The organism is Streptomyces afghaniensis, from assembly GCF_044327915.1.
Classification (GTDB): Bacteria; Actinomycetota; Actinomycetes; order Streptomycetales; family Streptomycetaceae; genus Streptomyces; species Streptomyces afghaniensis.
Genome location: NZ_JBIRGJ010000002.1, coordinates 1 through 115343 on the forward strand (window position 1 = coordinate 1; position 115343 = coordinate 115343).

Annotated in this window: 99 protein-coding genes, 1 other RNA gene and 2 pseudogenes; 56 read left to right on the forward strand and 46 right to left on the reverse strand. The window is 70.3% G+C overall.

Annotated elements, in window-relative coordinates:
• Together ACH4G3_RS06285 and ACH4G3_RS06290 are read left to right on the forward strand one after the other, a co-directional pair.
• Positions 1-1733, forward strand: a 1733-nt coding sequence (locus ACH4G3_RS06285; protein ID WP_397623398.1) for a non-ribosomal peptide synthetase, incomplete at its 5' end; no start/stop codon positions are given.
• A gap of 56 nt (positions 1734-1789) precedes the next feature.
• Positions 1790-2599 (forward strand): thioesterase II family protein, encoded by an 810-nt coding sequence (locus ACH4G3_RS06290; protein ID WP_397623399.1) that lies wholly within the window; start codon positions 1790-1792, stop codon positions 2597-2599.
• A gap of 39 nt (positions 2600-2638) precedes the next feature.
• Here the strand turns inward: ACH4G3_RS06290 and ACH4G3_RS06295 are convergent, their stop codons facing one another.
• Positions 2639-3553 (reverse strand): LuxR C-terminal-related transcriptional regulator, encoded by a 915-nt coding sequence (locus ACH4G3_RS06295; RefSeq protein WP_397623400.1) that lies wholly within the window; start codon positions 3551-3553, stop codon positions 2639-2641.
• Between the two features lie 206 nt (positions 3554-3759).
• Between ACH4G3_RS06295 and ACH4G3_RS06300 the strand changes: the two genes are divergently transcribed.
• From ACH4G3_RS06300 to ACH4G3_RS06315, 4 genes are all read left to right on the forward strand, one after another.
• Entirely contained in the window at positions 3760-4119 is a 360-nt protein-coding gene (locus ACH4G3_RS06300) for a hypothetical protein (protein WP_397623401.1), read from the forward strand.
• 46 nt (positions 4120-4165) lie between these two features.
• Positions 4166-5521, forward strand: coding sequence for a helix-turn-helix domain-containing protein (locus ACH4G3_RS06305; protein ID WP_397623402.1), 1356 nt, complete (start codon positions 4166-4168; stop codon positions 5519-5521).
• Positions 5522-5598: 77 nt separating this feature from the next.
• Entirely contained in the window at positions 5599-6807 is a 1209-nt protein-coding gene (locus tag ACH4G3_RS06310; RefSeq protein ID WP_397623403.1) for a LuxE/PaaK family acyltransferase, read from the forward strand.
• 14 nt (positions 6808-6821) lie between these two features.
• Positions 6822-8162, forward strand: coding sequence for an acyl-CoA reductase (locus tag ACH4G3_RS06315; protein WP_397624079.1), 1341 nt, complete (start codon positions 6822-6824; stop codon positions 8160-8162).
• A gap of 255 nt (positions 8163-8417) precedes the next feature.
• Here ACH4G3_RS06315 and ACH4G3_RS06320 read toward each other — a convergent pair whose 3' ends face one another.
• The 4 genes from ACH4G3_RS06320 to ACH4G3_RS06335 all read right to left on the reverse strand — a co-directional run bounded on the left by ACH4G3_RS06320 (position 8418) and on the right by ACH4G3_RS06335 (position 15029).
• On the reverse strand, positions 8418-9932 hold the full coding sequence (locus ACH4G3_RS06320) for an HNH endonuclease (protein WP_397623404.1): 1515 nt from the start codon (positions 9930-9932) through the stop codon (positions 8418-8420).
• Between the two features lie 1011 nt (positions 9933-10943).
• Positions 10944-12167 carry an McrC family protein gene (locus tag ACH4G3_RS06325; RefSeq protein WP_397623405.1) on the reverse strand — a complete coding sequence of 408 codons (1224 nt, stop codon included), beginning with the start codon at positions 12165-12167 and terminating at the stop codon, positions 10944-10946.
• Positions 12164-13993: a DUF4357 domain-containing protein gene (locus ACH4G3_RS06330; protein WP_397623406.1), complete on the reverse strand. Its 1830-nt coding sequence runs from the start codon at positions 13991-13993 to the stop codon at positions 12164-12166. Before ACH4G3_RS06330 ends, ACH4G3_RS06325 begins: the two co-directional genes overlap by 4 nt.
• A gap of 70 nt (positions 13994-14063) precedes the next feature.
• Positions 14064-15029, reverse strand: coding sequence for a GIY-YIG nuclease family protein (locus ACH4G3_RS06335; protein ID WP_397623407.1), 966 nt, complete (start codon positions 15027-15029; stop codon positions 14064-14066).
• Between the two features lie 88 nt (positions 15030-15117).
• Between ACH4G3_RS06335 and ACH4G3_RS06340 the strand changes: the two genes are divergently transcribed.
• A complete protein-coding gene (locus ACH4G3_RS06340) occupies positions 15118-15807 on the forward strand; it encodes a hypothetical protein (protein ID WP_397623408.1) in 690 nt (229 codons plus the stop codon).
• Between the two features lie 184 nt (positions 15808-15991).
• On the opposite strand, the gene ACH4G3_RS06345 is transcribed toward ACH4G3_RS06340, so the two are convergent.
• Genes ACH4G3_RS06345 through ACH4G3_RS06360 form a run of 4 tightly spaced genes read right to left on the reverse strand, consistent with a single transcriptional unit; the run spans position 15992 to position 26179 of the window.
• Entirely contained in the window at positions 15992-18130 is a 2139-nt protein-coding gene (locus tag ACH4G3_RS06345) for a DEAD/DEAH box helicase (protein ID WP_397623409.1), read from the reverse strand.
• Positions 18127-19461 (reverse strand): BREX system ATP-binding protein BrxD, encoded by a 1335-nt coding sequence (gene brxD, locus ACH4G3_RS06350; RefSeq protein WP_397623410.1) that lies wholly within the window; start codon positions 19459-19461, stop codon positions 18127-18129. The genes ACH4G3_RS06345 and brxD overlap by 4 nt, the downstream gene beginning before the upstream one ends.
• On the reverse strand, positions 19458-22256 hold the full coding sequence (pglZ, locus tag ACH4G3_RS06355; protein ID WP_397623411.1) for a BREX-2 system phosphatase PglZ: 2799 nt from the start codon (positions 22254-22256) through the stop codon (positions 19458-19460). The genes brxD and pglZ overlap by 4 nt, the downstream gene beginning before the upstream one ends.
• Positions 22256-26179, reverse strand: coding sequence for a BREX-2 system ATPase PglY family protein (locus tag ACH4G3_RS06360; protein WP_397623412.1), 3924 nt, complete (start codon positions 26177-26179; stop codon positions 22256-22258). The genes pglZ and ACH4G3_RS06360 overlap by 1 nt, the downstream gene beginning before the upstream one ends.
• Positions 26180-26717: 538 nt before the next feature.
• Here ACH4G3_RS06360 and ACH4G3_RS06365 point away from each other — a divergent pair.
• Positions 26718-27683, forward strand: a complete 966-nt coding sequence (locus ACH4G3_RS06365; protein ID WP_397623413.1) for a hypothetical protein — start codon at positions 26718-26720, stop codon at positions 27681-27683.
• Here ACH4G3_RS06365 and ACH4G3_RS06370 read toward each other — a convergent pair.
• From ACH4G3_RS06370 to ACH4G3_RS06380, 3 genes are all read right to left on the reverse strand, one after another.
• Complete coding sequence (locus ACH4G3_RS06370) at positions 27659-28306, reverse strand: hypothetical protein (protein WP_397623414.1); 648 nt, start codon at positions 28304-28306, stop codon at positions 27659-27661. The two genes, ACH4G3_RS06365 and ACH4G3_RS06370, sit on opposite strands and share 25 nt — an antisense overlap.
• Before the next feature lie 113 nt (positions 28307-28419).
• Positions 28420-29511, reverse strand: a complete 1092-nt coding sequence (locus tag ACH4G3_RS06375) for a hypothetical protein (RefSeq protein ID WP_397623415.1) — start codon at positions 29509-29511, stop codon at positions 28420-28422.
• Between the two features lie 44 nt (positions 29512-29555).
• Positions 29556-29945 carry an ATP-binding protein gene (locus ACH4G3_RS06380; protein ID WP_397623416.1) on the reverse strand — a complete coding sequence of 130 codons (390 nt, stop codon included), beginning with the start codon at positions 29943-29945 and terminating at the stop codon, positions 29556-29558.
• A 195-nt stretch (positions 29946-30140) separates the two neighbouring features.
• On the opposite strand from ACH4G3_RS06380, the gene ACH4G3_RS06385 reads away from it, so the two are divergent.
• Positions 30141-30989 (forward strand): helix-turn-helix domain-containing protein, encoded by an 849-nt coding sequence (locus tag ACH4G3_RS06385; RefSeq protein ID WP_397623417.1) that lies wholly within the window; start codon positions 30141-30143, stop codon positions 30987-30989.
• The gene (locus tag ACH4G3_RS06390; protein WP_397623418.1) at positions 30986-31174 is read left to right on the forward strand and encodes a DUF397 domain-containing protein; all 189 of its coding nucleotides are present in this window, start codon (positions 30986-30988) and stop codon (positions 31172-31174) included. The genes ACH4G3_RS06385 and ACH4G3_RS06390 overlap by 4 nt, the downstream gene beginning before the upstream one ends.
• Before the next feature lie 61 nt (positions 31175-31235).
• On the opposite strand, the gene pglX is transcribed toward ACH4G3_RS06390, so the two are convergent.
• Positions 31236-35015, reverse strand: coding sequence for a BREX-2 system adenine-specific DNA-methyltransferase PglX (gene pglX, locus ACH4G3_RS06395; RefSeq protein ID WP_397623419.1), 3780 nt, complete (start codon positions 35013-35015; stop codon positions 31236-31238).
• Between the two features lie 211 nt (positions 35016-35226).
• Between pglX and ACH4G3_RS06400 the strand changes: the two genes are divergently transcribed.
• The 5 genes from ACH4G3_RS06400 to ACH4G3_RS06420 all read left to right on the forward strand — a co-directional run bounded on the left by ACH4G3_RS06400 (position 35227) and on the right by ACH4G3_RS06420 (position 39888).
• Entirely contained in the window at positions 35227-35739 is a 513-nt protein-coding gene (locus tag ACH4G3_RS06400; RefSeq protein ID WP_397623420.1) for a hypothetical protein, read from the forward strand.
• A gap of 43 nt (positions 35740-35782) precedes the next feature.
• Entirely contained in the window at positions 35783-37180 is a 1398-nt protein-coding gene (locus tag ACH4G3_RS06405) for a KGGVGR-motif variant AAA ATPase (protein ID WP_397623421.1), read from the forward strand.
• Positions 37177-38655: a hypothetical protein gene (locus ACH4G3_RS06410; protein ID WP_397623422.1), complete on the forward strand. Its 1479-nt coding sequence runs from the start codon at positions 37177-37179 to the stop codon at positions 38653-38655. Before ACH4G3_RS06405 ends, ACH4G3_RS06410 begins: the two co-directional genes overlap by 4 nt.
• 191 nt (positions 38656-38846) lie before the next feature.
• Positions 38847-39506: a DUF433 domain-containing protein gene (locus tag ACH4G3_RS06415; RefSeq protein ID WP_397623423.1), complete on the forward strand. Its 660-nt coding sequence runs from the start codon at positions 38847-38849 to the stop codon at positions 39504-39506.
• A 7-nt stretch (positions 39507-39513) separates the two neighbouring features.
• A complete protein-coding gene (locus ACH4G3_RS06420) occupies positions 39514-39888 on the forward strand; it encodes a PIN-like domain-containing protein (RefSeq protein WP_397623424.1) in 375 nt (124 codons plus the stop codon).
• A 30-nt stretch (positions 39889-39918) separates the two neighbouring features.
• Here ACH4G3_RS06420 and pglW read toward each other — a convergent pair whose 3' ends face one another.
• Both pglW and ACH4G3_RS06430 read right to left on the reverse strand, forming a co-directional pair.
• The gene (pglW, locus tag ACH4G3_RS06425; RefSeq protein ID WP_397623425.1) at positions 39919-44325 is read right to left on the reverse strand and encodes a BREX system serine/threonine kinase PglW; all 4407 of its coding nucleotides are present in this window, start codon (positions 44323-44325) and stop codon (positions 39919-39921) included.
• An 81-nt stretch (positions 44326-44406) separates the two neighbouring features.
• On the reverse strand, positions 44407-44967 hold the full coding sequence (locus ACH4G3_RS06430; RefSeq protein WP_397623426.1) for a DUF3800 domain-containing protein: 561 nt from the start codon (positions 44965-44967) through the stop codon (positions 44407-44409).
• Positions 44968-45232: 265 nt separating this feature from the next.
• Here ACH4G3_RS06430 and ACH4G3_RS06435 point away from each other — a divergent pair.
• Positions 45233-46099 (forward strand): annotated as a pseudogene (locus ACH4G3_RS06435) (IS5 family transposase).
• Positions 46100-46535: 436 nt separating this feature from the next.
• Here the strand turns inward: ACH4G3_RS06435 and rnpB are convergent.
• The 4 genes and pseudogenes from rnpB to ACH4G3_RS06455 all read right to left on the reverse strand — a co-directional run bounded on the left by rnpB (position 46536) and on the right by ACH4G3_RS06455 (position 49298).
• An RNA gene (rnpB, locus tag ACH4G3_RS06440) (RNase P RNA component class A) lies at positions 46536-46941 on the reverse strand.
• Positions 46942-47056: 115 nt separating this feature from the next.
• A pseudogene (locus ACH4G3_RS06445) lies at positions 47057-47836 on the reverse strand (DMT family transporter); the annotation flags it as partial.
• A 19-nt stretch (positions 47837-47855) separates the two neighbouring features.
• Positions 47856-48695, reverse strand: a complete 840-nt coding sequence (locus ACH4G3_RS06450) for an AraC family transcriptional regulator (RefSeq protein WP_397623427.1) — start codon at positions 48693-48695, stop codon at positions 47856-47858.
• 24 nt (positions 48696-48719) lie between these two features.
• Positions 48720-49298, reverse strand: a complete 579-nt coding sequence (locus ACH4G3_RS06455; protein ID WP_397623428.1) for a Uma2 family endonuclease — start codon at positions 49296-49298, stop codon at positions 48720-48722.
• Positions 49299-49461: 163 nt separating this feature from the next.
• Here ACH4G3_RS06455 and ACH4G3_RS06460 point away from each other — a divergent pair, with 163 nt between their 5' ends.
• The 4 genes from ACH4G3_RS06460 (at position 49462) to eda (ending at position 52350) form a co-directional block, all read left to right on the forward strand.
• The gene (locus tag ACH4G3_RS06460; protein WP_397623429.1) at positions 49462-50217 is read left to right on the forward strand and encodes a MerR family transcriptional regulator; all 756 of its coding nucleotides are present in this window, start codon (positions 49462-49464) and stop codon (positions 50215-50217) included.
• On the forward strand, positions 50214-50792 hold the full coding sequence (locus ACH4G3_RS06465; protein ID WP_397623430.1) for a hypothetical protein: 579 nt from the start codon (positions 50214-50216) through the stop codon (positions 50790-50792). The genes ACH4G3_RS06460 and ACH4G3_RS06465 overlap by 4 nt, the downstream gene beginning before the upstream one ends.
• 44 nt (positions 50793-50836) lie before the next feature.
• The gene (yaaA, locus tag ACH4G3_RS06470) at positions 50837-51619 is read left to right on the forward strand and encodes a peroxide stress protein YaaA (RefSeq protein WP_397623431.1); all 783 of its coding nucleotides are present in this window, start codon (positions 50837-50839) and stop codon (positions 51617-51619) included.
• A gap of 83 nt (positions 51620-51702) precedes the next feature.
• Positions 51703-52350, forward strand: a complete 648-nt coding sequence (gene eda, locus ACH4G3_RS06475) for a bifunctional 4-hydroxy-2-oxoglutarate aldolase/2-dehydro-3-deoxy-phosphogluconate aldolase (protein WP_397623432.1) — start codon at positions 51703-51705, stop codon at positions 52348-52350.
• On the opposite strand, the gene ACH4G3_RS06480 is transcribed toward eda, so the two are convergent.
• The 3 genes from ACH4G3_RS06480 to ACH4G3_RS06490 are packed head-to-tail and all read right to left on the reverse strand — an operon-like array spanning position 52325 to position 55568.
• Complete coding sequence (locus ACH4G3_RS06480) at positions 52325-53950, reverse strand: histidine phosphatase family protein (RefSeq protein ID WP_397623433.1); 1626 nt, start codon at positions 53948-53950, stop codon at positions 52325-52327. The genes eda and ACH4G3_RS06480 overlap by 26 nt on opposite strands.
• A gap of 20 nt (positions 53951-53970) precedes the next feature.
• The gene (locus ACH4G3_RS06485; protein ID WP_082319836.1) at positions 53971-54714 is read right to left on the reverse strand and encodes a CT398-like coiled coil hairpin domain-containing protein; all 744 of its coding nucleotides are present in this window, start codon (positions 54712-54714) and stop codon (positions 53971-53973) included.
• Positions 54711-55568 (reverse strand): Nif3-like dinuclear metal center hexameric protein, encoded by an 858-nt coding sequence (locus ACH4G3_RS06490; RefSeq protein WP_397623434.1) that lies wholly within the window; start codon positions 55566-55568, stop codon positions 54711-54713. Before ACH4G3_RS06490 ends, ACH4G3_RS06485 begins: the two co-directional genes overlap by 4 nt.
• Positions 55569-55814: 246 nt before the next feature.
• On the opposite strand from ACH4G3_RS06490, the gene ACH4G3_RS06495 reads away from it, so the two are divergent.
• Positions 55815-57164 carry a hypothetical protein gene (locus ACH4G3_RS06495; protein ID WP_397623435.1) on the forward strand — a complete coding sequence of 450 codons (1350 nt, stop codon included), beginning with the start codon at positions 55815-55817 and terminating at the stop codon, positions 57162-57164.
• 97 nt (positions 57165-57261) lie between these two features.
• Entirely contained in the window at positions 57262-57429 is a 168-nt protein-coding gene (locus ACH4G3_RS06500; RefSeq protein ID WP_020275906.1) for a hypothetical protein, read from the forward strand.
• 74 nt (positions 57430-57503) lie between these two features.
• Here ACH4G3_RS06500 and ACH4G3_RS06505 read toward each other — a convergent pair whose 3' ends face one another.
• The 3 genes from ACH4G3_RS06505 to ACH4G3_RS06515 are packed head-to-tail and all read right to left on the reverse strand — an operon-like array spanning position 57504 to position 60427.
• Positions 57504-58451 (reverse strand): 3-oxoacyl-ACP reductase, encoded by a 948-nt coding sequence (locus ACH4G3_RS06505; protein WP_397623436.1) that lies wholly within the window; start codon positions 58449-58451, stop codon positions 57504-57506.
• A 10-nt stretch (positions 58452-58461) separates the two neighbouring features.
• Complete coding sequence (locus tag ACH4G3_RS06510; protein WP_397623437.1) at positions 58462-59538, reverse strand: Zn-dependent alcohol dehydrogenase; 1077 nt, start codon at positions 59536-59538, stop codon at positions 58462-58464.
• 31 nt (positions 59539-59569) lie between these two features.
• Complete coding sequence (locus ACH4G3_RS06515; protein ID WP_397623438.1) at positions 59570-60427, reverse strand: MaoC/PaaZ C-terminal domain-containing protein; 858 nt, start codon at positions 60425-60427, stop codon at positions 59570-59572.
• 390 nt (positions 60428-60817) lie between these two features.
• Here ACH4G3_RS06515 and ACH4G3_RS06520 point away from each other — a divergent pair, with 390 nt between their 5' ends.
• The 3 genes from ACH4G3_RS06520 (at position 60818) to ACH4G3_RS06530 (ending at position 64229) form a co-directional block, all read left to right on the forward strand.
• Complete coding sequence (locus tag ACH4G3_RS06520) at positions 60818-62179, forward strand: sensor histidine kinase (RefSeq protein ID WP_397623439.1); 1362 nt, start codon at positions 60818-60820, stop codon at positions 62177-62179.
• A gap of 179 nt (positions 62180-62358) precedes the next feature.
• Positions 62359-63615, forward strand: coding sequence for a polysaccharide pyruvyl transferase family protein (locus ACH4G3_RS06525; RefSeq protein ID WP_397623440.1), 1257 nt, complete (start codon positions 62359-62361; stop codon positions 63613-63615).
• Complete coding sequence (locus ACH4G3_RS06530; RefSeq protein WP_397623441.1) at positions 63612-64229, forward strand: response regulator; 618 nt, start codon at positions 63612-63614, stop codon at positions 64227-64229. The genes ACH4G3_RS06525 and ACH4G3_RS06530 overlap by 4 nt, the downstream gene beginning before the upstream one ends.
• Positions 64230-64233: 4 nt before the next feature.
• Here the strand turns inward: ACH4G3_RS06530 and ACH4G3_RS06535 are convergent, their stop codons facing one another.
• Complete coding sequence (locus tag ACH4G3_RS06535) at positions 64234-64974, reverse strand: class I SAM-dependent methyltransferase (protein WP_397623442.1); 741 nt, start codon at positions 64972-64974, stop codon at positions 64234-64236.
• A 232-nt stretch (positions 64975-65206) separates the two neighbouring features.
• Positions 65207-66634, reverse strand: a complete 1428-nt coding sequence (locus tag ACH4G3_RS06540; RefSeq protein WP_397624080.1) for an MFS transporter — start codon at positions 66632-66634, stop codon at positions 65207-65209.
• 396 nt (positions 66635-67030) lie between these two features.
• Here ACH4G3_RS06540 and ACH4G3_RS06545 point away from each other — a divergent pair, with 396 nt between their 5' ends.
• The 8 genes from ACH4G3_RS06545 (at position 67031) to ACH4G3_RS06580 (ending at position 74124) form a co-directional block, all read left to right on the forward strand.
• Positions 67031-68770: an MFS transporter gene (locus tag ACH4G3_RS06545; RefSeq protein WP_397623443.1), complete on the forward strand. Its 1740-nt coding sequence runs from the start codon at positions 67031-67033 to the stop codon at positions 68768-68770.
• 90 nt (positions 68771-68860) lie between these two features.
• Positions 68861-69511, forward strand: a complete 651-nt coding sequence (locus ACH4G3_RS06550; protein ID WP_397623444.1) for a class I SAM-dependent methyltransferase — start codon at positions 68861-68863, stop codon at positions 69509-69511.
• A gap of 107 nt (positions 69512-69618) precedes the next feature.
• Positions 69619-69906 carry a hypothetical protein gene (locus ACH4G3_RS06555; protein ID WP_397623445.1) on the forward strand — a complete coding sequence of 96 codons (288 nt, stop codon included), beginning with the start codon at positions 69619-69621 and terminating at the stop codon, positions 69904-69906.
• 63 nt (positions 69907-69969) lie between these two features.
• Positions 69970-70935, forward strand: a complete 966-nt coding sequence (locus ACH4G3_RS06560; RefSeq protein WP_397623446.1) for an N-acetylmuramoyl-L-alanine amidase — start codon at positions 69970-69972, stop codon at positions 70933-70935.
• 149 nt (positions 70936-71084) lie between these two features.
• Positions 71085-71606: a hypothetical protein gene (locus tag ACH4G3_RS06565; RefSeq protein ID WP_397623447.1), complete on the forward strand. Its 522-nt coding sequence runs from the start codon at positions 71085-71087 to the stop codon at positions 71604-71606.
• A 238-nt stretch (positions 71607-71844) separates the two neighbouring features.
• On the forward strand, positions 71845-72669 hold the full coding sequence (locus tag ACH4G3_RS06570) for a hypothetical protein (RefSeq protein ID WP_397623448.1): 825 nt from the start codon (positions 71845-71847) through the stop codon (positions 72667-72669).
• A 97-nt stretch (positions 72670-72766) separates the two neighbouring features.
• Positions 72767-73777, forward strand: coding sequence for an LLM class F420-dependent oxidoreductase (locus tag ACH4G3_RS06575; RefSeq protein ID WP_397623449.1), 1011 nt, complete (start codon positions 72767-72769; stop codon positions 73775-73777).
• Between the two features lie 53 nt (positions 73778-73830).
• A complete protein-coding gene (locus tag ACH4G3_RS06580; protein ID WP_397623450.1) occupies positions 73831-74124 on the forward strand; it encodes a hypothetical protein in 294 nt (97 codons plus the stop codon).
• 15 nt (positions 74125-74139) lie between these two features.
• On the opposite strand, the gene ACH4G3_RS06585 is transcribed toward ACH4G3_RS06580, so the two are convergent.
• From ACH4G3_RS06585 to ACH4G3_RS06595, 3 genes are read right to left on the reverse strand one after another with little or no spacing between them, the layout of a single operon-like run.
• Positions 74140-75210, reverse strand: coding sequence for a prenyltransferase/squalene oxidase repeat-containing protein (locus ACH4G3_RS06585; protein WP_397623451.1), 1071 nt, complete (start codon positions 75208-75210; stop codon positions 74140-74142).
• Entirely contained in the window at positions 75207-75956 is a 750-nt protein-coding gene (locus tag ACH4G3_RS06590) for a class I SAM-dependent methyltransferase (protein ID WP_020275921.1), read from the reverse strand. Before ACH4G3_RS06590 ends, ACH4G3_RS06585 begins: the two co-directional genes overlap by 4 nt.
• Entirely contained in the window at positions 75950-77386 is a 1437-nt protein-coding gene (locus ACH4G3_RS06595; protein ID WP_397623452.1) for a glycosyltransferase family 4 protein, read from the reverse strand. Before ACH4G3_RS06595 ends, ACH4G3_RS06590 begins: the two co-directional genes overlap by 7 nt.
• 211 nt (positions 77387-77597) lie before the next feature.
• Here ACH4G3_RS06595 and ACH4G3_RS06600 point away from each other — a divergent pair, with 211 nt between their 5' ends.
• Complete coding sequence (locus tag ACH4G3_RS06600; RefSeq protein WP_397623453.1) at positions 77598-78260, forward strand: TetR family transcriptional regulator; 663 nt, start codon at positions 77598-77600, stop codon at positions 78258-78260.
• A gap of 380 nt (positions 78261-78640) precedes the next feature.
• The gene (locus ACH4G3_RS06605; protein ID WP_397623454.1) at positions 78641-78961 is read left to right on the forward strand and encodes a GYD domain-containing protein; all 321 of its coding nucleotides are present in this window, start codon (positions 78641-78643) and stop codon (positions 78959-78961) included.
• Between the two features lie 39 nt (positions 78962-79000).
• On the opposite strand, the gene ACH4G3_RS06610 is transcribed toward ACH4G3_RS06605, so the two are convergent.
• From ACH4G3_RS06610 to ACH4G3_RS06620, 3 genes are all read right to left on the reverse strand, one after another.
• Positions 79001-79234 carry a ferredoxin gene (locus ACH4G3_RS06610; RefSeq protein WP_397623455.1) on the reverse strand — a complete coding sequence of 78 codons (234 nt, stop codon included), beginning with the start codon at positions 79232-79234 and terminating at the stop codon, positions 79001-79003.
• Positions 79235-79236: 2 nt separating this feature from the next.
• A complete protein-coding gene (locus ACH4G3_RS06615; protein WP_397623456.1) occupies positions 79237-80688 on the reverse strand; it encodes an aldehyde dehydrogenase in 1452 nt (483 codons plus the stop codon).
• Between the two features lie 107 nt (positions 80689-80795).
• Positions 80796-81197, reverse strand: a complete 402-nt coding sequence (locus ACH4G3_RS06620; protein WP_397623457.1) for an MmcQ/YjbR family DNA-binding protein — start codon at positions 81195-81197, stop codon at positions 80796-80798.
• A 217-nt stretch (positions 81198-81414) separates the two neighbouring features.
• On the opposite strand from ACH4G3_RS06620, the gene ACH4G3_RS06625 reads away from it, so the two are divergent.
• The 4 genes from ACH4G3_RS06625 to ACH4G3_RS06640 all read left to right on the forward strand — a co-directional run bounded on the left by ACH4G3_RS06625 (position 81415) and on the right by ACH4G3_RS06640 (position 84922).
• On the forward strand, positions 81415-82245 hold the full coding sequence (locus ACH4G3_RS06625; protein ID WP_397623458.1) for a helix-turn-helix domain-containing protein: 831 nt from the start codon (positions 81415-81417) through the stop codon (positions 82243-82245).
• 118 nt (positions 82246-82363) lie between these two features.
• Complete coding sequence (locus ACH4G3_RS06630; protein ID WP_397623459.1) at positions 82364-83419, forward strand: MBL fold metallo-hydrolase; 1056 nt, start codon at positions 82364-82366, stop codon at positions 83417-83419.
• Positions 83420-83468: 49 nt separating this feature from the next.
• Complete coding sequence (locus ACH4G3_RS06635; protein ID WP_397623460.1) at positions 83469-83924, forward strand: nuclear transport factor 2 family protein; 456 nt, start codon at positions 83469-83471, stop codon at positions 83922-83924.
• A 92-nt stretch (positions 83925-84016) separates the two neighbouring features.
• Positions 84017-84922, forward strand: coding sequence for a helix-turn-helix domain-containing protein (locus ACH4G3_RS06640; RefSeq protein ID WP_397623461.1), 906 nt, complete (start codon positions 84017-84019; stop codon positions 84920-84922).
• 4 nt (positions 84923-84926) lie between these two features.
• On the opposite strand, the gene ACH4G3_RS06645 is transcribed toward ACH4G3_RS06640, so the two are convergent.
• Entirely contained in the window at positions 84927-85742 is an 816-nt protein-coding gene (locus ACH4G3_RS06645) for an SAM-dependent methyltransferase (protein ID WP_354735246.1), read from the reverse strand.
• 45 nt (positions 85743-85787) lie between these two features.
• Positions 85788-86465: a phosphotransferase gene (locus ACH4G3_RS06650; RefSeq protein WP_397623462.1), complete on the reverse strand. Its 678-nt coding sequence runs from the start codon at positions 86463-86465 to the stop codon at positions 85788-85790.
• A 290-nt stretch (positions 86466-86755) separates the two neighbouring features.
• Between ACH4G3_RS06650 and ACH4G3_RS06655 the strand changes: the two genes are divergently transcribed.
• The 5 genes from ACH4G3_RS06655 (at position 86756) to ACH4G3_RS06675 (ending at position 92282) form a co-directional block, all read left to right on the forward strand.
• Positions 86756-87973: a prenyltransferase/squalene oxidase repeat-containing protein gene (locus tag ACH4G3_RS06655; RefSeq protein WP_397623463.1), complete on the forward strand. Its 1218-nt coding sequence runs from the start codon at positions 86756-86758 to the stop codon at positions 87971-87973.
• Positions 87970-88596 carry an SCO2322 family protein gene (locus ACH4G3_RS06660; RefSeq protein WP_397623464.1) on the forward strand — a complete coding sequence of 209 codons (627 nt, stop codon included), beginning with the start codon at positions 87970-87972 and terminating at the stop codon, positions 88594-88596. Before ACH4G3_RS06655 ends, ACH4G3_RS06660 begins: the two co-directional genes overlap by 4 nt.
• A gap of 79 nt (positions 88597-88675) precedes the next feature.
• Positions 88676-89779, forward strand: a complete 1104-nt coding sequence (locus tag ACH4G3_RS06665) for a CbiQ family ECF transporter T component (protein ID WP_397623465.1) — start codon at positions 88676-88678, stop codon at positions 89777-89779.
• Positions 89776-91446: an ABC transporter ATP-binding protein gene (locus ACH4G3_RS06670; RefSeq protein WP_397623466.1), complete on the forward strand. Its 1671-nt coding sequence runs from the start codon at positions 89776-89778 to the stop codon at positions 91444-91446. Before ACH4G3_RS06665 ends, ACH4G3_RS06670 begins: the two co-directional genes overlap by 4 nt.
• The gene (locus tag ACH4G3_RS06675) at positions 91446-92282 is read left to right on the forward strand and encodes an ECF transporter S component (RefSeq protein ID WP_397623467.1); all 837 of its coding nucleotides are present in this window, start codon (positions 91446-91448) and stop codon (positions 92280-92282) included. Before ACH4G3_RS06670 ends, ACH4G3_RS06675 begins: the two co-directional genes overlap by 1 nt.
• A gap of 242 nt (positions 92283-92524) precedes the next feature.
• On the opposite strand, the gene ACH4G3_RS06680 is transcribed toward ACH4G3_RS06675, so the two are convergent.
• Positions 92525-93445: an alpha/beta hydrolase family protein gene (locus tag ACH4G3_RS06680; protein ID WP_397623468.1), complete on the reverse strand. Its 921-nt coding sequence runs from the start codon at positions 93443-93445 to the stop codon at positions 92525-92527.
• Between the two features lie 146 nt (positions 93446-93591).
• Here ACH4G3_RS06680 and ACH4G3_RS06685 point away from each other — a divergent pair, with 146 nt between their 5' ends.
• Positions 93592-94182 carry a TetR/AcrR family transcriptional regulator gene (locus ACH4G3_RS06685; RefSeq protein WP_397623469.1) on the forward strand — a complete coding sequence of 197 codons (591 nt, stop codon included), beginning with the start codon at positions 93592-93594 and terminating at the stop codon, positions 94180-94182.
• A gap of 3 nt (positions 94183-94185) precedes the next feature.
• Here the strand turns inward: ACH4G3_RS06685 and ACH4G3_RS06690 are convergent, their stop codons facing one another.
• Positions 94186-95421 (reverse strand): cytochrome P450, encoded by a 1236-nt coding sequence (locus ACH4G3_RS06690; protein ID WP_397623470.1) that lies wholly within the window; start codon positions 95419-95421, stop codon positions 94186-94188.
• Positions 95422-95638: 217 nt separating this feature from the next.
• Here ACH4G3_RS06690 and ACH4G3_RS06695 point away from each other — a divergent pair, with 217 nt between their 5' ends.
• Positions 95639-96808, forward strand: coding sequence for a steroid 3-ketoacyl-CoA thiolase (locus tag ACH4G3_RS06695; protein ID WP_397623471.1), 1170 nt, complete (start codon positions 95639-95641; stop codon positions 96806-96808).
• On the opposite strand, the gene ACH4G3_RS06700 is transcribed toward ACH4G3_RS06695, so the two are convergent.
• Positions 96792-96977, reverse strand: coding sequence for a DUF397 domain-containing protein (locus ACH4G3_RS06700; RefSeq protein ID WP_397623472.1), 186 nt, complete (start codon positions 96975-96977; stop codon positions 96792-96794). The two genes, ACH4G3_RS06695 and ACH4G3_RS06700, sit on opposite strands and share 17 nt — an antisense overlap.
• Positions 96958-97785, reverse strand: coding sequence for a helix-turn-helix domain-containing protein (locus ACH4G3_RS06705; RefSeq protein WP_397623473.1), 828 nt, complete (start codon positions 97783-97785; stop codon positions 96958-96960). Before ACH4G3_RS06705 ends, ACH4G3_RS06700 begins: the two co-directional genes overlap by 20 nt.
• Positions 97786-97876: 91 nt before the next feature.
• Here ACH4G3_RS06705 and ACH4G3_RS06710 point away from each other — a divergent pair, with 91 nt between their 5' ends.
• The 4 genes from ACH4G3_RS06710 to ACH4G3_RS06725 all read left to right on the forward strand — a co-directional run bounded on the left by ACH4G3_RS06710 (position 97877) and on the right by ACH4G3_RS06725 (position 100996).
• Entirely contained in the window at positions 97877-98308 is a 432-nt protein-coding gene (locus ACH4G3_RS06710) for an ATP-binding protein (protein ID WP_397623474.1), read from the forward strand.
• Positions 98309-98430: 122 nt separating this feature from the next.
• Complete coding sequence (locus ACH4G3_RS06715) at positions 98431-99093, forward strand: DedA family protein (protein WP_397623475.1); 663 nt, start codon at positions 98431-98433, stop codon at positions 99091-99093.
• A gap of 92 nt (positions 99094-99185) precedes the next feature.
• Complete coding sequence (locus tag ACH4G3_RS06720; protein ID WP_397623476.1) at positions 99186-100361, forward strand: sensor histidine kinase; 1176 nt, start codon at positions 99186-99188, stop codon at positions 100359-100361.
• Entirely contained in the window at positions 100352-100996 is a 645-nt protein-coding gene (locus ACH4G3_RS06725) for a response regulator transcription factor (RefSeq protein WP_354735278.1), read from the forward strand. Before ACH4G3_RS06720 ends, ACH4G3_RS06725 begins: the two co-directional genes overlap by 10 nt.
• Here the strand turns inward: ACH4G3_RS06725 and ACH4G3_RS06730 are convergent.
• Positions 100951-103002 carry a bifunctional glycosyltransferase 87/phosphatase PAP2 family protein gene (locus tag ACH4G3_RS06730; protein WP_397623477.1) on the reverse strand — a complete coding sequence of 684 codons (2052 nt, stop codon included), beginning with the start codon at positions 103000-103002 and terminating at the stop codon, positions 100951-100953. The genes ACH4G3_RS06725 and ACH4G3_RS06730 overlap by 46 nt on opposite strands.
• Positions 103003-103288: 286 nt before the next feature.
• On the opposite strand from ACH4G3_RS06730, the gene proP reads away from it, so the two are divergent.
• Together proP and ACH4G3_RS06740 are read left to right on the forward strand one after the other, a co-directional pair.
• Positions 103289-104662, forward strand: coding sequence for a glycine betaine/L-proline transporter ProP (proP, locus tag ACH4G3_RS06735; protein WP_397623478.1), 1374 nt, complete (start codon positions 103289-103291; stop codon positions 104660-104662).
• 104 nt (positions 104663-104766) lie between these two features.
• Positions 104767-105438: an O-methyltransferase gene (locus ACH4G3_RS06740; protein WP_397623479.1), complete on the forward strand. Its 672-nt coding sequence runs from the start codon at positions 104767-104769 to the stop codon at positions 105436-105438.
• Positions 105439-105447: 9 nt separating this feature from the next.
• Here the strand turns inward: ACH4G3_RS06740 and ACH4G3_RS06745 are convergent, their stop codons facing one another.
• Positions 105448-105840 (reverse strand): FHA domain-containing protein, encoded by a 393-nt coding sequence (locus tag ACH4G3_RS06745; RefSeq protein WP_020270334.1) that lies wholly within the window; start codon positions 105838-105840, stop codon positions 105448-105450.
• A gap of 88 nt (positions 105841-105928) precedes the next feature.
• Here ACH4G3_RS06745 and ACH4G3_RS06750 point away from each other — a divergent pair, with 88 nt between their 5' ends.
• Positions 105929-106336: a DnaJ family domain-containing protein gene (locus ACH4G3_RS06750; protein ID WP_397623480.1), complete on the forward strand. Its 408-nt coding sequence runs from the start codon at positions 105929-105931 to the stop codon at positions 106334-106336.
• 10 nt (positions 106337-106346) lie between these two features.
• Here ACH4G3_RS06750 and ACH4G3_RS06755 read toward each other — a convergent pair whose 3' ends face one another.
• Positions 106347-106916, reverse strand: coding sequence for a hypothetical protein (locus ACH4G3_RS06755; protein WP_397623481.1), 570 nt, complete (start codon positions 106914-106916; stop codon positions 106347-106349).
• 5 nt (positions 106917-106921) lie between these two features.
• Positions 106922-107638, reverse strand: coding sequence for a hypothetical protein (locus ACH4G3_RS06760; protein WP_397623482.1), 717 nt, complete (start codon positions 107636-107638; stop codon positions 106922-106924).
• 156 nt (positions 107639-107794) lie between these two features.
• Between ACH4G3_RS06760 and ACH4G3_RS06765 the strand changes: the two genes are divergently transcribed.
• A complete protein-coding gene (locus ACH4G3_RS06765; protein ID WP_397623483.1) occupies positions 107795-108286 on the forward strand; it encodes a GNAT family N-acetyltransferase in 492 nt (163 codons plus the stop codon).
• 37 nt (positions 108287-108323) lie between these two features.
• On the opposite strand, the gene ACH4G3_RS06770 is transcribed toward ACH4G3_RS06765, so the two are convergent.
• Positions 108324-110390, reverse strand: coding sequence for an MDR family MFS transporter (locus ACH4G3_RS06770; RefSeq protein ID WP_397623484.1), 2067 nt, complete (start codon positions 110388-110390; stop codon positions 108324-108326).
• 1612 nt (positions 110391-112002) lie between these two features.
• Here ACH4G3_RS06770 and ACH4G3_RS06775 point away from each other — a divergent pair.
• Both ACH4G3_RS06775 and cpt read left to right on the forward strand, forming a co-directional pair.
• Entirely contained in the window at positions 112003-112917 is a 915-nt protein-coding gene (locus ACH4G3_RS06775) for a peptidoglycan-binding domain-containing protein (protein ID WP_397623485.1), read from the forward strand.
• A 27-nt stretch (positions 112918-112944) separates the two neighbouring features.
• A complete protein-coding gene (gene cpt / locus ACH4G3_RS06780; protein ID WP_397623486.1) occupies positions 112945-113475 on the forward strand; it encodes a chloramphenicol phosphotransferase CPT in 531 nt (176 codons plus the stop codon).
• Between the two features lie 46 nt (positions 113476-113521).
• On the opposite strand, the gene ACH4G3_RS06785 is transcribed toward cpt, so the two are convergent.
• A complete protein-coding gene (locus ACH4G3_RS06785) occupies positions 113522-114181 on the reverse strand; it encodes an HAD-IA family hydrolase (protein WP_397623487.1) in 660 nt (219 codons plus the stop codon).
• Positions 114182-114365: 184 nt separating this feature from the next.
• Positions 114366-114947, reverse strand: a complete 582-nt coding sequence (locus ACH4G3_RS06790; RefSeq protein WP_397623488.1) for a TMEM165/GDT1 family protein — start codon at positions 114945-114947, stop codon at positions 114366-114368.
• Positions 114948-115343 lie beyond the last annotated feature (396 nt).

Sequence of the window (115343 nt, forward strand, 5' to 3'; positions counted from 1 at the left end):
CCACCGCCATCATCACCCTCCTCGGCATCCTGGGCGCAGGCGGCGCCTACGTCCCCCTCAACCTCCGCGCCCCCCACACCCGCCAAGCCGACATGGTCGTCGCGTCGGGTGCGCGGTACATCGTGGCGGAACCCGACCGCACGGCGGAGGCTGCGGCCACCGCCGCAGCGGCCGGCACGGACGTGGCCGTGCTCGCCTGTCCGAAGCCGGCCGATGGCCTGGACGATCTGGTGCCGGTGCGCGGTGCCGGTGATGACCTGGCCTACGTCATCTACACCTCCGGATCCACCGGCAGGCCCAAGGGCGCCATGGTCCACCGAGCCGGAATGAACAACCACCTCCAGGCCAAGGTCGACGACCTGGCACTCACCGACTCCGACGTGCTCGTCCAGAACGCCGCCCTGACCTTCGACATCTCCGTATGGCAAATGGTCGCCGCACTCATGGAAGGCGGCCGCACCACCGTCTACGGCGACGACACCGCCCTGGACCCGATCAACCTGTTCACCCGCGCCCACCAGGACGGCGCCACCATCCTCGAAGTCGTCCCCTCCCTGCTCCGCGCCACACTCGACGCCTGGGACACCCTCGACAACGCAACCACCACCCCCGACGCAACAACAGCAGCGCCCCCACTACCCCACCTGCGCACCCTCGTGGTGACCGGGGAGACCCTCCCACCAGACCTGTGCACCCGCTGGTTCACGCGCTACCCCCACATCGACATCATCAACGCCTACGGCCCCACCGAATGCTCCGACGACGTCACCCATGCCCACCTCACCGTGGACTCCCCCGGCAGTCGGACGAGGGTTCCCATCGGCAGGGTCGTGCGCAACACCCGTCTGTACGTACTCGACCCGTCCCTCAGGCCGGTGCCGGTCGGCGCCCGCGGTGAACTCTTCGTCGGCGGCACGGGCGTCGGCCGCGGATACCTCGACGATCCCGCGAAGACGGCCGCCGTCTTCGTGCCCGACCCCTTCAGCACCACCCAGGGCGCCCGCATGTACGCCACCGGCGACGTCGTGCGCTACCTGCCCGACGGAGAGCTGGAGTTCCTCGGACGGCGCGACCACCAGGTCAAGATCCGCGGACAGCGCATCGAACTCGGCGAGATCGAGCACACACTGCGCGAACAACCTGGCGTCACCGACGCCGTGGTCCTGGACCGACCGCATCCCTCCGGCACCACCGCCCTCGTCGGCTACGTGACCGGCACCGCTCGACCGGAAGAGGCACGTGCCGCGCTCGCCCGGACACTCCCGGAGGCCATGGTGCCCTCCGTCCTGGTCAGCCTCGACACGATGCCGATCACCCCGAACGGCAAGATCGACAGGGCCGCACTGCCCACCCCCGACCTGACGGCCCAGCGCGCCCCCCACCGCGCGCCGCGCACACTGGACGAGCGGCTTCTCGCGGAACTGTTCGCCGAGGTGCTCGGTGTCGAGCAGGTCGGTCTGGACGACGACTTCTTCGCGCTGGGCGGTCATTCCCTGCTGGCCACCCAGCTCATCGCCCGCGTCCGCTCCGACTTCGACGTCCAGCTCCCCCTGCGCGCACTCTTCGAGACGCCCGTCCTGGAACCCCTGGCCGCCGAGATCACCACCCTCATCGCAGCGGGTGCCCGGGACGGTGACCACTCCATGGGCGTCGAGGCGCTGCTCGCGGAGATCGAGCACCTCTCCGACGAGGAGACCGACGCCCTGCTCTCCGACACTTCCGGCCGACTCTAAGGAATGCTCCAGTGACGATCACAACGACCGGGTCTTCCAGGTGGAGGGCCGACAGTATGAAGGGCCGGGCGCTCGCCACCCGCTGGTTCCCCTCGGAGGGCGGCACCTCCGACCCGTTCCGGCTGCGCCTCTACTGTCTGCCGCATGCCGGAGCCGGCGCCTCCGCCTACCGCGCCTGGGCAGGACGGCTCGGCGACGGTATCGAGGTGGTGCCCGTCCAGCTCCCGGGCCGGGAAGCACGGTTCGCAGAGGAACCCGCCACCACGGCCGACGAGATCGCTGACGGCATCTCCGCCGCGTTGGCGGAGCGCGGCGACCAGCACTGGGCCCTGTTCGGCCACAGCATGGGTGCCCTGATCGCCTACGAGGTGGCGCACCGGATGTCCGCCGCGAACCGCCCGCCCGCGCACCTCGTCGTCTCCGGGATGACGGCGCCGCCCTTTGCGGCCCGGCACAGCCGGCCCATGGCCGGGGCGCGCGGGGACGCTGAGTTGATCGACCGCATCCGGGCGCTGGGCGGCACGCCCGAAGACGTGCTGCGATCGGCGGAGATGATGGAGCTGCTGCTGCCCGTCTTCCGGGCCGACTACCAGGTGTGTGACGGCTATCGGTTCAGGCCGCGTCCGCAGCTGAGCGTTCCCGTCACCGCGCTGGGCGGGGCCGCCGATCCCGGAGTGCCGATCACAGGCCTCACAGCGTGGCGGGACCTGACGACGGCCGGGTACGCCATGCGCGTCTTCCCCGGTGGACACTTCTTCCTGAACGACCGCCTCGACGACGTCCTGCCGGCCGTCCGGGCTGCGTGCATGGGCGAAGCGCCGCACCTCGGGAGCGGGCCGGCCCGGGGGAGCCGCCCGGGCCGGTAGCGGAGTGCCCGGACGTGCTCCCCCGCACGTCCGGGCCGTTCAGTCACCCTGCGCGGGAGGAGCTGTCTCCTCCTGGTTCAGCTCCTCCCTGGCGAGCAGGTAACCCAACTGGAGACGGCTCTGTGCACCCATGCTCTCCCGGATCCGTGCCAGGTGGCTGTGGTACGTGCGCTCACTGACACCGATCCGCCGGGCGATGACGGAGTCGGTCAGACCCTCGACGAGGAGGCGCTTGATCATGCTGTGGATGTCCGGCATGACCTCGGTGGAGGCGTGGGAGGCGTGCGTGGGGTCGAAGGGCGTCGCCCGCTGCCAGTTCCGGTCGAACACGTCCGTCAGGAATCGCACCAGCGCCCTGTCGTGGATGACCACCGCTGTGGTGCGGTCCTCATCCGTCGGCACGATGGCCCGCGAACGGTCGACGACGATGAGTCGGTCGAAGAACTCGTCCAGGGTGCGGACCTCCCCACCGCCCTCCGTCACGGCCTCGACGTAAGCCTTCGTGGCCGTGTTGAACCGGGCCGGGTGCTGATACAGCGTCCGCATGCGCACCCCGCGGCGCAGGTGCTCCAGGGTGAGCGGCAGCACGGCGTTGAGCACCGTGGCCGGGCGCCCGCCGCCCGGCTGCGCGGTGAGGATCTCCTCCGTGGCCTCGTCGGTGACCTGAGCGATGTAGTCCCGGATCGTCGTCATGCCGTGGAGGTACTCGACAGCGGGTGTCGCGCGTTCCGGCGGGGCCTGGGCCATGAAGATCCGGAGCGCCGGTGCGAGCCTGTGCTCGATCTCCGAGGCCTGCAACTCCAACTCCCATGCGGCGGTGCGCCACTGGGCCGCGAGCCGGGCCTCCACCAGTCTCGGATCGACCGGCCGCAGGGATGCGTCGTCGGGCGACAGCTCCAGCAAGCCGATCCGGGCGAGGTCGTCGACCCCCGGCACATCGGTGTCGGGGGCCAAGGCCGTTTCGCGAAGGGCCATTTCGTAGGCGGCCAGTGCTGCTTCCGACAGTTCCGGCAAAGATTCGCGGCTATCTGACCCCATTTACCCCCCTCAGATCTCTGCGATGCAAGAAACTGTCCCCCCCGTACCGTGGAGTTCCTACTCCGTCGAACCCTAGCCTCCAGGTGACCGAGAAAACGCGCCATAAGCGGGGGAAAAACGCCATGATCAAGATTTCTGCGACGGGTATCGACGAAGAGCGCAGCGCCGGCGGGGCGCTGCACCGAGCGCGGCGGACCGTAGCCCGCGTCACTCTGACCGGCGCACTGCTCGTGGGGGCCGGCGCCCTGCTCACGGGCGCCCACGGGCCCCACGACTTCGGCTGGGACTCCCCCGCTGAGCGGGTCCTGTCGATGGACATCGGCTGGGACGGTCACAAGCGCAGTCTTCCCTCGAACCCGGCAGCAGAGCGGGGCGTGGGGAAGGACATCGGCTGGAACGGCCGGCAGCACGACTTTGGCTGGAACGCTCCGGGTGCGAGCGCCATGGAGAAGGGTGTCTCGACGCCTGGCGGCGCCGCATGACGTACGTCCCAGCAGACCGCGGCCGGAGCGGCAGAAGGTGAGGCTCATGCACTCGGACACCGGCGCCGAGCCCACCCGCTTCGGCAGCACGCTTCAGCTCGCACGGAAACGGGCGGGCCTGACCCAGGAGCAGCTCGCTGCGGCCTCCGGCGTCAGCATCAGAGCCATCCGGGACCTGGAACTGGGCCGCGCCAACCGCCCTCGCAGGGAGACGATCCGGCTCCTGGCCGACGCCCTCGACCTCACCGGCTCCCACCGGGTACTGCTCGACCACGCCTCCGGCCACGTGTCCGTGGACACCACGCTGCGGCAGATGTACGAGGAGGATGCGGCCTCCGCTCCGGCGGCGATGTACCCGCTGATCGGCAGGGAACGAGAACTCGACGTGCTCGCCCGCGCCCTCCTGGTCGGCCAGGAGCGTCTGCTGTCCCTGGTGGGGCTCCCCGGAGTGGGCAAGAGCCGGCTCGCGCTGGCGGTGGCCCACCGCTACGAGGCTGAACGGGAGGCCCGCGTCATCTGGCTCCCGGCCTCCCCCGACAGCGGGGCGACCCCGTTCGGGCCCGGCGCGGGACCTGACCGCGCACAGAGCCTGCTCGCGTCCTGGATGCTGGACCGGCTCACCGGGAACGGTCCGCTGGAGGAGTTGGCCAGGCTGATCGGCGGCCGCCGCACCCTTCTGGTGATCGACGGGTTCGACGACCCCGCCGCCGACGGGGGGCGTCTCCTGCGGCTGCTCGCAGGCTGCGACGGCCTCCAGGTCCTGGTCACCCTGCGGAGCCCGCTACCGGTCCTCGGCGTCCGCGCCGTGCCACTCGCCCCGTTGCCCCTGGCTCCGCCCAGCGCGGAACCGGGGCAGGGCACGGCGTCGGCCGCAGTACGGCTCATGCTGTCCCACGTCAGCTGCGCCCGGCCGGCGCTGCAGCAGACCGCTTCCGTCACCGAAGCGGTGACCGGGCTCTGCCGGCAACTGGACGGGATTCCCCTCGCCCTCAACCTGGCGGCGGGCTGGCTGCCGATGTACTCGCCCGAGCAACTGCACTCCGTGGCGCTGGACAGCCCGCTCGACCTGGTGGAGCCCGTCTTCGACGGCGAGTCCGGAGGGGGACTCGATCTGGGCACGCTGATCGGCAGCGCCATCGCCGCGCTGCGCCCGGCACCGGCCAGAGTGCTGGCCGCCCTGGCCCTCCACCGTGCCCCCTGCCCGACCGAGGAGGTACAGCGCCGCCTCGGAGGGCCACCCCAGGAGGTCACCCGGGCCTTGCACGGCCTGCTGCTGCGCGGCCTGATCCGCGAGGAACGTGTTCCGGGCGGCGGAACAGCGGTCTCCGTCCTCAACCTGGTCCGTCACACACTCCACGCGGCTCGGCAACACGCCTCCCTGCCGGCCGTCGCCCACGTCTGACGCACCCCTCGAAGCGCCTGCCACGGAACGGGACCCGTCAGCCGAATCCCCACCCACTTCCGGAGCGAAACAGCATCATGACCACCGCGATCAGCGCAGACGCCGATCTCGCGCGACGACTGCCCACTCTCGCCAAGTACTTCCGCCCGCTCACCGTGCCGGCACCCATGGAACTCCCGCACGTCCAGGAGTTGTGCGACAGGGACGACCCCTTTCAACCGGAAGAGGACACGGATTCCCTCTTCGTCGCCGCGATGCGGGAGATCAACGCCTGGCACGTGGCGCGGTCACCTCTCTACCGGGCCGCCTGGGAGAAGGCGGGCAGCCCTGTTCCCCGCACGGCACGGGCACTGGACGCCCTCCCCTACCTCCACGTGAATCTCTTCAAGCGCCATGCCCTCGGTTCCGTGCCCGACGCGGATGTCGCCTTGCGCCTCACCTCCTCGGGCACGGGCGGTGAACGCACGGAAATCGGTTTCGACGCCTGGTCCATCGGATCGGCACAGCGCATGGATGCCTGGACCCTCAAGGCACTGGGACTGATAGATCCCGATCGCCCCGCGAACTACCTGGTGTGCGGCTACGAGCCGGACCCCCGCCTCACCGTCGGCGCCGCTCACGGCCTCAACGAACTCTGCGACTTCGCCCCGGTCGCCTCCGCCGTGCACGCGCTGCGCAACACGGGCGGCGGCCATGAGTTCAACCCCATGGGCTCTGTCGACGCACTCCTCGACTACGCCGCTCGCGACGAACCCGTACGCGTCGTGGGCTTCCCCGCCTTCGTGTACGCGGTGGTCGAGCGCATGCGCCAGATGGGCATCCCGCCCCTGCGGTTCCCGGAAGGGTCCCTCGTCCTCACCGGTGGCGGCTGGAAGGGGCACGCCGACCGGGCCATCACCAAGCCGGCGTTCCGCGAAGCCGTCCGGAGCGGACTGGGCATTCGGGACGACCGGATCCGCGACTGCTACGGCTCCGTCGAGCACTGCCTGCCGTACATCGAATGCGCCAACCACCACTTCCACGTGCCGGTCTGGTCCCGCGTCGTCGTTCGTGACGTCCGCACCCTCGAACCACTGCCCTACGGAAACCCCGGATATCTGCAGTTCATCTCGCCCTACATCACAGCGCTGCCCGCTCACAGCATCCTCATGGCCGATCTGGGGACGCTCCACCCTCCGGGGGCCTGTGAGGTGGACACGCCCTGGTTCGACGTCCACGGGCGAGCCGGCGTGCGCCGTAACCGCAACTGTGCCGTTGCCGCGGCCGAACTCCTGGGGAAACGATGACGCTCGTGAAGCATATGACGCCCTACTACTGGCGCGGCGAATGGATCGACGAGGAAAGCGCGGGGCGTCGGCTCGATGACATCGGCCTCATCCTGCCCGGCCTGCGCGAGCCGCTCGTCGTGGCGGACGTCCTCGCCGCGTGCCGCCACCTGGCCTCCCAACTCGACGACACCACGGGCACCACGTACACGCGACTCCGCGACGAGTTGACCGATCCCTCCACCACTGCCCTGCCCGCGGAGGACGCGGACGCCCTCCTGGCCGGGCTCGCGAAGGCCCTCGATCCCCGGTCGCTGGCCGCTCAGCTGACCGCCGAACTGGGCAGTGCGGCCCCCGGCGTGCCCGTACCTGCGCCGTTCGCGGACGAGGCGGTCGAGGTATGGCAACCCGTGGGCACGCTTGTCCACATCTCACCCGCCAACGTGGCCACGGCCGGTGTGCTCAGCGCCGTCGAAGGCCTGCTCGCGGGCAACACGAACATCGTCAAGACGAGCGGCACCGACGGTCTCTTCACCCAGCGGGCACTCGCCCTCCTGGCCGACGCAGACCCCACGGGCCGGATCCGCGACCGACTCGTCGTACTGCGGTTCTCCTCCAGCAACACCGACTGGCTGCGGCGGCTCTGCCGATCCGCCGACGCGGTCGCGGTATGGGGGACGGAGGAAGCCGTCGCCGGGATCGCCCAGTACGCCCCCTCGGGCTGCCGTGTCGTCGCGTGGGGCCCGAAGATCTCCTTCGCATACCTCAATCGGACCGCGCCGGCCGAACCCGCCGGCCTTCGGGGCCTGGCGCGCGACATCCTGCGCAACGCGCAGCGCAGCTGCACCAGCCCTCAGGTGCTGTACGTGGACACCACGAGCCACGACCGGCTCTTCGGTGTCGCCGACGCACTCGCCACGGCTCTCGCCGACGAGGCCCCGGGGCTTCCCGTCATCGCCCCCACCGCAGCGGAACAGGCCGAGGTCACCAACGTGGTCGAGGTCGCCCGACTCGAAGAGCACCTGGGGCTGACGCGCACCCGCAGCGCCCCGGACGGACGCTGGCACGTCCTGGCCGACACGCGTCCGGGTCTGTGCGCCTCGCCTCTGTTCGGCACCATCTGGGTCAAGCCACTGCCCCGCGAGGACATCGTGCGCGTCCTGCACCCCATGCGCCGCTACCTGCAAACAGTCGGCCTGGCCGCGACGGGGGACGGCGACGTGGCCCTGTCCGGGGAGTTCTTCCGAGCCGGGGCTCTCCGCATCACGCCACTCGGCCAGATGCTGGACACCTACGCGGGCGAACCTCACGACGGCCACCTCGCCCTGCAGCGGTACAGCCGCCGGGTGAGCATGCCCGCGGCTTTCCACGGATAGCGGCAGACGAGTCGGGCTGTACGCCGGGTATTCCTTGAGCACCTTTCTGACTGGCGGCTTTACGGGATCGGACCGGTTCGTCCGGCCATCTGGTGTACGCGAAGCGCCGCTCGCCTCGGGGTTCTCACCAGGTGCGGCGTGCCGGAGTCGTCATCACTCAGCACGCCCTGGAACTGGATCGAGACCCGATGGACCTCCTGTCCGGAATGGAGGAGATCGCGGAGTTCATGGTCCGGTCGCAGTGACCTGGTCGGTTCAGTAGCGGCTCCGACCGCACAGCCCGCGATGGTACTCGACGCACTCCTCGTCGATGCCGTGCTGGGGATGGCGTATCAAGGCGCCGATCAGCTTCTCGTCCCTGCTTCGGCGCACGTTCCAGTCCTCGTCGATGAAGAAGAAGAGCTTGTCGAACTGGACATGGTGGTTGGGGCAGAGGCACAGCATGTTAGACAGCTTGTCCGGCCCCTCATGCGGTCTTCCGACCCCTTGGATGTGCGCCGCCTCGCTGTAGTGGCTGAAACGGGTCTCCAGACGTTCCCCGCATACCTGGCACCGGTGCCCGTAGATCAGCTTGATCTGCTCCGCGAGGTGCGGGTCCCGGTCGGGGCGGGATCCGTTCACCTGCCGGCGTCCTCTGCCCGCCGAAGACGCCTCGCCACCGCTCGCCGGTTCCGCGTTCGCGCCGTCCACGGCTCCTTCGGCGTTCGCGTACCCGGCGAGGCCCACTCGCTCCAGCAGGGCTTCCTGGTCGACATCCTGGAAAGAGGAGCTGCACAGCAGACCGACCGCCTCGGCACGTGCGAGAGGCTTCTGCAGGAGCTCCATGACGTCCTGCTGCAGGCCCACCGTGGCACCGTCGCCCGTGCCTTCGGCCTGCCAGAGACCTGAGTCCTGAAGATGCCGGAAGGCGTACTCCAGCGTGAAATGCACGTCTTGGGCCCCGAAGTCCAGGAGAAGGGGGCCAACTTCCCTTGCGCAGAGGTCTCGGGACGCCATACCTCTCTGCCCGGACACGAGTCGGCCGAGAGCCCACAGAAACGTGAGCGACGCGTCCCGTGTGTGCTGTTCGTCCGAGGTATCGGCATTCAGCGTCCCTAGGGCGTGCAGCAACTCTTCGCGCCGCATCCTCGGAACGGAGGCAGTCGGTTTCTCCTCAGAGGGCTGATGCTCCGCCTGAGGTGTCAGCCCGTCCAGCAGACTGTTCAGCAAGGCCAGGTGCTGCTGACGCACGTCAGCCGGTATGCAGGTGAGGCTGCGAAGGTCCGGCCGATTGACCAATGTGGTGAGCAGCGGAGCCGCTGGTATGTCGATCTCCACTACGTCGCCCAGAGCCACGATGTGCTCCCAAGTCTTCTGGCCCTCGTCAGCTCCCCATACGGCTGCAGCCAGCTCGGGGCTGTGCATCAGTCCGAGGATGCGGGCCTTGGCGATGAATCTCCCTTCGGCGTAGAAGAGGACTTCGTCGCCGACCTTCTGATTCCGAATGGCAGCAGCCTTGGTGTGCCATGGCACCGCTGCCGGAGTCGCTCCCCACAACCGCGCCACCCCGTCGGGGAAGATGCGATTCAGCAGCTCCGCGTATCTCCCGAGGACGTGTTCGTACTCCGCGAGTCGGATTCCCTTGCGCACCGAGTGCTCGAAGTTCCGAGGGCCTCGCTTGGCAGGTCCGCCGCGCGGCTGCAAGATCCATTGAACCGTGTCCTCGGTACCGTAACCAGTCCCCATAGTGATCAGATTTTCATACGAATGAAGGCTGCTGGTACCCGACATGCCTGCAGTGGTGGAGCGGGGTACGGTGCTCCGCGTAGAGGCCGCAGAATGCGTCCACTTCACCTCGCCGACCCCCAGGGACACTTGCTCGTCAGGCCGAGGTGACCAAGGTGGGTATCGACGTCGTAGCGTCAACTCCTCGCGGCCGGGGCCACGGACAGGAGTTGGCCGACCACGCCGAATCCGGCGTCATCGATGTCGGCTAGAACAGAGACCTCGTCGGTGGTAGCGGCGATTCCCGCCAGCAGATCGAGCGTCGCGTTGGAAGCACTCCGTCCGGACAGATCAACAGGGGGCACGTCGAGCCGGGTTCGTCGGCGGCGGCTCCAAGGAGCTCTCACAGAACAAGATCCTCATGCCGGGGGACTGACCAGGTGCCGGTGAGAGAGCGTGGCGACAGCCACAGAGGCTCGCCACGGGCGGCCTCGCTCCACCGCGCGGCGGGAGCTTCCCCGTGCAAGGGAAGGTTGAGGATCCCAGACTCGGGAGGACATCCGTCACACCGCACGCCCACGGTTTTCCACACCCGCCGCACTCCCCAAGAACTCCCGTACGGTCACCCGTGATCGCCAGAGCGGCGGCGAGGCCCTTCAGCCGCACCGGTCACCGGGAGCCGCCCTCAGGAGGCCCGGGTGGTCTGTTCAGAGAGAGCGGTCTCTGAGCTGCAGAAATAGAGCTTTGCAGGATCGGACCGGCTGTGACCTGCTAGGACGGGTTGCAGAGGCGATCGGAGGCAGTCAGAGGAAGTCGCTCTGATTCGCCCCCGGTTCGACCCGAGCTGCTCGGAGCCGATCAGAGGCAATCACCCTCTGGCTTTGCTCGGCGCCGGTCGAAGTCGGGGTGTCGAGCAGGCTGTGGCCTCCGCGACGGCGCTCCGAGTCGATGTCGGTCGAGCTGCGATGGGGACGTCTGTTCCGGACCGGAGCCAGGTATACGAAGGCCTCCAGGACTCCATCCCGGAGGCTTGGGCACCGCCTAACGCCGGTCGGGGACAGCGGTCCCCTGCGGTCATCACTCGGGTGCGGTCGCGGCAATTACCCGGGCCAGGTCGCTCACCTCGATCAGGAGGCCATCCGGCGACTGGTCAAGGTCGAGGGCGTGCTGGTGCAGAACGATCCCCGCCTCACGCACGCGATGACCGGCGTGCGGGGCGTTGCCCTTGGCGTACACGAGATGACCTACGGAGAGTCCCAACGCGGTGCTGTACGCCAGCATCTGGTAGAGATCGGCGTCCGGATAGCCGTCCCTCCTCTCCGCCTTGTACTTGGCGTCGACAACGGCGAGAGGACGGCTTGGATTCCCGTCGCCGTACCAAACGAAGTCCGGTCGCATCCGGACGCGTTCGTCCTCGTCCAGATACACGCCTTTGGCCTGGAGCACGCCGCGCCCACCGTGCGGACGCAGCGCCTCGCGCAGGGCGACGCAGACAAAGTCCTCGAAGACCTTGTTCATGTCGAAGAGGAACCCGTCGATCCGGAGACCGCCTGGACGATGCTCGGCCGAACCCCCGTCGAGGATCGCCTTCGCCAGGTGAAGCGCGTGCTGGTAGCGCACGTTGAGCCGGGACGGACGCCAGGCGGGCAGCCTCTGTCCGCGTACGAGCGGGGTGACGTCGGCGAGCCGCGTCCGCTGGTGCAGCAGCCGGGCCCGTATGGGACGCGGAACGCCGGGCAGGCGCAGCAGCCGTTCAGTCGCGGCGCGCAGCAGCCTGTTCTCGGGGATGTCGGTGGTGAACTCGTCGTACGTGATCTCGACGGGAAGCGCGGCGCCGAACCGTCTGCGGACCTGCTCGGCCTCGCGAATGCGGCCCCGGACGACGAGAGCGGTGTCCTCGGTCGTTCGGTATCCCTGGATCAACCCTGCTCGGATCGCGCGCTCCACCTGGCGCTCAAACGCGTGCGCCAGCGCGGGCAGCACTTCCTGGTGCTCGGCCACGTCCACCTGGCCGTCCCGCCAGCCGCGGGGATCGAGGCTGTAGCACAGCAGGAAGAACAGCCGGGCGATCGGCACCTTGGGGATGATCCGTAGCGTGACCGGCTCCGCGTCGGGCACGGTCACGGACACGGCGCCCACCTTGCTGCCGGCCTTCAGGACCCAGTAACCGGCCGCGTATGGATCGGGCGCGGCCTCGACGATGCGCGAGGCCGCGAGGGCCCGGCCCACCACATCGGGAAGAGGACGGTTCACGGCCCGGGCATGCTCGACGAGTTCAATTGGCCCGGCGACCGCATTCACGCGACCGGCCCGTTTCCGCGGGCCGCCAGCGCCGCGCGCAGGGACGCGAGCCCGTACCGCTTCTCGACGTTCACGTTCTCCCCGTAGTGGTGTTCCTCCAACAGGGGAAGGATCTTGGTGCGCCAGGTGCGTTCCAGACCGCCCTCCCTGTCCACACCGGGCTTCATCAGATATGCAGGCCCGATCTGGAAGTCCACATCGTCGATACGGCGGTTGAGCTCGTCCAACAGATCGGCCCGCTCCGCTTCCTTCTCCTTCCCCGCCAACCAGCGACGCAGCAGGCCGCTCGTCGGCTCGGTGCGCGGGGACAGTTCGACGAACGCAAAGCGTCGCCGCATGGCCGCGTCCACGAGGGCGATGGATCGGTCGGCGGTGTTCATGGTGCCGATGATGAAGAGGTTGTCCGGCAGGGAGAAGTCGTCACCGGAGTAGGTGAGTCGCAGGGTCTGGCGCCGGTACTCCAACAGGAAGTACAGCTCTCCGAAGACCTTCGCCAGGTTGGCCCGGTTGATCTCGTCGATGATCAGGAAGTGGGGAATGTGCCGGTTGCCCTCCTTGTCGGCGCGGTCCGCGAGTTCCCGCAGCGGGCCGGCCGTGAGACGGAAGCCAACTTCTTTGGTCTTCGGATCCTCCTTGGGGCGGTAGCCCTCGAAGAAGTCCTCATAGGAATAGGAGGGATGGAACTGCACCAGTTTGACCTGCTCGGGACCGCCGCCGAGGAACTCGGCAAGTTTCAGTGCTAGATGCGTCTTGCCCGTTCCAGGCGGCCCGTAGAACACAAGCTGCTTCTCGTCCCACAGCAGGTCGCGCACCTCGCGCAGCCACGCGGCACTGTGCACGCTGAGGCGGTCCGTCAGCGCCTGGTCCGGTTCGGGAAGTTCGAGCTTCCGACGGGCGGTGAGGGCCGGCAGTTCTGCGCTCAGGTCGCTCACAGTGGCCTCGGCCTCGTCGGCCAGTTGCTCATCGGTCAACCCCAGCCCCTCTATGAGGGCTTGTACGGCGGTCAGGTCGACGACATCGTGCTGGACCGACAGCTTCTGTCGGAGCTCCTCAGGCAGTTCCTCCCACTCGTAGCTTGTGTCCTGCCAGTCGACGGGGCGCCGCAGGTTGGACCGCCCGTCCTCAGAGGCGATCTGCTCGACCGCTCCGGTGACCTTGCCGACGTGCAGCCGCCCGTCGGAGCGCGTGCACACCGTGTCATCCGGCTTCATCCGGGTGAGGAAGACATGCAACGCTTCGACGAGTTCCTGCTTTTGGTTGTACGTTGCCGCCGACTCGTAGTCCTCCTCCACGAGGGTGCGCAGCACGTTCCGGTCCGGGTTCGCTTCGACGCCCTGCCGCAGTCGGGAGGCTGCGACGGTGACGAGTCCTTCGGCAAGCCAGAGCCGCTGGACAAGATCGACGCCGGTTACGTTGGAGCCGCGGATGAACCAGGCGCGGTTGGGCGCAGTCGACATGTGATCGAAGTGGGCGAGTGGCTGTCCATCGGCCGACTTCCACTCGCCCCAGCCGTTGACGCTGCAGCCCCGCAGGATCTCGGCGGCAGCCGAGGGTGATGTGCACTCGATGTCCCAGGCCGCCTCCAGGTATCCCGGCCACCTCTCCGAATGCCGCAGATGTCCCTGTGAAATGAGTTGTTGTCGTGTGCGGTACGAGGTCGGCTTGCGCGCCGCGAACGAGGGAACGACGTTGGTCTGGGCTGGAGACCCCGCCGCGATGACGAACCTCTGGCTCCCGCTGGCGCCCTTCTCCCCCAGCAGCCGGCCCCGGGCCTCCGGCCCACCTCTCGGCAGTCTCAGGTAGAGCTCCGGGTATGCGTCGGTCATCGGTCTCCTCGTATGTCCTGCAGCTCACTTCGTGCAGCAGCCTAGGTGGGGGGAGTGACAGCCACGCTGGTCAGGCTGAACGCTTGCCCCGGCGGGGAGGGCGGTCCTTCTTCGGCCTGAGCTGGGGGAGCCAGCGTTCGGGACCGGGTAGAGGGAGGGCCAGCTCCTCGCGGGTCGTTGGGCGCGGCGCCCAGGTGCGCGGGCCGGGAAGTCGGAGGGCGAGCTGGGAGACATTAACCATGGCGGGCGAAGGGTCGCGCTCGAGGTGGTTGAGGATGAGAGGCATCCCGTGCGAGGTCACCCGGGGGTTCCACGTGCGGCACGCGATCTGGCAGTACTCCCGGGCCTCGAAGAGCACGCCTCTGCACGCCCCCGGCTTCTCCGCGTCCCTCATCCACAGGATGCGGTCACCCGGCGCGAGGCGCTCACGGCCGATGAGTACCCCGTTGGCGACGTTCCCCGCGGCGTCGAGATGGGGCACGGGGTCGTCGTCACCGCCCACGTCACCGTCGCTGAACCCGGCGACCTCATCCGGCCCGTCCGCAGAATAGATCTCCAACTGGTCGCCGTCGGCGTGCGCCTGCCAGAGATCGAGCGGCTCCCACCCGCCCCCGCCGAACAACGACGGCTGGGCCAGCAGGACGAAGACCTCGCCCGCCTCCAGGGAGAGCGCGATGCGGTCCTCACCGCCGATGGGATGGATCTCCCCGACCTCCCAGGCGTCGTTGCCGTTGACCTCCAGCACGCACTCGCGGACGGTCTCCACGGCGATGTCCGCGGAGACTGAGAAGTACTCCCGCCGCGGGTTGACCCGCTTTTTACCCAGACGCTGATGGACAAGCTTTTCAACTTTGGGCCAGCGCATGGTCAGCGCCCGGAAGACGACCTCGAACGGCAGTGGCACACCCTCGTGGCTGGAGATCTTCGCTGCACGTTCCTCCGGTAGCAGCGTAGTGAGGCCGATCTTTACCATGTCGGGCATCGCAGGATTCCGCATGACGTAGACGAAGCCCGTGTCGTGTGTGATCACATGCATATTCTGAGGTGCGCGTGACAGTGATGTTCACGTTTCGCACACATCCGGCCGCTTCTCACGGGTGGCCGCAAAGCGAGGGGGACAGAACATGGACAGCAGGCTGCCCGTCGGTGGGCCTCGCATCGAGGACCTGCTGGAGGCGGTGCCCATGACGGTGGCCGAACTGCGGGGTGCGGTGGGTTTCTTCGACGAGGACACGGCGGGCATGCTGAGGGCCTCGATCGCCACAGCGGAGCGGGCGTTCGCCGAGCTGAACGCCTGCGACCGTGTGATCGATGAGGCCGGTGCCCACGGCGAGGGTGCCGCGGACCGCTTGCGGGAACTGCTCAGCAGGGAGGCCCGGGAAGAGGTCGCAGCGGAACTGACAGCTCTTGACGTGATCGCTGGGGAGGTAGGCCAGTCGGTGGCGACGCTGCGCCTGCTGAATCGGATTCTGGGCCGGGAGGCGGCCGCCGAGGACGACGCGTCGCCGGCCGAGGTGTCCCGGCTTCGCGAGACCGACTTGCGCGGGGTGCCATCCACGTACGGCGACGATGCGGAGTATGACGATCTTCTGGCGATAGCCGACCGCGGGGCGGAGCTCGCACCGCAGCTGGAAGAGGCGCACAGGGAACGCCTGTCAGCCGTTGCCGATCATCTGGTCACCGTCGTGCAGCGGGCCGCAAGGACCGGCTTCGCGGACGAGCAATTCGCACAGAAGTCGCTGCGGGAGGCCTGGGCGGCTCATGCGCTGTGGGTGAGGTGCCTGGAGCAGCGGCAGCACGACCTCGGGAGGTAGGCGGAAGTTGGCCGCGGCGCTCGACGGCCTCGGTGTCGGGGGGAGTGTGCCGGCGATCAACCGTCACTCTGGGCGAGTTGAGCGCGGGAGAGTCATCGCGACGCCTGGCGTGCCGACGACCTTGAGGCTCGCCAAGAGCCCGCTTGGCCTAAGTCTTACGGCCTGACGCAACTCCGGCCGAGGGTCAGGCACATCGTGGACGCACAACGAAGCGCACAGGTTCGGTGAGCACTTGCGTTGCCGACTCCAGATCCGCCAGCCGCCTCGCCAGCGTCGACTCGGCGAGCCTGGGTGGCAGGGCATCCGCGAACTTCAGTCCTTTGACCGCCCGCTCGTCGACCTCCGGCAGGCACAGTTGGTCTGGGCCGGCAACCGCAGCCTGTTTCCAGGCATCGGGGCTGAGGTCCTCACGCAGACGGATCCAGCAGTCGTTGATCTGCTGCGCAGGTACGGCCACCTCGGCAAGCGTCGCCGCCAGCGTGGCGTTGGCCCGATGGCCGGCCCAGGTCCACCACTTCACGTATCCGCCGGAGCCGCGAGTGATCACCGTGCCTCCGGGGTGCACCTCTTCCATGTAGTTTTCCCGTGACTCGGCCAGGTACTTCTCCGCACGCGCCGTGAGATCCACCGGCGGGTTGGCCCCGAGGAGCACTTCCCGTACCGCGCGCGTCAGTTCGAAGGAGATACCGAAGTCGAGCCCGGCACCGCTCCACTTCGCTCTGCCGCCGCCGTCCACGGGTTCGACAAAGCACCGCTTGCGCTTCCAGTCGATGTACGTGACCTGCCAACTCCGCCCGGCCAGGAGCAGCCGCCGTGGTCCGTCGATCCGTTCGGTGAGCAGACTCGGGTCGGTCCTGCCGATCTCCCGGCGGCCTTGCAACACGGTGAACTGCGGAGGCGCGGTGAACACCGCCGTGAGGTTCATGAAATGCCGGTGCCCGAAGCGCCGTTCGGCCTCGGGACCGATGAACAGGAGTCCTCCGTCCCGGTCCAGGTAACCGTTGTCGACCAGGTGCCGAACGATCGGTTCCGCGGACTGGCCGAACGGGCCGAGGCCGTTCCACCACTCCTGCCAAAGACGGTCCCCGACCTGCGGTTCCTGCAGGCACAGGGCGAGAAGCTGCTGGGCCACGATGTGCCGCGGCTCCGGCGGAGCGACGACGGGCTCCACCCAACCGCGCGACCACTGCAGGAGAAGGGCCGCCGCGCCGAGGAGTCCATCACGGTCCAGCGCGAGGAAGAGGCAGTTGCGGGACGTTCCGGGCCTGCGTCCCGTGCGGCCGAGCCGTTGCAGGAAGGAGGCGACGGTTAGCGGGGCATCGATCTGGATGACACGGTCCAGGTCTCCGACGTCAATGCCGAGTTCGAGGGTGCTCGTGGAAACGATGACGCAGTCGCGGGCCTCGGCGAAGGCCTGTTCCGCACGCCGGCGCTCGTCGACGGAGAGGGAGGCGTGAGAGAGGAAGGTGGTCACCCCCTTGGCGCGCAGCTTCTCACCCAGTTCCTCGACGAGCCTGCGGGACTCGCAGAAGACGAGTCGTTTCTCGCCGCGGTGCAGGGCCGCGATCATGATGGCGGCATTGTCGACGGAACCTACGTAGTCGAGCTGAACGTCCGCGGGGGGTGGTGCCGTCGCTGCCGATGCCCCCGACTTCGGCTCAGCCAGGTGCGGTGCCACCACTGTTGACGGCCGCTTCCCCGCCCCGGATCCCTGGAGCCACTCCAGCAGCTCCTCCGGGTTCCCGACCGTGGCCGACAGCCCCACGCGCTGGACGGGACGCCCGACGACGCGCTGCAGCCGCTCCAGCACTGCGAGCAGGTGCCAGCCCCGGTCGTCCCCGGCGAAAGCGTGTACCTCGTCGACGATCACGGTGTGCAATCCGGAGAAGAAGGAGGCGTGGTCGACGTTGGCACTCACCAGCATCGCCTCCAGCGACTCCGGTGTGGTGAGCAGTACATCGGGCCGCGCGGCGAGAATCCGCTTCCGTGCCGTCGACGTGACGTCCCCGTGCCACAGGGCGGCGGTGCGCCCGAGCCACGCGGTGTACGTCTCCAGCCGGGGCAGCAGGTTGTTCAGCAGCGCCTTGAGTGGACATACGTACAGGACCGAGGTCCCCGACCACCTGTGCTGCATCATCTTCGACAGCAGCGGGAACGACGCGGCCTCGGTCTTCCCACCCGCGGTGGGCGCCAGCAGGATGGCGTCGTCGCCCGCCAGCAGCGGCCCGATGGCCTCCTCCTGCAGCGGACGCAGTCCGGGCCAGCCGAGTGTGTTGACGATGTGGTGGACGAGCGCGGGTTCCAGGTCGTCGATGCCGCTCACGGCATCTCCAGGTCGATGTCGTCGGGGCGATCGGCCGCCGCAGCGTTGCGTTCCACCTCGGTCAGCTCGATGTCGGAAATGGTCAGCGCGTAGTGCTTGCGCGGATCGAACTCGTCGAACTCGTCCACTCGGTCCAGCACATCGGCGACGAGCTTGCGCAGGAAGACACGAGGGGCGACGCCGACCTTGCCGCCGAGCCCACCGGTGACGGCCGTGGCCAGCTCCATGAGATACGTGTCGTCCACGCGCTGCCCGATCCGCTCCGGATGGCGTGCTACCCCCTCGTACAGATCGCGCACACGCCTGCCCAGCTCGCCGAGCCGCTCCAGGTCGAAGCCGGCGAGCCGCAGTTGGACCGCGCGCGGGGAGTCGAAACGCGGATCCGTGGTGAAGTCGGTCGCCAGCCGCTGAGCGAGCGGCGGAAGCCGCTGCACGCCCTGCTGGCCGTCGAAGAAAGCGGGGGTTCCCGTGATGACGAGGAACAGCCCGGGGAAGCGCCCCGCATCGATCTCGTCGAGGAGCTGCCGCAGCGCGTTGAGCCCCTTCTCCCGTACGTCGCCGCGCACCCGTTGCAGGGTCTCGATCTCGTCGAGGACGAGCAGCAGGCCGGGATGGCCGCAGTCGCGCAGCACGGTGAGCAGGCCCTGCAGGAAGCCGAGCGCCGCGAAGTGATCGAGATCGCCACGTACCCCTGCGGCTCTGCGAGCCGATGCGGCGACGGACTTCTGGCCGCCGAGCCAGGCGATGAGGGCTTCCGCCGTCACCGCGTCCCCGGCGGTGACCGCACGCCGATAACCGCGCAGGGCCGCGGCGAACGCCGGTGTCGTGCGTGCGACTTCGGCAAGCCTGCGCTCCATCAGCGTGTCGACGGCCTCACCCAGCGCCGTCTCGTCCTCCTCATCGACGTCCCCGTTGTCGAGGACCTCCTCCTCCAGCGTGTAGAACCAGGAGTCGATGATCGCGCGCAGCGCGCTGGGCTGGTGCGTCGCCGTGGACAGCCGTTCTGTGAGCCTCCTGTACACCGTCTCCAGCCGGTGCAGCGGCGTCTCCGTCTCGGAGATCTGCACCTCGGCCGTGGCGAGCCCGGCACGTTTGGCCCGCTCGGCGAGCCAACGCGCGAAGAAGGTCTTGCCGGATCCGTACTCTCCGCGGATGGCGTGGAAGGCGGCCCCGCCCCGCGCCACCGTGGCCACGTCCTCGTCGAGGGCGCTGGCGAACCGGTCGAGACCGACGGCGAAGAGGTCGAGGCCGGAGTGCGGCACAGTGCCGCGTCGCAGCGCGTCGACGACTTCCTGTCGCCGGACGGCGCTGACCTCGGGTGCGGAGCTCACTTTCTCTCCTTCGGGAAGAACTGGTCGCGCAGCAGCTTCACGTCGAGTCGGACGGTGTGCCCCGCGTCGATGAACCCGAGTACGGGATATCCCTCGACGTTCAGCAGTCGCTGCAGAGTCGCGATGAAACCGTCGATGTTGCGCCGCACTCGGCCGGTCGCGGAGACCGCGGAGGCGAGCGCGGCCGGCGACATGGTCTCGCCCGCCTCGGCCAACGCGTCGATGACGGCAGCCACCACGTTGGCCTCGGGCGCCTTCCGGACGTATTCCTTTTGGGCTTCGTAGACCTCGCTGGCCACGACGCGCGCACCGAGGGTGGTCGGGGTTTCGCGCGCTGCGGCTTTTCCCCCGGGCGGCAGATCGAGGTCAGTCTCAGCGAAGAGACCTTCGCCGTCGGGCTGCGCCCGTCTGGTGCCGGCCTTGGGCCTGACCGCCGATTTCGGCCTCTCCTCGACCGCAGTCACAGTCTGCTCGACCACCGGCTCAGGCACCGACCACTGCCACCACCCCGGCGTCGCCTGCTCACGCGGCAGCACCTCCCATGCCTTGGGCATCAGTGCCTTGTCCGGGAGGAGTACGAGTACCGGCACCGTCACTTCTGCCAGAGACGCCCCGCCGTGATAACCCGCCCTGCGGCCGGTGTAGCGGATGTCCTCGCGCCAGGGAGCGACGATGGTGCCGCCGCCCTCCCACACGCGAGGACCGGTCAGCTGAACTTCGCCGTCACGGGCCGTCCCCGTACGCCACCTGGCCGCTGCCGCACCTCCCGCGTTGTTGGCCGGTCCGTCGCTGGTGCCGCGCTCCAGCACATGGCCGTGGTCGGCGACCAGCACGACGGGGCGGCCGTATCCCTTGGCCGCGGCCAGCAACTCGCGCAGATAGGTGATGTCGTCGAGGCTCCAGCGAGTCCGCTGCCCCTGCTGGCCCTTGTCGAGTGCGTCGTCGATGGTGTTCAGTACGACGCCGACGACCGCGTCGGTGGCGAGTGCGGCCACGACGTCCTCGGACAAGTAGCGCCCGGCATCTCCCCCTATGCCGGCCTTGTGGAAGAGGACCGCTTCCCTGCGCTGCGTCTTCCAGAACGCGGCGAATCCCCGGCTCTCCGTGGCCTGTCCGCCCTTGGTGGCCGAAGCGGTGAGCAGAGACGCACGGCTGACATCGGTGACCGAGGGCAGCATCGACACGGCAGCGAGGCGCCGGAGGGCCTGTCCCTCGGGGGGCCTGGGAACTGCCTCGGTCCATCCTTCGCGCTCGGCCTCCTCGCCGAGCTGTACGGCGACCGCGCTGCTCATGCCGTCCAGGACGAGGACCAGGGGTGCCGCGCCCGTGGCGGCGACCGGCTTGACCGCTTCAGACAGCACGTTCTCCACGACCAGGCAGCCACCGGGGAACTGAGCCGTGGCGTTCTCCGTCCAGGCGGCCAGCCGCCCGGCGAACTCCTCGTCCAGCCGCTCACGTTGGGCCTGCGCCAGTTCGTACAGCACACGGAAGTCCTGTGCCACGCCTTGATCGCCCCCTGGGTCGCCGGCCCACAGCACGGCCAACGCCCGATCGCCCCATCCCCAGTCCGCGAGATGCATCGCGACGCCTGCCACGACGGAGGCGACCCGGGGCTTGGGGAGAGCGAGCCAGCGTGCGATGCGCACGGCCATGGCGGCTGCCCGGTAACGGTCCGTATACAGCTTCACGAGCGCGTGGGCGTTCAGCTCGTCGAGTGCGGCCTGGGCCGCTGTCGGCGACTGTCGGGCCGCGGCGGTCACGTGGCGCAGCTGCGCCGTGAAACTTGACGGCAGGAAGCGGTTGGACACGAGCCCCGAGGTCAGCCCCGCCTCCGCGGCCAGCTGGTCGGCACGGTCGAGAACGGCGAAGACTCGCTGCCGCGCTGCGGGATTGCCGTGAGCCTCGCCGATCCAGCGGATCAGCGTTCCCTCGACCGCCTCGGTGAAGGCCTGCAGCTCACTGCGGCGCGGCATCACCTGCCCGAAGAGCCCGCCGAGGGCCAGCACCGTGTCCGGGCTCGCGGCGGGGTCGCGCAGGGCGGCGCCGAGCAGCCCCAGAGCCATCGCGTCGTGTCCGCGCCCGGCCTCCACCAGAGACATGAGGACAGGCACCGCCTGGCCCGCTGTCTCACCCAGCCACTTCTTGATCTCGGTGCGTTCGGTCTGCCCCAGCTCGGCGAAGCGCAGTGGCCCCGCGGGAGTACGGGACCAGGCGAGCAGAGTGTCCGCGTCGACGGCGACGTCCTGCCCCGCCGTACCGCCGTTCCCGTCGCCGCCGAGCCCGAGTCTGGCCACGACGAGCGCACGCACGGCGGCATCGCGGGTCAGGACGGCACGGCCGCGTTCCCAGCCCTGGCCCGGTTCGGCATCGAGCAGGGCTTCGAGCAGCCATGCCTCCTCGCGCGCGTACATGCGCGGGTCGAGGCTCGTGGCGCCGAACCGCTGCATGACGATCTCGGCGTTGTCCACGGTGAGGGTCTGCCGCTTCACGGCATGACCGCGCAGGTCCCACCCGAGCTGGTCGTCGTCGACCTCAGTGGTCACGACGAGCAGGTCGGCGTCGGCCGACTTCGCCTGGTGCTCAGCCCATTCGCCGAGGATGCCGAGCACGGAGGACTGGTGACTCACCCGGACCCGCCGGGTCTCCTCCCCCAGCTTGACGCTGAACTCCGGCGGGGCGTTGTCCGCGTACCTTCCGTGCACCAGGACGAGCCTGCGTTCCTTCAGCCCCTTGGCATAGGCAGCGAGGAGTGCCTCGACCGTACGGCGGCCGACCGGCGGCGGGGTTGCGGCCATCAGCGCCCGGTCTCCTCGGTTTCTGCGGGCACCGGCTGCCAGGAGACCTGGATACGGGTGCCGGGGTGCGCCTCGACGTACAGCCTGATCTCGTCCTGTACGTCGGCTAGCGTGGCGGCGAGGGTCGCTTCCAGCCGCGTCGGCTCCACCACATGCGGAGTGCGAGGGTTCGGCGTACGCACGGCGCCACCGCCCTGGGACTCGTCGCGCGTGTCCGGCTGCCGTGCCCCGTCGGACGCCGCGCCCGAGTCGGAGGAGACCGTCGGCTGCCCGTGTTCGGTGAGGCTGACGTCGTCCGCGGTCGGCCGGGGCTGCGGCGCTACCGGCTGGGCGACCTGGGCCAGCCGCGCCACCTCGTTGACCAGGCCGAGGGCTTGCTCCTGGAGCCGGTCGAGCACGGGCACGAGCGAGCGCACCTGCTCGTGGTCGTTCGCGGTGTCCTGCACGGCCTCGATCAGCCGTGCCGCCCGGTCCCCCACGCTGTCGTCACGCTCCGCGAAGGCACGCACGCTCGCGAGGAGCCGCCAGTTGGTGCCGTCGAGGGCGCGCAGCACTTCGGGGGCCTGCTTGAGGGCGGTCCCGATCTCCTGGTCCGTCACGTCGTAAGCGGCAGCGGCGAGTTCGCGCACGACCGCGGTGGAGTCGCCGAGGCGCACCAGCCGGGCGATGAGGTCGGCGGCCGCGTCGGTGGACTTCATGCGCGGGGCGTCCGCGCCGTGCGGCCCGCTGAGGCCGAGGGCTTCGGCGTGCTTGCGCAGGGAGGTCCGCATGCCGTCGACGTGCTCGCGGTACTCCGCGGCCTCCTTGAGTACTCCGCTGGCCAGCTTGGCGACGTTCCGCGCGAACCGCACCGGGGGCACGGGGACGCCGAAGATCCTTCCGGCCCGCTCCCGGGCCGTGGCGAACTCCTCCTCACTGGGGAGTTCGACAGCCCGCAGTCCGTAGCCGGGGCCGATCCGTTCCAGCTCGGGGGCCTGTGGCAGCGGCGAGGTCTGGTAGACCCAGGTCCGGTCGTCGAGCAGCGCGTACGTGGCGATGATCAGGTTGACGACGTTCTTCTCCAGGCCGGTGTAGCCGAGCTCGCGGATCCAGGTGCGGATGTCCTCGACGGACAGGTCCGGTCCGGCCTGGGCGTCGGCGGCCTTCTGGTTGATGCGCAGCCGCCAGTCGAAGGTCAGGTTGAGCGGCCCGTCGTGGACCTCGCCGAGGCCTAGGGCGTGCACGATCTTCCGGACGGTCGCCAGCTGATGCCCGTCCACGACCACCCGGCGGGAGCCGTCCTCCATGGCCCGCCCGATCCATTCGAGGGCGGTCTTCAGCTCGCGCGGCGTGATAGCACGGCGGGCGGGCCCCGGAGCCGCACCCGGGTCGAAGTCGGGGTGCTTCGGGTAGAGCACGGCGTACAGCTCGTCCGCGATGATGAACAAGTTCTGCTCGAAGCCGGCCCCAGCCTCGGGCCGCGTCCTGGTGTAGCCGGACTTGAGGGACCACAGGTGCTGGCGCTCGGGCACCTCGGCGCCGATGTTGGCCGCCTCCGCCTTGGCGATGCCGTACAGCTGCTGCAGTACGGCAGTGAGTTGCGAGGTGAGGTTCTCGCTCTGCGCCTTGAGCTGGTGGCGGATCTGGATGCGCTCGTCGGCGGAGCGGGTGGCGGTGGCCTCGTCCAGCCGGTCGCGCTCCAGCAGGTAGTTAATCTTCAGCAGCCGCCCGAGTTGGGTCAGCTTCTGCTCGGAGAAGAAGTCCGGCAGCCATACGACGGTGGCCTCGTCCTTGCCCGCCCGCCGCAGGGACTCGATGCGCTGCACATCGTCCATGGGCGAGTGCTGGCCGTCGTCGAAGGGATAGTCCAGCACGAAGCGGATGTTGCCGTCGGTCTGCGGCTGGAACTGCTCGTCCGGAAGATGCGGATCCCGTACGTTGCCGAAGACGAACTCGGCGGTCCGCTTGGTCCCCCGCCACACGATGTCCCGCTCGCACACGAACGCCTGGGTGTCCCGGATGCCGAGTGCCGCCCACAGCTGATCCTTGATCCACTGCCGCCTGAGGCCCGGCTGGTCCGCGCTGCCCTGCACCTCTTCGAGCAGCGGCTCGACGTCGACGTCCGACAGGTGCAGGTGGAAGACGGGGTCACCCGTGCTGTCGCCCTCGCTGCGCAACTCACCGAACTCCGCGGCCTGCAGCTCCTTCAGCGCCTTGGCCGCGACGGAACCGGCCGACCCGACACGGGTCTTGATGGTGCCGTGGTTGAGCGCGGCAAGGCGGCCGCCGGTCAGTCGCGCCAGCGCGGGCACGTTGGGCGCGAGGGCGGCGAGGAGCAGTGTCTTGATGAGCCGGTCGTCACGGCGGTAATGCGGATGGTCGACGGATCCGTACTTTTGCAGCAGATGCGCCTGCACGCGCGCGTGGAACCGGTCCGCGATCTCCGACTCCTTGCGCAGCTTGGCGGTGAACGCCTCGCCCTTGCGCTCGGCAATGACGTCCCACAGGTCACCTATGGGGATCAGGTCGCCCATCCTGAGGTCGTCGCGGCGCCGCTTCAGCAGCTCCTGCACCAGCTTCAGACCGGTCCGCTCCCGCTGCAGGGCACCAGACAGGTCGACGAGTACGTTGAGCAGCGCGGGAGAGAGCGGATACACCGTGCGGAAGTCGTCCCAGTCGGCGTCGGTGCGCCCGTGCGCGTCCAGCAGGACCTGCCGCACCTCGTCCTTCGACGACTCGACGATCTTGAAAGCGTCGTCGCGCACCTGCTCCATCCCCGGCTTGGGTGCGAGCACACGGTGCTTGATGATCTCCACGAGGTTGCTGTCCTCGAGGTCGACGACCTCGACGCGTCCGGCCAGGTAGGTGATCTGTTGTTCCAGGTTCTGGACGTCGGCGCCGGCCACGTCCGAGCCGATCAGCTGCGACAGGTCACGCTGCCGGGAGATGAACGACACGATCGGCACCGGACGGTCGTTGTCCCCCGACTCGATCAGCTTGACCAGCTTCTGCACCTGTTCACGGACGAAGTCCTGCTCGCCCATGTGCGCCTGCAGCCAAAGGATCAGCTCGTCCAGGAACAGCACGACGCCGTCGTAGCCCAGGGACTTGGCGTGCCGGGAGATGACCGACAGGCCGTTCTCCAACGGCAGGAATGCTTCCTTGTCGCCGCGGGCGCCCTGGGCGTACGACGCCATGGGCCCGGACAGCAGCGCGGAGACGAGCGCGTCCCGGTCCGGGTCTCCGGCGGGGGCTTCGAAGGCGCGGTCGAGGTCGGCCGAGGTCCAGCTGCTCCTGGCCGGTGCGTCACCAGCGTCGAGGACCTCCAGGTCGTCCTCGTCCTCCTCCCCGGCAGCGACGGCACCCCCCGGGGCCACCGCGAGGGCGCCCTCGCCCAACCACTGCACGAACTTCGCGTCGTCGGCGAGGAACTCCCGCTGCCGGCGTGCGTCTGCCAGCATGGCGTCGGCCCGGTAGACGGGGGGCGTCGGCTTGCCCGGCTCCTGGGTGCGTACCGCTTGCACATACCCGCCGAGCAGCGCCGAGTCCAGGTCGCTCGCCCCGACGAGGTGGTAGGGCACCATCAGGAAACGCCGGTCACGCAGCCAGTCGTCGTGCTCGGCGATGACTTCCTGGAGGCGGGGCTTGGCGCGGGCCGCCGGATTGTTGTTCAGTACGGCGTGCAGCACGGTCAGGAAGTGGCTCTTACCGGCGCCGAAGGAACCGTGCAGATAGGCGGCGTGCGAGTTGCCTGACCTGACGGCAGTCTTGACGAGGCTGAGCGCATCCCGGAAGGCGTCCTGCAACTGGTCGGTGACCACGTACTCCGCGACCCGGGCATCGGTCTCGGTGAACCCACTGGAGAGCTCGATCTTGAAGTCGCCGGCATGGACGTCTTCCTTGATCTCGATGACATCGCGCAGGAAGAGCTCACTGGTGGGCATCCGGCTCTCGTTCCCTCTACTCACTCGACGGCCTCAACGGCACTCGGACCACGCTGACACGGGCGCGACCTCCAATCTTGCCAGTCTTGGCATGCCTGGCGCCCAGGCCGGGAGCAAGTTCCGTGACGCCTCGGTCACGTGTGGTGAGGATTGAGCGGACCGCAGTCGCTGTGCGTGACGAAAGGGGCGTATGCGGCGAGCACGGTCGCGTGAGACGTCGTGCCGACGGCACCGATGGCGTGGCTTGGAACGGCTGCACCGCAGGCAGGCGGTCTTGCGGGCCTCGTTTCGCGGCTCTGACAGTGAGGAGCTGCGGGGCGGCCCGGATGACCGTTAGGGGGACGATCTCATGGGGGACGGGATCGAAGGGATCGATGAGCTGTTGCGGGACCGATTGCTGATCATGGTGAGGGATCGTTCGGCGATCGATGTACTGCCACACGTTCGACCCCGGACAGGAGGGCTGGTACTGACCGGCGCCGACGCACCGGTCAGGTGCAGGGAGATCCGCAACGCCTTCCCCGACATGGTCGTGGCCATGGACCTCGAGAGCCACACGCGGGAGGTCGCCACGGCCGACGCGCCCTTCGGCCTCAGGACCAGTTACGGCTGGCGCTCGCTTGGCCTGACCGATGTGAACGAGGTTCTGGACGGGCAGCGCGAGAACAAGGCGTCGTTCGCGGTGACGCCCACGTGTTTCATCGCGGCCGACGAGACGGGTGACGCGGCGGTGCTCAAGGCGGTGATCAGGGAGGCGAACCGGCTGCGCCGCGAGGACACCGTGGTGTTGCTGCCGTGCAGCTATCGGTGGCTGCGGGGTGTGTCACTGCTGCATCTCGTGGAGCAGGTACGGTCCTGCCGACACCCGGTGGCTTTGATCATGCAGGCGGACGAGGATCCCCTCAAGCGATCCCGTGTCCCTGAAGGTTTGCGGCAGTTGTGCCGGTCATGTCCGCGCCTGCTGCTTTGGCGGACCGACCTCGCGGCCTTCGATGCGATGGCTCACGGGGCGCTGGGAGCGGCGGTCGGGGCGTCGGCCGTACTCCGCTTCGGTGTGGCTCCGCGGCCCGACACCGGGGGCGGCGGGCACAAGCCGTACACGGTGGTGCTGGTACGGCGGCTGCTGCGCTATCTGCGCGTAGCGACGCTCCAGGACTGGTTCGCCCATATCGATCCGTGGACGTGTGAGTGTGCCGTGTGCAAGGGCGCGGCTCTCACCCGGTTCACGGACAGCGACGCGGACGTGCTTGCGGCCCTGCAGCACACGGTCTGCGAACTCTACGCCTTGCATGACGAGTTGGACTCGATGCTGCCGGGGCACGAGCGCGAGGGCTGGTGGCGGCAGCAACTCGCCGACTCCTGGGACCACCACCGGCTGCTGGCAACACAGACGGACACGGAGGTCTCGTTCCCGAAGGTGCTTCAGGCCTGGCGCCGACCGAGCCCTCTGCCGTTGCCTACGACGGAGGAACCCCGGGGTCAGGACCAGTCGGGCCCGAGCTGACGCCAGGCCTGCTCGTGGAAGAGCCACTGGGCGGGTGAGTGCCGTTGGGGGCGGTATGGGGCGGGTTCCAGGAGCCAGCGCAGCCCTTGGGGGCTTTGGGTGGCGACGCCGACGCCGTAGAAGCGGGCTTTGAGGAGGAGCAGGTCGAGAGCGGGGTCGAGGTCGAGGTCGGGAAATGCGCTTTCCTCGGCATGTTCTGATGCCGCGGTTTTCGATACGACAACTCCGCGGGCGCAGAACGGCGCGAACTGGGAGGCGTCCCGGACGGCGGAGTCCCACTCGCGGGGCGGGATGCCGTCGGGGCCGTGGACGAGGACCAGCTCGACCCGGGTGGCGGGGACCAGGCGCCGTACGGCCGAGGTGAGGTTCTCGTCCGTGCCTATGTCTACGACGCCGGGAGGTGCCGCGTGCAGCACGCGCAGGGCGTACGTGTCCAGCGACCCCAGAGGTACGGGGAGGCCCATGGGTAGGTCGTACAGGACAGTGAGCAGCGCCCGGCTGTCGACGGCCCCGAGGCCGGCGTCGGAGCGGCGGCGAACCTCGTCGGCGAACACGGTGACGGCGGCCTGCACCTGCTGCCCTCGCAGCCTCAGCCCGACGAGAGCCTGCTCGGCAAGCAGCATGTCCTCGTGTCCTTGTCGGTCGGGGCCGGTTCGACTTCTGTTGTCTATCAGCCCCGTACGCGCTTGGCACATCGCCCTGGTGGAATGCCCTCGCGGGCTCATCCAACGGACTACTATTCGGGGCTCCGGGGAGCAATGGGCAAGGCGGGCGGCTCGACCAAGGCATCAAGCACGGTCACCCCGAATCTGTGGGCGAGCGGCGCGGCAGCCGCGGCCATGGCAAAGACGATCAGCGGGGCGAACTCGCCTGCGGCCCCGGTCACACCGAGAACGACGGCGACACCGACGACAGCGCCCATGAAGACGAGTGGGACCAGCACGCGCGCTGTCAGTGAAGGCACGGTCGCTTCTGCCGCGCCCGCATCAGGCACATCGCTGAGGCGATCGGCGTCGACCACTCGGAAGTCCCTCACCTGCGCTCGGGGCCGGCTGCTGTAGGTGAGCACGCTGCAGATCAACGACGCCAGTTCATGTTCGCGGCTGTCTCGTCGCGCTTCGTCCTCGTCGCTGCTGTGCACGACCTCGGCCCGATGGCGCAGGTTGCGCACAAGGTGCGCGGTGTCGTTCGCCATGCCCTGACGACTGACAGGGACTGCACCGAGGGATTCCCGATGCGCTCTCCGTGCCAGCGCCTTGCACAGCTCCTCGATCAACCCGCTCTGCCAGAGAGCCGGTGTCGACTTGGCGGAAAAGTGGCCGGCTCGCGTGGTGAAGGATTCCAGGACCGCCACGGCGGCGACGCTGACAGTGCCGGCCGAGTCGGCGTTGCGGATCGCCCTGCTGTCGATTCCGGTGAGGCTGACGGAGACGAGGAAGAACATGGCGTAGAGGCCGGTGAGCAGCAGCGACGGTGTGTGCCCTGGGGTGGGTACGAGGACGATGGCGAGCGCGACGATGGCCAGCCCGCCGGGCGCCATCAGGAAAACTCGGCTCAGTTTGGCCCAGGTGGCGTGGCCGTGCACTTGGTTCAGAAGGTCTTCGGTGTCCAGCACCCGGTACTCGGGGCGGTCTCCCAGCGCTTCCTTTACGGCACTGAGTCGAGCCTTCGACCTGTGCCGACCGAGGCTTCCCAGTAGGGGCAGTCGACCGAGACGCCTCCCCGGGATGCGCGTTCCGCCGATCCACGGGATGTAGTAACCCATCACCGTGTAAGGAGTGATGAGGAACCAGAGGTTGAAGACGAACCATAAGTAGGCCTGTTTCATGTGGGAAGCGTGGCAGCGGGCACTGACAGCGGCCGGACGCAGGCTCAGTGATCGATTTCTGCCCACACCGTCTTGCCCGGGCCAGGCTCGGTGTCGACGCCCCGCGTGGCGAGGGCGTCGACCAGGAGGAGGCCGCGGCCGGTGTCGGCGTCGCCGTCGGGAGGGGTGGACGGGAGAACCGGGAGGCGCTCGCTTCGGGCGTCGGAGATCTCTACGCGGACCGTTCCCACGCCGGAGGTGAGGCGCAAGGCCATGTCGCGGCCCTGTACGCGTCCGTGCAATACGGCGTTGGCGGCCAACTCGGCCACGATCAGGGCGGCGGTTTCGGAGAGGTCGGAGCCGTACGGGATTCCCCAGGCATGGAGTTGCTGGGTGGTGAAGCGGCGAGCGAGTCGGACACCGCGACGGGTGGCGCTGAGACGCTGACTGAACATACGTACGGTGACGGGGACTTGAGGGTGTGGTGCGGTCATGCGGCCCAGCGTTCCGGTGGGGCGGGCTATTCAACAGGCACGACACTGGTACAGCCGCGTTGTACTGGTTCACTCAGTGGACAGGGTGAGAAACACTCCGTAACCATGGGCGGGTTGATTCCGGCGGGCGGCGGCAAGTGCGGGAGGTGGCCGGGCGTGGTGAACGTCGAAGATGCGGGAGCCGGGGTCGGTGGCAGTGAACCAGAGGTGTCGGACAGCCTCAAGACCTTCGGCGCGGTGCACAAGGCGCTACGGGAGACGGCCGGGCTGACACAGGAGGAGTACGCCGAGATCGTCGGCTACTCGGTGCACGCCATCGCCAAGCTGGAGCAGGGCAGGCGCTTTCCGCAACCGAGGTTCATCGCGCGGGCCGGGGATGTGCTGGAAGCGCCGAAGGTGCTGCAGGCAGCGGCAAGGAATCTGACACGGAGGCAGGGACTGGCGTCGTGGTTTCAGCAGTGGGCGGGGATCGAAGAGGAGGCGATCTCACTCTATGCGTATGAGTGCAGGGCGATTCCGGGGTTGTTGCAGCCGGAGCCTTACATTAGGGCGATCTTTGAGAGGCGGTTGCCGCCGCTGACGGAGGAGCAGATCGAGCGGCAGGTCCAAGCGCGGCTTGAGAGGCAGCGGCTGCTCACAGAGAGGCCGAACACGGCGTTCTGCTTCATCATGGAGCAAGCCTTGCTGGAAAGGTGCACGGGCGGAGCAGAGGTCACTACAGCCCTCATCGATCACCTGCTGGAGCAGGGGGAGCGACGCAACGTAGAGATCCAGATCATGTCACTCCGCCAAGAGGATCACGCGGGGGCTGACGGGCTCATGTACCTCGCCGAGACCCCTGACCACCAGTGGATCGGCTACTCCGAAGGGCAGTTGTCGAGCAACCTGATCACTGATCCGAAGGAGGTGAGCATCCTGCTCCAGCGCTATGGCAAGCTGCGTTCGCAGGCCCTCAGCCGTGAGGCTACCGTGAGTCTGCTGAAGCAGATGCGAGGAGCGCTATGAGCACAACTCACCTGGACTGGTTCAAGAGCAGCTACAGCGGAAGCGATGGCGACAACTGCGTCGAGGTCGCCCTGGACCGAGTCATCCACGTGCGCGACTCGAAGCAGCGGGAGGGTGGGCAGCTCGCCCTTTCCCCAACCGTTTGGTCGGAGTTCGTCGCGTATGCGACCGAAACCCCAGTCTGAAGCAACCCAGTGCCCTGGCGACCAGAGCCTCCCGCTCTGGCCGCCCCAAGGCGCTTACGGCCTACTCGACGTCGAGCGCAGACTGCTCGGAAGCAGTCGTGGACCTCTTGGGTGCCGTCCTCCGCCCGCGCGTCTTCTTCACCGGCCGCCAGGTCTTCAGGTCTGCCGCGCTGAGTTGGTGCTTGGCCATCTGCTCCTCCAGGTAGGCATCGCAGTCCTCGGCCGGCACACTCTCCCATTCGGGGTCGTACTCACCGTGCCACTGCCGCACCCAGGGCATGACTTCCCGAAGCCCGGCGATGAGAGGCGTGATCCGCTCGGTGCCCCAACCACCCTGCGTCGTGCGGTCCTCGATGAGGTTGATCAGCGCCTGCGCCTGGTCCTTGTGGTCCCACCCTGCCCAGCCGAGCAGCACGGTCGGGTCGGCGTCGGGGCTGGCCTCCATGTAGGAGATGAACCGTTCTTTGGGAACGTCGAGCTTGCCGCGATTTGCCCAGTAAGAGAACCTGAGGAAGTCGGCCGACGTGTACTTAGGCGGTACGGGAATGTCGAGCCGTTCGCCGGTCTTGTCCTCTTCCCGCTGCAGCTTCCAGACTTCTTCCCACTGCTCACGCTTACGGAGGCCCGAGTCCTTGTAGCGCATGGCGGCGAGGTAGGGCACGTGTTCGTCGACGACGATGTCGGCGAGGACCTGAGCGAGGGGAAGGTCCGGCTTACCGAGGTGGTCAGCGGCATAGAGCGAGGCGACAGAAGCGAACCCAGCGTTTGAACTGAGGGCGTCGGCAAGCTGGTTGACGGTAAGAGTCCGGGGCTGCTCGATCCCGTCACGGAGGGTGAACCAGAGGGAGCGTTCCGCACACCGGTCCAACAGCCAAGTACGAAGAGCTTCCTTCTCCTTCTTCTCCCACGGCTCGGTGGCCCACCGACGCTTGCAATCAGGCCGTTCGATGAGCCCGATGTCCTTGCGGGTCTCGATGATGTCGATACGGGCCTGGACGATGTCCCGATACCAGTCAGGCCAACGGGTGGGAATCTGGGTAACGGGAGTCGACCCATGCCGCTCGAACCACGCGGTCTCGGTCTCGCCTCGGGCCATCTTGCGCGCCAGCACAATCTCAAACGCCCGCTCACCAAGTTGCACTTCTGGAGTTCGATCGAGCGCGGACGACGAGTTCGTGGCCCGCGCCACGTCGGCGTCGGACAACAACCCGTACATGCCGTAGACCTGCCAGTCCAGTTCCTCTTGCAGGGCGATCATTCGCTGACGCGTGCGGGTGAACTCAACGCGAGCGTCCTCGAGAGCATGGCGTGCAGGCGTGCCAGCATCACAGACAGCAGAAGGATCAGCCTGTGCAAGGTCTTGGGCCAGCGAGTCCAGGAGGCACCCCAATTTAAGCGGCAGCCGCTCCGGCAGCGGAAACTCCTGGAGCTTAGTGCCGGTAAACTCGTAGCGCTCAATCCACGCTTCCGGCGCCCAGCGATTACCGCCGCCACTTGAATTATCTGTACCACCCTTGGCTTGACTTACCTGCTTCAGCCAGAAACAGGCGGTTGACGAGTTTAGAATTCCCAGCAACTCCAGGTGCTCATCCTCTCCGGCAGTGTCCGGCATTTTGATCACCGGAGCACTTTGAATAAACACCCTGTCATCACGCCGCAAGGAGAAGTTATTGTGAGTCGAGACAAACGAAAAGCTAATCAACCGCTTAGCCCAATAGCGGTTCGGTGAAAAACTTGAGTATTCATACCAAGTCAGACCTTGCTCCTCCTGCGTCCCGGATAGAGCCCTACGCATCTTGAGTAGCAACCGATTAGGCCACAGCACCTTCTCCGTTGCCGAATCAGCATCTGCAGCACGCGTTACGTCGCTGTAAGGGAAGATGGATTCAATTCCTTCCCCGAAGCCCCAGTCACGCACGTCTGCTCCACCTAGGAGCAGACGAATATTTCCAGGTGAAAGCCCCATGCGCTGCGCCGCACCACGGCCGAGCATGTAAGCATCGTTCTCTCGCGTCTGCGAGCAAAAGCCAATGCTCTCAACGCGCTCACCGAGAACGACTCGACGGCCCCTCATCAGGCTGGCGGTCAACTGACCCGCGCCACCGCCGCTCAACGACCAGGGAAAATTGGCTAGTCTTGCCCGACTCACATCCTCGACCGTGACCCACTCCGACTCACTCTCACGGCCATACACCTGGTTGGCAATGGCCCGCCAAACTGCTCCTTCGGCCGGCACCTCTGGCTGCGCAGGTTCACCCCTAACACCAAGCACAGCGCGGATTGACCGCTGGCCACTCGGCACACGATTCCGCCCAATCAGGATCACGGTAGGCGTGCCATGCCCGGGAATGTAAGCACCGGAGGTATCGATCACATGCGAGAGCTCGACTCGCTCATTGAAGTACCTCTCGATAAGTCTCTTCCCGAACTCTCTTTTCATGAATGAGTTAGCAGTGATCTGCCCAACGAATCCGCCACCGCCAACCACACCCCCTGGACCCTTCACTGCCAACTCAAACAGCCTCTGCGCGAAGGGCACAGAAAGAGCATACTGGCCAGCGCACGCATCGTATGCCGCCTTGTAGTTCTTCTTCTCCTGTTCATCCTTTACAGTGATGTATGGAGGATTTCCCACCACAACGTGATAAGTCCCCCGCCCCAACAAATCAACCCGCCGAGCAAACTCCCAAACATCCTCAGTCTCGTAGGCAAACGTCTCCCGAAAAACGTCCCCCTCCTCAGCGGCAAACAAATCCAGCTCCTGCTGAATACCCGCCGTCCCCCGCCCATGCAGCAGCGAATCCCCCACAGCCACGTTGATAGGAAACGTCGGCGCCTCAGCCAGCCTCCCCGCCCCCGCCTCCTTCATAGCTGCCACCAGCAGCCGGAACCGCGCAACACTCACCGCAAACGGATTCTTGTCGCACCCGTGCACGGACTCCAACGCCCGCCGAACCACTGTCCAGTCATCCGCAGTAGGCGTAGCGACCCGCCACTTTTCCACCAGCCGCCGGAAGATCCCCAACAGGAAGTGCCCGGACCCACAAGCCGGGTCAATCGTCCGCAGCCCCCGCCGCTCTTCCCCATCCGGGCCGACCCATACCGGATCCAGCCCGAACTCTTCCTCGCTCACAGCAGGCTCAAGCGTCAGGTCGAGGATGAACTCCTCGACGAAGTCCGGCGTCTGCAACAGCGCGTACGTCTTGCGCGCGTGCTCACTCAGGTCCTGGTATAGGTCACCGAGGAACCGCGTGTCCCACTCCGGGTCGGTGAAGTCGTACCGGATCTCACCGTCCGCCCCCCACCTCCGCCAGAAGCCCAGCAGCTCCGTCGCCGCCTCATAGCTCGGCGTCAGCCCCCAGAGCGGATTGTGCGCGCGGTCGAACAGCCCGGCCGCCGTCTCATTGGTCGACGCCAGATGGTCAAAGGCGGCGATCAGCCAGTCCCGGTTATTGAGGTGCGGGAACTCCCGGAAGTACGCCTCGTGCCGCTCCTCCGCCTCCACCAGCCGCTCACCAGGGCCGGCGATGAACGGCTCCTCGATCAGCCCGTTGTCCTCACAGAACCGTACGAAGACACAGGCCAGCACCCACGCCGCCGCAGCCTGCGTGACCCGCTCATCACGCCACGCCCCGTACGTCGCCGCCGTACGCGACGCCTCCAAGGCCTGCTCATACTCGGCGCGCAGCCGGACGCGAAACTCCTCCACGGAGTCACTGCGCTCCCGCAGATCGTCCTCGAGGACGGCCACCTGCCGCTTCAGGTCCTTCAGCAGGGCAACCCTGTCCACCCCGGAACCGGACCCCGAACCCGACCCCGCAACCGCATCCGTGACCGTCACTCTTCGCATCCTTCTGACCGCACTGCGCCGTATTCGTCGACTCCCGTGTGGCCGGACCCTGTCACCAGGAGCCACGACCGGAAACCCTCCCCCATCCTGCCAGCCCGCCGCCCGAGCCGACCGGCCCCGCAACCCTCGTCTTTCACGGCAGAGCAGGCAGAACGCGGAAACCGCTCCCTCCACCCGAGATCACGCAGTTAAAGTGCACATCATGACGGGGGGATCTCAGACACCAGTTCCAGTACCTCGGCACACCTTCCTGGAGGCGGGGCGAGGCCACTACGGCGCGGCGGCACAGCTCGCGAAAGAGCCGAAGCACGTCGGCCCCGCGGACCACCTCGCAGGTCTCGCCGCCGAGTGCGCGGTCAAGGCGATGCTCATGGACTACTTCGGCTCCGTACAGGACACGCCGCTCGGAATCCCGTACAGCCCCAAGATCAGGAACCGGCCGGTGCCCAGCAAGACGCAGCAGAAGAAGGCCGAGAAAGAGTCCTTGCACTGGCACATGCCCGATGTCTGGAACGACCTCGTCAAGCTCGCGGCTGGGCGACGCGGATCCCTCATCCTCAGTCACCTTCCCCAGGACAACCCGTTCGCGGAAGCCGCCGACGAATGGAGCGTGGACCACCGCTACGTCGACGGCCAGCAGATATCCGAGGAGCGCGTCGCACGTCACCTTGAAGCGGCCCGTACCCTCATAGCTGCGTACTACCTCGCGCAGTGAACGCAGAGCCGAAGAGCCGCAGGCCGGGAGAAGCAGCAGCCGAATGAAGCCCACCCGATTCGACACCGCCTGGGACGCCGCTCTGCGTTTGGCTGAGCGGACCGCGGCCTCCGGCCCCGACGTCGTTCTCGTACGCGACCTGATCGGCCGCATCTCGCTCCTCGTCGACGACCGTGACAAGCCCCTGACCGCCGATTCCGCCGAACTGACCACACTGCGCGACGAGTTCACCGCGGCCACCCGACCCTTCATCAGCGGCGAGCCGGTGCAGACCGCCTCTGCGATGTTCGCCCCGGAGATGTTTCTCGACTCCGCCGAACTCGTCCTGCACAGCGAACGCGAACCCGGAGGAGCCGGCCGGGTCGGCGTACTCGAACGCACCGTCGTCGGCGCCGACTGGTCCCGCGACACCGACTCCGACGCCTCGCCCTCCGCCGAACGACGCGAGAGGCGCATCGCCCTCTACGGCTTCAAGGGCGGCGTCGGCCGCTCCACAGCGACGGCGATACTCGCGCGCCACCTGGCGAGCCGCGGCTACTGCGTTCTGGTCGTCGACCTGGACCTGGAGTCCCCGGGCGTATCGTCCCTGCTGGAGAACCCTGCTGGCCTGCCCGCCCACGGCATCGTCGATCACCTCGTCGAGGCCGCCGTCGGCAACGAGGCGGACCTGGACCTCGTCACCCGCAGCAGCGTCCTGCCCGGCATCGAGGGCAACGGCGAGGTGTGGCTCGCGCCCGCGAGCGGCAAGCCGCGCGAGGGAGAGCCGTACGACTATCTCGCCAAGCTCAACCGCATCTACAGCGACTTGCCCGCCGCCGAACCGGGCAGCCAGCCGCGCCCCTTCTGCCTACGCCTCGAAAACGCCATCAAGGCCTGTGAGGACCTGGTGGCCGAACGCTCCCGGCGGCCGGATGTCGTGCTGCTCGACAGCCGCGCCGGCATCCACGACATCGCAGCGGTCACCCTGACCCAGCTCAGCGGTCTCGCCCTTCTCTTCGCGGTCAACAACCCCTCCACCTGGGAGGGCTACCGGATGCTGTTCGGGCAGTGGGCCCAACGGCCGGACCGGGCGAGCGAGCTGCGCAGTCGGCTGCGTATCGTCGCCGCGATGTTCCACTCCGCGGGCGACGCCAAGCGGCTCGGTGCGCTGCGCGACCAGGCGTACGAGACGTTCTCGCAACTTCTGTACGACGACGTGGAAGCAGATGTCGAGGATGAGTTCGCCCCCGACACGGACGTCCCGCCGGTCTTCCATCCCGCGCCACTGGACAGCGACGCGCCTCACGCTCCGATCCCCATCCTCTTCGGCAACGACCTGGTCGGCCTCGACCCGTACCGCAGCCGCGACTGGCTCGAACTTCCCTTCATCGAAGCCGCCTACGCACGGTTTCTCGCCGCGCTCGACCGGCTGGTCCCCAAGCGCCGTACGGAAGCGTCATGACTCACGACCTGACCCCCGACGAGTACCGGACTCTGCTGCTTCAGGCCCCCGGCAGTGCATTCGACGCAGACACCGAGCAGCCGGATCTGCTGAAGATGTTCACGCCGTCCAGCCACCGGCGCGCCCTCGACCCGGACGTCACCGTGGTTCTCGGTGCGCGCGGCACCGGCAAGACGTACTGGACCAAGGTGCTCGAGACCGAGGAGCTGCGGAAGGTCGCCGCAGCGTCCTACATGATTCCGCGCCTGAGCGGGCTGACCGTGACGACCGGACATGGTCGGGGCGGGGGCAGTGGAGCTGCCTACCCCACGCGGAAGATCGTCCGCAAGCTGGTTCAGCAAGCGCCTGACGGTGAGGAGTTCGGCGAGTTCTGCGAGAACTTCTGGCTCGCGGTCATTCTCGTCGCTCTGGACGTCCCGACCGTTGTGCACCTTTCCAGCTGGCAGGCTCGGATAGACTGGGTGGCGGAGCATCCCGAGGAATGCGACAGCGCCCTGTGGGACAGGGACAGGGATGCCCAACATTACGGCAGTCCCCACTTGCTGATCTTCGATGCACTGGAGCATCTGCATCAAGACCGCTCCGTCGTCGACAAGCTCGTCTCAGCTCTCTTCGCGGTGGCCCTGGACATGAGGCTGAGTTACCGCAACATCCGGGCGAAAATCTTCGTTCGCCCCGACATGTACGCCAGCGCGCCTAAGGACTTCGCCGACGCCTCGAAACTCGACGCCAACCGCGCCGAACTCACTTGGACCCCCGAAAACCTCTACGGCATGCTCTTCCACCGGCTCGGCAACCAGCCCGGCCTGGAAGCCGAGAAGTTCCGGGCCTTGACCGGCCCGTGGCACCCGCAGGGCGACGGCAGGTACACCGCTCCCGTAGAGGTCATCGCCGATCCCGAGCGGCAGGAGAAGGTCTTCGGTGAGATGGCGGGCCTGTACATGGGCTCCGATCACCGCAAGGGCTACACCTACACCTGGCTGCCCAACCACCTTCAGGACGGCAACGGGGAGATCAGCCCCCGCACGATGCTCCGCGCGGTATCGAAGGCCGCCGAGGTGACGCGGGACCGGCACCCCGGGCATGAGTTCGCCCTCCACCACGACGCGATACGGCAGGCCGTCCAGGATGCGTCCCAGATCCGCGTGGCAGAGATCAAGGAGGACATCCGCTGGGCCGCCGCGGCCGTGGAGAAACTGCGCGGCACACAGGTCCCCATGGAGCCGTCCGTGGTCATCCATATCTGGTCCACGGAATCCCTCGCCGCCGAACTGCGCAAGCTGCTGGAGGACAGTGAGGACGGCAGCGGCCCGGCCGACGTCGGCGACTACTTCGGCCTGATCAAGGAGCTGACAGCCCTCGGCGTCATGACCGAACGCGCCAGCGGCGCCGTGGACCTCCCCGACGTCTACCGCCTGGCCTTCGACATCGGTCGCAAGGGCGGAGTCTCCCGGCCCCGGAAGACCGCCAAGTAGCCGCCGACCAGGCCCAGCGCAGCTGCGCCGAGGTCGTGTGAGGACCTGCGGAGACTCATTCCGGTGAATCACCCGGGCGTTGTCCTCCCCAGGTGAGGGTTGTCTCGCTACCGTGCGGGCCTCGGCCTACGGTGGGGGGAGGGACAACGCTGTGCCCGAATGCAGCTACATGGAGGATGGAGGTGTCGGCAATGGTGGACAGGTTCGGCGACCCGCTGCTGAGCATCCAGGAAGCGGCCAGGCACCTCCAGCTGCCCGACCGCACGCTGCAGCGTTGGCTGCGTCGCGAGAACGCGGCCGGAGCACCGCTGGTCCACAGTGTGGAGCCGGTGAAGCGCGGCTGGCCCTCGCTGCCCTTCGTGGCGATCGTGGAGGCCTACGTGCTGCGGTCGCTGCGCGGATACCTGAGCATGCCCCGCATCCGGGACGCCACGGAGGCCGTGCGGAACACCTTCGACGACGAGTACGGGCTGGCCACACGCCGCATCGCGACGGACGGCGTGGACATCTTCGTGCAGTACGCGGATGGCGAGCTGGCTCGGGCGCGCGACGGTCAGCGACCGATCCGCGAGGTCATCATGGACTATCTCCACTACATCAGCTGGGAGCCGGGCGAGCAGTATCCCTACCGGCTCCGACTGCGCCAGTACCCGGACGTCGCACCGGTGATCATCGACCCGCGTTTCGGGTGGGGCGCTCCGGTCGTGGACGGACCGAACATCCAGGTCGACGCCATTGTCGGCATGTGGAGAGCCGGCGAGTCGCTGGAAACGGTCGCGGCAGAGTACGGGCTGTCTCGTGACCAGGTCGAAGCTGTCTGCCAAGTCGCGACGCGAGACCGAGCCGCCTGAGTTTCTCGTGGACCGCAACCTGGGCAAGACGGTGCCCGCGCGGCTCAGGGACCTGGGTTGGCAACTGCACCTTGTCGCCGACGAGTTTCCGGACGACGGGCAGCAGACACCGGATGAGGAATGGGTCGAACACGCCCTCCTGCGGGGCTGGGTACCGCTCTGCAAGGACGGTCGCATCAGGGGGCGAGATCGCGAGCGTGAGCCGATCGAACGCCTCGCTGGAGTGCTCTTCTACCTGGACAATCAGAGTCTCAGGATCGACGAGATGGTTCAGCGTATCCACCACGCACAGGCCCAGATCTACCGAGCCGTGACACGCGGAGGCCCTGCCATCTACACCATCAAGAACGACGGCATCAATAAGACCTGGCCGGACGCCTGATCCGACTGATTCAGGTAAGACGCACCCGCCTCAGGACGCCTCTTGAACCCCCTGCTCGCCTGCGAGCGAGTCGAGGAACTTGCTGTCCAGGTAGGCCCGTTCCCCGTCCCCGCCGATCACCTCGACCGTCTTCCCGTCGAGCTGCGGCATCCGCGAGCGCACCTCCATCGGGCACAAGAGCCACAGCCCGTGCGGGTCGTCGGTGGGTCGGCGGGCCGCCGCCTGCAGGCGAACGAGAGTGTCGTGGCCCCCTTCGTCCCAGTACCGGGCGAGCAGGCCCGCATTGTGCAGGAACAGCACCGTACGTGGTGCGGCCGCACGAGCCAGCAGGCGGGCCTCGACGCGCGGCCACACGACACGGACGAAGGAGGCGAGGCCCCTCTTGATCTGGCCCGGGGCGGACCCCGCGTCGGCGCGCAGAACCTTCTCCCAGTCCTGCCCCTTCTCCGCAGCCAAGGCCCGGAACTCGGCCAGAAATTCCCGTCCCAGGTCGGCGCTCACGACCGGACAGGCCCCGGCCACTGCCTGAGCGGCGCCCGGAAGTCGGGACGCCCGCACCGTCAGCGCGAGGAAGCCCCCGCGTTCGGCGCACGCCGCCAGCTTGGCCCGGATCACCTCGTGCGGATCCATGGGCGCGTCGCCCAGCACCGGAACACGGGCGGCGTAGGGCAGGTAGCTCGTGTGGGTACCGGTTGACGTCCACGAGACGGCCGATTCCAGCGCGGGCGGGAAGAACGCCGACGACTTGGCGTCGTAGGTCAGGTCGAAGCGTGCTTCCGAGAGCGCCGACTCGAGTTCCACATACGTCGGTTCCCGGTCTCCCGACAACACGTCGAGGTCCGGAAAGCGGGCCCGCAGACGGGTGACGAGTTCGGCGACCGTGATGCCGCGGTCCCTGCGCACCCCGGCGCCCGCCTGGGAGATACGCAGTGCGCGCTCCAGGGTCAGGTCACGCGGATACAGCTCAAGGCGCGGGGTGACCTCGATCATCGGGGACACCGCGGCGGCCAGCGCAACCAGGCGGGTGTCCGCCAGCGGGACGAACCCGTCCGGCGCCGCGACGGACCGCAGTTCCCGCACCACGGCGGCCCGGCCGGGAAGCGGCTCCTGGCGCGCCAGGCGTTCGGCCGCAGTCCCCAGCTCGGTGGCGTAATCCGCGAGTTCGCGCGGGCTCGGGTCGTCGGTCCCGGGCAGGGACTCCGCGGCGATCAGTACAGTCTCCCCGCGCCGGTGAACGGCGAGCAGCGGTTCGTGCTGTTCGGCGCCCTCCCCTTCCCACATCTCCGCTTCGACGGCGGCTCGTACGACCGCCAGCGACTTCGCCAGCGTGCGCTCAGCGGTGTCGTTGCCGGCGCCGTGCCGCACGCGCAGCTCGACGGCAGCTTCGTGCGCCGTCATCACACGGCCCGCGGCCTCGACGACCTCGACGAGTTCCTTGCGCACCTGGCCGAGCCACTCCAGCTCTGCCCAGTGCCTGATCTCAAGGCGGTGGTGACGGGAGACGGGCGGCTGCTTGATCCCGAGGTGGTCGGCGATCCGGGCCTGGACCGGCCAAGGGCCGAGCGGCGACAGTCCGCCCCCCTCAGGGGGCAGGCCGAGGGTGAGCCGCACCACGTCCGCGCGGTGGGATCCCTTGCGCCCCGGGGCCGGCGTCAGCCGGGCCGCCATGTCGTCTATCGACAGGACCGAGGGGAGAGCCGCACCGGTCTCGTCCCCCATGGCCTCGGCGGATGCCACCGGGCTGCGGGATCCCGGTACGGTCGCCGTCCGGGCCGCACTCACCCACTGCTTGCGGCGGCGGTTGAGCTCCTTGCGGACGAGCGCTCCGGCGCCGCGCGCCTTCGAGATCGTGTACGGCGGGATCTCGAGCAGCTCTCCGACCGTGGTCGCGCCCAGGGCGTTGGCCACCGAGACTGCCCGGGGTGAGAGGCCGGCGGCTTCCAGGAGTGTCGAGGTATCGGCGGCCGCGGCCGCGGCATCACGCGCCTCCTCGGTGTCCTCGGCCAGCTGGCCGACCGTGGCCGGCGTGGTGGCGGGCCGCGTCGAGTCCGCCACCCGGAAGACCTCGCGCCACGCGTCGTTCATCTGCCGCAGCGTGTCGAAGCGGTGCTCGATGTCCCGGTGCAACGCACGCCGGAAGAACGCGGTGAGGCCGTCGCTCAGCGCGGACTCGAACAGCTCTGTCGCGACGTACAGTTCGGCGGACTCATTGGTGAGCGGGTCAATCTGGCCGTCGCCCCACATGGGGCGCTCCCCGCTCGCCATTTCATGCAGCGTGACGGCAGCCGCGTAGCGTTCGGCGTGGTCGTCGTAGTACGGCCGCCGGAGTGAGCCGAGGAACGGGTCGAGGTAGCCGCGCGTGCCGGCCTTGATGTCCCGTTCCGAGGCGTCCGCGAGGGAGAAGTCGAAGAGCTTGAGCCGCCAGATGCGGTCCTTGCTGTGGTGGATGCCGAAGTTGTCGGGCTTCAGGTCCCGGTGGCGTACGCCGTTGGCGGCAAGCTGATCGAGTGCCTTGAAAAGGTCGTCGCCGAAGCGCTCCAGCTCGTGGTAGGTCAGCCGTCCCTTGCTGCGCAGACGGGCGCCCAGGGATTGCTCACCCGCGTACTCCAGCTGAAGGACGGTCCGTCCGTGGATCTCGCAGAGGCCCTCGCCGCGCAGCTGCACCACCGCGCCGCCGCCGACCTCCTTCAGGACGCGGGCCTCGACGCGCAGTCGCTCTGCCTTCTGTTCGTCGAGGGCGACCTTGAAGACGCGTTCGTCGACGTCCACACGGCCGTCCTCGTCCTCGACCAGACGCTCCACGAGCAGGGCGCGGGCGGTGGCCCCGGTGCCCAGGACCCGGCCGACGGACCATTCGGCGTCCAGGGACTGGCCGGGCAGCGCGTCCAGCGGGTCGACCCCCATGGCTGCGGGCGTCTCCGGTAGCACACTGGCCCGTTCGGCGTTGTCGAGCAGGTCGAGGAACTCCTCGGCAGAGCCGAGACGTTCACTGACGTCGGCGCGGGTCGCCTGGAAGACGAGATCGTCGAGAGCATCCGAGAAGCCGTCGGCGACGGCGAACAGACGCAGGCCCCCGTCCGTGCGAAGCCGCTCAGTAAGACCGCTTCGCTGGGGCGCGGGAGGCTGCCCCGTGAGGATCAGATACGAGATGGCACCAAGGCCGAAGACATCCAGGTCCGCAGGATCGGCGTACGGCTGATCCGTCTCCGGGGCAAGGTAGACACGTGCGGTGTCCTCGATCAGGGCGGCGTCGAGCGCGGAGCCCCCGATGGACCGGAAGAAGGTGACGTTGCTGTCGAAGTCACGCGCCGCGGTCTGCCAGTCGGTGATGCGCAGCTCGGGTCGCAGGCCATCGGCCTTGAAGGAGACGTAGATGGACCTGGCTGCCAGCGCACGGTGGTAGAGGGAGCGGTTGTGCGCGTAGCGGACGGCCTCAGCGAGTTGACGTACGAGATCGAGGCGGATCTCAGGAGTGAGCTTGCCGCTGTAAGTCGCCAGGTACTGGTCGAGTCGCAAGTCGGTGTGGCGGTGGCGGAAGAGGATCGCAGGGCCGCCCTGGTGTTCACGGATTTCGACGGCCTCGACGATTCCGCGGTGGGTGATGCCCTGCAGGACCTGGTACTCACGGCGGGCGGCGCGGTCGGTGGACTTCTTCGCCGCCTCGGTCGCTCCCTGACTGACCAGGTAGACACGGACACGGCCCTCTTCCTTGACCAGACCGTCGTCACGCGTGGCGAGTCGGTCTTCCCAGGACGGCCCCGCGTCCAGCGGGTGGGGCTGCATCTTCCACGCGTCGCCGAACCGCAGATGCGCCGTGGATTGTGCGATGCCGATGGCCTTCAGCAGGCGCGGCAACGTGTTCCGGGAGAAGTCCGGCGTGATACGGCGCTCGGGACGATCCGGCGGCAGGCCGAGGAAGTCCTGCCAGATGCGCTTCAGGCCAGTGTGCACGTCGTCTCGGCCGTACACCTTGACCTTCTGGACATCGTCAAGGTGGCTTTCGAGGTCCGGCGCGGAGAGGAAGACAGCCGGTTCCACACGGGGCACCGACCGCTCAGGGATGCCCAACTTGCGGGCGGCCCACAGCAGCTGGCTCTTGAGGTCCTTGGACTTGGCGTCGTTGAAGTGCAGCGGGTTGTTGATCGTCCTGGTGCGGTCGGAACCGTGGAAGTTCCAGGTGGATCCGATGTTCTCCAGTCGTCCCGGATGGCTCTTGATCTCGATCAGGTAGAGACCCGCGGGCACAGCGATCAGCAGGTCGCACTCGTTGATGCGGCCCGACTGAGCGGTGAAGGAAAAAGTCGCCCAGGCCCGATAGGGCTCGACGGAAGGCATCAGTCGGCGTACGTGGTCGAGGGCGTCCTGCTCCCAAGGGAACGGCGAAGGCCGCTCCTGAAACCACTGCGGCACCGGACGCGGCGGTCCCGGCTTGGGCACCGGACGCGAGCCTCCTGCCATCACCGTCCGACCTCCGCTGTCTGCTCCTGCCCTGCTCAGGGCCAAACTCTCTGGTTGACCTTACCGCGACCTACCGACAGCCCGGATCCGTGTTTCTCTCACGGCTCGCTCCCGGCTGGGGCAGCGGGTGGCTGCTGGGTGGGGGATGACAGCCGTGGGCTCGCCGACTCGGAACGGCTCCGCTGCCGACAGCCCCCTCCGCCTGTCCGACACCACGACCCCTCCAGTCCACTTGCCCGTCGCCGTCTGATACCGATGCTGTAGGTCTCCCACACGCGGGCAGTGGCGTCCCCTTATCGCCGCGTAGGCCGGGGACAGTGGGTGTTCCACGCCAGTTCCTCCGCGTAGGTGGCGCACGCCGCCGGGGAAGAAGACGGAGGAGATCAGCAGGTCGGCGATCTGCAGGCCGATGTGGGAGTCGCTGTGTCCGAACACGGGCGACTCCGCGACATGGGGCATCAGATCTCCACCCGGACGGAGCTTACGGGTCGTCACGCAGTGCACATTGTCCACGTTTCTTCTCTTGGTGCGACTGTCGAGGAGGACGATGCCTCGGTCGTCACGCTCGGCGAGGAGGTGCCCGAAGTGGGCGCACAGGGACGCCACGGAGGCGCCGCACATTGCGTCCTCCACCTTGACGATGCCGTTCTCCTTAGAGGTCGTTTTTATCTTGTGTGGGGTGGTGCATCCGCTATTGCGGCCACTGAGGTATTGGTGCGGGTGGGGCTGCCAGGCTGGTCGTGTCTGCCGAGGCAGGGGGTGTGACAACTGGGGCAGGAATCGGCTTGCGCCTGTCTCATTCCAGGACGCCCGGATCCGTTGCGCGCTTCATTGAGGCAGGAGACACGCCTGGGCGCACGCCCCCGACCGGCGGTACGTCCGGGTCATGACCGACCGTCGTGCGTATCCGAGTGATCTGTCCGATGCCCGCTGGGTTGATCGAGCCGGTGCTGTCCGCGTGGCGCGACGAGCGTCGCGGCCGGGCCCTGGGTTTCGGCCGGCCGCCCGAGCATGATCTGCGCGAAATCATGAACGCGATCCTGTACCTGGACCGCACCGGGGTGCAGTGGCGCTACCTGCCCCATGATTTCCCGAACTGGAACACGGTCTACGGCTACTTCGCCAAGTGGCAGTCCGACGGCATCTCCGCCCAGCTCAACGGCCTGCTGCGGGAATTGGTGCGACAGCAGGAAGGCCGGAACGCGGAGCCGTCAGCGTGAGTGATCGACGCACAGAGCGTCAAGACCTCCACCGGCGTCCCCGCCGCGAGTCAGGGCACGGACAACGCCAAGAAGATCGTAGGCAGGAAGCGAAGCATCGTGACCGACACGATCGGCCTCCTGATCGCGGTGCCGGTCACCGCGACCGGCGTGCAGGACTCGATGGCCGGCACCAAGCTGCTCGACCAGGTCGCCGCCGACCATCCCGGCGTCCGCAAAGTGTGGGTCGCCGGCGGCTACCGCAAGCATTTCGTCGAGCATGCCGCCACCCTCGGCATCGATATGGAAATCTCCGCCCGCACCCCTGGGACCAGGGGATTCACCCCGATACCGAAACGGTGGGCGGTCGAGCGGACCTACGGCTGGCTGATGCTGCACCGCCGCCTGGCCCGCGACTACGAAACCCTCCCGGCCCGCTCCGAAGCAATGATCCACCTCGCCATGACCGACCTCATGGCCCGCCGCCTCACCGGCGAGAGCACCACACCTGGCGCGACCCGACAACTAAGAACCAATTACCCATAACGGGATAAGACGCCGGGAGAAAACGACCTTTTAACGCAGGTCCTGGCCAACACCCGGCAGTCCTGGCGCTCCAGCCTCGCCAACAGCCTGTCGCTCAGGCCATGTGCCAGGCGGACTTGATTGCGGTTGCGTGAAAGAACTGCTCGGTCATGTGACGGCCAGGGTGCCGGCGCCCACATGCGGTCGGCGGCGATCGTCGGTGCCGAACCGCGATACAGCACATAGGGCAGAAGGCGGCCCGCACGGCGGGGTGACCGCTCGCCTGCCATTGCCGCCTCGGCTGGGGTACGGGGTGCGACCGGGCCAGAACAGCCAAGCCTGCCCCGTGCACTACGCGTGCATACTCCGGCGGTAACTCGTGGGAACTCCCAGGTAGACGCGGGATACCCCGCCGCGGAAGAGGGCCTCAACTGGACCAAAAGCCAAGGTCGGAGCCTCAAGCGGCAGACGAGTCGGGCTGTACGCCGGGTTCTGTTCCCGGGGTTCCTCGCGGAGCCCCGGGCGACGGCCATCCATCTAGGGCCGGCGTTGCCGCCGGCCTCGTGCGGTCTACCCGCGGACTCGGGCGGGCAGCCCTCGAACGTCCGCGCAGGAGCACCGAGGTGCTCCCTCTTGACCTTGCTCCGAGTGGGGTTTACCTAGCTGCCTGAGTCACCCCAGGCACTGGTGGTCTCTTACACCACCGTTTCACCCTTACCCAGCACCGAGGTGCTGGGCGGTTTGCTTTCTGTGGCACTGTCCCGCGGGTCACCCCGGGTGGCCGTTAGCCACCACCCTGCCCTGTGGAGCCCGGACGTTCCTCGGGGAGCTCCCCGTCAGGGGGACTCCACGCGGCCGTCCGCCCGGCTCGTCTGCCGTGTCGACCATGGTACCCGGCGTGACGCGGGCTTCGGCGCCGCCGCCGTGGCCAGGACGGAGCCCGCCAGGATCAGGGCGAAGGCGGCCAGCACCGTCGGGGTCAGGCGCTCGTCCAAGAAGACGGCGCCTGCCGCCACCGCGACCGCCGGGTTGACGTACGTGATGACGGACGCGCGGGCCGGACCGGCCTCCTTGATCAGTTCCAGGAAGGCCACGAAGGCGATGGCCGTGCAGACGACGCCGAGGGCCGCCAGGGCGGTGAGGGTCTCGGGCGAGGGGAGGGCCGCGGGGCGGGACGCGACGGCTGCGGGGGCATAGACCAGGGCGGCCAGTGCCAGGCAGGGCGTGATCAGGTGCAGGGTCGGAACGTTCTTGAGGTGGCGGCCGGCGATCAGGGGGGCCGTGGCGTAGCCGACGACCGTCACCAGCACCTCCGCGAGCGAGAGGGCGTCGCCGCCGGTCAGGTGCGGGACGGTGAGTACGCCCACGCCTACGAGTCCGAGCGCGAGGCCGGTGATCCGGCGGGCGCCCAGCGGCTCCACCTGGCCGAAGAAGCGGGACAGCAGGACGCCGACGATCGGTACGCCCGCTATCAGCAGGCCCGCGGTGGAGCTGGAGAGGTGGCGTTCGGCGTCGGTCAGGGTGTACCAGGGGCCGATGATCTCGATGACCGCGAACGCCAGCATCGGCTTCCAGTGCGTCCGCACGGTGCGTATCAGGCCCGGCTGGCGCAGGGCGAAGGGGAGGAGGAGGGCGGCGCCGAGCGCGCAGCGTGCGAACACCACCGCCGAAGGGGACAGTTCGTCCACCGCCACCTTGATCATCAGGTAGGGGACGCCCCAGACCACTCCCATCAGGGAGAACAGGAACCAGCCGCGTGCAGTCATACGGCGAGTCTCGGCCGCCTCACCCCGCCGCGTCTTGAACGCTGTTGCGGTACGCCGCCGGGGTCACGCCCAGCACGCGGCGGAACCAGCGGGTGAGATGCGCCTGGTCGGCGAAGCCGACGAGGCCGGCGACCTCGGCGGGGCGGAGGCCGGATGCCAGGAGGCCGCGGGCCTTGGCGACGCGGTGCTGGGCGAGCCAGGCGTACGGCGGTATCCCCGTCGCCGTGCGGAAGGCGCGGAGGAGTTGGTAGCGGGACAGGCCGAGGTCGGTGGCGAGGGCGGCCAGGGAGGGGGGATCGAGGAGTTCGCCGGCGAGGCGGTCGCGTACGGCCCTGGCGATGTGGTGGGCGCCGGCCACCGTGTCCGTGCCGGCCCGTGCCGTGGAGTGGCGGCGGGCCAGGGCCGTGAGCAGCCAGGGCAGCCGGGACTCGGCTTCCAGCGGGTCGGGGCAGGTGCTGATGTCGGTGTGGGCGGCGCGGAGGGCTGCCACCAGCTCCGGGTCGTGCAGGACGGGGTCTTTGAAGTGCGGGAGGCCGCCGAGGGTGCCGTCGGTGAGGAGGGAGGGTTCGGCGTAGAGGGCCTGGTAGGCGTAGCCGTCCGTGGCGGCCGGGCCGCCGGTGTGCATCTCGCCCGGTTCCAGGACGACGATCGAGCCGGGGTAGGAGTGGATGTGCCCGCCCCGGTAGGCGATGACCTCAGAGCCGCCGACTGTGACGCCGATGGTGAACTCGTCGTGGGCGTGGGGTGCGTAGACGTGCTGGTCGAAGTGGGCGGTGAGGAGGTCGAGGGGCGGGCCGGAGCGGCCCAGACGGGCCCTGGTCCAGCGAGTCTGTTCTCGTACCCGTCCTTCTGCGCCCACTTCGCACCCCCGGCTCACAGGGGATCAGACGAGGTCCGCTGTGTCCAGATCGAAGGCGAACGGCTCGGGGAGAGTGACCGGCTTGCCGAAGGGGCGGGCGCAGTGCTCGCGGTAGTCGTCCTGCTTCGGTTCGCTGAACAACGTGACCTGAGCGGTGTCCCGGTCGACGAGCAGGTAGAGGGGGATGCCGGCGCGGGCGTAGCAACGGCGCTTTACCTCGCGATCGGCCTTCGGCTTGGTCGACGTCACCTCCAGCACCATGGCGACGCCTTCGCAGGACATCCAGGATCCGACCCCGCCGAACAGGTCGAGTTCGATGGGACCGAAGGTGACGTCCGGCACCAGGTGGTTCTTGGGGCAGGCAGCCCCGCTCCGCAACTTCAGCCCCTTGTTGCCGGAGAAGTCCATATCCGTCCGGGACTGCTTGATCACTTGCCTCACGATTCGGCTGATGTACTTCTCGTGATCCCCGTCCGGCGGCGGCGTCACAACGATCTCCCCCTCGATCAGCTCGGCCCGGAAACCCTCCGGCGTGTCCAGGGCGAGAAAGCCCTCCAGCAGGACCTCTTCCTGCGTGAGCGGCTCATGGGCCATGGCAGTCATGTCACGCCCCTCCTTCGGTCGCTCGCCAGACTGGGACATCGGCTGATCACCTGTCCGTGAGATCGGGACCCCTTCCCTCGATCGTGGCACACCATCCACGCCACCGTCAGGCACCGAGCCGCTCGCTTGACCCTGCCGCAGCGTCAACGTCTTCACTGGTCCCATGCGGATCGGAGAACTCGCCGCCGTCGTCGGCGTCACCACGCGGGCCGTGCGGCATTACCACCATCTGGGGCTGTTGCCCGAGCCGGAGCGGCGGGCGAACGGGTACCGGGAGTACGGGCTGCGGCACGCTGTCGTGCTGGCACGGATCCGGCGGCTGACGGAGCTGGGGCTGGGGCTCGCCGAGGTACGGGACGTGCTGGCGGAGGACGCCGGGAAGGACCTCGTCGAGGTGCTGACCGAGCTGGAGGAGGATCTGGCGCGGCAGGAGGAGGCGACCCGGGAGCGGCGGGCGCGGTTGCGGGTGCTGCTGGAGGCGGAGGGCGGGGTGCCGGCGGAGGGGCCGGTATCGCCGGAGCTGGCTGCCTTGTTCGCCGGGACCGCGCATCTGTCGGACTCGCCCATGGCCGCCAAGGACCGCGAGATCATCGCCTTCCTGGAGACGGCCATGCCGGAGGAGGCGCGGGAGCGGCTGGCGTCGTCGTTGGGTGCGGCGTTCGGGAGTCCGGAGGCCCTGGCGCGGGCCCATGAGGCGTACGCGCTGCTCGACGCGCTCGCCGGTGCCGAGCCGGACGATCCGCGCGTCGCCGAGGCCGCTCGGACCCTGGCCGACTGCATTCCCGCGGGGTTGTTCCCGGACGTCGGGGACCTCGACCCGGACCACAGCTTCCTGCGGGCCTTCTACGACGATCTCGCCCCGGCGCAGGCGGAGGTCATCCGCCGTACGCTGCGGATTCTCTCCGAGGAGCGGCGATGAGGGTCGCGCGGCGGCTGGTCCTGCACGAGGTGCGGCTGCTCGTGAGTCTCGTGCTGTGGGTGGTACGGCGCAGGGCGGGGGCGGACGGGGGGCGGGCCTTCGGGTACGCGCGTGGGCAGGGCGCCATGATGGCCGGGTTCGGGTTCGTGTGTGTCGTCGAGACGGTGGCCATGTCGGTGCTGCTGCGGGACTGGCCCACCGTGCACGCCGTCTTCCTCTTCCTGGACGTGTACGGCGTGGTCGTCGTCGTGGCGTTGCACGCCTCGTCCGTCGTTCGCCCGCATGTGCTGGACGTGGAGGGCGGCTCGCTGCGGATCCGGCGGTACGTCCATGTCGATCTGCGCGTGCCGTTGGAGCGGATCGCCTCGGTGCGGCGCGAGCTGCGGATGACGCACGAGCGGGCCGACGGTGAGCTCGACGTCGAGGTGGGGTCGCAGACGACCGTCACGCTCGAACTGACGGAGCCGGTCACGCACGTCACCTTCCTCGGGCGTCGCCGGGACGTGCGGGTCGTCCGCTTCCACGCCGACGACGCCGACGGGCTCGTGCGCGCCCTCGGGCAGGCGCGCGTCTGAGCTCCCCGTACGCTGTCGGCTGCGGTTCGATCGAAGGAGTACGCGTGCTTGTCCTGCTGCCGCCGTCCGAAGGCAAGGCCCCCTCCGGCCGCGGGGCCCCGCTGAAGCCGGAGTCACTGTCGCTGCCGGGGCTGGCCGCCGCCCGGGAGGCCGTCCTCACCGAGCTGGTCGAGCTGTGTGCCGGTGACGAGGACAAGGCGCGCGAGGTGCTCGGACTGAGCGAGGGGCTGCGGGGCGAGGTCGCGAAGAACGCGGAGCTGCGCACGGCGGGGGCCCGGCCGGCCGGGGAGATCTACACCGGAGTGCTGTACGACGCTCTCGGCCTGGCGTCCCTGGACGCCTCCGCCAAGCGGCGTGCCGCGCGGTCGCTGCTGGTCTTCTCCGGGCTGTGGGGAGCGGTCCGGGTGACGGACCGGATCCCGTCCTACCGGTGCTCGATGGGCGTGAAACTGCCGGGGCTCGGTGCGCTGGGTGCGCACTGGCGTACGCCGATGGCGTCGGTGCTGCCCGAGGCGGCCGGGGACGGGCTGGTGCTGGATCTGCGGTCGGCCGCGTACGCCGCCGCGTGGAAGCCGAAGGGCGAGGTCGCCGGGCGGACGGCGTCGGTGCGGGTGCTGCACGCGCCGACGCGGAAGGTCGTCAGCCACTTCAACAAGGCGACGAAGGGGCGGATGGTGCGCAGTCTGCTGACCGCCGGGGCCGCTCCGAAGGGGCCGGCCGAGCTGGTGGAGGTGCTGCGGGATCTCGGGTACGTCGTGGAGGCGCAGGCCCCTGCGAAGGCGGGGCAGGCGTGGTCGCTGGACGTGCTGGTGACCGAGGTCCACTGAGCATCAGCACTGCGTTGAGCGACGTGTTGCAACATATGCAATGACCTTTGCGCATGCTGTTGAGACGACGGCAGGATACGGCCATGGCCTCTCCCCTGCCCGCCTCCGTGCTGGACCTCGCGCCCGTCGTCCCCGTCGTCGTCATCGAGGATGCCGGTGACGCCGTACCGCTGGCGCGGGCGCTGGTCGCCGGTGGGCTGCCCGCGATCGAGGTGACGCTGCGGACGCCGGCGGCTGTGGAGGCGATCCGGGAGATCGCCGGGCAGGTGCCGGAGGCGGTGGTGGGTGCCGGGACGGTGATCAGCCCCGAGCAGGTCGCGGACACGGTGGCCGCGGGCGCCCGCTTCCTGGTCAGCCCCGGCTGGACCGACGTACTGCTGGAGGCGATGAGTGCCTCCGGCGTGCCGTTCCTGCCGGGGGTGTCGACCACCTCGGAGGTCGTGGCGCTGCTGGAGCGCGGGGTGCGGGAGATGAAGTTCTTCCCGGCCGAGGCCGCGGGCGGTACGGCGTATCTGAGGTCGCTGGCGGGGCCGCTCCCCCAGGCCCGGTTCTGTCCCACGGGCGGGATCGGCCCGGCCTCCGCCCCGGACTATCTGGCCCTGCCCAACGTCGCCTGCGTCGGCGGAAGCTGGATGCTGCCGCGGGACGCGGTCGCGGCGCGCGACTGGGGCCGGGTCGAGGCACTGGCCCGCGAGGCGGCGGCGCTCAGCGCAGGTGGGACGTGTCGTTGAGGAGCCAGACGCTGGCGTTGCCGTCCGCGTAGTACGCGACGACCGACAGGGACGCGGCCGACAGTTCCATCCGGAACAGGGACTCCGGCGGGGCGCCGAGGGCGAGCCGGACGAGCGTCTTGATCGGGGTCACGTGCGTGACGAGCAGGACCGTGCGGCCCGCGTACGCCGCGACCAGCTTGTCGCGGGTGGCGGCGATCCGGGTGGCGGTCGCCGCGAAGCTCTCGCCGCCGCCGGTGGGTTCGGCGTCCGGGGAGGCCAGCCAGGCGTTCAGGTCGTCGGGGTGACGTTCGCGCACCTCGGCGAAGGTGAGGCCCTCCCACGCGCCGAAGTCCGTCTCGCGCAGCCCGTCGTCGACGCTGACGTCGAGGCCGAGCCGGGCGGCGACGATCCCGGCGGTCTCCCGGGTGCGGGCCAGGGGCGACGACACGATCGCCTGGATCGTGCCCCGCCGGGCGAGCAGGGCGGCGGCTCGCTCGGCCTGGTCCCTGCCGATGTCGGAGAGGGCGAGGTCGGTGCCCCCACTGCCGGAGAACCGCTTCTGCGGCGTCAACGGCGTCTCCCCGTGCCGCAGCAGCACGAAGGTGGCGGGAGCACCCATGTCCGCGGGAGCCCAGCCGGGCGAGGCGACGGCCTTGGCGGCCCGGGCATCGGCATCCGCCTTGGCAGCGCTGACGCCGGCCCCCGGCCCGGCGCCGGCACGGACATCAGGGTCCGCCCCGGCCACACGGGCATCGGCATCCGCCCTCGCCACGCAGACATCAGCGTCCGGCCCGGCGGCACGAACGCCAGTGTCCGGCCCGGCCGCACGAACGCCCGCGTCCGGCCCGGCCGCACGAACGTCCGCGTCCGGCCCGGCGGCACGAACGTCCGTGTCCGCCCTGCCGCTACGCGCGTCGGAGTCCGCCTTCGCCGAGCCGGCGCCGGCCTCGACCGACGCGCCTTCGCCGCCCCGCTGCTCCGTCGCCCCGCGGGCGGAAGACGGAACGGGAGAAGGCCCGGCTTCCGGATCCGAGCCGGGCGGTGCGGCGGAGGCGGCGGCGCGGCCCGTCGCCAGGGCTTCGCGGGCCCTCGCGGCGCCTGTCGCGGCGTCGCCCGGCGGGGCCGATGGGCCGGGCGGGGCAGTCGGGGCGACAGCCGCGGCCGTGGTGTCCAGGTCCGCCGTCGAAGTCGAGGCCGACCACTGCTCCCCCCTGGCCCCGGCGTCCATCGCCTCGTTGGCCAGCCGGTCCGCGTGCTTGTTGCGCTCGCGCGGAATCCACTCGTACGTCACGCGCCCGGGCGGGAAGATCCGGGCCGCGTCCGCGGCCAGTGGCTTCATGTCGGGGTGCTTGATCTTCCAGCGGCCCGACATCTGCTCGACCACGAGCTTGGAGTCCATCCGGACGTGGACCGTCGCGGCCGGGTCCAGTTCGTGGGCGGCGCGCAGCCCGGCGAGGAGGCCGCGGTACTCGGCGACGTTGTTCGTGGCGACGCCGAGGTACTCGGCGGCCTCCCGCAGCGTCTCACCCGTCGCCGCGTCGCTCACCACGGCCCCGTAGCCCGCGGGCCCCGGGTTGCCCCGCGACCCGCCGTCGGCCTCGACGATGAACTCCCGCACCGGAAGGGCTCCCCCGCGACCTAGATACCGGACTCGGACGTGCGCACCAGGATGCGGCGGCAGTTCTCGCAGCGGATCACCGTGTCGGGCGCGGCGCTGCGGATCTCGCTCAGCTCCGTGATGGCGAGCTCCTGCCGGCAGCCCTGGCAGCTGCGCGCGTACAGCTTCGCCGCACCGATGCCGCCCTGCTGCTCGCGCAGCTTGTCGTAGAGCTTGAGCAGGTCGGCGGGGATCGAACCGGCGATGACCTCGCGCTCCTTGGTGACCGTGGCGATCTCGCCGTCGATCTCCTCGAAGGCGGCGTCACGGCGCGCGGTCGCGTCGTCGATCTTCGACTGGACGGAGCCGACCCGCTCGGTCAGCTCGGCAACCCGCTGCTGCGCGGACTCCCGGCGCTCCATGACCTCCAGCACGACGTCCTCGAGGTCGCCCTGCCGCTTGGCGAGCGAGGCGATCTCGTGCTGGAGGTTCTCCAGGTCCTTGGGGGAGGAGACGGCGCCGGAGTCCAGGCGCTGCTGGTCGCGGGCGGCGCGCTGGCGGACCTGGTCGACGTCCTGCTCGGCCTTGGTCTGCTCGCGGGCGGTGTCGCTCTCCTCGGTCTGCGCGGCCACGAGGAGGTCGCGCAGCTGCGTCAGGTCCTTGTTCAGCGACTCGATCTCGGCGTGCTCGGGCAGCGACCTCCGCTTGTGGGCGAGCTGCTGGAGGCGGACGTCGAGGTCCTGGACGTCGAGGAGTCGGATCTGGTCGGCGGGCGCGGCGTTCAGTTGGGGGCTCCCAGTGGGTCAGAGGAAGTACTGGACGCCGCGTGGGCGGTCCAGGGGTCGGTGACCGTCTTCGAGACGTGGACGCGCAGGTCCCATCCGTGGCGGTCGGAGATCTCGTCGAGCTGGCTCGCGGCCAGCTCGCACCAGGGCCACTCGGTGGCCCAGTGCGCCGCGTCGAGCAGCGCGAGGGGGCTGTGGGCGCGGGCCTCGGAGACGGGGTGGTGGCGCAGGTCCGCCGTGAGGAAGGCGTCAACACCCGCCGCGCGTACGTGGTCGAAGAGACTGTCGCCGGAGCCGCCGCTGACGGCGACGGTACGCAGCACCGCCTCGGGGTCGCCGGCGACCCGGATGCCCTGCGCGGTGGCGGGCAGCCGCTCCGCGGCGCGGGCGGCGAACTCGCGGACGGTCAGCGGATGGTCCAGGGCGCACACGCGGCCCAGGCCGCGGCGGCCTTCGGGGTCGGCGGGGTCCGGTACGAGCGGGCCGGTGACCCTGAGGTCCAGGGCGCCCGCGAGGGCGTCGGAGACGCCGGGGTCGGCGGTGTCGGCGTTGGTGTGGGCGACGTGCAGCGCGACGTCGTTCTTGATGAGGGTGTGGACGACACGGCCTTTGAAGTGCGACGCCGCGACCGTCGTCGTGCCGCGCAGATAGAGCGGGTGGTGGGTGACGAGCAGGTCGGCGCCCAGCTTCACGGCCTCGTCGACGATCTCCTGGACCGGGTCGACGGCGAACAGCACGCGCGTGACCTCCTGGTCCGGGTCGCCCACGACGGTGCCGACCGCGTCCCAGGACTCGGCCCGCTCGGCGGGCCACAGGCTCTCCAGCTCGGCGATGACTTCAGACAGACGGGGCACGGGTGCAAGGCTACCCGTCTGATCTGTGGCGTTGAACCGCCACCGGCACCGCCGCCGCCCCCGCCGCGACCACGGCCACTCCCACCGCTCGATGCCCCGCCCGCGGGCTGTCGGCCCGCGCAGCACACAAGCCCCCACATCCTCAGGCGAATCGTTCCTGGAACACCCTTATGTGTGAAGTCGGGCACCTGCGGATCCCCGGCCGTGCGCACGATAACTACGTTCGTCACTGGAGGTGACCGAACGATGACAGCGTGTGCGATCGAGCCTTCGGCGGGACACGAGGACGAGGCCGCGCCGGCAGGATGCACACTCACCGCGGACGGTGCCTACGCCGCACGCCTCGCGTCGGCCGGCGACTCCTGGTTCCCGGAGCGCTGGACCCTGGACGGCCCCGAGCCGTACGCGGTACCCCTGCCCCGCAACCAGCCGGAGGAACCCGGCACCGAGGTGCAGCCGATGGGCGACGGTCGGGTCCTCATCCACCGTCTGGTGGCCGGACGGCACGCCTTCTCGCTGCTGTACCCGACCGGACCCGGCACCGGCGAGCTGCCCCTGGGCGTGGTCGAGTGCCCGCACGACACGGCCCTGCTGCGGCTGCTGCCGCCCGCCCCCGGCGGCGAGCGGGCGTACGCCCTGTCCGTCGGCCCGCGTTCGACGACGGTGTGGCTGGTGGCGGGCGGTGCCTTCGGGCCCGAGCGGCTGGCCGAGCTGCCCGGCCGCTGCTCGGGCGGGGTCTGGCTGGACCGTGCCGGACGACTGCTGGCCCTGGACCGGGAGACCGGCGGGCGCACCAAGGCGGTCGTGGTGGACCTGGAGGGCGGCGGGGAGATGTCGCCGCTGCTCCAGATCTCTGCCGACAGCGACGACCGGCTGCTGCTCGCCGACCACGACAGCGGGCTGCTGCTCATCCGCTCGGACGCGCCCTCGCCGGGTCAGGACCGGCTGGGCTGGGGTGTACTGGGCAGCACACTGCCGGTGCGCTTCCCGGAGTGCCTGCGGCTGCCGGACTGCACCGTCACGCCGTTCGCGATCCAGCCGGGGCAGATGCTGACGCCGGAGAGCTGCGCGGTGGCGCTGCGCGTCGACGGGCCACGCGGCAGCTGGGTCGGCGTGTGGCGGCCGGCCGAGCGGCGGGTGCACCACCTCCCGGCGCCCGAGGGGTGGCTGGCGGGTGCCGGGACGTGGACGCCGGACGGGGTGCTGCGGCTGCCGTACGCGACGGAGGCCGTGCCGTGCGGCGTGGCACAGGTGAGCCCGCCCGCGGCCGTGGCGCCACCCGAGCCCGGTGCCACGCATCCGCATCCACATCCGCATCCGCATCCACATCCGGTGCCGGGGCCGGGGCGGAGACCGGACGCGCGAGCCGCCGACGCGACCGCCGCAACGGGACACCCTCCGGAACCGGCGCCCCACACACCGGCGCCCCACACACCGGGGCACGCTCCGGAACCGGCACAGCCCGCGCATACGCCGTATCCCCCACACCCCCCGCAACCCGCCCCACCAGCCGATCCCGCCTCTCCCCCGACCCCCTCCGCCCCCCGCCCGGTCCCGCTGCAGCAAGCGCCATTGGGACGGCTTGTAACGAACTAGTGCCGGTTGGCGTGGCCGCCTGGATCCGGGGTGCGGGGGGCCGGTTAAACTCGCCCGGCTGTTTGAAAGATCATGTTGACGGGGTGAATTCCATCCGATGAGCGACGCCAGCACGAACCAGCTGCGCACTTCCGACGTCCAGGAGATCGCCGCCGGCCACGGCCGGCACCGTGGCGAGATCTCCACGAAGGACAGCGAGACGGCTCCGCGCGGCCGCCACCGCAAGCCGGTGACGGAGACCGAGCGGACCGAGACGGCGGCCTGACGGAACGTCAGTGACCGTACGGACCGTACGGCGAACGGCCCCACCCGTGTGACGGGTGGGGCCGTTTCCGTACCTCAGCCGCGTTTCAGTCCCAGCACCTCCGCCGCCGCGAACGTCTCCCCCGCCGGCCGGTCCGCGTAGTACGGACCGAGGACGGTCTCCAGCTCCTCGTACGTGAAGGTGTCCTGCTTGCTGTCGAACCGGGCGGCGACGCGCGGCCGTTCGACGACGGCCACCATGCCGCCGTGCACCACGAGGAGCTGCCCGTTCACATGGGCGGCTGCGGGCGAGGCCAGATAGCCGACGAGCGGGGCGACGTGCTCGGGGGCGAGCGGGTCGAGACCGTCCCCGGAGGGCTGCTCGACGCCCGCGAAGACGTCCTCGGTCATCCGGGTGCGGGCGCGCGGGCAGATCGCGTTGGCCGTGACGCCGTACTTGCCGAGGGCGAGGGCCGTGGACGTGGTCAGGCCGACGATCCCGCCCTTGGCGGCCGCGTAGTTGGGCTGCCCGGCGGAACCGGCCAGGAACGCCTCGGAGGAGGTGTTCACGATCCGCCCGTACACCGGCTCCCCGGCCCGTTTGGACCGCTCCCGCCAGTGGGCGGCGGCGAACCGGATGGTGTTGAAGTGCCCCTTGAGGTGCACGCGGAGCACGGCGTCCCACTCCTCCTCGGCCATCGAGAACACCATGCGGTCGCGCAGGATGCCGGCGTTGTTGACCAGGATGTCGAGCTTGCCGAACTCGGCGATCGCCGACTCGACCAGTTCGCGTGCCTGCCGGAAGTCGGAGACGTCGCCGGTGTGCGCGAGCGCGGTCCCGCCGACTGCCCGGATCTCGGCGGCGACCCGCTCGGCGGGCCCGGCGGAGGCCTCGCCCGTGCCGTCTCGGCCGGGCTGCCCGTAGTCGTTGACGACCACGGCGGCCCCGAGCCGGGCGAGTTCCAGTGCCTCGGCCCGGCCGAGCCCGCGGCCCGCGCCCGTGACGATCGCGGACAGTCCCCGGAGCGGCAGTGGCAGCGGCATGGCGGTGTCCTCACATCTCGATGCACGTACGCAGGGCGGTCCCGGTCCGCATCTGGTCCAGGGCCTCGTTGATGTCGGCGAGGGGGACCCGGTGGCTGATCAGGCCCGCCAGGTCGACGCGGCCCGCGCGCCACAGGGCGATGGTGCGTTCGTAGGAGCGCAGGATGTCGCCGCCGCCGTACATGGACGGCAGGATCCGCTTCTCGTCGAAGAACAGCTCGAACATGTTCAGCTGGAGGAAGTCGTCCATGGCGCCGGCACCGACCACGACGAGGGTGCCGCCGCGCCGGGTGTTGTCGTAGGCGGCGCGTGCGGTGGCCGACCTGCCGACGGCCTCGAAGACGTAGTCGAAGCCCTCACCTGCGGTGACCTGCTGCTTGGCGTCGGGCAGTCCGTCGGGCGAGACGGCCTTCGTGGCCCCGAACCGCAGGGCTGCCTCGCGTCGCGTCACGACCGGATCGACGGCGACGATCTCGGCAGCCCCGCGCAGCCGCGCCCCCTGGATCACGGAGATGCCCACGCCCCCGCACCCGATGACCGCCACCGACGAACCGGCCTCCACGTCCGCCGTGTTGAGCGCGGCGCCCAGTCCGGTCGTCACCCCGCAGCCGATGAGGGCGGCGATGTCGAAGGGCACGTCGTCGGGTATCGGGACCGCGCACCCGGCGTCGACGACTACCTCCTCGGTGAAGGTGCCGGTGCCGGCCATGCCGAAGACGTCCCCGGCGGGCCGCCTGAAGTTGGGGGTGCCCGCGTTCATGAACCCGGCGAGGCACAGCTCGGTCTGTCCGCGCTTGCAGGCGGGGCAGGCGCCGCAGGCGGGCAGCCAGCACACGACGACCCGGTCACCGGCCCTCAAGTGGCCGACGCCTTCGCCGGCTTCGAGGATCTCGCCCGCCCCCTCGTGCCCGGGCACGAACGGCCCGGGCTGCGGCAGCACCCCGCTCATCGCGGACAGGTCCGAGTGGCACAGCCCGGCGGCGCGCACCCGGATCCGCACCTTGCCGGGTCCGAACCCCAACGCCTCGACGTCGTCGAGGACCTCCAGCTTGTCCTGGCCGATCTCGTGCAGTACGGCTGCGCGCATGGTGCGGCTCCCCTCGTACGGCGTTCGGGATTCAGGTGTGTTCGACGACGGTGTCGGCGAGGACCGGCGCGTCGTCCCTCTCGACGGCGCTGACGGCGACCCGGACCTCGCCGTCCAGGCGCCACATGCGGATGCGCAGCGTCTCGCCCGGGTGGACGACGCCGGCGAACCGGGTGGCGTACGAGCGCACCCGGGTCACGTCTCCGTCGAGGAGCGTGCCGACGACCGCCTTGAGCGTCATGCCGTAGGTGCACAGCCCGTGCAGGATGGGCCGATCGAATCCGGCGCGCTTGGCGAACTCGGGGTCGGCGTGCAGCGGGTTCCAGTCGCCGGAGAGGCGGTAGAGCAGGGCCTGGTCCTCGCGGACGTGCCGTTCGACGACCCGGTCCGGCGCGCGGGAGGGCGGATCGAGCCGGGTGGACGGGCCCCGGTCGCCGCCCCAGCCGCCCTCTCCCCGGACGTAGATCTGCGCGTCGTTGGTCCACAACGGCCCGTCGTCGCCGGACACTTCGGTCCGCATGACGAGGACGGCCGCCTTGCCCTTGTCGTACACGGCGGCGATCCGGCCGGTGGCGGTCGCGCGGCCCCGGGCCGGGATGGGGCGGTGGATCCGCAGGCTCTGCCCGCCGTGCAGGACGCGGGCGAGGTCGACGTCGACGCCGGGCATGGACAGGCCGCTGATCACGCCGGGGGATCCGGCGCCGGCGACGGTGGCGAAGCTCGGCAGGACGTGCAGCCGGGACTCCAGGGTGTAGCGCAGCTCGTCGGGGTCGGTGGCGGGGACGCCGGCGCCGATGCCGAGGTGGTAGAGCTGCACGTCCTTGTGGTCCCAGGAGAGCTCGCCGGTCCGGGGCTCGGCGGCGAGCGCCTTGGCTGCGTCGATGGGCATGGGGCTCCTGATCGCCGTGGGAAAGACCGCCATGGGAAAGACCGCCGCGGGAAAGACCTCGGCACGGCCGTCCGCACCGTCGGCCGCGCCGAGGCCGTCTGCGGCCGAACTGGAACGCGTTCCAGTCCTGCGCCCTCTGTATAGCCCAGGCCCCCGCACTTGTGAAGCCTCCTGACACCGTGTCAGATCGCCGCCGGGCGAGACGCGGCCCGTGACATTTGTCCTGCCGAACTCCGTACAGCCGCATCTGCCGCCCGGCCCCGGCGGATCCGTAGCGTCGCTGCCATGACCACCACCACGCCTGCCGGCCGTCTGGCTGCCGGCCTTCGGCTCGTACGCTGTGCTGTCGTACCGCCGCGGCGCGGCGAACGTCTGATCGGGGACGGGGACATGTCCTGGACAGAGAAGGTCAGGTACCGCTTCGAGACGACCCGGGCGGCCGTCCGGCAGGCCCGGGAGTACCAGCGCCACTACGCGGCGAACAAGACGCGGCTCAGGGCCGAGTGGCGAGCCGCCCGGAGAACGGGCGAGCTTCCCGAGAACCCCGGTCCGCCGCCCAGCGGGTTCACCCTGCTGCCGTGGCTGCTGCTGGGGATGGGCGCCTTCTCCAACCTCTTCCAGGACCAGACGCCGAACCCGTGGATCGGCGGGCTGGGACTGCTCACCTTCAACTCGCTCTACATCTACGTGGCGTTCCGCGCGTTCCGCAGGGAGACGCGCGAGGCCCGCTCCACGCGGGTGGCCCTCGCCCTGCTGGCGTCCGTGACCTGCGCGCTCGCCGCCGGCTACGGCGGCAACTGGCTGCTGTTCTTTCCCCTGCTGGGCCTCGCGACGGGTGCGGCCCTGCGGCTGTCGCACCTGCGGCCGGCCGGTACGGCGGTGGCGGTGCTTGCGGGTGCGGTGTCCTTCTTCCACGACGGCTGGGGCGGCCTCGACATCGCGTACGCCACGTGGATCTCGACGATGGTGACGGCGGCGATCATGCGGCTCTCCGAGGCGGTGGGCGAACTGCGCGCGGCCCGCGAGGAACTGGCCCGCCGGGCGGTCGAGAAGGAGCGCCTCCGTTTCTCCCGTGACCTGCACGACCTGCTCGGGCACACGATGTCGGTGATCGTCGTGAAGTCGGAGGCGGCCCGCCGCCTCGCCGCCCGCGACCTGAACGCCGCGCTGGCCCAGATCACGGACATCGAGTCCGTGGGCCGCCAGGCGCTCACCGAGATCCGGGAGGCCGTGACCGGCTACCGCCGGGGCAGCCTCGACACGGAACTCGACCGCGCGCACTCGGCCCTGACGGCCGCGGGCATCAAGCTCGCCGTGACGCGCACCGGCCCTCCACTCGGGCCGCAGAGCGAGGCGCTGCTGGGGTGGGTGGTGCGCGAGGCGGTGACGAACGTCGTACGGCACAGCGCCGCGCGGCAGTGCGAGATCACGCTGTCGGGTGGGGCGGAGCGGGTGCGTCTGTCGGTGGTGGACGACGGGGTCGGGGTGGTCGCCGACGGCGGCGAAGGGGCGGTCGCCGACGGTGGCGAAGGGGCCGGTGGCAGGAGCGGGGCCGGTGGCGCGGGCGGTGGAGCCGGTGGCTCGGGCGCCCGGGGCGGCACGGGGCTGACGGGCCTGACCGAGCGTCTCGCGGCGGCGGGCGGCTCGCTGACGGCGGGGCCGCGGGCCAGGGGCGGATTCGCCGTGTCGGCACAACTCCCGCTCGACGTCGATGCGACGGACGCGCACTCGGCGGTGGCGGAACGGGCGTGACCGTTCGCACCACGACGCCGGGGGGCTGGTCCCGGGGGGCGGGACGCCGTACGACCCGCGTCGCCATGTACGTTGGCCGATGGTCCGCGCGCGCCACACGTACACGTAGACGCACACCTGCACGGAGATGCACACGTACACGTCGACGGCGCCGGCAACGGCTAGGGGAAATGGAGCACATGGCACGCGTCGCCGTCATCACCGCACCGAACATCGGGTACCGCAACACCGGCATGCTGACCGTCGACTTGGCGTTCGAGTCCCTGCGGCGGCGTATGACACCCGAGATCGACGCCACCTGGTACACCCTGCACACACCGGAGACCGTTCCGCTGCGCGAGTGCGCGCAAGACACCGCCTTCCCGTTCCGCTTCCACCCCCTGGCCGAGCACCTCGACTCGCTGCGCGACCACGACGCGGTGGTCTTCTGGGGCGACTTCCTCCACACCCGGCACTACCTGGAGCAGGACGCGACGAACCGTCTGCTCGACTTCGGTTTCGCCGAGGACCGTGCAGCGGCCCGCGCCCTGCTGAACCGCGCCCTGCTCTTCGCGGACCAGCCGGACGAGCTCCTCGCGCGGACCCTCAGCTACGGCGGGACGATCCTGCACAACTCGCAGTCCGACTACGAGGACTTCGAGGACAAGGAGTACGGCCCGCTGTTCTCACGCCTGGTGACGCGAAGCCGCCGCGTCTGGGTGCGCGACCCGCTGTCGGCGGCGAAGATCGCGCACCTGCGCGGGGACCGTACGACCGACTACTTCGGTTCGGACGCGGCGCTGCTGTCCCGCCCGGGCGACCTCGGCCACCTCCCGACGACGGAGTGGTCCCGGGCGGTCCCGGACGGCGGTGCGATCGGTGTGTTCCTCGGTGCGCGGACGCAGATCCCCGAGTGGCTGCCCGCCTTCTGCCAGGACCTGTCCGAGCGCCTGGGCGCGCCGCTCGAATGGCTGCCCTGGTTCGACCGGGACGTCCCCGCTCCGGTCGGCCACATCGCGCAGCGGCCCGGCCGGCACACCGTCGGCGACCTGGTGGGGGTCCTCCCCCGCTACCGTCTGGTCATCACGGACACCTACCACCTGTGCGTCAACGCCTGGGGCGCCGGCACCCCCGCGGTGTGCGTCGGCGCGCCCGAGCCGGCCCCCAAGACCCACGACGACTACCTGACGCTGAGCGATGTGAAGAAGCACGTCTTCCACATGGCTTACGACGCGACGGACTTCTACGTGTCCACCCTCCCCGACACCCGGGAAGGCCACGAACGCCGTATCGACCGGCTCGTACGCCTCGTGGAGGGCGGCGGGGCCGAGGCCGTGGCCACCCGCATCCGCGATCACGCCGACCATTCGGCGGCCGCGTTCACGGGAACGCTGGCCTCGTTGCTGGACGCACCCCAGCGCCCCGGGAGCCCCGGGAGCCCTACCCTTGCCCCGTGACCGACAGACCCATCCGCGTGCTGCTCGCAGAGGACCAGGGCATGCTGCGCGGTGCGCTCGCGCTGCTGCTCGGGATGGAGGACGACATCGAGGTCGTCGCCCAGGTGGGGGCCGGTGACGCGATCCTGGACGCGGCGCTCTCCCACCGCCCCGACGTCGCGCTCCTCGACATCGAACTCCCGGGAAAGAGCGGCCTGGACGCCGCCGCCGACCTGCGTGCCCGGGTGCCCGGCTGCCGCGTCCTGATCCTCACCACCTTCGGCCGGCCCGGCTATCTGCGCCGCGCCATGGAGGCCGGAGCCACCGGCTTCCTCGTGAAGGACGGCCCCGTGGAGGAACTCGCCGCCGCGATCCGCCGTGTCCTGGCCGGCGAGACCGTCGTCGACCCGGCCCTCGCCACGGCCGCGCTCAGCGCCGGCCCCAACCCCCTCACCACGCGCGAGAGCGACGCCCTCAAGGCCTCCGCGGACGGCGCGACGGTCGCCGACATCGCCACCCGCCTCCACCTCTCGGAGTCCACGGTCCGCAACTACCTCTCCTCCGCCATCGGCAAGACAGGCACCCGCAACCGCACAGAGGCCCTACGCGAGGCCCGCCGCCAGGGCTGGCTGTGAGAAGTCAGCTCCGCCGGAACAACGCCGTCCACAGGAAACCCTCGCCGAAGCACCCCGACTCCTCCGGCTCGTCGCGCATCCGCCGCAGTTCGACCTCGGTCAGGCCGGAGAAGATCTCCCGCAACGCCTCGGGCGTGTACGCGAGCCCGCCCCCGAGGCCGCTCGCCTCACGGTAGAAGTCCGCGTCGGACAGCTCCGACCCCATCCCGTCGGCACCGGCGGCGAAACACGTGAGGCCGAACAGGCCCCCGGGAGCCAGGACGTTCTCCAGCAGCGCCAGATGGCTGATCCGCCGGTGCGGCGGCAGATGGTGGAAGCAGCCGGAGTCGTAGACGAGGTCGTACGGCCCGCTGAGTTCCGTACCGGCGAGCGCGAACGCGTCCCCGCAGTGGAACCGTACGCCGTCCGCCCCCGCCGCACGGGCCCGTTCCCGGGCCCAGTCGACGGCCGCCGGAGCCAGGTCGACGGCGTCCACCTCGAATCCCCGCTCGGCCAGATACAGCGCGTTGCGCCCCGGGCCACACCCCAGGTCGAGCACCCGCCCTCCGGCGACGAGCCCACCGTCCACCCAGGACACCAGGCTCTCGTCCGGCTTCGCCACGAAGAACGGCACCGGCCGGGAACGGTCGGCGTAGAACCCGTCCCACCAGTCGGCGCCCCGCCCCGTCCATCGATCGGCCTCGGCCACGAACAGCCCGTCGAGCAGCGCGAGTACGTCGTCGACGGTGCGTATGTTCCGGTCCATCCGGCCCCCTTCCAGGTCCGCCGATCGTAGGCCGGGAGAGGACGGAAGGCCAGGTCAGGAGGGTCTCTAAGCCGTGAGCGGGAGGCGCCCTGCGGCTTGCCGCGCACCGGGGACGCCATCCGCCGTCCGACCACTCCGACCCTGGGCCGAAACACCCTCGGAGCGCCTCCCCAGGGTCGCCACGCCCCCTGTCCCGGGCCACGCCGGGCGCTCTTTTTGTCGTTCGGTGGCCCTACCGCTCGCCCGCCGTCCGCGGCAGCCAGACCCACATCAGCGCCACGCCGGCCGCCAGCACCGCGGCTCCCACGCGGAACGCCAGCGCGTACCCCTCCGTCAGTGCCGCCGGTGTCGCGCTCCCCGCCGACCGTGTCGCGGCGAGGGTCGACAGCACCGCCAGGCCCAGCGAACCGCCCATCGTGCGGGAGGTGTTGACGAGTCCGGACACCAGTCCGGCCTCCTCGGGTGCCGCGCCGGACGTGGCCACGGAGGCCAGCGGGGTCGCCGCCAGGCCCGCGCCGAGCATCATCAGGACTCCGGGGACCAGGATCGTCGTCGCGTACGCACCCTCGGGGGTCATCGTCGACTGCCAGGCGAAGCCGGCCACGGCGACCAGCGTGCCCAGCGCCGCCACGTTCCGCGGGCCCAGCCTCCGCATGACCCGGGGCGCGAGCTTGGAGCCCAGGATGACGGCCAGGGAGCTCGGGACCAGGGCGAGTCCGGCCTCCAGCGGGGTGTAGCCCAGGACGTTCTGCGTGTACAGGGTCATGAAGAACCACATGCAGAACATCGCGGAGCCGCACAGGAACATCGCCACGTTCGCCGACGACACCGACCGCAGGCGCAGCAGCCCGAGCGGCATCAGCGGACTGCGCGTGCGCGCCTCGACCGCGAGGAACAGCCCGATCAGCGCGAGCCCGGCGAGCAGCGGCAGCAGCGTGGCCGCCGCCGTCCAGCCCGCCGCCTCGGTCTGGGAGATGCCGTAGGCCAGCGTGCCGAGCCCGCCCGTCACGAGCAGCGCGCCCGGCAGGTCGAGCCGCCGCCCGTCCCCGGCCCTGCCCTCGGTGAGGAACCAGGCGGCCCCGCACAGCACGACCGCCCCCACCGGCACGTTGATCAGCAGCACCCACCGCCACGACAGCGTCTCCACCAGCAGCCCGCCGACCAGGCCGCCCGCCGCGCCACCACCGGCACCGACCGCCGTCCAGGTCCCGATGGCCCGGGCCCGGGCGGCACCCTCCGGCACCGAGGCCGTGAGGATCGTCAGCGTCGAGGGCGCCAGCACCGCCGCACCCAGCCCCTGCACGGCCCGCGCCACCAGCAACTGCCAACCCTCCTGCGCCAGTCCGCCCGCCAGCGAGGCCACGGTGAACAGGCCGAGCCCGACGAGGAACATCCGCTTGCGGCCGTAGAGGTCCCCGGCCCGCCCGCCGAGCAGCATGAACCCGGCGAAGGCGATGGCGTAGGCGTTCACCACCCACTGCAGGCCCTGCTCGCTCAGCCCGAGCCCGGTCCGCATGGACGGCAGCGCCACGTTGACGACGGACACGTCCAGCACGACGAGGAACTGCCCGGCACAGGTGAGCGCGATCACGAGCCAGGTGGGAGGCGCGGCTCGGCGCGGCGTACGGGTCATTTCGGCGGCTTCGAGCATGGGTGTCATGCTCTCAACCACTCCATGCTCCTTGCATCGGGATTTCGACCTAGGGCCTGTCGTTTGGATCAGGTCGCAGGGGATCGGCGGCACCTCTTCGGCGCCGGTGAGCGGGGTCTGGTGCGTGCAGCTGCAAGGCGGAGGAGGGCGTCGATGCGGAGCATCGGCAACCGACGACAACGCCGCAGATGCGCGTGCCAGACCCCGCGTCTGCGATCTGATCCAAACGACAGGCCCTAGGGCTCACTCAGGACCCAGGGCTTCCCTCATGAGAAGGTCAAGATTTCGTTAGAGTGCCGAAGCAACGGAATAGTTGCCTACGCATACAAGGTTCGTACACCACGTAACACCGTGGCCGCGTGACCACGCCCGTCCCGAACAACCCCGGCCTGGAGGCCTCACTCAATGACGCAGACGACGACAGTCCGTCCCGCCGGCAGAGCGAGCGGGGCCGTGGTCCCCGTACTCGCCTTCGCGGGCATCGTTGTCGCGGTGATGCAGACCCTGCTCGTCCCGGTCATCAAGGACCTGCCGCAGCTGCTGGACACCGCCCCCAGCGACGCCACCTGGGTCCTGACCTCGACCCTCCTCTCCGGCGCGGTGGCCACCCCGATCATGGGCCGGCTCGGCGACCTCTACGGCAAGCGGCGCATGCTGATCACGAGCCTGTCGGTCATGGTCGTCGGCGCCCTGGTCAGTGCCTTCACCAGCGACCTGCTGCTCATGATCGCCGGCCGTACGCTCCAGGGCTTCGCGATGGGCGCCATCCCGCTCGGCATCGGCCTGATGCGCGACATGCTGCCCCGCGAGAAGCTCGGCTCGGCCATGGCCCTGATGAGCTCCTCCATAGGCGTCGGCGGCGGCCTCGCCCTGCCCGCCGCCGCCCTGGTCGCCCAGCACAGCGACTGGCACGCCCTGTTCTACGGCGCCGCCGGCCTCGGTGTCCTCGCCATCGCCCTCACCCTGCTCGTCGTGCCCGAGTCGCCGATGCGCGCCGAGGGCTCCTTCGACCTGCCGGGCGCCCTCGGTCTGTCCACCGGGCTCGTGCTCTTCCTGCTGCCGATCACCAAGGGCAGCGACTGGGGCTGGACCTCCGGCACCACGCTCGGCCTGTTCGGCGCCGCCGCGGTCGTCCTGCTGCTGTGGGGCGTGATGGAGCTGCGCGTCAAGGCCCCGCTGGTCGACCTGCGCACCACGGCCCGTCCGGCCGTCCTGTTCACCAACCTCGCCTCGATCATGGTCGGCGTCTCCTTCTACGTCGTCTCCCTGGTCCTGCCCCAGCTGCTCCAGCTGCCGAAGTCCACCGGCTACGGCCTCGGCCAGTCGATGGTCGTCGCGGGTCTGCTCGTCGCGCCGCTCGGCCTGACGATGATGTTCACCGCGCCCGTCTACGCCCGGCTGTCCGCGAAGTACGGCCCCAAGGTCACCCTGATCCTCGGCCTGCTGATCATCGCGATCGGCTACGGCGCCGGCCTCGGCCTGATGAGCGCCCCCTGGCAGAGCCTGGTCATCTCGGTCCTGCTGGGCGCGGGCATCGGCCTGGCCTACTCCTCGCTGCCCGCGCTGATCGTGGGCGCGGTCCCGGCCTCGGAGACGGGCGCCGCGAACGGCCTCAACACCCTGATGCGTTCCATCGGCACGTCGGTGTCGAGCGCCGTCATCGGCATGGTGCTGGCGAACACCGCGGACAACGTCGGCGGCGTAGAGATCCCGACCATGCACGGTTTCCGGCTCTCCTTCCTGATCGCGACCGCCGCGGTCGCCGTGGGCCTGCTCCTGGCCCTCTTCCTCCCCGGCCGCCGCCCGTCGGACAAGCCGCAGCTGCGCGCCAGCAGCGAGGAGGACGCCGGTCTGGAGCGCGCCGAGCAGGTCCTGCGCGGCTTCCGCGGCCGTGTCCTGGCAGCGGACGGCACGCCGGTCGCCCGCGCCAGGGTCACGCTGATCGACCGCCGGGGCCGCCAGGCGGGCGCGACGCTCTCCGCCGAGGACGGCGCCTACGTCCTCACCGTCCCGGCCGGCGGCTCCTACGTCGTGGCCGCCCGCGCCACGGGCCACGCCCCGCTCGCCTCGTCCGCGACCCACACCGGCGACGAGCGGCCGGTCGACCTGGACCTGGCACTGCCGGGCGAGACGGTCTCCGCCTGACCCCGCCGCCCACCCGTACCCCCTGTCACCCCCCGGCAGGGGGTACGGCACCATGGGCGCCCGGAGCGTCGTACGACCGGAAGGAACCCCATGCCCGCGGCCCCCGAGCCCGAGATCCTGGCCGCGTTCGAGGCGGCGAAAGGGTTCATGCCCGTCGGTGAGGGCCTGGCGCTGTACGCGGCGGCGGTGGAGGCCGGGCGGCTCGGGCTGCCGCTCCTGGAGGTCGGCACGTACTGCGGCCGGTCCACGATCCTGCTCGCCGACGCGGCCCGGCAGGCCGGGGTCGGCGCGCTGACCGTCGACCACCACCGCGGCAGCGAGGAGCAGCAGCCGGGCTGGGAGTACCACGACCCGGAGACGGTCGACCCCGAGCTCGGTCTGATGGACACTCTGCCCACGTTCCGCCGCACCCTGCACAAGGCGGGCCTGGAGGACCACGTGGTCGCCCTGGTCGGCCGCTCCCCGCGGATCGCGGCGATCTGGCAGACCCCTCTCGCTTTCGTCTTCATCGACGGCGGCCACACCGACGAGCACGCCACCGCCGACTACGAGGGCTGGGCCCCGCACGTGGCCGAGGGCGGCCTGCTCGTCATCCACGACGTCTTCCCCGAGCCGGAGGACGAGTTCACGGGCCAGGCCCCGTACCGCGTCTACCTCCGGGCCCTGGCCTCCGGCGCGTTCACCGAGGTCTCGGCGACGGACTCGCTGCGGGTCCTGCGGCGCACCGGCCCGGGTGTCTAGCCGAACGGCTGGGCGGGTGAACTGCGCCCTCCGCACCCCCTCCCGGTCGGCCCACGGGCGGCGTGGCGAGTCGGCGGGCGACCGTCACTGCCCAAGGATCCGGGCGCGTGGCACACACCTTCGCAGAGCTCGTGGAGAAGCAGCGCGCGGCGGACGAGGCGTACGCCCGCGTGCGGCAACTGCAGGACGCGTACGGCCCGCCCACCCAGACCACGTGGAGCGCCCAGCAGACCACCACCTGGGAGACCGCCTGGCGCGCCTGGCGCGACCTCGCCCGTGACGTCCAGGCGGCGGTGACCGCCTACGCGAAGCAGGAGGACACCCCGCGCCAGGAGATCGAGGCACGGGTGAAGGAGGCGGTACGGCACGGGGAGCCCGACGGGAACGAGGAGTAGCCGCCACCCGTTGGGCTGTCCTCGGCCCGCTGCCGCCCGGTGAGGGCCGCTAGGGTGGCACACGTGTCGTACGTAGGCCCGGACTTCGAACCTCCCCAGCCCCGCCGCCCCCGCCGCGGCCCCCTGACCGTCGCGCTCGCCGCACTGGTGCCCGGGGCGCTGCTCGGCTGGCTCGTGTACGAGACGGTGGGCGGCTCGGGCGACGGCGGCGGCTCGGGCCGGGCGACCGTGCGGTCCTCACCGCCTCCCGTGTCCTCCGCGTCGGGCGCACCGACCGACGACGCCAAGGAGCCGAGCGCCTCGCCGTCACGGAAGCCGACGGCGTCGTCGACCTCCGCACCCGCCCCGGCCTCCGGCCCGCTCAAGGGGAAGGTCGTCGTCATCGACCCCGGGCACAACCCGGAGAACTTCCAGCACGCCTCCGAGATCAACCGCAAGGTGAACATCGGGACGAACTGGAAGGAGTGCGACACCACGGGCACGTCCACCAACGACGGTTACACCGAGGCGAAGTTCACCCTGGACGTGGCGCACCGGATGCGCACGCTCCTCGAAGAGCAGGGCGCCACGGTCAAGCTGACGCAGGACGGCGACCGGCCGTACGGCCCGTGCGTGGACGAGCGGGCCCGGATCGGCAACGAGGCGAAGGCCGACGCCGTGGTCTCGGTCCACGCGGACGGCTCGGGCGCCGGCAACCGCGGCTTCCACGTCATCCTGCCCGGCGCGGTCCACGCGGGCGCCGCCGACACCCGCGCGATCGTCGGACCCTCCCGCGATCTGGGCGAGCGCGTCGCGGGCCGCTTCGTCGCCGTCACCGGCAGCGCCCCGTCCAACTACATCGGCGACGGCACCGGTCTCGTCACGCGTAAGGACCTGGGCGGTCTCAATCTGTCAACGGTTCCCAAGGTGTTCATCGAGTGCGGAAACATGCGCGATAGCAAGGACGCGGCGCTGCTGACCAGTGGCGCGTGGCGACAGAAGGCGGCGCAAGGGATCTCCGAGGGAATCGTGAGTTTCCTGAGCAGGTAACGGCTGCACGGCTTCGACGGCCACCCCCCATACCCTGAACATGTACATGCTCAGTTCTTCCTCAAGTTGATTGCATTCGCGTACGGCCACTTGATCAACTTGAGTCGACCGGAGGCGCTCATGGCCTCCAACGACGAACGGGGAACGCGATGAAGCGTCGTACAGCACAGTTCGGAGCGACAGCCGTCGCTCTGACCGCCTGCCTTGCGGGTACCGGCGCCACAGCCCAGGCCCAGTCGGTATCACCCACCGCGGAGACCCGAACGGTCAGCGCGGCCGATGGCCCCTTCTACCCGTACGGCAAGCTGGTGCACGTCAAGTCCGTCGGAACGAAGTGCGGCAAGAAGCCGCTCGCGAAGGCATCCGGCCCGGGCGGCACGAGGCTCGGCATCTCCGAGACGAAGTCGGTCAGCACCACTCTCTCGAAGAACATCGGGGTGACCTACAACGCCATCAGCGCGGGCGTCGGCTGGGACGTGGAGAAGAGCCGCAGCATCACCGTCAGCGGAACCAGGGAAGTTTCTCGCGGCAAGCACGGAACGCTGACCGCTTACGCCAAGTACAGCGGCAAGAAGTTCGACATCTACGACAACATCCAGTTCAAGATCGTCGCGAAGAACAAGACGGCCTACAAGCCGATCGGTGTCTGCTTCACCTACACGGAGAAGTAACGGCGCGCAGGCACCGTCACCCGCATGAGCCAGAGTCGTCCGCCGGCCTCCCGGCGGGCGGCTTTCTCGCAGGAGACGCACGAACGGCCGTTGATCCCGGGCAGACACCCCTGCCGAGCGGGGGATACCCTCATCCGTACCATGAGGGGCCACCCCCGCGCTTCCCACCACGCCCTCGCGGCGCCATGGTGACAGCGGCGCCTCCACCGACGACGAGACGACTGGCGAAGGAACTGAAGTGAATATCCGCTCCCTCACTCGAGGCGACGGCGTGGTGATCGGAGCAGCGGTGTTGCTGTTCATCGCGTCATTCCTCGACACGTACGACACCTCCGGCAGTGACATCCCCAATGCCTGGGACAACCTCGGCCTGGTGATGAGCATGTACGTCGGTGGCGTCATCGCTGCGGTCCTGATCGTTCTCGCCCGCACCCTCCCGGAGCGCAAGGTCGTCGGCCTCGACCTCGGTCAACTCGGCGTGGCGCTGGCCCTGTTCACCGCATGGACCTCGCTCTGGACGATCATCGACCCGCTCGGTGCGTTCAGCGACGACCTCGGTGGCGCGGACGTCGGCGCTGGTTCCGGTCTCATCCTCGGCCTGATCGCTGCACTCCTGCTCGCCGGCGCCGCGATCGCCACCCCCCTCGTCCCGGCTCTCAAGGGCGCCCTCATCCCCGCCCCGCGCCCGGCCGCCCCGCAGCCCTACGGCGCTCAGCCGCCCGGCGGTTACGGTTACCCGGGCGCCCAGCAGCCGGGTGGCTACGGTCACCCGCAGCCGGGACAGCCCGGGCCCGGGCAGCCGGGTCAGCCGTACGGCGGTCAGCCCCAGCCCCAGCAGGCCCAGGCGCCGCAGCCGCCGGCCGGGGACTTCTCGCCGTTCTGGTTCGCGGTGCCGGTGCCGCGGCCGCTGTTCGCCGAGGACGGTTCGCCGACGCCGATCGCCGAACTCGCCCCGGGTACTTGGTACCTGGCCGTCGAGCAGCGCGGCGCGGCCCTGGTCGCCCAGACGCAGGACGGCCGCCGCGGTGTCCTCCAGGACACGTCGGGCATCCAGCGCGGCTGAGCCCCTGAACGACGTACGGCCCCTCACCCTTCCGGGTGGGGGGCCGTTGCCGTACAGTCATCGCCCACATCGGCTGACGACCCGTCAGGAGGCAGGTGTGCGGCTCGGTCTCGCGCTCGGTTACTGGGGCCGCGGCCCCTCCCCCGGCCATGTGCCGCTCGCGCAGGAGGCCGAGCGGCTGGGCTACCACTCGGTGTGGACGGCGGAGTCGTGGGGCTCGGACGCGTTCACGCCGCTCGCCTGGATCGCCGCCCACACGTCCACCATCAAGGTGGGCACGGCGGTTGCCCAGATGGCGGCCCGCCCGCCGACCACCACCGCCATGCAGGCACTCACCCTCGACCACCTCTCCGGCGGGCGCATGATGCTGGGCCTCGGCCTGTCCGGCCCGCAGGTCGTCGAGGGCTGGTACGGACGCCCGTTCCCGAAGTCTCCGCTGACCGCCACCCGCGAGTACGTCGACGTCGTACGGCAGGTGCTGCGGCGCGAGGCGCCGGTCGAGCTGGCCGGCCGTTTCCACTCCCACCCCTACCGCGGCCCGGACGCCACCGGCCTCGGCAAACCCCTCAAGCCGATCACGCACCCGCTCCGCCCGGACCTGCCGGTCCTGCTCGGCGCGGAGGGACCGAAGAACGTCGCCCAGACGACCCGGATCGCCGACGGCTGGCTGCCGCTGTACTGGTCGCCGACCCGGCCGGAGGTGTACGGCCCCGCGCTGCGCGACCTTCCCGAAGGCTTCCTCGTCGCCCCCCTGGCCCAGGTCCGGGTCTGTGACGACGTCGCCGAGGGCCTGTTGCCCGTCAAGGCCATGCTCGGTTTCTACATCGGCGGCATGGGACACGCGGCCCGCAACTTCCACGCCGACCTCATGGCCCGCATGGGGTACGCGGAGGAGGCCCGCCGCATCCAGGAGTTGTTCCTGTCCGGCCGCCGGGAGGAGGCCGTCCTCGCCGTGCCCGACGCCTTCGCCGACGAGATCTCCCTGGTCGGGCCGCGCCAACGCATCGCGGAACGGCTGGAGTTGTGGCGCAAAGGGCCGGTGACGGACCTGCTGGTGCTGGCACCGGACCGGGAGACACTGCGCGTACTCGCGGAGTTGAACTCCTGAGCGAATTCCACGCGTACGGGTTTCATCCAGACTTCAAGGGCAACCCGGAGGGCATGTCCCCTCGATATCGCAACAGTGCGAATCAGGCCGGCACGGTCATCGCCGTCGTCGCCGACATCATGGCCCTCATCCTGGGCCTGTGGATTCTGATGTACCTGTTGGACGCCAACCGCGCCAACGACTTCGTCCAGTTCATCCACGACGCGGCCCGCTGGCTCGCGGGCTGGTCGCACGACCTCTTCACCTTCGACGAGGCCTGGGCCCGAGTGGTCGCCGGCTATGGCCTGGCCGCGGTGGTCTACCTGTTCGTGGGCCACGCCATCGCCAATCGAGTACACCGGCACTGACGCCTCAGGGAGCTGTCAGGCGCAACACTCCGAGTCCAGCCCCACCGGCAGGCCCTCGCCGCCGAAGACCCGGCACGTGGCCTCATGGCCCCCCAGCGCGGCGACGGCCAGCAACAGCGACCCCGCGGTCCACGTGGTCAGCTCCCGCGGCCAGATCGCGTCGTCCTCGAAGACGTACCCGGTCCAGTACAGTCCGCTCTCCGGATCGCGCAGGTGCTGGATCGACTGCAGCACCTCCAACGCCCGGTCGGACTCCCCCATCGCCCAGAGCGCCAGGGCGAGTTCCGCGGACTCGCCCCCCGTCACCCACGGGTTGGGGACCACGCACCGCACGCCCAGCCCCGGTACGACGAACCGGTCCCAGTCCTCCTCGATGCGGGCCTTGGCCTCCGCGCCGGTCAGGGCGCCGCCGAGCACGGGGTAGTACCAGTCCATCGAGTAACGGTTCTTGTCGAGGAACCGCTCCGGGTGCCGGCGTATCGCATGCCGCAGCGCACCCGCCGCCAACTCCCAGTCGGGCTGCGCCTCTTCCCGCTGTTCGGCGATCGCCAGCGCGCACCGCAGCGCGTGGTGGATGGAGGAACTGCCCGTCAGCAGGGCGTCCGCCGTGTCCGTGCCGTCGTCGTCGCGCCGCCAGCCGATCTGCCCGCCCGGCTGCTGCAGGCGCAGCACGAACTCCACCGCCGCGTACACCGCCGGCCACATGCGCTCCAGGAACGTGTCGTCGCCGGTGGAGAGGTAGTGGTGCCAGACGCCCACGGCTATGTAGGCGACGAAGTTGGTCTCCCGGCCCCGGTCGGTGACCTCGGCGAAGTCTCCGTCCGCGTAGGCCGCGTACCAGGAGCCGTCCTCGTTCTGGTGCCGGGCCAGCCACAGGTAGGCCCGTTCGGCGGCCTCGTGTTCACCGGCCGCGTCGAGCGCCATCGCGGCCTCGACATGGTCCCACGGGTCGAGGTGGTGGCCCCGGAACCAGGGGATCGCGCCGTCCTCGCGCTGTACGGCGAGGATGCCGGCGACGGTCGCGGCGGCCTGTCCGGCGGTGAGGACCCCGGGCAGGACCAGGTGTTCCGTCCGGGGAGTCGTCACTGGGCGTCCGCCCCGGTGCCGGAGAGGCGCGGCAGGTGCGGCTTGGTCGCGTACGCCACGAAGCTCTTGCCGATCAGTGGGTTCAGCGCCTGTTCCGCGACGCGGGTGGCCAGCGGTTTCTTCATGATGTCCCAGACGAGCAGCTTGTGGTACGCCCGCACGGGCAGCGCCTTGTCGTTGTCGACGCCGAACGCGCACTTCAGCCACCAGTACGGGGAGTGCAGGGCGTGGGCGTGGTGGGTGCCGTACGGCTCCAGGCCGGCCTCGCGGATCTTCTCCAGCAGCTCGTCCGCCTTGTAGATGCGGATGTGGCCGCCCTCGACCTCGTGGTAGGCGTCGGACAGGGTCCAGCAGACCTTCTCGGGGCCGTAGCGCGGGACGGTGACGGCGATGCGCCCGCCGGGCTTCAGCACGCGCACCATCTCGGCGAGGACGCCCTTGTCGTCCGGGATGTGCTCCATCACCTCGGAGATGATGACGACGTCGAAGGACTCGTCGGGGAAGGGCAGTGCGAGGGCGTCGCCCTCCATGGCCGTGGCGGTGGCGCCCTCGGGGGCCTCGCCGGCCTCCTTCATCGCCGCGAACCACTTCGCGACCTCGCGGATCTCCTCGGCGTTCTGGTCCAGCGCCACGACCTGCGCGCCGCGCCGGTAGCACTCGAACGCGTGCCGGCCGGCACCGCAGCCGAGATCCAGGACTCGGTCGCCCGGGGCGAGCGGGAACCGGGAGAAGTCGACGGTCAGCACGTGGCCCTGCTTTCGGAGTTGACGCCTTCTACATCTGTGGTGGCCGTGGAGACCAGGGTCGCCGAGCGGTTGCCGCCCACGCCCGAGCCGGCCGAAGCCCGGGTCACGGGACGGCCCTCGGTGCCGCCCTCCGCCCGGGCGATCGCCTCCCGGTAGCGCGCCACCGTGCCCTCCGCCGCCCTGGCCCAGGTGAAGTGCCGCAGCACCCGCTCCCGCCCGGCCGCTCCGAGCCGCGCGCGCAACTCCGCGTCGCCCAGCAGCCGGACAAGCCCCGCCGCCAGTGCTTCCGAGTCGCCCGGCGGCACCGCCAGGCAGGTCTCCCCGTCCCGGCCGGCGACCTCGGGGATCGCTCCGCCGGTCGTGGCGAGCAGGGGCGTCCCGGTCGCCATGGCCTCGGCGGCCGGCAGTGAGAAGCCCTCGTAGAGCGACGGCACGCACGCGACCTGGGCCGAGCGCACCAGGTCGACGAGTTCCTCGTCGGAGATGCCCTTGACGAACTCGACGGCGCCGTCGAGGCCGTAGCGTTCCATCGCCTGGGCGACGGGTCCCTCGGCCGGGCGCTTGCCGACGACGACGAGGTGGGCGCCGGGGTGCTCGGTGCGCACCTTGGCGAGTGCCTCGACGAGATGGACCAGGCCCTTCAGCGGCACGTCGGCGCTGGACGTCGTCACGATCCGGCCCGGCACGACCGGCACCGAGGGGTCCGGCGAGAACAGGTCGGTGTCGGCGCCGATGTGGACGACGTGGATGCGGTCCTGGCGGACGCCGAGGTGGTCGACGATCTCCTGCTGGGACGTGCCGGAGACGGTGAGCACGGACGGCAGCCGCCGCGCGACGCGCTTCTGCATGCGTGTGAAGCCGTACCAGCGGCGCACCGACAAGCGCCGTTTCCAGCCCTCCGCCGCGTCCAGCTCCAACTGCCGGTCGACGGTGATGGGGTGGTGGATCGTGGTCACCAGGGGCGCGCCCACGTCTCCCAGCAACCCGTACCCGAGCGTCTGGTTGTCGTGGACGACGTCGAACTCGCCGCGGCGGGCGCGCAGATGGCGGCGGGCGCGCAGCGAGAACGTCAGCGGTTCGGGGAAGCCGCCGGTCCACATGGTCGCGACTTCGAGCGCGTCGATCCAGTCGCGGTACTCGTCGCGCTTCGGCGTGCGGAAGGGATCCGGCTGGCGGTAGAGGTCGAGGCTGGGCAGCTCGGTGAGGCTCAGCCCGTCGTAGCCCTCGTCGAGCACGGGATACGGCTGTGCGCCGATGACCTCGACCCGGTGGCCGAGGCGGGCCAGTTCGCGCGAGAGATGCCGGACATAGACGCCCTGGCCGCCGCAGAACGGGTTCCCTTTATAGGTGAGGAGCGCGATGTGGAGCGGTCGCAAGCCGTCGGCGGCGAGGTCCTCCGGGGCCCCGGCCTCCCTGGCCTCAGCGGTCACTCTGGGCCCCCTTCTGACTGCTCTGTCCCGCGAGATTACGCCGGGACGCTAATCTAGAACAAGTTTCAGACTTGATCGTTCGGAGGCTCTGAATCTACCGGCAGGTAGGGGTGCTGTGAGCAGTGGATCAGGTGATTCACGCCACGGCCGGCACCGTGCCATGCTGTCTGATCACTCGTCCTCACGGACGGTCACGGAACGGGCCCGACCCATGCCCGCGGAAGCCAAGGTGAGCACCAAGGTGAACAAGGTGGCCAAGGTGGATGCCAGAGCCGCAGCCCCCGGCTCCCCGCCCCTGACGGAGCGGCAGGAGGCCCGCCGTCGCCGCATTCTGCACGCGAGCGCGCAACTGGCCAGCCGGGGTGGCTTCGACGCCGTGCAGATGCGCGAGGTCGCGGAGTCCTCGCAGGTGGCGCTCGGCACGCTGTACCGCTACTTCCCGTCCAAGATCCACCTGCTGGTCGCCACCATGCAGGACCAGCTGGAGCACATGCACGGCACGCTGCGCAAGAAGCCCCCGCAGGGCGAGAGGGCGGCCGAGCGGGTCGCGGAGACGCTGATGCGGGCCTTCCGCGCCCTCCAGCGCGAACCGCACCTGGCCGACGCGATGGTCCGGGCCCTCACCTTCGCCGACCGGAGCGTGAGCCCGGAGGTCGACCAGGTCTCGCGGCAGACGACGGCGATCATCCTGGACGCGATGGGGCTGGAGCACCCCACTCCGGAGCAGTTGTCGGCGGTCCGGGTCATCGAGCACACCTGGCACTCGGCCCTCATCACCTGGCTCTCGGGCCGCGCCTCCATCGCCCAGGTCAAGATCGACATCGAGACGGTGTGCCGGCTGATCGATCTGACGGCGCCCGACGCACACGAATGACCTACGAGACGGGTTCCCTTCGCCGGCATGGTCCGGATCAGGTTATGGGGGTCGCCTTCCAGCCGCCGAGCCTCTCGGCCCTTCGGCCTTCCGGCCTCTCAGCCCTACCGTCGCAGTCGGCACCGGCGGAAGCCGAAGCTTCCTGCCAGAGTCGGCCAACTCCGGTCGGACTCCCTCACTCGTCCCGTAGGCCTAAGTCCAGGCTAGAACTTCTGCCCGCGAAGAAAACCCCTGTACGGAATTTTTTACCTAAATCTCCCGAATGACCCATATAACCCCTACATCCCCCTTGAGGCCCCCGTCACCGCGACGAATCACCGAGCCCGAAGGAACATGAGGGAGTCAAAGCGACTTTTCGGGCGGAAGTGAAAGGGCACCCCATGGCGAAGTACCTCTTCAAGGTGAAACTGACTCCGGACGGACTGAAGGGTCTGCTCAAGGAGGGCGGGAGCAAGCGGCGTGACGTCGTCGGGCGCATGATCGAGGGCCTCGGGGGCCGGGTCGAGACGATGTACTGGGCCTTCGGCGACGACGACGTCTACGTCACGGCGGAACTGCCGGGCAACACCTCCGCCGCGGCCATGGGCATGGTCGTCTCGGCGGCGGGCGGAGTCCGCACGAGCACGGTCGTCCTGCTGTCACCCGAGGAGGTGGACGAGGCCGTCCGACAACAGGTGGACTACCGGGCACCCGGCGCCTGACGGACCCCGGGGCGGCGGCTGTGACGCCGCCCCTGCTCCTCACTCCTCCGGTGGGAACACCGGCTCCCCGCTGTCTCCCAGCGTGATCGTGATCGCCTCCACCGGGCAGCTCTCCGCCGCCGCCAGCACCCGCTCGTTCGCGACCGTGGCCGGGGCGGCCGGATGGGACTGCCGGGCGGAGTCCAGGCGGAAGCCGTCCGGCGCGTGGTGGAGGCATTGGGCGGAGCCGATGCACAGGGAGCGGTCGACCTCCACGTGCCAGCGGTCGCCCATCGCTACGCGTCCGCCGGGAGGTGGATCATCTTGTGCTCCAGGTACTCGCCGTACCCCTCGGGCCCGAACTCCCGTCCCAGGCCCGAGTTCTTGTAGCCGCCGAAGGGGCCCAGCATGTCCAGGCTGAAAGTGTTGACCGAGTACGTGCCCGTACGGACCTGCCGGGCGATCTCGATGCCGTGCTCGACGTCCGCCGTCCACACGCTGCCGCTCAGTCCGTAGTCGGAGTCGTTGGCGATCTTCACCGCGTCGGACTCGTCATCGTAGGGCAGCAGGCAGATCACCGGGCCGAAGATCTCCTCGCGGGCGATGCGCATGGAGTTGTCGACGTCGCCGAAGAGGGTCGGCTCGACGTACCAGCCGCGGTCGAGGCCGGCCGGGCGTCCGCCGCCCGTGAGGATCTTCGCGCCCTCCTCCTGTCCGATGCGGATGTAGTCGAGGTTGCGCCGCTGCTGCCGCCGGGCCACCAGCGGGCCCACCTGGGTGGCGGGGTCCAGCGGGTCGCCGACCGTCAGGGCGCCCGCCGCGGCGGCGAGGGCGTCGGCGAACTCGTCGTAGCGGGAGCGCGGCAGGAGGATGCGGGTCTGGGCGACGCAGGCCTGGCCGTTGTTCATCCAGGCCGCGGGGGCGATGCCCGCCACGGCCGTCTCGACGTCCGCGTCGGGCAGCACGACGGCCGCCGACTTGCCGCCCAGTTCGAGCGTCACGCGGGTGAGATTGCGGGCGGCGACCTCCATCACGCGTTTGCCGGCCGCGACGGAGCCGGTGAAGGACACCTTGTCGATGCCGGGGTGCCCGACCAGGTACTCGCTCACCTCCCGGTCGGCGGGCAGGATCGACAGCACGCCCTCCGGCAGCCCGGCCTCCCGCGCGATCTCGCCGAGCAGGTACGCGTCCAGCGGCGACTCGGGCGAGGGCTTGAGCACGGCCGTGCAGCCGGTGAGCAGGGCGGGGGCGAGCTTGGCGGCGGCGACGAACTGCGGGACGTTCCAGGGGACGACGGCCGCGACGACCCCGACGGGCTCGCGCCGTACGAGGATCCTGCCCAGCACACCGTCGCGCCGCTCCTCGTACGTGAAGTTCCGGGCGACGGTGATCGCCGAGTCCCAGACCATGACGGCACCGAGGGCCTGGGCGAGGACGCTCCAGGAGTACGGCGAGCCGTTCTGGCCGGAGATCACGCGGGCGATCTCGTCGTGCCGGGCGGCGATCCCGTCCTTGATCCTGCTCACGACGCCGATCCGCTCGTCGAGGCTCATACGCGGCCAGGGGCCCTCGTCGAAGGCCCGCCGGGCCACCCCCACGGCCCGGTCCACATCCGCCGTCGAGGCGTGCGGGACGCGTCCGATGACCTCTTCCGTGTGCGGTGAGACCACCTCGATGACATCCGTACCCAGGGGGTCGGTCAACTCCCCGCCGACGAACAGCTGTCCGTGTTCCACGAGCTCGGTCATGGCCGACTGCCTTCACATCTGACGGTGTTTCAGGAACTGATACCAGTTCTCGTCCAAGGAGTCCACGGACCCGACGAGAAGGCGGACGACACCCGTCTCCGGCAGCCCTACGAGTGCTCAGGGGCCTGCGCGCTGGTGCCGTAGGTGTGCGGGTCGACGGGTTGCTCGGCCTTGGGCAGGTGGGCGACGACGAGCAGATAGGAGTCGGTGATGAGTTCCCTGGCCAGCTTCTTGTCGACGCCTGTCCCGGCCTCCAGCGTGATCCAGTGTTTCTTGTTCATGTGGTAGCCGGGGGTGATGTGGCTGTTGTGTTCCCGGAGAGCACGGGCCTCTTCGGGGTCCGCCTTGAGGATCACGACGGGGCGCCCGGGGACCTCCGTCATCAGCATGAACACCTTGCCTCGCACCTTGAAGACCTCCCAGTCCGGGCCGAAGGGATGCTCCAGCTGCGCTCCGGGAAGTTCCTCCGCGCACTCGGCGGCGAACGTGTGCAGGGTCGATCCGTTCATGAGTGTTTCCTTTCTCGTGGTGGCGGGCCGGGGCGTCGGCCACGGACGCGGACGGCACGCCCCATCCTGTTCCCCGAAGCGGGCGAAACGGGCGGTAAGCTGCGGACACGTGATGGTCGATGAGCGACACCCCAGGCGTTCCGCCGGACGCCGCGGGCAGACCGCGGTTCCGCTGTACGGTTTCCAGCCCCCGGTCGGCACTCCGTACGGCCTTGAGGTGAACACCGTCGAGGACTTCTTCGCCGAGCACGACGACTGGCCGTGGAATCCGCCCCGTCCGGGCCGCGCCACTTTCCACTACCTGATCCTGGTGACCGAGGGTGAGCTGCTCCACGATGTCGACCACGTCACGCGGACCGTTGCCTGCGGCCAGTGGCTGTGGGTACGTCCCGGGCACGCGCAGTGCTGGCATCCGCCGGGCGCCGCCCGCGGCTTGTTCATCCTGTTCGAGCCGGACGTGCTGACGTCCGACGCCGCCCGCCTGCTGGCCCCGCTCACCGCGCACGAGGCCCCTGCCGTTCTCACCCCGCACCCCGAAGACGCGGCCTGGCTGAGGCAGACGGCGCTGCAACTCCTGGACGAGCACCGTGCACTGGGGCGCCGCCGGCTCGACGTCCACCACGCCCTGCGGCGCGGCCTGCTCGAATCGCTGCTGCTGCGCCTTGCCAATTCCCCGGATGTCACCTCCGACGGCGCGTTGGCGGGCGGCACGGGTCGCAAGGCCACGTACGCACGGTTCGCGGACGCCCTGGAGCTGCACTTCCGGGAACTGCACCGGGCTGCGGACTATGCCGGGCTGCTCGGCTGTTCGGTTCGTACCCTCAGCCGCGCGGCCCGGGACGCCACCGGCAAGGGGGTGCGTGAGGTCATCGACGAGCGGCGGCTGCTCGAAGCCCGGCGCCTGCTGGGAGGCGGCGGTTGGGACGCCCGGGCTGTGGCCGTCCATCTCGGGTTCACCGATCCCGCGAACTTCGGCCGTTTCTTCCGTGGCCACACCGGTCTGACCCCGGCCGCCTTCGCGGCCCGCGAGGCCAGGACCGGCATGTGAGGCCGGCTCACGGCTGAGCAGGCCGGCGAGGGCCAACACCCAACAGCACCAGTCGACTTGGGCAACCTTTGTAACCAGTTCTCGTTATAGTGGGCAATGGCCGTGGATCGGAGGGCAGATGAAGAGCAGCCAGGACCGCGAGCCCGTACCGGCGGTGTACGACCACGGCGGAGGTGTCCGGTCCCTGCGCGTCCCCATCCCGGACAACCCGCTCGGCCACACCCTGGTGTACGTCGTCGACACCGACCGGGGCCCGGTACTGATCGACACCGGCTGGGACGACCCCACGTCCTGGGACACCCTCGCGTCCGGCCTCACGGCGTGCGGCACCTCGGTCGCCGAGATCCACGGCGTGGTCGTCACCCACCATCACCCGGACCACCACGGTCTGTCCGGCCGGGTCCGGGAGGCGTCGGGCGCGTGGATCGCGATGCACGCGGCCGACACCGCGGTCGTACGGCGGACCCGTCAGGCCCGCCCCGAGCGCTGGTTCTCGTACATGACGGCCAAGCTCACGGCCGCCGGCGCCCCGGAGGAGCACGTCGCCCCGCTGCGCGCGGCCCGGCCCCGCGCCCTGCCCGGCCTCTCCCCCGCCCTGCCCGACCGTGACATCGTCCCCGGCGAACTCCTCGACCTCCCCGGCCGCCGCCTGCGCGCGATCTGGACCCCGGGACACACGCCGGGACACGTCTGCCTCCACCTGGAGGAGACCCACCCCGCCCGGCTCCCCGGCCACGGCCGCCTGTTCTCCGGCGACCACCTGCTGCCGGAGATCACCCCGCACATCGGCCTCTACGAGGACCCCGACGACGCCACCGTCACCGACCCCCTGGGCGACTACCTGGACTCCCTGGAACGCGTGGGCCGCCTCGCGCCCGCCGAGGTGCTCCCCGCCCACCAGCACCCGTTCCCCGACGCCGCCGCCCGCGTCCGCGAACTGCTCGCCCACCACGAGGCCCGCCTCACCGACCTGCTGACCCTCCTCGCCGAGCCGCTCACGCCCTGGCAGCTCGCCGAACGCATGGAGTGGAACCGCCCCTGGGCCGACATCCCCCACGGTTCCCGCACCATCGCCGTCTCGGAGGCCGAGTCCCATCTGCGCCGCCTGGTCAAGGCGGGCCGGGCGGAGGCGGTACCGGGAAGTGATCCGGTGACGTACGCGGCGGTGCAATGACGTGGCAAACCCGGCGGAGAACAGACCGCCGGGGTGCTACGAAACGATCATGAACCCCCTAGAACGCCTCCTCGCCGAACGCGCCTGCGAGCGCCTGATCATCGACTTCGTCCACCGGCTCGACCTGGGCGAACCCTCCTCCGTGGCCGAGCTGTTCACCGAGGAAGGCGTCTGGCAGTGGCCGGAGGACGGGCGGCTGGTCAAGGGCCGGGACGCCCTGAGCGCGTACTTCGGCTCCCGCCCCGCCGACCGGCTGTCCCGGCGCATGATGTCCAACGTCCTGGTCACGGTGACGTCCTGGGACACGGCCACGGCGATCTCGTACTTCACGACGTACCGCGTCGACGGCTACGACGGCGGTGTGGTTCCGGCCGGGCCGCCGGTCCAGGTCGGGCACTACGAGGACACGTTCCACAGGGCCGACGGCACCTGGCTGCTCGCCTCCCGGACCCTGCGCCTTCCCTTCGGCGGAGCCACGCCGCGGGTGAACTCGCCTATGTCATAAGCCAGATGGTGTCCGGGCAGGGCCCCTAGGATGACTGTGCCGCGGCAATCACAGGCCTGCGGAGTTGCGTTCCACCGCAAGGAGATACGCCCATGGGCACCGAAGAGGCCGCTCCTACGACGTCCGGCAGTGGAGCCCTGGACAGCAGATCGGCCGGGCCCATGGTGCCGCGGCTGGCGCTGGGCGCCCGGCTCAGGCGACTGCGCGAGGAGCGGGGCATAGGCCGGGCGGACGCGGGGCATGTCATCCGGGCCTCCTCGTCCAAGATCAGCCGGATGGAGGCGGGCCGGCACGGGTTCAAACTGCGGGACGTCACCGATCTGCTCACGCTGTACGGCGTCACGGACGAGGCCGAGCGCGCGACCCTGCTGGCACTGGCCGAACAGGCCAACACCCCGGCCTGGTGGCAGTACTACAGCGACGTGGTGCCCGCCTGGATGCAGACGTACCTCGGCGCCGAGCAGGCGGCGAGCGTCATCCGCTGCTTCCAGGTCCAGCGCGTTCCCGGGCTGCTCCAGACCGCCGACTACGCACGGGCCTCCATCCGGCTCGCCCACCCGGACGCCGGTGCGCAGGAGATGGAACGCCGGGTCGCGCTGCGGCTGACCCGCCAGCGGATACTGCACCGGCAGCCCGCGACCCGGCTGTGGGCGGTGATCGACGAGGCGGCGCTGCGCCGGCCGGTGGGCGGTCTCTCCGTCATGCGCGCCCAGCTCAGGTATCTCATCGAGATCTGCCGGCTGCCGCAGGTCACGGTCCAGATCCTGCCGTTCCGCGTCGGCGGCCACGCCGCGGAGGGCGGTCCGGTCACGATTCTGCGCCTGCCCGGCGGGGAGTTGCCCGACGTGGTCTACCTCGAACAGCTCACCACCGCGCTCTATCCCGACCGGCCCGCCGAGATCGAGTGCTACTGGGACGCGATGAACCGGCTGGTGGTCGAAGCCGAGTCGCCGGACGAGACTCCGACCATTCTCCACCGCATCCTTCAGGAGACCTGAGAAGTCAGCGTTTCAGGGCGACACCGCCGTACTGGTGCACCTCCGCCGGGAGATCCAGGGCCGCGGCGTCTGGTCGCCAGCGCGAGCAGGACGTCACGCCCGGTTCGAGCAGTTCCAGACCGTCGAAGTAGCGGGCGATCTGCTCGGGGCTGCGCAGGATGTACGGGATCGAACCGCCGTCGTTGTACTGCTGGATGGCCCGGACGTAGTCCTCGCTGGTGTCGGTGCTGTCGTACTGGACGAGGTAGCTGCCGGAGGGCAGGGCGTCCACCAGCTGCCGCACGATCGAGCGCGCCTCGTCGTGGTCCTCGATGTGGCCCAGGATGCCCATCAGCATGAGGGCGACGGGCTGGTCGAAGTCCAGCGTCTTACCGGCTTCCCGGATGATCGTGCCCGGCTCGCGCAGGTCGGCGTCGACGTAGTTGGTGACGCCTTCCTGGGTGCTGGTGAGCAGCGCGCGGGCATGGGCCAGCACCAGCGGGTCGTTGTCGACGTAGACGATCCGGCTGTCCGGGGCCACCCCCTGGGCGATCTGGTGGGTGTTGTCCACGTTGGGCAGCCCCGTGCCGATGTCCAGGAACTGGCGGATGCCCTCCTCGGCGGCCAGGTGGCGGACGGCGCGGGCGAGGAAGTAGCGGGCGGCGCGGGCCCCGGTCTCGATGCCCGGGAAGATCTCGCGGAACGCGTCACCGGCCACACGGTCGACTTCGTAGTTGTCCTTCCCGCCCAGCCAGTAGTTCCAGATCCGGGCCGAGTGCGGCACGGAGGTGTCGATCTTGGGAAGCGGCTCCTGCCCGGAGTTCCCCACCTGATCACTCATGGACGCTCCTGCGTGTGGTCGTGGGTGCCCACGTTAGCTTGTCGGTCAGCCGGTTCGCCCCTGGGACAGGATCAACTCCTCGGCATCTTCCAGCAGTTCGACTTCGATCCGGCTCATGGTCGGATTGGCGGACCGGCGGCGCAGGGCCTCCGTCAGGGCGGGCCGGGTGAGGGCGGACGCGTCGGCGAGGAGGGCGGTCAGCATGGTGCGGGCCGGGCCGGCGAGGTGGTCACCGGCGACGGCGGCCTGGGCGAGGATCACGGCGGTCGCCGCCCAGTCCAGGGCCGGGTCGCCCTCCTCCGTGTTCGACCAGTCGATGACGCGGGGGCCGTCGGGGGTCAGGATCACGTTCTCCGGGTGCAGATCCAGGTGCAGGACGCGGACGGCCGGGTCGGTGGAGCGCAGGGCGGGGACGGTGTGGAGGTGACGCAGCAGCCGGGCGAGGATCGAACCGGCCTCCGTCGGGTCCAGGGTGCCCGCCAGGCAGGCCTGGAGCATGGTCGGGCCGGAGAGCCGTTCCATCACCAGGTCGGTGCGCGAGCCGGTCGGGCGGACCCGGGGCACCGGGTAGCCGTGGGCGTGCACGTGCGCCATCACCGCGCCCTCGCCCGCCGGGTCTCCCCCGCCCTCCCGTTCACGCCGCAGCACCCACGCCTCGTCGAGCTCGTACACGTCGGCGCGGCGGCCGGAGCCGAGCAGTCGTCCCAGTGGTGTCGGCGGCATGAGGCGAAGGTACTCCGGCCCTCCGGCACCCCTCGGCCCGTTCTGGGCGTGCGGGTACAGTAGGCAGGTCGTCATCACACCCGTACGGGGGGAAGCCGGTGCAATTCCGGCGCTGACCCGCAACCGTAAGCTGCCGCCGAGGTGGTGAGCCGGATCGCCCCGTACGGTTCGTGACCGGCTCACGTGCCCGGCGGAGCGCCGGTGCACGGCACCGTCGAGGTATACGGAGCCGAGCCGCCGGGGGTGCCCCGTGCTGCCCGGCTCCCCGCAGGGAGAGGCACCCGCCGATCATGAACGTCCGCCGCAGCGCCGCGGTCCTGGCCGCCGTCGCCGTGGTCGGCGCCGCCGCCCCGGCCGCCGCCGCCCCGTCCCCTTCCCCGTCCCAGGCGCTCCCCTCCGCTCTGTACGGCGACAAGGATCCCCGGTACGACGGCGTCTGGCGCCAGTCCCTCGCCCTGCTCGCACAGCACACCGTGGGGGTGAAGCCCGCGGCGAAGTCCGTGGAGTGGCTGGTGCGCCAGCAGTGCGCGGACGGTTCCTTCGCCCCGTACCGCGCCGATCCCACCGCCGCGTGCGACGCCAGGACCATGGTCGACACGAACCAGACGGCCGCCGCCGTACAGGCGCTCACCGCACTCGGCGGGCACGACGCCGTCACCGGCAAGGCCGTCACCTGGCTGAAGAAGGTCCAGAACAAGGACGGCGGCTGGGGCTACGCGCCCGGCGGCGCCAGCGACACCAACTCCACGTCCGTCGTCATCGGCGCGCTGACCGCCGCCGGCGAGAAACCTGAGCAGGTCGAGAAGGGCGGCAAGTCGCCCTACGACGCGCTGCTGACCCTCGCCCTCGGCTGTGACGGCGACGACGCGGGCGCCTTCGCGTTCCAGCCGGACAAGAAGGGCGAACTGGCCGCCAACGCCGACGCCACGGCTGCGGGTGTGCTGGGCGCCCCGGGCAAGGGCATGGTGGTGAAGCCCGGAGAGAAGACCGAGGCCGCGAAGGGCCGGGCCTGCGAGGGCAAGAACAAGAAGACGCCGGAGCAGGTCGCGGCCGACGGAGCCGCCTACCTCACCGAGGCTCTCGCCAAGGACGGCCACCTCACCTCGCCCACCCCCGGCTCGGACCCCCAGCCCGACTACGGCAACACCGCCGACGCGGTCGTCGCACTCGCCGCGCACGGTGACACCGGGCAGGCGGCGAAGTCCCTGCGCTGGCTGGAGAAGAACTCGGCGTCCTGGGCGGCCCAGAACGGCCCTGCCGCCTACGCCCAGCTGATCTTCGCGGCCCACGCGACGGGCACGAACCCCCGCGACTTCGGCGGCACCGACCTGGTGAAGCGGCTGAACGCGACGGGCCCGGCCCCGCAGACCGGCGGGAAGACCCGAGCGGCCGACGAAAAGAGCGACTCGGACGTCTTCGGCGTCTGGTGGTACGTCGGTGTCTGCCTCGTCGCGGGAGTCGGTATCGGCTTCCTCTTCAGCGGCCGCCGGAAGAGGCAGCAGCCGTGATCCGCCGGGCCGTTCTCCTTCTCCTGGCCTCGCTCCTGCTGTGCGCGGGAGCGGGCCAGGCCCAGGCCGCCCGCTACCAGTACTGGTCGTTCTGGGAGCGCGACGGCGACCACTGGGTCTACGCCACGCAGGGCCCGTCCACGGCCCGCCCCTCGGACGGCGACGTCCAGGGCTTCCGCTTCGCGGTGAGCGAGGACTCCGGGAACGCGGCCCGGCCGCGCGGCGAGGCCGACTTCAAGACGATCTGTGCCGCAACGCCCGCGCGGGACGGCAAGAAGCGGGTCGCTCTGCTCCTCGACTTCGGCACGACGACGGACGCCCCGTCCGGCGAGACCCCGCCCCCGGCCCGAACGGCCTGCGCCCAGGTCTCCCCCGACGCGACGACGGCCGAGGCCCTGGCGGTGGTGGCCAAGCCGTTGCGCTACGACATGAACGCCTTCCTGTGCGCCATCTCGGGTTACCCGGAGAAGGGTTGCGGAGAGCAGGTGGCCAAGCAGCAGAAGCCGACCGCAGAGAAGAAGAACACCTCGGAGCACGGCCCGTCCCTGGGTCTGGTGGCCGGCATTGCCGTCGTGGCCCTCCTCGGTGCGGCAGCCATCTGGCAGGTACGACGGCGTGCGTAGGCCCCAGCCTGCGGGCAGTCGTGCCGCTGGGGCGATGGGGGTCCCCCCTGCTCGAGCGAAGCCGAGAGCTTGGGGGAAAGTGGGCGCAGGCGGCACCCCACAGCGCCGGGCCGCGCAGCCCACCGCCCTCCACCCCGGCGCCTGGTGGCTCTGGTCCCTTTCCCTCGGCACCGCGGCCACCCGCACCACCAACCCCCTCCTCCTCACCCTCCTCATCACGGTCTCCGCCTACGTCGTAGCCACCCGCCGCCCCGACACCCCCTGGTCCCGCTCCTACGGCGCCTTCGTCAAACTCGCCCTCGCCGTCCTGCTCATCCGCCTGCTCTTCGCCACGATCCTCGGCTCCCCGATCCCCGGCACGCACACCCTCCTCACCCTCCCCGAAGTCGGCCTCCCCGCCTGGGCCCAGGGCATCCGCCTCGGCGGCGAGGTCACCGCCGAGGCCCTCACCTTCGCCCTGTACGACGGCCTGAAGCTGGCCACCCTGCTCATCTGCGTCGGCGCCGCGAACGCCCTGGCGAACCCCTCCCGCCTGCTCAAGTCCCTCCCGGGCGCCCTGTACGAGATGGGCGTCGCGGTCGTCGTGGCGCTGACCTTCGCGCCGAACCTCATCGCCGACGTCCAGCGCCTGCGCGCCGCCCGCCGTCTGCGCGGACGCCCGGACAAGGGCATCCGGGGTCTGCTGCAGGTGGGCCTGCCGGTCCTGGAGGGCGCGCTGGAGCGATCGGTGTCGCTCGCCGCCGCGATGGACGCCCGCGGCTACGGCCGTACCGCCCAGGTCCCCGCCGCGGTCCGCCGCACCACCGCCGCCCTCACGCTCGGTGGTCTGCTGGGCGTGTGCGCCGGAACGTACGGTCTGCTCACCGCCGAAGGCGCCACGTACGGCGTCCCGGTGCTCCTCGCCGGCCTCGCCGCCGCCCTCGCGGGTCTCCGGCTCGGCGGACGGCGGTCGCTGCGCACCCGGTACCGCCCCGACCGCTGGGACGTGCGCGCCTGGCTGGTCGTCGCCTCCGGCGTGGCGGTCGCCGCGCTCCTCACGCTCGCCGCGGCCCGCGACCCCGCGGCCCTGCACCCGGGTGTGGTGCCGCTCGTGGCCCCCGCGCTTCCCCTCTGGCCCGCGGCGGCGATCCTCCTCGGCCTGCTGCCCGCGTTCGTCGCCCCCGACCCCAAGGAGCCGTCGTGATCCGCTTCGAGGATGTGTCCGTGACGTACGACGGTGCCGCCGAACCCACCGTCCAGGGCGTCGACTTCGAGGTCCCGGAGGGTGAACTCGTCCTCCTGGCCGGCCCGTCCGGCGTCGGCAAGTCCACCGTCCTGGGCGCGGTCAGCGGGCTCGTGCCGCACTTCACCGGCGGCACCCTGCGCGGCAGGGTCACGGTCGCCGGCCGCGACACCCGCACCCACAAGCCGCGCGAACTCGCCGACGTCGTCGGCACGGTGGGCCAGGACCCGCTCTCCCACTTCGTCACCGACACCGTCGAGGACGAACTGGCCTACGGCATGGAGTCGCTGGGCCTCGCCCCGGACGTGATGCGGCGCCGCGTCGAGGAGACCCTGGACCTGCTCGGCCTGGCCGGGCTGCGCCACCGCCCGATCGCCACGCTCTCCGGCGGCCAGCAGCAGCGCGTCGCGATCGGCTCGGTCCTCACCCCGCACCCGAGCGTCCTCGTCCTGGACGAGCCGACCTCCGCGCTCGACCCGGCCGCCGCCGAGGAGGTCCTGGCGGTCCTCCAGCGCCTCGTGCACGACCTCGGCACGACGGTCCTCCTGGCCGAACACCGCCTGGAACGCGTCATCCAGTACGCCGACCAGGTCGTCCTGCTGCCGGGCCCGGGCGCCGCCCCCGTGCTGGGCCCTCCGGCAGAGGTGATGGCCGTCTCCCCGGTGTATCCACCGGTGGTGGCCCTGGGCCGCTTGGCAGGCTGGTCCCCCCTGCCGATGACCGTCCGCGACGCCCGCCGCCGCGCATCAGACCTACGCCGGCGACTTGAGGTTCGGGACGACATCGCCCCTCAGGGGCGCGGGGAACGGCGCGACAAGCCACAGACAACCCGCACCCGCCAGCACTCCGCACCCCCCGCCCCCGTAGGCGCAGCCTCAGCCCTCTCCGTAACCCGCGCCCGCGTCCAAGCCCTACGCCATATCGACCTGACCATCACCCCTGGCGAGACGATCGCCCTCATGGGCCGCAACGGCGCAGGAAAGTCCACCCTGCTCAACTCCCTGGTCGGCCTCGTCACACCCACCTCGGGATCCGTCCGGGTCGGGGACGCGATCCCCCACCGCACCCGCCCGAAGGACCTCGTCCGCAAAGTCGGCCTCGTCCCACAGGAGCCGCGAGACCTGCTCTACGCCGACACCGTCGCCGCCGAGTGCGCCGCGGCCGACCAGGACGCCGGCGCAGCGCCCGGCACCTGCCGCGCCCTGGTCACCGAACTGCTCCCCGGCGTCAGCGACGACACCCACCCCCGGGACCTCTCGGAGGGCCAGCGGCTCGCCCTCGCCCTGGCCGTCGTACTCACCGCCCGGCCCCCGCTGCTCCTGCTCGACGAGCCGACCCGGGGCCTGGACTACGCGGCCAAGTCCCGCCTGGTCACGGTGCTCCGCACCCTCGCCGCCGAGGGGCATGCCATCGTGCTGGCCACGCACGACGTGGAGCTGGCGGCGGAGATCGCCCACCGGGTCGTACTGCTCGCCGACGGCGAAGTGATCGCGGACGGCCCGACGGCGGACATCGTGGTCTCCTCCCCCTCCTTCGCCCCGCAGGTCACCAAGATCCTCGCCCCGCAGCACTGGCTCACGGTCTCCCAGGTCCGTGCGGCCCTCGACGCCGAGACTCCGGCCGGCTGATGGAAACCCGGACCACCCTCCAGCGCCAGGCCCGAGCCGTCCGCCTCGGCCCCCGCTCCGTCACCGCCCTGGTCCTCGTCAGCGCGGTCGGCGTGATCGGCTTCGGCTGGCCGTTCCTGACCCCGCCCACCTCGCGGCTCAGCGCGCACGCGCAGGACGCGCCCTGGCTGTTCGCGGGCCTGCTGGTGCTGCTCGTCGCGGTGGTGGCCGCGGCGATCTCGGAGTCCGGTCTCGGCCCGAAGGCGGTCGCGATGCTCGGCGTGCTGGCCGCCACGGGTGCCGCCCTGCGGCCGATCGGCGCCGGTACGGCCGGTATCGAGCCGATGTTCTTCCTGATGGTGCTGAGCGGACGGGTCCTCGGCCCGGGGTTCGGGTTCGTCCTCGGCTCGGTGACGATGTTCGCGTCCGCGCTGCTCACGGGCGGGGTGGGCCCGTGGCTGCCGTTCCAGATGCTGGCGATGGGCTGGTTCGCGATGGGCGCGGGCCTGCTGCCGGGCCCGGACCGGCTGCGCGGCCGGGCGGAGCTCGTGATGCTCGCGGCCTACGGCTTCCTCGCCGCCTTCGCCTACGGCACGATCATGAACCTGGCCGGCTGGCCCTTCATGAGCGCCCTCGCGTCGGGCGTCGGCTTCGACCCGCACGCGGCGGTCGCCACCAACCTGGCCCGTTTCCTCGCGTACTGCCTGGCCACGTCGCTGGGCTGGGACCTGGGCCGGGCCGTCGTCACGGTCGTGCTGACGCTCACGATCGGCCCCGCGGTACTGAGGGCGTTGCGCCGCGCCACCCGTCGGGCTGCCTTCGAGACGCCGGTCACGTTCGACGCGCCCCGGACGTGAAGCCCCCCACATGACCCCCGTCACGTACGAAGCGGGGCCGTAGGAACAACGCCCGGTCACAGGTCAGACCTTCCGCGCACATGCGGCCACACCTAGTAAGCGGGTTCCTTGCGGGCACCCGGCGCGCCTGTTTCTCTGGCCAGGCACCCCCAAGACCGACCCACCCCCCAAAGACCGAAGGCGGCGGCCCCCTGATCCCCGGGGCCGTCGCCTTCGCCCTTCTTCGCCTTTCTCCACGTCCTCTACTTGCTCTGCAGCTTCCCCAGCGGCTCGGGGTCCTCCTCCAGCGCGACGGCCGCCGCCTTCCAGCCGGTGTCCCCGGGGTAGAGGGCGCTGCGCAGGTAGGCGGTGGTGAGGCGCTGGAGCAGGGCGACGCGTGCGGGACTCTCGTCGGTCGTCTCCGCCACCTCGTAGCCGGGGATGCCGCCGAGCGAGTGCTCCGCCCCGAACAGCGTGAGCAGGCTCTTGTTCCCCGGGCTGTAGGTGTAGGGGTCGGTGAACCAGTCCGGTCCGCGTGTGGTCAGCGCGGAGTCGTCGTGGTCCCCGGCGACGATGAGCGCCGGCGTGGTCATGGTGTCGAAGGACGGCCTCATGAAGGGCAGGTGCTCGACGGCGAACGGGGTCAGGTCGTCGCCCAGGCCGGCCATGGCGAGCAGCACACCCGCCTTCACACGGGGGTCGGACATGTCCTCGCCGGGAACACCGTCGGAGTCGAGGACGCGCGCGCCGAGGAGCGTGCTCGCCGTCTGGGCTCCCCAGGAGTGGCCGGCCACGGCGACGCGGTCGCGGTCGAGGCGTCCGGCGAGGCCCGGTACGGAGGCTTCGAGAACGTCGAGACCGTCCAGCACACGCGTGAGGTCCTCGATACGGAAGCGCCAGATCCGTGGCGTGCGGGGGTCCTCGGGAGGCAGGCCCAGCGTCCTGGAGTCCAGGTGGGTGGGCTGCACCACCACGAAGCCCTGGGCGGCCCAGTGGTCCGCCAGAGGGGCGTAGCCGTTCATCGACCAGCCGAAGCCGTGCGAGAAGACGACGACGGGCAGCTCGCCGCCGGTCGAGGGGGCGGACACACGGACCTGGAGGTCCTCGCCGCGGCCCGGGGCGGGCAGGAGCACCGGCTTCGCGGAGATCACCATGGTCGAGTGGGACAGGGGAGTGCCGGGCATGGGGGTGCCTTCCGGTCAGGTCTGTCATCATGAATGAAACGGAACGCCGTTCCGATTACGCCATCACAATACGGAACAGGGTTCCGCTTTACAACCGCACGCGCAACAGCACGCAAGCGCACGCAACCGCATGGAAGGACGACACGGTGAACGACAGCGGCCAGAGCGCCGGGACCTCAGCCCGGTCCAAGCGCAAGGACGCCCGGCGCAACCAGCAGGCCCTGCTGGACGCGGCCGCCGAGGTCTTCGTCAGCTCGGGCGTGGACGCGCCGGTGCGCGACATCGCGGCCAGGGCCGGCGTCGGGGTGGGCACGATCTACCGCCACTTCCCCACCCGGGCGGATCTCGTCATCGCTGTCTACCGCCACCAGGTCGACGCCTGCGCCGAAGCCGGCCCGGCCCTGCTGGCGGCCGGCCCGACGCCCCATGCCGCCCTGGTGCGGTGGGTCGATCTCTTCGTCGACTTCCTGGTCACCAAGCACGGCCTGGCCACCGCGATGCAGGGGGACAGCACCTGCTTCGGGCCGCTGCACACCTACTTCCTCGAACGGCTCCTGCCGGTGTGCACCCAGCTGCTCGAAGCCGCCGCCGCGTCCGGCGAGATCCGCTCCGACCTCGACGCCTACGCGTTCCTGCGCGGCATCGGAAACCTCTGCGTCGGCGCTGACAGCGACCCCCGCTACGACGCCCGCCGACTGGTAGCGCTCCTCGTCGCGGGACTACGCCAACCGCACTGACCGCTACCGGGACCGAACCCGGAGTTCCTTCACCCCGTTGATCCACGCCGACCTCAACCGGCGGGGTTCCTCGACCAGTTGAAGGCCCGGCATGGTGTCGGCGACGGCGTTGAAGATGAGGTCGATCTCCAGCACGGCGAGGGACTTGCCCAGGCAGTAGTGCGGGCCGCCACCGCCGAAACCGAGGTGGGGGTTGGGGTCGCGGGTGATGTCGAAGGCGTCCGGCTCGTCGAAGACCTCGGGGTCGTGGTTGGCGGAGGCGTAGAACAGCCCCACCCGATCGCCCTTGCGGATCAGTTTGCCGCCCAGCTCGGTGTCCTGGGTGGCGGTGCGCTGGAAGGCGGCGACCGGGGTCGCCCAGCGCACGATCTCCTCCGCCGTCGTCGACGGCCGCTCCCTCTTGTACAGCTCCCACTGCTCGGGGTGGGTGAGGAAGGCGTGCATGCCGTGGGTGATGGCGTTGCGGGTGGTCTCGTTGCCGGCGACGGCCAGCATCAGCACGAAGAAGCCGAACTCGTCGGAGTTGAGGTTGCCCTCGTCCTCCGCCGCGACCAGTTGCGTGACGATGTCGTGGGCGGGGCACTGCTTGCGGTCGGCGGCCATGTTCATCGCGTAGGCGATGATCTCCGTGGCCGACTCGGCGCCGACCTCCTCGGTGATGGCGTACTCGGGATCGTCGTACGCGATCATCTTGTTGGACCAGTCGAAGATCTTGTCCCGGTCCTCCTGCGGCACGCCCATCAGCTCGGCTATCGCCTGGAGGGGCAGTTCGCAGGCGACCTGGGTGACGAAGTCGAAGGGGCCGGTGTGCGCGCCGGCGTTCGCCACGATCGCGTGGGCACGGGCCCGCAGCCGCTCCTCCAGCGCGCGGATCGCCCGAGGCGTGAACCCGCGCTGCACGATCTGCCGCACCCGCGTGTGCTCAGGCGGGTCCATGTTCAACAGGATGAACCGCTGCGCGTCGATGGAGTCGCGCTCGATGTGCTCGTTGAAGCGGATGATCGCCGTGTTGAGGTACGACGAGAACAACTCCGGGTGCGTGGAGACGTACTTGACGTCGGCGTGCCGGGTGACCGCCCAGTATCCCTCGTCCTGGAAGCCGGCGAGACCCACCGGCTGCGGCACCCAGCAGACCGGCTCCACCCGGCGCAGCTCGGCGAACTCGGGCAGGGGCACGCGGCTGTGCAGCAGGTCGGGGTCGGTGAAGTCGAACCCGTCGGGCAGCGCGGGACAGGACATGGGCGGCTCCCACCACTCGTACCGACTCTGATTCTGACGGCCCATCAGCTGTGCGGAGTTGCGGTGACGGTAGTAACGGGTTCTACAAGTAGCAAGAGGCACGGGCCCCTGAATTACCCGCACGACTCTTGCGGTCGGTGAGCAGCCCTCAGCACACTGCAGGCAGAACTAGAACGCGTACTAGTTCCGCGTAGCCTCCCGGAGAGGACCCGCACCCATGGCTGCCGAACCCGTGATCGTCGAAGCCGTACGCACCCCCATCGGCAAGCGCGGCGGCGCGCTCGCCAACCTGCACCCCGCCTACCTCCTGGGCGAGACGTACCGCGAACTCCTCGGCCGCACCGGTATCCCGGCCGACTGCGTCGAGCAGATCGTCGGCGGTACGGTCACTCACGCCGGCGAGCAGTCCATGAACCCCGCGCGCACGGCCTGGCTCACGATGGGGCTCCCCTACGAGACGGCCGCGACGACCGTGGACGCGCAGTGCGGGTCCTCCCAGCAGGCCTCCCACATGCTGGCCAACATGGTCGCCACGGGCGTGATCGACGTCGGCATCTCCTGCGGGGTGGAGTCGATGTCCCGGGTGCCGCTCGGGTCGGGCTCGAAGCACGGGCCGGGCAAGCCGTTCCCCGACGAGTGGAACGTCGACCTGCCCAACCAGTTCGAGGCCGCCGAGCGCATCGCCCGTCACCGCGGCCTGACCCGCGAGGACGTCGACGCCCTGGGCCTCGCCTCCCAGGAGCGGGCCGCCCACGCCTGGGCGGAGGAGCGCTTCAAACGAGAGACGTTCGCGGTCCAGGTCCCGACGACCGAGGAGGAGCAGCACGCCGGGCAGGGCATGTGGCGCCTGGTCGACAAGGACGAGGGCCTGCGCGACACGACGGCGGACGGACTGGCCGCGCTGAAGCCGATCATGCCGACGGCGGTCCATACGGCCGGCAACTCGTCGCAGATCTCCGACGGGGCGGCGGCGATCATGTGGGCGTCGAAGAGGATGGCTCGCGCCCTGAAGCTGCGCCCCCGGGCCCGGATCGTGGCCCAGGCCCTGGTGGGCGCCGACCCCCACTTCCATCTCGACGGGCCGATCGACGCGACCAAGGCCGTGCTGGGCAAGGCCGGGATGTCCCTGAAGGACATCGACCTCGTGGAGATCAACGAGGCGTTCGCGTCCGTCGTACTGAGCTGGGCGCGGGTATTCGAGCAGGACCTGGAGAAGGTGAACGTGAACGGCGGCGCGATCGCGCTCGGGCACCCGGTGGGGGCCACCGGGGCCCGGCTCATCACGACGGCACTTCACGAACTGGAGCGCGCGGACAAGGAGTTCGCGCTGATCACGATGTGTGCGGGGGGCGGTTTGGCCACCGGCACGATCATTCAGCGGTTGTAGTCGTCCAGTTGATGAACGTGGTGAACGTGGCGGGGTCGAGCGTGAGGATCGGTCCCGCCGGGTTCTTTGAGTCGCGTATTGCCACAGCGGCCTCCGGAGTATGTGCGACTTCGAGGCACTGGCCGCCCTGGTCGCCGCTGTACGTCGACTTACGCCACTGCATCTCCATAGCGATCCTCCATTACGCGCCGGATGAGCTCCGCCGAGTCGGTGAGGGAAAGCGCGGCGGCCCGGAGGTGATCGTAACGGAGCGAACACTCCCTGACGGTGTCCGGGTTCGCGGTCGGATGCCCGCTGCCGTACCCCTCCGTGTAGACGATGGTGGGGTCGCTCGTAAAACGGTAGACGTCGAACGAGCCTTGCAGTCCCGCGTGAGCACCGACCGAGAACGGCAGCACCTGGATGTTGATCCGGGGGTTGTCCTCGAACGACAACAGGTGGGCCAGTTGCTCACGCATGACCTCCGGGCCACCGATCTCCAAGTGCAGCGCGGCCTCGCTGAGGACAGCCCAGAAGACCGGCGCATCCCCCTTCTCGAAGACGCGTTGACGAGCCAGGCGGACTGCCGTGCGGTCTTCGAGGTCGCTCCGGTCAAGCGCGCCGAGCACAGCCTGCGCGTATCCCTGGGTCTGAAGCAGCCCGAGAATCATGTGCGTCTGGAAGGAGCAGACCTCAGTTGCCCGCATCTCCAGCTCGGCCACCTGCTGGAACCAGGCCGGGAGCCGACTGCGCAGCACCAGTTCGACCAGCCGGGAGAACAAGCCGTCCGTGCCCAGCGCCGCATCGGCCCGTTCACTGAACTCCGGCGTCGGAACCTTCCGTGCTGTCTCGATCTGGCCCACCAACGAGCCGGTGTAGTTGAGGATTCCCCCGAGCTGCTTCAGCGTCAGGCCCGCCGCCTCCCTGTGCCGCCGCAGCTCGTAGCCGTAGTAATCGAGCGGAGAAGCACCCGGGTCAAGGGCGTTGATGTTGGTCACGCAGAGCCCCTCTCACGCAACTCGGTCCACCACCGGACCGGTTGTATCCGTTCCGTAGCCCAGAGTAGTCACGGCACGTCAGCCTCGTCCCGTGAACGAATACATTCCCGCCCAGTACACGATGCGCCTCACCGTCGGTGAACACGCCCCCCGCCACGTCCGCCGTATCGTCCGCTCCTTCCTCGAAGAGTGGCGCATGCCCGAGCTGTCGGACGCCGTCGAGCTGGGCGTGACCGAGTTGCTGGCGAACGTCGTACAGCACGTCCCGGACCGCCGCTGCGCGCTGCTGTTGCTGCGGCAGCCGGCCGGGGTGCGGGTCGAGGTGACGGACGGCAGTGATCAACTGCCCGTCTCCCCGGCCCGGCCGGAGCCGGAGGCCGAGGGCGGCCGGGGGCTGCTCCTGCTCGACGCGATGGCCGACAAGTGGGGCGTGTCGCCGTGGCGCGGGGGCGGCAAGACCGTGTGGTTCGAATGCGGGGCCGAGTCCGTCACTCAGGAGTGCGGTTTTCCGCAGGGTGAGTAGTGCGGAAAACCGTACTGGACCGCACGGCAATCCTCATACCGCCGTTGACCTGTGGTTTCTAGCTTGAAGGGAAGTCGGGGCGCTTGCCCCGGGCGCCCGACCCCGCCAGCTTGGAGACCCACGTGCACCTCACATCCATGGCTCTGCCGCAGGAACCCGCCGACGGCATCGCGGGCTGGGCCGCCGATCTCGTCGACACCATGGGTGGTCCAGGAGCCGGCCTGGCCATCGCGCTGGAGAACCTCTTCCCACCGCTGCCGAGCGAGGTGATCCTCCCGCTGACCGGGTTCGCCGCCGGGCAAGGGGTTCTCACCCTGGCCTCAGCGCTGTTCTGGACCACGCTCGGCTCGGTTGCGGGGGCCGTGGTCCTCTACTGGATCGGCATGCTCTTCGGCCGTGAACGCATGCGTGCGATCTGGGCGAAGCTGCCCCTGGTGAAGGCTTCCGACCTGGAGCGCACAGAGCGGTGGTTCGAGAGGCACGGCACCAAGGCGGTCTTCCTCGGCCGCATGGTGCCGATCTTCCGCAGCCTCATCTCCGTCCCCGCCGGGGTGGAGCGCATGCCCCTGCCCCTGTTCGTCATGCTGACCACGCTCGGCAGCCTGATCTGGAACTCCGTGCTGGTGATGGCCGGTTACTGGTTGGGGGACCAGTGGGAGGTCGTGGAGACCTACGTCGGGGTCCTGTCCAAGGGGGTACTGGTCCTGGTGGTCGTCGCCCTCCTGGCGTACGTGGCCGTACGGCTGCGTGGCCGCAACCATCCCCGGCACCGCCGCACTTCATGACCCGGCACAGGCACTCCCCCACGAGGGTCGCGCCTCCCGCACCACCTGAGCGATCTTGCTCCGTATGCGCGGCCGCACTACGCTCGGTGCCCGTGCAGGGGGACTCCGGCGAGGACGACGTCACGCCCATCCGGCCACCCTCCTGGCCGAGTCGGAGCATCGGTACGCTCCTCGGCTGCGCCACGGCTCTGCTCGGCTTCCTTTACTTCCTCGCTGTCGGCACCGCCCTCGGCCCCTTTCTGCTGTGGCCGCTCACCCGGGCCGGCGCCCTCGACGTCCTCATGGCCGGAGTCCGCCGGTTGGCGGTCCTGGAGCGAGCTCGCCGGTCCGCCTTCTTCGGCGACCGCTTCCCCGAGCACTACGACGTGTCCGGCCAGAGGCTCCTGCGCTATCTGGCGGTCCGCTCGCTCGCGGGGCTGGTGTGCAGTGTCGTCGTCGCCCTGCTCGCCTTCGGTGTCGTGCTGGCGGGAGTGCTCATGAGGGGCATGCTCCAGGGAAGCCTCCGCTGGCACGACGTGACGGGGCAGGTGGTCCTCGGCGGGGTGCTGCTCTTCCTCGACCTGCAAGGGCTGCACTCGCTCGCCGAGCTGGACGCGCGGATGGCCCATGAGTGCTTCGGCCCCTCCGAGCAGGAGCTGCTGCGGCAGCGCGTCCGCGAACTGGCCGCCAGCCGGGCGGCCGTCGTACGGGCCGTGGACGCCGAACGCCGGCGCATCGAGCGGGATCTGCATGACGGGATCCAGCAGCGTGTGGTGGCACTAGCCATGTTGCTCGGCCGTGCCCGCCGGGGGCGCGGCGACACCGAGCGCGCGGGCGCACTGGTGCGCCAAGCGCACCAGGAGGCCCAGGACATCCTCGCAGAGCTGCGCGAAGTGGCCTGGCGTGTCTATCCCTCGGCGCTGGACAGCTTGGGACTCGAGGAGGCGCTGGGCGGTGTGTCCGAGCGGTGCGCCATCCCCGTCCGCACGGAGTTCGAGGTCGGTGGCGACCTGCCGCAGCCAGTGGAGACCGCTGCGTACTTCGTGGTGTCGGAGGCCGTGACCAACGCGGCCAAGCACTCCCGTGCCACGGCCGTCTCGGTGCGGGTGGTGCTGCGTGGCGGCGTGCTCGCGGTGCAGGTCCAGGACAACGGCAAGGGCGGCGCGAACCCTTCGGGCAGCGGGCTGAGCGGGCTGCACGGCCGGGTGGCCGCGCTGGATGGCATCCTGCGCGTCGACAGCCCCGAAGGGGGCCCCACCACCATCACCGCGGAGCTGCCATGCGCCTGATGATCGCCGAGGACTCGACCCTGCTGCGCGAGGGGCTGGTCCGGCTCCTCGCCGAAGAGGGCCACGAGATTCTGGGCGCGTTCGGTGACGCCGGCTCTCTGCCCGAGGAGATGGCCCTGCGGCGACCCGACGTCGTCGTCCTCGACATCCGGATGCCTCCGACGCACACCGACGAGGGGCTGCGTGCGGCGCTGGAGATCCGCGAGCGGTGGCCGGAGGTCGGCGTACTGCTGCTGTCTCAGCACATCGAGCGCAACTATGCGGCGCAGCTGCTGGCCTCCAGCGCGGAACGGGTGGGATACCTCCTGAAGGACCGGGTCGCTCAGGTCGAGGAGTTCCTGGACGCGTTGGAACGCATCCATGCGGGCGGTGCGGCCCTCGATCCCGAGGTGGTGCGCCAGCTGGTCATCCGCACGACGCACGGAGATCCGCTGACCCGCCTCACACCCCGCGAACGCAGTGTCCTGGAAGCCCTCGCCCAGGGCCACACCAACACGGCGATCGCGCACAAGCTGCACATCTCCCTGAGCTCGGTGGAGAAGAACCTCAACATGATCTTCGACAAGCTGGAGCTGTCGCACACCACCGGTTACAGCCGGCGGATCCTGGCGGTCCTGAGGTATCTGGAGTCGTAGGGCTCCCGCCGCGGGCGGGCCGTGGGCGCCCGGGGCCCCGACAGCACGTACGTCAGCGCGAAGCCCGCGCCCACGACCACCGCTCCCCCGGCCGCGTCCAGCACCCAGTGGTTCCCGGTCGTGACGATCGAGGAAGCGGTGAGCAGCGGGTGCAGCATCCCCAGGGCCTTGACCCACCAGCGGCGCGTCAGGACGGCGATGACGACACCGCACCACAGCGACCAGCCGAAGTGCAGCGACGGCATCGCCGCGTACTGGTTGGTCAGGGACGTGAGCGTGCCGTAGTCGGGCTGGGAGAAGTCCTGGACGCCGTGGACGGTGTCGACGAAGCCGAGCGTCGGCATCAGACGGGGCGGGGCCAGCGGGTAGAGCCAGAAGCCGACCAGGGCGAGCAGGGTGGCGAAGCCCAGGGCTGAGCGGGCCCAGCGGTAGTCGGCCGGGCGGCGCCAGTACAGGACGGCGAGGACGCTCAGCGGGACGATGAAGTGCATCGACGTGTAGTAGTAGTCGAAGAAGTCCCGCAGCCGGTCGATCGTGACGACGGTGCGGTTGGCCCAGTGCTCGATGTCGATGTGCAGGGCCCGTTCCAGGCCGAGGATCTGCCGGCCGTTCTCCTCGGCCTCGGCCCGGCCCGCCGAGTTGCTCCCGCCGGTCGCGGCGAGCCGGACCCGGGCGTAGGCGGCGTAGGTGACCCGGATGAGGAGGAGCTCCAGGAGGAGGTTCGGCCTGGTGAGGACCCGGCGCAGGAAGGGCACGAGCGGGACGTGCCTGAAGCGGGCCGGTACGGCGGGGGCGTACTCGGTCGGCAGCGGTGACTGGTAGTGCGGGGAGGTGCGGGAGAGGAACGGCACGGCCGTGGCGGCGGCGACGGCGGCGAGCAGGACGAGGTTGGTGCGCAGCGGGTCCAGCGCCTGCATGTCCGGCAGCAGCATCCTGGTCGGCAGGGTCATGACCAGGATGACGGTGACCGGCCAGACGTACCGGTCCGAGGCGCGTCTGCCGGCCCGGCCGACGACCGCGAGCAGCACCCACAGCAGCTGGTGCTGCCAGGCCGTGGGCGAGACGGCGATCGCGGCGCAACCGGTGATCGCGACGGCGAGGAGGAGCTGGCCGTCGCCGAAGCAGCGCACGGCGCGGCGCAGGGCCAGGGCGGCGACGGCCGCGCCGAGCGTCAGGAAGAGCGCGACCTCCAGGGGGCCGGTCAGGCCGAGCCGCAGCAGGGCGCCGTGCAGGGACTGGTTGGCGAGGTCGTCGGCCGGGCCGCCGAGGCCGACGCCCGCCATGTGGTGGACCCAGTAGCGGTAGGAGTCGTGCGGCAGCACCGTCCAGGCCAGCCCGGTGCAGGCGGCGAAGGTGACGCCGGCGGAGAGCGCGGCGCGTCTGCGGCCGGTGCACCACAGCAGGGGCGTGAAGAGCAGCAGGGTGGGCTGGAGCGCTGCCGCGACGCCGATGAGAAGGCCGCTGGTCCGCTGGCCCCGGGCGGTGAAGCAGCCCAGCAGGACGAGCAGGACCGGGATGATGCTGGTCTGGCCGAGCCACAGGGTGTTGCGGACCGGCAGGGACAGCATGAGCAGGCCGATGGCGACGGGGGCGGCCAGGAGGGCCGTGCGGCGGCCGATGGGCTGGGGCAGGGCGCGGGCGGCGATCAGGCCGAGGGCGACGACCAGCAGCAGCGTGCCGAAGGTCCAGCCCCAGCCGAGGGCCTGTTCGGCCGAACGGGTGAGGGGTTTGAGGGCGAGCCCGCCGAAGGGGGTACCGGTGAAACGGGTCGAGTCGTAGAGGGAGCCGTTCACGTGCAGGACGCCGTTCGGCCCGACCCAGGTCGCCAGATCCGTCAGCCGCTCGCCGCGCGGTGTGCCGAGAACGACGGTCACCTGCCGTGCGGCGAGGGCGGCGACAATCAGCCACAGCCCCAGACAGGCCACGCGCAGGCGTGTGCGGGTCCGGCCGACGGCTGTCGCTCCGAAGGCTTCCGTCGGTCGTCCGCTGCGCTCCGCATTCGTCACGCCTCGTAGGCCTTCTACCCGTTACGCCCGCTTCGTCCGGTTGACGATAGTGCGCGGGGCGGGTGGTTGCCTCTCGTGACGCGAGAAGGATCACATCAAGATCTCGTGGGAACCGCTCCCGGCCGGGCATACGTGCCTGCATAGCCGGTGTTTAGATGCATCCTGCAACGAAAGGCCTACCGCCCGTAAAGGGCTTTTCGTCGCCTATCGTCGCTTTTCGGCCCGTACGACAGCGCCGCCGCGCGGACCGCGTCCCTGTCCCCGTCGAAAGGTAGGCGAGCGAGTCTTGTCGACTGTCTCAGTCGTCGCTCCCGCGTCCGGCCTGAAGAGCCGCGCAGCGAAAACCCCGGGCACCACCGTCACCGACCCCGCGCTCGTCAAGCGCGCCGTGAAGGCGGCGGCGCTGGGCAACGCGATGGAATGGTTCGACTTCGGTGTCTACAGCTACATCGCGGTCACGCTGGGCAAGGTCTTCTTCCCCTCGGGCAACCCCACCGCACAGCTGCTCTCCACGTTCGGCGCCTTCGCGGCGGCCTTCCTGGTCCGCCCGCTCGGCGGCATGGTCTTCGGCCCGCTCGGCGACCGCGTCGGCCGCCAGAAGGTCCTCGCCCTCACCATGATCATGATGGCCGCGGGCACCTTCGCGATCGGTCTGATCCCGTCGTACGCGACGATCGGTGTCGGCGCGCCGGTCCTGCTGCTGGTGGCCCGCCTGGTGCAGGGCTTCTCCACCGGCGGTGAGTACGCGGGCGCGTCCACCTTCATCGCCGAGTACGCCCCCGACAAGCGGCGCGGCTTCCTCGGCAGCTGGCTGGAGTTCGGCACGCTCGCCGGCTACATCGGCGGCGCCGGCCTGGTCACGGTGATGACGGCCCTGCTGTCCGCCGACGACCTGACCTCCTGGGGCTGGCGCATCCCGTTCCTGATCGCCGGCCCGATGGGCATCATCGGCCTCTACCTGCGACTGCGACTGGAGGAGACCCCCGCGTTCGCGGCCGAGGTCGAGAAGGCCGAGACCAACCGGCCCAAGGTGCCGCTGCGCGAGATGATCACCGGCCAGTGGCGCGCGCTGCTGCTCTGCGTCGGCCTGGTGCTGGTCTTCAACGTCACCGACTACATGCTGCTGTCGTACATGCCGAGCTACCTGACCGGTCAGCTCCACTACGACGAGACGCACGGCCTGCTCGTCGTCCTGGGCGTGATGGCCCTGATGATGATCGTCCAGCCGTTCGCCGGCGCGCTGACCGACCGCGTCGGCCGCCGCCCGGTGATCGCCACCGGCTGCGCGGGCTTCCTGCTGCTGTCCGTCCCGGCCCTGCTGCTGATCCGCGAGGGCAGCCTGCTCGCGGTCGCGCTCGGCATGGGCGCCCTCGGCCTGCTGCTGGTCTGCTTCACGGCGGCCATGCCCTCGGCGCTCCCGGCGCTGTTCCCGACGAAGGTCCGCTACGGCTCCCTGTCCATCGGCTTCAACGTCTCCGTGTCCCTGTTCGGCGGCACGACGCCGCTGGTGGTCACGGCCCTGATCGGCGCCACCGGGAACATGATGATGCCCGCGTACTACATGATGGCCGCGGCCGTCATCGGCGGTTTCGCCGTGTGGCGCATGGCGGAGTCGGCCGGGCGTCCGCTGCCGGGCTCGGCGCCCTCCGTGACGGGCTGAGACACGCCGGGGGGAAATCCCCCTGACAGCGAAGCGATGCACCACGTATCTTCGTCACGCCAGTAGTTAGGGATGCTAACTATGCGTACGAAAGGTAGAGGTGCATGAGCGAGTCGCACGTCTGGGACGAGGTCGACGCCTACTTCACCGCCCACCTCGCCCCGGACGACGAAGCCCTGGCGGCCGCCCTGCGCGACAGCGACGCCGCCGGGCTTCCGCACATCAACGTCGCGGGCAACCAGGGCAAGCTCCTCCAGCTCCTGGCCCAGATCCAGGGCGCCCGCCACATCCTGGAGATCGGCACGCTCGGCGGCTACAGCACCATCTGGCTGGGCCGCGCCCTGCCCGCCGACGGACGGCTGGTCTCCCTGGAGTACGACCCCAGGCACGCCGAGGTCGCCGTCCGCAACATCGCCCGCGCGGGCCTGGACAAGCTCGTCGAGGTCCGGGTGGGTCCGGCCCTGGAGTCGCTGCCCAAGCTGGCCGACGAGAACCCGCCCCCCTTCGACCTGGTCTTCATCGACGCCGACAAGGCCAACAACCCGCACTACGTGGAGTGGGCCGTGAAGCTCACCAGCACGGGCAGCCTGATCGTCCTCGACAACGTCGTCCGCGGCGGCCGCGTGACCGACGCGGCGAGCACGGCACCGGACGTGACGGGCACCCGCGCCGCGATCGAACTGATCGGCAGCCACCCGCGGTTGAGCGGCACGGCGATCCAGACGGTCGGTATGAAGGGGTACGACGGGTTCGCGCTGGCGCGGGTGCTGGCCTGACCCCCGGCGTCACACCTCGTGGAAGAAACCGACGTTGACGCTGCGCGGGGCGGTGCGGTCCTGGACGATGACCTCGCCGCTGCCGCCCCTGGGCAGCGGGACGGTGCCGCCGTAGGCGAGGGGCTGGGCGTACTCCCCCACCGTGAGCCGTACTTCGGAGGACGGGTCGGGCTGGGAACCGCGCAGCCAGGTCAGCTGCCAGGTCCCGTCGGGCCCGCACAGGAACTCCAGGTGGACGCGGGAGACGAACAGCCAGTCGTCCGGCGTGGAGAGCCGGCACACCGATTTGTCGCGGCCCACCCGCAGCACGGCGCCCGGCTCGCTGGGCGCGTCGGCCATGAGCATGCCGGCCGTGGCACCCTCCTCCGCCGCGGAGACGGCGGCCATGGTGAGTTCGAGCACGTGCGCTCCTCCTGAGACGTCCTGGTGGGACTGCAAGCCCGCCGCATGATAGAACGCCCGGCTGCGCGGTGTCCGGCACAATGGGTTCATGACCGAGCGAAAGCCACCCGGCGTCGACTTCGAGTCCTGGGTCGACAAGCAGATCCGTGACGCGGAGACACGCGGGGAGTTCGAGCGGCTGCCGGGGGCGGGCAAACCGCTGCCGGCCGATGTGGACGCCACCTACGACGAACTGTGGTGGGTCAAGCGGAAGATGGCCCGCGAGGGCCTGTCGGTCCTGCCGCCGACACTGGCGCTGCGCAAGGAGGCGGAGGACGCGCTCCTGGCCGCGTACGCGGCTCCCTCGGAGCAGGCCGTCAGGAAGATCATCGGCGAGATCAACGACAAGATCCGCGACATGATGTTCAAGCCGCCGCCCGGGCCCCCGCTCGGTAAGAAGCCGTACGACGTCGAGGACGTCGTACGGCAATGGCGGGAGCGCCGGGCGGGCCGGTGAACGGGTCAGCTCACACGTGCAGCAGCCGTTCCGCCAGCTCCCGGTAGTCCTTCAGGGCCAGCCGGAGCTGCTCGGTGTCGCCGCTCGACACGGGCTTGCCCTCGCCGCCCTCCACCGACTGCCAGGAGTGGCGCAGGGTGCGGCGGCGCTGGGTCACGGCCTCGGTGAACCGGGCCGCGATCTCCTCCAGCACGTGGTCGGCCTCCTCGACGGCGGCCCGGGGCGCGTCGACGAACTCGGCGACGGCGTGGTGCAACTGCGAGACGAGTTTGTCGGACTCGTCGTGCGGGAGCAGGTGCGTGTCCTGCGCTGCGCCACGGTCCGCGTGGGTGCCGGGCGTGCCGGCGTGGCCCTGGTGCGGCGTCGTGCCGTGGCCGGTGCCCAGGGCGGTCTCACCACGGGCGTCGGGGCCGACGGACGCGCCGCGAGCCTCAGGGCCGACGGACGCGCCGCGAGCCTCAGGGCCGACGGACGAGCCGCGAGCCTCAGGGCCGACGGACGCGCCGCGGGCGTCAGGGCCGACGGGCGAGCGGCGGACGTCGGGGGTCTCGTCGCCGGGCGGTCGGGTCATGTCGGACATCGATCTCAACTCTCCTTCGCCTGACGTCGGTGCATCGCCCACGGCATGTGCCCGCCGCGGCCGGCGGTGGCCTTGCGGCCGCCGTTCAGCCCGGCCTTGTGCCGTCCGCCCTCGTGGCGTCCGCCCAGGTGCGGGCCGGCGACGTGGTCTCCGCCGTCGTGGCGGGCCGGCCGCACCAGCTCCTCGAACAGGGCGCGGGCCGCCACCATGGCCTCACGCATGTCTTCCGTACCGGTGCCGCCGTCCCGGGCGTCGTCCGCGCGCAGGTGCGCCGCGCGGTGCACGCGCCGGTAGCCGTCCACGTGGTGGGCGTGGTGCACGGACAGCGCGGCGAGCTGTTCCTCGTACTGCCCGCCGTCCGGGAAGCCGCGGGCACCGGCGAGCTCGGCGAGCAGCCGGTCCGCCTCGGCGACCGCCTCCCGCGGCGAGTCGACGAACCGCTCCTGAGCGGCCGTCCAGCGCGCCTCGTACTGCTCGCGCTGCGCCGGCTCCAGCGCGCGTTCACGCAGCTCACCGTGGCGCTCCACGCGCTCGGCCAGCTCGCGTTCGGCGGCCTTGGCGTCACCGTCGTGCCGGGCGACGGCCAGGTCGTACTCGGGTCCGAAGCGCCGCTTCAGGCTCGGGCCGCGCCGAGCCCCTCGGGCGCGCAGGGTCATGGCGGCCGCGATGATGACGACGACCGCCGCGATCACGATCAGAGCAATGATCAGGCCAGTGGACATGAATGCCTTCCGGGTTCTCGGCCCAACCGGCTCTCCTCGCGAGCCGGTTCGCCGACCGGGTAGCCCGGAAGCAGGGCCCCAAACGGCGCCCGGGCCCGGCACGCCCGGGGTTATCGGGTTGCGGACCCGCTGTGGCCCCAGCGGAGAATGCCGGTCATGACCTGGACCGTGGCCCCGGAACCGTACGACTCCCCCGTCGCCGCCGCCCTGTGGCGGGCTTACTACACCGAGGTCAGCGACCGCTGGTACCTGCTGCACGAGGGGCGCCGGACCGACCCGGACGAGCTGGAACGGGAGATCGCCAAGGAGCCGGGGGCCGATCTCGCGCCACCTCGCGGGCAGTTGCTGGTCGCCCGGTACGGCGGTGAGCCGGCCGGCACCGCGGGCGTACGGCTGCTGGACGGCACGACCGCCGAGCTCAAGCGGGTCTTCCTGCACGAGTCGCTGCGCGGCAAGGGCGGTGCCGCGCTGCTCGTCCGGGCCGCCGAGGACGCCGCCCGCGCGCTCGGTGCCCGGCGGATGATCCTCGACACCCGCGGCGACCTCGTCGAGGCCCGCGCCCTGTACGCCCGGCTCGGCTACGAGGAGACCGAGCCGCACAACGACGACGAGTACGCCGAGCACTGGTTCACCAAGCACCTCGCCTGAACCAGCGTTCTCGCCTGAACCAGCGTCCTCGCCTTTCTCAGCCCACCCGCTCGGCCGGCCGCCCGGCATACGCGCGCTCGGCGTCCGGCCGCTCCCGCCGCGAGCCGCACAGTTCGCCGTTCAACTCCCGCACGAGTTGGACCAGATCGGTCGGCCGGTCCGGCCCCCACCAGTCGCCGAGCAGCTCGGCCAGGGACTCCTCACGGACCCGTGCCAGCCGCTCGGCGACCTCGCGTCCCCGGTCGGTCAGGACCATGTCGAGGCCGGTGCGCACGGCGAGTCTGCGCTCCTCGACCTGGCGTGCGGCCTCCATGATCACGGGCAGCGACACCGGCACCCGCTCGGCCAGCACGGCCGGCTCCACCGAGCCGTACCGCCTGATCCGCAGCAGCATCCAGCTCGCCGCGGGCAGCAGGTCGTAGCCCGCCCGGGCGGTGATCTCCCGGTAGATCTCGCGCCGCCCCGCGCGGGTGCCGAGCACCGACAGCGCACGGCACACCTCGTCGTACGAGGACCGCTCGACGGGGTTGCTGGCCAGGGTCTCCGTGACGTCGGGCGCGGTGACCGAGCCGCGCAGCCGGTCCTCCTTCAGGAACCAGGCCAGCACGAAGCCGAGGAGCGCGACCGGGGCGGCGTACAGGAAGACGTCCGTGATGGCCACGGAGTACGCGTGCAGGGCCGGCGGGCGCAGGCCGGGCGGCAGGGCGGCGATGCCGCGCGGGTCGGCCTCCAGCGTGCCCACGGAGACTCCGGGCGGCAGCGGGGTCCCCCGGAGGGCGTCCGTGAGCTGGTCGCCGAGCCGGCCCGCGAAGACCGTGCCGAAGACGGCCACGCCGAACGAGGCTCCGATGGAGCGGAAGAAGGTGGCGCCGGAGGTGGCGACGCCCAGGTCCTCGTACGGGACGGCGTTCTGCACGATGAGCACGAGGACCTGCATCACCAGGCCGAGGCCGAGTCCGAAGACGAAGAAGAAGCCGCTCAGCTCGGCGGTGGAGCTGTGCTCGTCGAGCTGGTGGAGCAGGAGCAGCCCGAGGGTGGTGACGCCGGTGCCGGCGATCGGGAACACCTTCCAGCGGCCGGTCCGGCTGACGATCTGCCCGGAGGCCGTGGAGGCCAGCAGCAGTCCCAGCACCATCGGCAGCATGTGCACACCGGACATGGTCGGGCTGATGCCCTGCACGACCTGGAGGAACGTCGGCAGGTAGGTCATCGCGCCGAACATGGCGAAGCCGACGACGAGGCTGATCACGGCGGCGAGGGTGAAGGTGCGGACGCGGAAGAGCTTCAGCGGCAGGACGGGTTCGGCGGCCCGCCGCTCGACGGCCACGAAGGCGACGGCGAGGACGACGCCCAGCACCGCGAGCGCGACGATCTGCGCGGATCCCCACCCCCAGGTCGTGCCCCCGAGGGAGGCGACGAGCACCAGGCAGGTGGCGACGGCCGCGATGAGGAACGTGCCGAGGTAGTCGATGACGTGCCGCTGTGTCCGGCGCGGAATGTGCAGCACGGCCGCGATCACGGCGAGCGCGACGACCCCGACGGGCAGATTGACGTAGAACACCCAACGCCAGCTCGCGTGCTGGGTGAACAGTCCGCCGAGCAGCGGCCCGAGCACACTGGTCGCGCCGAACACGGCACCGAACAGCCCCTGGTAGCGCCCGCGTTCACGAGGCGGCACGAGATCCCCGACGACGGCCATCGACAACACCATCAGCCCGCCGCCGCCGAGGCCCTGCACGGCCCGGAAGACGATGAGCTGGGTCATGTCCTGCGCCGCACCGCACAGCGCGGAGCCGATGAGAAAGATCACGATCGCCGTCTGGAACAGCCGCTTCCGGCCGTACTGGTCGCCGAGTTTGCCCCACAGCGGGGTCGCGGCGGTCGCGGCCAGCAGGTAGGCGGTGACCACCCAGGACAGGTGGTCCATGCCGCCGAGGTCGCTGACGATGGTGGGCAGCGCGGTCGACACGATGGTCTGGTCGAGGGCGGCGAGCAGCATCCCGAGGAGCAGGGCGCCGATGGAGACCAGGACGTTCCCGGGCACCTGCTCCTGGACGGCGGCTCCCTGGTCCGATGCCTTCGTGACGTGCGCATGCCCGGCCATGAGACCTCCCGAGGGTCCTGTGACATTTTCCATCGTGACCGGTGTGACGCGGTATGGCCCGCCGAGTCCTTTTGGAAGCTTTCATTCCGGGAGCTGGCCGTCCACGCTGTGGAGAAGATCTGGATAATCTCTGGAGTTCGCGAGGGGAGCTGGAGTTCGCGAGGGGAGGGAGGAACGCGTGGAACAGCCGAACGGCCACCCGTGCCCGGAGTGCGGCACGCCCAGACAGCCGGACAACACCCCGTCCTGCACCTGCACCCACCGCGCCGCGGAGGCCCTCCGCAACGCCCGCACGACGGAGGCGGCAGCGGCGGAGGACTTCGACCCACTCCGCATCCGCCCGTACGTCGAGCTCACGCCGGAAACGGCTTCGGAGCCCTCTGAGGACGAGCGCGTCCCAGGCGCCCCCTCTGCGGCGGCCTCGCCCACACGCACCGACGCCGCCACGCGGGCAGCCGAAGGCGCCATGCGAAACCGCGCGGCCGGCCCGCCCACGCCCGCGGAGTCCTCACACGGCGAGACACCGGCGCGGGCGGCCGAAGGCGCCCCGCGCCGAGCCCCTGGGCGCACAGCCGACGACACCCCGCGTCCGCCCCAGGCCCACCCGACGAAGCCCCGGCACACCGACGACCCCGCACAACCGTCCCCGGCGAACCACTCCGGCGAAGACGCCCCACAACGCACCCGTGCGGACGTTCCGACCACGCTCTGGCACGCGAAGGGCTCGGGCCCTGAGCACCCCACCAGGGCGCCCGAAGGCACCCCGCGGCGAACGCACACGGACAGCCCGCCCTCACCCACGGAGCCCGCGCGGGCAACCGAAGGCACCCAGCGGCGGACCTCGGGACAGACGGCCGGCGACACCCCGCGACCGCCCCAGGCCCACCCGACGAAGCCCCGGCACACCGACGCCCCCGCACAGCCGTCCCCGGCGAACCACTCCGGCGCCCACGCACACGCCCGGACGTCGCCTGCCCGGGCGACCGAAGACACCCCACGACCCACCCGCGCGGACGGCCCGTCCGCACCCTCCCACGCAACGGCCTCGGCCCCCGAGCGCCCCGCCCGGGCAACCGAAGGCACCCCGCGGCGAACCCCGGGGCAGACGGCCGGCGACACCCCGCGACCGCCCCAGACCCACCCGACGAAGCCCCGGCACACCGACGACCCCGCACAACCGTCCCCGGCGAACCACTCCGGCGCCCACGCACACGCCCGGACGTCGCCTGCCCCGACGGCCGAAGACGCCCCACGACCCACCCGCGCGGACGGCCCGTACGCACCCTCGCACGCAACGACCTCGGCCCCCGAGCACCCCGCCCGGGCGACCGACGGCACCCCGCGGCGAACGCCCACGGACGGCGGGCCGTCGCCCACGGACAGCTCGCAGGCCCCAGCCTCAGCACAGGCGACCGAAGGCACCCGGCGGCGACCCCCGGGGCAGACGACTGACGGCGCCCCGCGACCGCCCCGGACCCGCCCTGCGGAGCCCCTGCGCACGGACGGCTTCGCTCAGGCGGCCGAAGGCACCCCGCGACGGCCGGTGACGCCCACCGGGCAAACCCCGCCCGCCGAAGGTGCCGCGCCACCGCCCTCCCCCGCCGACACGACCATGCCCCTGCGCCCTGTCGACCCGGACGCGACCACCGTGCTGCCGGTAACCCCGGTCGCGGCGGACACCACCGTGCTGCCGGTGACCCCGGCCACGCCTGGCCCCACCGGGCCGTCGGCTTCCCCGGCCCCGCCGGGCAGCGCCGGGCTGCCCGCCGCACCCGCCACCACCCCGCTCCCGACCCCCCTGGCCCCCGCCCCGACCGAGCCCAGCGTCACCGACCTGCGGCTTTTCGACGGCAGCGGGCGGGCGGACCGGGGCAGGCCGGGATCAGACGAGCCCGGGTCGCGGCCCCGGCGCCGGCGGCGGGGCGCGCTGCTCGGTGTGGCCGCCGGGGCCTGTGTCGCCGTCGTGGCCGCGGCCGGGTACGCGAGCGGGCTGTTCTCCTACGAGGCGCCGTCCCGGGACACCGCGCTGCCGGACGACCTCCGGGCGAGCGTGCCGGACGCTCCGTCGAGCAGCGCGGCGTCCACACCCCCGGCGGGGAGCGCACAGGCCACGCCGCCGGCCCCCGCGGCACCGCCGCCGTCGCCGTCGGCCACCCGGAGCCCGTCGGCCTCCCCGTCGCCGACCACGCCGAGCGCCTCGCCCAGTCCGTCGAAGTCGGCCACCCCGTCGGCGCCCCAGCCGTCGGCCACGGCCACCGGCCCGGAGAACGCGCCCCCGGACAACTCCCGCCAGAACGAGGGCCCCACCGTCCTGCGCCTCGGCGACCGCGGGCCGGAGGTCACCGAACTCCAGCTCCGGCTGCGCCAGTTGTACCTGTACGGCGAGGACCCCGACGGCGACTACGACAGCCGGCTCGAGGAGGCCGTCCGCAATTACCAGTGGTCACGCGGCATCCAGACCGACGACCTCGGTGTCTACGACCGGGAGACGCGGGCGAAGCTGGAGTCGGAAACCAAGAAGCCATGACCGTCCCGGCCGCCCTACTCTGACGCCGTGACCACACAGGTGATCGTTCTCAACGGCGGTTCGAGCTCGGGCAAGTCCGGGATCGTACGGTGCCTGCAAGAGGTGCTGCCGGACCCGTGGCTGGCCTTCGGCGTCGACTCGTTCGTCGAGGCGCTGCCCGCGAGGATGCGGGGCTCGGAGGGAGGGATCACCTTCACGGCGGACGGCGGGGTGAGCGTGGGCGCGGAGTTCCGCGCACTGGACGCGGCCTGGACCGAGGGCATCGCCGCGATGGCCCGCGCCGGCGCCAGGATCATCGTCGACGACGTCTTCCTCGGCGGACCGCACTCCCGGGAACGCTGGCAGCAGGCCCTGGCCGGACTCGACGTGCTGTGGGTCGGCGTCAGGTGCGACAGCGCGGTCGCCGAGGGGCGTGAGATCGCCCGAGGCGACCGCGTCCGGGGCATGGCCGCGGCACAGGCACACGTCGTGCACGAGGGCGTGAGCTACGACCTGGAGGTGGACACCACACACACCGAGTCCCTGGCGTGCGCGCGCACCATCGCCGCCCACGTCTGACCGACCGGACGACGACGCCGCTCGTCCGACACTTGAGGCGCGTTCCTCACCCGATGTGCAGCCGGATCGTCCCGTCCGTCAGAGCCTCCACGCGCACCCGCGTGAGGTCGTCCACCACCACGTCCGGCTCGTGGAAGGCGGCCCGGGACCCGACCCCGACAACCGTCATCCCGGCGGCGCGCCCGGCCGCGATCCCGGCCCCGGAGTCCTCGAACACCACACAGTCCTCAGGCGCCACACCCAGCTCGGCGGCACCCTTCAGAAAGCCCTCCGGGTCGGGCTTGCTCGCCCCGACGGACTCCGCGGTCACCCGCACCTCGGGCAGTTCCAGCCCGGCCGCGGCCATCCGCGCCGTCGACAGCGGAACGTCGGCGGAGGTCACGAGCGCGTGCGGCAGCCCCCGCAGCGAGGCGAGGAACTCCGGCGCCCCGGGTATCGGGACGACACCCTCGGTGTCGGCCGTTTCCTCGGCGAGCATCCGGGCGTTGTCCACGTGGTTCTGCTCCATCGGCCGGCCGGGCAGCAACAGCGCCATCGACGCGTATCCCTGCCGTCCGTGGACGACCTTCATGACCTCGTCCGGGTCGAGCCCGTGCCGCTCGGACCAGCGCCGCCAGACGCGTTCGACCGAGGCGTCGGAGTTGACGAGGGTGCCGTCCATGTCCAGCAGGAGGGCGCGGGCGGTGAGCACGGCGGTGGCCGTCATCGGCAGCTCCAAGGCTCAGGGCGCGGACGAGGGCGCACGACAGCCCCCGGGAGGGACAAGGCGGCCCCGCCCGCCGGTCAGGGAAAACGGGCGGGAGCCACTTTGTTTCTCCACGGTACAAAACAATTCCCGGATCGGCCAGGGCCTCCCGCAGACGTTCACCCGCCGTTCAGCTCGCCCCGGCTCATCCGGTCACGGCCTCCCACAGGCTCCACACCCCGAGAGCCAGCATCACCAGCGCCGCGACCTGCGTGATCAGCCGCAGCGGCACCTTCTTCATCAGCGCCTTTCCGCCGACGATGCCGATCCCGGCCACCGCCCACAGCGCGAGCACCGCGCCCAGGCCGACGGAGAGCGGATCGTCGTAGCGGGCGGCCAGGTTCGCGGTCATGATCTGCGTGAGATCGCCGAACTCGGCGACCAGGATGAGCATGAAGCCCGCGCCCGAGACCTTCCAGAAGGACTGGTTCTCCGGCTTGCGGACCTCCTCCTCGTCCTCGCCCTTCTTCAGCAGCAGAACCGCGGCCCCGCCCAGGAAGAGCACACCCGTCAGCGCCTGCACGATCTGCTGCGGCAGCAGCGTCAGCACACTGCCGGCCGCGACGGCGAGCGCGACGTGCAGCGCGAACGCGGCGGCGACACCGGCGAAGACGTAGGAGGCGCGATAGCGGGTGCCGAGGACGAGGCCGGCCAGGGCGGTCTTGTCCGGCAGTTCGGCGAGAAAGACGACGCCGAAGACGACGGCCGTCACGGTCAGGCTGATCAAGGGTTCCTCTATCGGTCGGGGCTGCCCCACCGAGAGTGCTGAACCTGTCGAAAATTTTCGACGCGACACCTCGGCACGGCAGCACACTCGGCACCCGTGCCGTGGGGCACGGGCGTGCACTGCTTGCCGAAGGTCTCGCTGGCGGGGCCGTGAAAGGACCTGCCTCCGGGCGCCGGCTCAGACGAGCTGAGCAGTATGTCGACGGTCCGGCGAAGAGCTACTCCCCTTCTGCGCCGTCCATGGTACGCGACACCCCTGGAGCGAAAAGTTCCGCCGTGAACCTTGTCATGTCATGAACACGTCACTAACTTCTCACCGGGCGCACACCTCCCCGCAACACGGCGCGACGAGCATTCCCTCGCTCGCAGCCCAACGCCCCCACCCCACCAGGGAGTT

Coding starts and splice junctions, on each gene's coding strand:
- eda (WP_397623432.1), top strand. CDS start 51,703: ATGGCCTCTCCCCTGCCCGCCTCCGTGCTGGACCTCGCGCCCGTCGTC.
- ACH4G3_RS06565 (WP_397623447.1), top strand. CDS start 71,085: ATGAAGCGTCGTACAGCACAGTTCGGAGCGACAGCCGTCGCTCTGACC.
- ACH4G3_RS06605 (WP_397623454.1), top strand. CDS start 78,641: ATGGCGAAGTACCTCTTCAAGGTGAAACTGACTCCGGACGGACTGAAG.
- ACH4G3_RS06640 (WP_397623461.1), top strand. CDS start 84,017: ATGGGCACCGAAGAGGCCGCTCCTACGACGTCCGGCAGTGGAGCCCTG.
- ACH4G3_RS06600 (WP_397623453.1), top strand. CDS start 77,598: ATGCCCGCGGAAGCCAAGGTGAGCACCAAGGTGAACAAGGTGGCCAAG.
- ACH4G3_RS06310 (WP_397623403.1), top strand. CDS start 5,599: ATGACCACCGCGATCAGCGCAGACGCCGATCTCGCGCGACGACTGCCC.
- ACH4G3_RS06390 (WP_397623418.1), top strand. CDS start 30,986: ATGAGCACAACTCACCTGGACTGGTTCAAGAGCAGCTACAGCGGAAGC.
- ACH4G3_RS06630 (WP_397623459.1), top strand. CDS start 82,364: ATGAAGAGCAGCCAGGACCGCGAGCCCGTACCGGCGGTGTACGACCAC.
- ACH4G3_RS06775 (WP_397623485.1), top strand. CDS start 112,003: ATGCCCCTGCGCCCTGTCGACCCGGACGCGACCACCGTGCTGCCGGTA.
- ACH4G3_RS06520 (WP_397623439.1), top strand. CDS start 60,818: ATGTCCTGGACAGAGAAGGTCAGGTACCGCTTCGAGACGACCCGGGCG.
- ACH4G3_RS06690 (WP_397623470.1), bottom strand. CDS start 95,421: ATGTCCTGTCCCGCGCTGCCCGACGGGTTCGACTTCACCGACCCCGAC.
- ACH4G3_RS06320 (WP_397623404.1), bottom strand. CDS start 9,932: ATGTCGGGTACCAGCAGCCTTCATTCGTATGAAAATCTGATCACTATG.
- ACH4G3_RS06760 (WP_397623482.1), bottom strand. CDS start 107,638: ATGTCCACTGGCCTGATCATTGCTCTGATCGTGATCGCGGCGGTCGTC.
- ACH4G3_RS06340 (WP_397623408.1), top strand. CDS start 15,118: ATGGACAGCAGGCTGCCCGTCGGTGGGCCTCGCATCGAGGACCTGCTG.
- ACH4G3_RS06525 (WP_397623440.1), top strand. CDS start 62,359: ATGGCACGCGTCGCCGTCATCACCGCACCGAACATCGGGTACCGCAAC.
- ACH4G3_RS06305 (WP_397623402.1), top strand. CDS start 4,166: ATGCACTCGGACACCGGCGCCGAGCCCACCCGCTTCGGCAGCACGCTT.
- ACH4G3_RS06335 (WP_397623407.1), bottom strand. CDS start 15,029: ATGCATGTGATCACACACGACACGGGCTTCGTCTACGTCATGCGGAAT.
- ACH4G3_RS06330 (WP_397623406.1), bottom strand. CDS start 13,993: ATGACCGACGCATACCCGGAGCTCTACCTGAGACTGCCGAGAGGTGGG.
- ACH4G3_RS06645 (WP_354735246.1), bottom strand. CDS start 85,742: ATGAGTGATCAGGTGGGGAACTCCGGGCAGGAGCCGCTTCCCAAGATC.
- ACH4G3_RS06755 (WP_397623481.1), bottom strand. CDS start 106,916: ATGTCCGACATGACCCGACCGCCCGGCGACGAGACCCCCGACGTCCGC.
- ACH4G3_RS06415 (WP_397623423.1), top strand. CDS start 38,847: ATGGTGGACAGGTTCGGCGACCCGCTGCTGAGCATCCAGGAAGCGGCC.
- ACH4G3_RS06410 (WP_397623422.1), top strand. CDS start 37,177: ATGACTCACGACCTGACCCCCGACGAGTACCGGACTCTGCTGCTTCAG.
- ACH4G3_RS06770 (WP_397623484.1), bottom strand. CDS start 110,390: ATGGCCGGGCATGCGCACGTCACGAAGGCATCGGACCAGGGAGCCGCC.
- ACH4G3_RS06290 (WP_397623399.1), top strand. CDS start 1,790: ATGAAGGGCCGGGCGCTCGCCACCCGCTGGTTCCCCTCGGAGGGCGGC.
- ACH4G3_RS06680 (WP_397623468.1), bottom strand. CDS start 93,445: ATGCCCGGCACTCCCCTGTCCCACTCGACCATGGTGATCTCCGCGAAG.
- ACH4G3_RS06725 (WP_354735278.1), top strand. CDS start 100,352: ATGCGCCTGATGATCGCCGAGGACTCGACCCTGCTGCGCGAGGGGCTG.
- ACH4G3_RS06740 (WP_397623479.1), top strand. CDS start 104,767: ATGAGCGAGTCGCACGTCTGGGACGAGGTCGACGCCTACTTCACCGCC.
- ACH4G3_RS06695 (WP_397623471.1), top strand. CDS start 95,639: ATGGCTGCCGAACCCGTGATCGTCGAAGCCGTACGCACCCCCATCGGC.
- ACH4G3_RS06510 (WP_397623437.1), bottom strand. CDS start 59,538: ATGCGCGCAGCCGTACTGCACGAGATCGGCCAGGACAAGCTGGAGGTC.
- ACH4G3_RS06785 (WP_397623487.1), bottom strand. CDS start 114,181: ATGACGGCCACCGCCGTGCTCACCGCCCGCGCCCTCCTGCTGGACATG.
- ACH4G3_RS06610 (WP_397623455.1), bottom strand. CDS start 79,234: ATGGGCGACCGCTGGCACGTGGAGGTCGACCGCTCCCTGTGCATCGGC.
- ACH4G3_RS06365 (WP_397623413.1), top strand. CDS start 26,718: ATGGACCTCGAGAGCCACACGCGGGAGGTCGCCACGGCCGACGCGCCC.
- ACH4G3_RS06455 (WP_397623428.1), bottom strand. CDS start 49,298: ATGACTGCCATGGCCCATGAGCCGCTCACGCAGGAAGAGGTCCTGCTG.
- ACH4G3_RS06700 (WP_397623472.1), bottom strand. CDS start 96,977: ATGGAGATGCAGTGGCGTAAGTCGACGTACAGCGGCGACCAGGGCGGC.
- ACH4G3_RS06500 (WP_020275906.1), top strand. CDS start 57,262: ATGAGCGACGCCAGCACGAACCAGCTGCGCACTTCCGACGTCCAGGAG.
- ACH4G3_RS06375 (WP_397623415.1), bottom strand. CDS start 29,511: ATGAAACAGGCCTACTTATGGTTCGTCTTCAACCTCTGGTTCCTCATC.
- ACH4G3_RS06300 (WP_397623401.1), top strand. CDS start 3,760: ATGATCAAGATTTCTGCGACGGGTATCGACGAAGAGCGCAGCGCCGGC.
- ACH4G3_RS06400 (WP_397623420.1), top strand. CDS start 35,227: ATGACGGGGGGATCTCAGACACCAGTTCCAGTACCTCGGCACACCTTC.
- ACH4G3_RS06535 (WP_397623442.1), bottom strand. CDS start 64,974: ATGGACCGGAACATACGCACCGTCGACGACGTACTCGCGCTGCTCGAC.
- ACH4G3_RS06460 (WP_397623429.1), top strand. CDS start 49,462: ATGCGGATCGGAGAACTCGCCGCCGTCGTCGGCGTCACCACGCGGGCC.
- ACH4G3_RS06495 (WP_397623435.1), top strand. CDS start 55,815: ATGACAGCGTGTGCGATCGAGCCTTCGGCGGGACACGAGGACGAGGCC.
- ACH4G3_RS06315 (WP_397624079.1), top strand. CDS start 6,822: ATGACGCCCTACTACTGGCGCGGCGAATGGATCGACGAGGAAAGCGCG.
- ACH4G3_RS06405 (WP_397623421.1), top strand. CDS start 35,783: ATGAAGCCCACCCGATTCGACACCGCCTGGGACGCCGCTCTGCGTTTG.
- ACH4G3_RS06650 (WP_397623462.1), bottom strand. CDS start 86,465: ATGCCGCCGACACCACTGGGACGACTGCTCGGCTCCGGCCGCCGCGCC.
- ACH4G3_RS06675 (WP_397623467.1), top strand. CDS start 91,446: ATGGAAACCCGGACCACCCTCCAGCGCCAGGCCCGAGCCGTCCGCCTC.
- ACH4G3_RS06430 (WP_397623426.1), bottom strand. CDS start 44,967: ATGTGCGGCGCCTCCGTGGCGTCCCTGTGCGCCCACTTCGGGCACCTC.
- ACH4G3_RS06505 (WP_397623436.1), bottom strand. CDS start 58,451: ATGCCGCTGCCACTGCCGCTCCGGGGACTGTCCGCGATCGTCACGGGC.
- ACH4G3_RS06615 (WP_397623456.1), bottom strand. CDS start 80,688: ATGACCGAGCTCGTGGAACACGGACAGCTGTTCGTCGGCGGGGAGTTG.
- ACH4G3_RS06635 (WP_397623460.1), top strand. CDS start 83,469: ATGAACCCCCTAGAACGCCTCCTCGCCGAACGCGCCTGCGAGCGCCTG.
- ACH4G3_RS06655 (WP_397623463.1), top strand. CDS start 86,756: ATGAACGTCCGCCGCAGCGCCGCGGTCCTGGCCGCCGTCGCCGTGGTC.
- ACH4G3_RS06540 (WP_397624080.1), bottom strand. CDS start 66,634: ATGACACCCATGCTCGAAGCCGCCGAAATGACCCGTACGCCGCGCCGA.
- ACH4G3_RS06580 (WP_397623450.1), top strand. CDS start 73,831: ATGTCCCCTCGATATCGCAACAGTGCGAATCAGGCCGGCACGGTCATC.
- pglZ (WP_397623411.1), bottom strand. CDS start 22,256: ATGGCCGCAACCCCGCCGCCGGTCGGCCGCCGTACGGTCGAGGCACTC.
- ACH4G3_RS06360 (WP_397623412.1), bottom strand. CDS start 26,179: ATGCCCACCAGTGAGCTCTTCCTGCGCGATGTCATCGAGATCAAGGAA.
- ACH4G3_RS06620 (WP_397623457.1), bottom strand. CDS start 81,197: ATGAACGGATCGACCCTGCACACGTTCGCCGCCGAGTGCGCGGAGGAA.
- ACH4G3_RS06765 (WP_397623483.1), top strand. CDS start 107,795: ATGACCTGGACCGTGGCCCCGGAACCGTACGACTCCCCCGTCGCCGCC.
- ACH4G3_RS06750 (WP_397623480.1), top strand. CDS start 105,929: ATGACCGAGCGAAAGCCACCCGGCGTCGACTTCGAGTCCTGGGTCGAC.
- ACH4G3_RS06465 (WP_397623430.1), top strand. CDS start 50,214: ATGAGGGTCGCGCGGCGGCTGGTCCTGCACGAGGTGCGGCTGCTCGTG.
- ACH4G3_RS06380 (WP_397623416.1), bottom strand. CDS start 29,945: ATGTTCAGTCAGCGTCTCAGCGCCACCCGTCGCGGTGTCCGACTCGCT.
- ACH4G3_RS06370 (WP_397623414.1), bottom strand. CDS start 28,306: ATGCTGCTTGCCGAGCAGGCTCTCGTCGGGCTGAGGCTGCGAGGGCAG.
- ACH4G3_RS06545 (WP_397623443.1), top strand. CDS start 67,031: ATGACGCAGACGACGACAGTCCGTCCCGCCGGCAGAGCGAGCGGGGCC.
- ACH4G3_RS06515 (WP_397623438.1), bottom strand. CDS start 60,427: ATGCCCATCGACGCAGCCAAGGCGCTCGCCGCCGAGCCCCGGACCGGC.
- ACH4G3_RS06550 (WP_397623444.1), top strand. CDS start 68,861: ATGCCCGCGGCCCCCGAGCCCGAGATCCTGGCCGCGTTCGAGGCGGCG.